Here is a 114,490-nt window from a genome sequence, read left to right as displayed (position 1 = left end):
CACGATTCCGGAGACGGTCGTCGTCCGCACGCCGAGCGGCGGGCGCCATCTGTGGCTCACCGGCCCGCCGGACGTGGTCGTGCCGAACTCCGCCGGCCGTCTCGCCCCCGGGATCGACATCCGCGGCGCCGGCGGCTATCTCGTGGGCCCCGGCTCCCGTACCGAGCACGGCCTGTACACGACCGCCCCCGGCACGGCGCAGCTGGCCCCCGCCGCCTGCCCGTCCTCCCTGCTGCGCCTGCTGGTACCACCGCCCCGGCCCGCGCACCCGGTCCCACCCCCGAGCCTTCCCGCTCCGGGCGACCACGGCCGCGGCCTCGTCCACTTCGTCCTCTCCGCGCACGAGGGGCAGCGCAACACCCGTCTGTTCTGGGCGGCCTGCCGCGCCTACGAGAACGGCATCGGCCCCGCCCTGGTCGACCCCCTGACCGAGGCGGCCCTCAACACGGGCCTGTCGGAACGCGAGGCCCGGGCGACGATCGCCTCGGCGGCACGGATGACGGGACACCGGCCCTGACCACCGAAAACCCGGCCGGACATACGGAAGGGGCGCCCGTTTCGGAGGCGCCCCTTCCCAAGGTCCGCGGTGGGTGTGGGATTTGAACCCACGGTGACTCGCGCCACGACGGTTTTCAAGACCGTTCCCTTAGGCCGCTCGGGCAACCCACCTCGCTCGCGCCCACCTGGGACGGAGCGGGTACAGCGTACCGGGATCGAACGGCCGACGGGCGGCGTGGTCGGTACGGGAGGCTCGGGAGTCGGTACGAGCGAGGGGCGCCCCCTTTCGGGAGGTGCCCCTACGCGTGCGTGCCGCTCGGTGCGGGGGTCAGTTGTCGCCCACCCGGGAGGCCAGCGTCAGGGTGGCCGTGTGGTCCTGGCCGCCTCGCTTGTAGGTGACCGTGACCCTGTCGCCGGGCTTGTGGGTCCAGATCTCGCCGATCAGGGTCGGGCCGCTGTCGATCACCATGTCGTCGAGCTTGGTGATCACGTCGCCGGGCTTGAGGCCCGCCTTGTCGGCCGGGCCGCCGGACTCGACCGCGGCGGCGCCGCCCGCGCCCTGGTCGGTGATCTTCGCACCGCCGGTGGAGTCCTCCAGCGAGACGGAGGCGCCGATCTTGGCGTACACCGGCTTGCCGGTCTTGATCAGCTGCTGGGCGACGTACTTGGCCTGGTTGACCGGAATGGCGAAGCCCAGGCCGATCGAACCGGACTGGCCGGAGCCGCCGAAGCCGCCGCCGCTGCCGGACGACTGGATCGCCGAGTTGATGCCGATGACCGCGCCGGCGGCGTCCAGCAGCGGACCGCCGGAGTTGCCCGGGTTGATCGACGCGTCGGTCTGCAGGGCGCTCATGTACGACGCCTTGCTGGTGGCGCTGCCGTCGCTGGAGGCCACCGGGCGGTTCTTGGCGCTGATGATGCCGGTCGTCACCGTGTTGGACAGGCCGAAGGGGGCGCCGATGGCGATCGTCTCGTCGCCGACGGCCACCTTGTCGCTGTCGCCGAGGGCGAGCGGCTCGAGGTCGGTCGGCGGGTTCTTGAGCTTGACGACGGCGACGTCGTAGCCCTGCGCGTGGCCGACGACCTCGGCTTCGTACTTCCGGCCGTTCGGGAACGTCGCCGTCAGCTTGCCGCCGTTGAGCGCGTCCGCCACCACGTGGTTGTTGGTGATGATGTGGCCCTGCTTGTCGAAGACGAAGCCCGTGCCGGTGCCGCCGTCGCCGTTGCTGCCCTCGGCCTCGATGGTGACCGTGCTGGGCAGCGCCTTGGCGGCCACGTTGGCGATCGTGCCGGGCGCGCGCTTGATCTGCGAGGCGCCGTTGTCGGAGGCGGAGACCGTGGTGGAGCCGCTGTCGTCGTGGTTCTTGGCCAGGGTGTAGCCGAGGCCGCCGCCCAGGCCGCCCGCGACCAGCGCGGCCACCAGGACCGCCGCGACGAGCCCGCCACGCCCGCCGCCGCGCGGCTTGGGTGCGGGCTGCTGGTACGACGCTCCCCAGACACCGGCGGCACCCGCGCCACCCGCGCCGCCGAAGCCAGCAGTACCGGCACCGGCGTCACCGTGGGGCGCGCCCTCGCCGTACGGCGGGGTGGCCGGCGGCGGGGGCGGCCAGGAGCCGTCCGGGGCCGGGCCGGAGGCGTGCGGGGCGGGCGTCGGGCCCGGCTGGGTCCCGGCGCCGGCCGGGGTGTCCTGGGGTACCGGCGGAAGGGGGGCCGTCGGCGCGTTCCCCTCCGGGGCGGGGCCCTGCGGGGAGGTGGGAGAGGCCACCGGCACGGGAGGTGCGGACGGGGCCGGGGGTACCTCGTTGCCCTCGTTCTCGGTGCTCACAGCTCTTCTCCTCGATCCACGGCTGTTGTCCTCGGTCGCATCGGTCACGTTCACGCTCGGCGGGGGCGTTCACGCTCGTCGTGGGCCCGTCGCGATGCAGCTGTGCATGGTCCTGTGTTCCCGTATGTATGCAGTCAGCTTTTCCCACGGGCCGTCAGAGCACCATAAGCGGTGGCTGTGGGTCCCGGGACTCTCTTTATATGGGGTCTTTCCGGCAAAAGTTATATAAACGAGCAGGCCGGATGCCGTCGTTCGCCGCACGGACGCACCCACGCCGCCGCGCGTACCCCGCGACGGTGGCACCATGACGCGGTGACCCACGCACCACAGCGCTCCGTCCAGGTCGTCGCCCACCGAGGCGCCTCCGAAGACGCGCCCGAGCACACCCTGGCCGCCTACAAGAAGGCCATCGAGGACGGCGCCGACGCCCTCGAGTGTGACGTACGACTGACCGCCGACGGCCATCTCGTCTGTGTCCACGACCGCCGGGTGAACCGTACCTCCAACGGCCGCGGCGCCGTCTCCGCACTGGAGCTGGCCGATCTCGCCGCCCTCGACTTCGGCTCCTGGAAGACGCGCGAGGCCTGGCGCGGACGGGACGAGGAGCCCGACTGGGTGCACCGGCCGGAGGATCCGGCGGACACCTCGGTACTCACCCTGGAGCGGCTGCTGGAGCTGGTCGCGGACGCCGGGCGGCGGGTGGAGCTGGCCATCGAGACCAAGCACCCCACGCGCTGGGCCGGCCAGGTCGAGGAGCGGCTGCTGGAGCTGCTGAAGCGGTTCGGTCTGGACGCGCCGGCCTCGGCCGCCGAGTCCCCGGTCCGGATCATGAGTTTCTCGGCGCGTTCGCTGCACCGCGTGCGTGCCGCCGCGCCGACGCTGCCGACGGTCTACCTGGTGCAGTTCCTCACCCCGCGGCTGCGGGACGGGCGGCTGCCCACGGGCGTGCGGATCGCGGGGCCCTCGATCCGGATCGTGCGCAATCACCCCGGCTATGTGGAACGGCTGAAACGCGCCGGTCACCAGGTCCACGTCTGGACCGTGAACGAGCCCGAGGACGTCGATCTCTGTGTGGAGCTGGGCATCGACGCGATCATCACCAACCGCCCGCGCGAGGTGCTGCGCCGGCTGGGGCGTGCGTGACCTCAAGAGGCCGGTAAGGAGCCGAGCGCATCCCTTGACCCGGCTGTGCGGCTGCTGAATCCTCCACTCTCGGCCACACCAATGAAATTCAGCCACGCGACGACCAGAGGAAAGGGTCTTCGTCACAGGGAGTGCTCCGGCGCGTTCGCTCCGTACAGAGCCGTTGCGAATGCGTCACCGGAAGGGGATTGGCCGGTTTCCGGTACAGGCCAATGGGGCATCCACACCGTGGCGTGGGGCAAAGGAGGTCTCGGGGGTGGCGTTGGTGGTGGCACAGGAGGTGCCCACGTCGTCGAGCATGGCCGTACCCCATGGCCCTGCGGGCGTGGGGAAGGCGAGGCACCGGATGCGTTCGCAACTGCGCAGCGGGGGCGTGTCCGAATCGGTCATCGACGATGCCGTACTGATCCTTTCCGAACTGTTGAGCAATGCCTGCAAACACGGGCGGCCCCTGGGCGACGCGCTGGCCGGCGACGGTGACGTGCGTGCCGCATGGCGGGTGGACGCACGGGGCCGGCTCATCGTCGAGGTGACGGACGGCGGCGGCCCGACCCGCCCGGCGCCGGCCACCCCGTCGGTGACGGCGCACGGCGGCCGGGGGCTCAACATCATCACGGCCCTCGCCGACGACTGGGGCGTCCAGGACGGCGTCCGCGGCGAGGTGACGGTCTGGGTGGTGGTCCACGAAGACGTCCACGATCCCGATGCGGGCTGCCGTCAGAACGGTTTCGCTACGCGCGTCACCGCCCCCGTACTCGCGGACCTGCCCGGCCTGGACTTCGCGGACGCGTTCGACGACCTGGGCTGAACGGACGGCCCCGGCCGCCTGTTGGGACCGGCGGACACGATGTCGCTTGCGCGGGCCGACGGACACGCGGGGACGGTGCCGCTCACCCGGACCGACGGGCACGGTGCCGCTTGCCGGGGCCGACGGAGGCCCGCCGGCGCTCTCGAGGATCCCGGCTTGCGACGACGCTCCCGAGCGCCTGGGCTGCCGGACGCCGCCGAGGGCCTCGGTCGGCGCGGGCCGAAGGAGGGCCGAAGAGGGCCTGGAGCGAGGCCGGAGCAGGGCTGGAGCGGGGCCGGGACGGACCGCGGGACGCCCCAGTGGTTGTCCACAGGTTCACACCTCTGGCGTCGTGCTCGCGTGCGTTGTCCACAGGTTCCCGCCGGTCACGGCCTGAACGGCTAGGCTCGCGCCCGTACGAGAAGAGCCGTAACCGGGAGACACCCACGATGGCCAAGAAGCGACTCCAGACGAAGGCCGAGCGGCCGAAGCTGATCGACGGCGAGATCCCGGTCGTCGGCGCCCGTGAACCCTGCCCCTGCGGCAGCGGCCGACGCTACAAGGCGTGCCACGGCCGGGCCGCGGCACACGCGGTGACCGAGCTGGTGCACCGCCCGTTCGAGGGGCTGCCCGGTGAGGGCGACTGGGTGGCGCTGCGCGAGCTGGTGCCGGCCGCGACGGTCGAGCTGACCCTCAAGGACGGCCTGCCCGAGGGCGTTCCCTCGGTCACGCTCGCCACGGTGCTGCCGATGGCCTGGCCCGCGCTGCGCCGCGACGACGGCTCGGTCCTGATCGGCCTGCAGAACGACACGGCGTCGGGCGACCTCAGCCGCGACCTCGCCGACACCCTGCAGCGTGCGCTCCAGGCCGAGCCCGGCACCCCCGTGCAGGGCCGCCGCGCCCCGGCCGAGGGTCCGCGGCTGCAGGATCTGCTCGACCTGCAGGCGCCGTTCGAGCCGGTCGTGCAGAGCGGCTTCGAGTTCTGGGTGCCGGACGCGGAGAACGCCACGCCGGAGGTGACCGCGTCCCTGGAGCGGGCGAACGCCGCCGCCATCCCGACGGCGAAGCTGACCGGAGTGGACGCGGCGTACTGGTGCGAGACCCCGGAGAAGAACCACCTGCGCTGGGTCATGCCGCACTCGGAGGAGCAGCTTCTGGACGCTCTCGCGCGGCTGCACGCCGCGGGCCGGTCCAACCTGGGCGAGGGCACCCGGCTCGTGGGCTCCTTCCGTGCTCACGGCCTCACGGTGCCGGTCTGGGACCTGCCGAGCGGGGTCACGGCGGACGATGTGGAGAAGCCGGCCGCCGAGTTCGCCGAGCGCCTCGCCGCAGCCCTCGCCGCGACCGAGCCGCTCACTCCGGAGGAGCGCCGGGCGCGCGGCGGACTGACCAACCGACAGGTCACGCTCAACTGACGTGTGCGCGGGCGCGGGCCTCGACTGAACGGTCGGTAAGCCGGGGCCGCGCCCGCGAATCAGGTGACTCCTGTCACAACTCCCCCTGATAACAGGGAAATCGGTGGCCGAATGCCCCGGACGGAATTTGCGAACCGCCAATCTCTTGTTACGGTTCCAGTAGCCCGGTTGCTGGTGCATCCCCCGTCGCCAGCAACCGGGTCTTTCCATGCCCGCGTGCGGTGTACAAACCGCCGCGGAGTGTCGACCCCTCCCGGAGGGTCAACTCCCGCCCTTGGCCCCCGTCTTGGCCCCGGTCTTGGTCCCGGTCTTGCCGCTGGCGTCGGCCGCGTCGCTGCCCGAGCGCAGCAGCAGCGCACCGGCCGCTCCGCGTGTGGCGAACTCGTCGACGGCCGTGTAGCCCTCCGGTCCGCCCTTGGTGTGCTCGCGGGGCGTGTCACAGGTGGCGGGCTGGTCGTCGCCGCTCGTGACGCAGTGCATCTGCACACTGCGACCGCCGGGACCCATCAGGCTCAGTACGGAGTCCAGCGACTTGCCGGTGGCGTTGCGGTAGTAGGTGCGGGCCCAGGTGTCCGCGCCCTGGGTCAGCACACAGGTCTGTGCCTCGAGGCCGTCGGGAGAGGTCAGCTGAGGCCCGCACCGCGCGGCGGTGGCCAGGCCCAGCCCGAGGAGCCCGGGTGCCTGGTCGGGCGCGGGGATCTTGGCGTCGGTGGATCCGCCGGCGTCCCCGGCTCCACCGGCGCCCTCGGCTCCACCGGCGTCCCCGGTTCCGGCGGCGTCCTCGTGAGAGTCGGCGGCATCGCTCCGCCCGGAGTCCTTGCCTCTCCCGGCGGCGTGTTTGTGCCCCGAGGTCCGTTCGCCGCCCCGCAGCCGTCCCGCCAGCGCTTTGCGGGCCGCCTCGCCCACCTGCCCCGCGGACGCCACGGCCAGCGGCAGCACGACCGCCGCCACCACGACGCCGATCAGCGCGAGCAGCCACCACGTGCGGGAATCCGTCCGGCCCGCTTCCGCCCGGCCGGCTTCCGCCGACCGCGCCCCGTGTCGTGGCGATCGTCGGCCGTGCCTCCCGGCCGGCCGACTCCCCTGTCCCCCCGAACCCCCTGAACCCCCAGAACCCCCAGAATTTCGCAGCATGTCCGGAAGATAACGAGCAAGTGGGGTTCGTCCCCGCCGCCCGCGCCGACATCCCTAGAACTCGGGTGCGCTCACACCCGTACGAGTGAGGGCGTCGATTGCGGCGTCCACCACGGCCTCCACATCGGGCACCCACGGCGCGGCCGAGCCGGGCAGCGGAGCCCGCTCCCAGCGGACGGTGCCCTGGCCGGTCTCGGACGGGGGCAGCGCGAGATAGCCGCCCTCGCCGTGGAAGCGCAGCGCACCGGGGACGAAGTCCTTGGCATAGAGGAGTTCGCCCAGTTGCTGCAGGGAGTAGGGCCTGACGAGCAGCGCCCAGCGGTTCTGCGAGGCGAGCACCGGACCGAGGCGCATGCCCCGCCGGTCGAGCAGGGCGAGCGCGTGCGAGGCGGCGAGCGCGGGCAGGCTGACCGCGCAGGGCGCCTTGCCTCCGGTGGCCAGGACGATCGGCGCGCTCGGCCGGTTGGCCCACCACCAGCGCACCATGCGGGCGTCGGTCGTGGCCGCGAGCAGACCCGGATCGAAGGGGTGCGCACCGGGCACCGTGCACTCCGGGTCGGGGCAGCCGCAGCGGGCCCGCCCCCGCGGGTCCGGGGCCACGCCCGGGAGTACCGGCCACTGCCACTCGGTCGCGAAGGTCAGAGCCGCGCTGATCAGCTCAGGCCTCCGGTCGTTCCGCCTGGACAGGAGCCTGCGTCGCCTTCCGAGGATCTCGCGCATGAGCGCTCGTTCCTTTCCGTTGCACCGCTGGCAACACCGTGGTCCACATCACACCATGTGTCGATCACTTCACTGTGCGTACCTGTTGGCGCATCACGCCCCTGCGCATGACAGGGGAACCCCAAGGGGTCGAGCATGGGCCGCATCCGCGTCCGTAGTACGTGTCCATCAAAAGCACGGGTGCGGCGCGGGGGTGGCGAAGTATGGCGTTTTTGCCGTCGCGCGTGGTTCTCTCCGCCTCCGCCAGGGAGGATGGGGCTCGGCCGTCGGTGGCTATGACGCCCGGGTCCGTCGCCAGGTTCCGGGTGGCCCCCAGCCACCCCTGGCCTTCTCCGAGTACGTACCCATCACGACCGCTGTGACGCTCTGTGGAGCAAGGCCAGTCGACCGCAATGAACCGATACCCGAGGCAGTTTTAAGCCAACTTGGCAGTAACACAAGGGGTTCGAAAGAAACCCTCGTCCGCCTCATGGACACCAGGAATCCCCGCAGGACAATGCTGGACATCCCCTCACGAGTGCGTGTACATGTGGAGACACTGCTAGCGGCGCAGAATGACATGGGGGTTTGCGATGCTTTTCAGCAATACGCACCGGTCTGAAAGCCGGACGCCATGAACGCCCCGCACCCTCCGAAAGTGGCCGGAATCGATCCCACTGTTCCGACGTCCGCACAGACTGTCGCGCCCACCCCCCACGCCCCGGGCGCCACCGGCTCCCCGGACGCCGCTCCCGTCCCGGCCCCGAACGCCCCCGCCCCCGGCACCCTCCTCCAGGACCGGCTGGCCGGCTGGGTCTCGGACCTCACGACCCTCCACGAACTCACCGAGCGCCTGTGCCGCACGGACGCGCTGGAGCCCGCCCTGCACGAACTGCTGCGCGCCGGAGCCTCCCTCGTCGGCGCCCGCCGCGGCCTCGTCGCCCTGGAGCCCGGCGACGGACTCGGCCCCCGCACCACCCTCGGCCTCGGCCTCGGCCGCGCCGACCTCGGCCACATCGAGACCGTCCCGCGCAGCGCGCTGCCGTACGACACCGGCACGACCAGCGAGATCGTCCACCCCGACCTGCTCGCCGAGGACGGCCTCGACCCCCGGCACCGCGAGGTCGCCGCCCGCCTCGGCTACGCCGCCAGCTACGCCGTGCCCCTCGCCTCCCAGACCGCGGGCCGCCTCGGCGCCGCCGTCTGGCTCTACGACGAACCCGCCGAGCCCCATGAACGGCAGCGCCACCTCGCCGGCCTCTACCTCCGGCACGCCACCGAGCACCTCGCCCGGCTTGTGGAGGTGGAACGCACCCGCGCGCGCGTGGCGACCATCACCGAGGAACTGCTGCCCACCCGGCTGCCCCGCGTGCCCGGCGTGCAGCTCGCCGCCCGGCACCGCACCGGCCCGCGCGGCGGCGGTGACTGGTACGACGCGCTGCCGCTGCCGGACGCGGCCCTCGGCCTGTCCGTCGGCTCGGTCACCGGCTCCGGGCCGAGCGCGGTGGCCGCGATGGGCCGGCTGCGCGCCTCGCTGCGGGCGTACGCCGTGATGGAGGGCGAGGACCCGGTCGCCGTCCTGTCCGACCTGGAGCTGCTGCTGCGGCTGACCGAGCCCGCCCGCTCCGCCACCGCGCTGTTCGCCTACTGCGAGCCCGCCCTGCGCAAGGTCACCCTGGCCGGCGCCGGACACAGCCCGCCGCTGCTGATCGGCGCACGGCGCACCGAGTTCGCCGAGACCTCCGTCTCCGCCCCGCTCGGCATGCTCGCCTGCTGGGAGGCACCCAGCGTGGAGATCCAGGCCGAGGCCGGAGAGACGGTCCTGCTCTACACCGACGGGCTGCTGCACCGTACCGGCGACCCCATGGACCGCGCCTTTGCCCGCCTGCACGCGGCCGCCGCGAGCATCCCGCGCACGCTGCGCCACGATCCCGGCGCCGTCGCCGACCACGTCCTGCGCACCGTACTCCCGAACGGCATGGACGCGGCCGACAGCGAGGAGGACGTGGTGCTGCTGGCGGCCCGCTTCGACTGAGCGAAGCCGCAGGGTGTCGGCATGACCGGGCATAACAGGTCATCCGGCCCGGGTTCACCCACCGTACGACCGTACGATGATGGAGGCCCCCGCTCGGCCACAAGCATGAGCGTCGCGGGCCCGGGGGAGATCACACGCCGTACCGAGGAGGATCACGTGGCCGACGAACTCAACCCGGCCGTGCCCGATGAAGCTGCTACCGCAGCGGGCCCGGAAACTGAGTCCGAGGAGCCCATCAAGCAGCGGAAGAACGGCCTGTACCCGGGCGTCTCCGACGAGCTGGCCGAGAACATGAAGTCCGGCTGGGCCGACACGGAGCTGCGTGACCTGCGGCCGGTCCCGCAGGCCGCCGAGACCGCGCGCCGCCGCGCCGCGCTCTCCGCCCGCTTCCCGGGCGAGCGCCTGGTGATCCCGGCGGGCAACCTGAAGACCCGCTCGAACGACACCGAGTACTCCTTCCGCTCGTCCGTCGAGTACGCGTACCTCACCGGCAACCAGACCGAGGACGGCGTCCTGGTCCTGGAGCCCAAGGACGGCGGCCATGAGGAAACGATCTACCTCCTGCCCCGCTCCGACCGCGAGAACGGCGAGTTCTGGCTCTCCGGCCAGGGCGAGCTGTGGGTCGGCCGCCGCCACTCCCTGACCGAGTCCGCGGCGCTCTACGGCATCCCGGCCGCCGACGTGCGCGAGCTGCCGGAGAAGCTGAAGGAGGCCACCGGCCCGGTCCGCGTGGTGCGCGGCTACGACGCCGGCATCGAGACGGCCCTGCACGACAAGGTCACCGCCGAGCGCGACGAGGAGCTGCGCGTCTTCCTCTCCGAGGCCCGGCTGGTCAAGGACGACTTCGAGATCGGCGAGCTGCAGAAGGCCGTCGACTCGACGGTCCGCGGCTTCGAGGACGTGGTCAAGGTCCTCGACAAGGCGGAAGCCACGTCCGAGCGCTACATCGAGGGCACGTTCTTCCTCCGCGCGCGCGTGGAGGGCAACGACGTCGGCTACGGCTCCATCTGCGCCGCCGGCCCGCACGCCTGCACCCTGCACTGGGTCCGCAACGACGGCCCGGTCCGCTCGGGCGACCTGCTGCTGCTCGACGCCGGCGTGGAGACCCACACCCTCTACACCGCCGACGTCACGCGCACGCTGCCGGTCAACGGCACGTACACCGAGATCCAGAAGAAGATCTACGACGCGGTGTACGAGGCCCAGGAGGCCGGTATCGCGGCCGTGCAGCCGGGCGCCAAGTACCGCGACTTCCACGACGCCGCCCAGCACGTGCTCGCCACGCGGCTCGTCGAGTGGGGCCTGGTCGAGGGCCCGGTGGAGCGCGTCCTGGAGCTGGGCCTGCAGCGCCGCTGGACCCTGCACGGCACCGGTCACATGCTCGGCCTGGACGTCCACGACTGCGCCGCCGCGCGGACCGAGACGTACGTGGACGGCACGCTGGAGCCGGGCATGGTCCTCACCGTCGAGCCGGGGCTGTACTTCCAGGCCGACGACCTGACCGTGCCGGAGGAGTACCGGGGCATCGGCGTCCGCATCGAGGACGACATCCTGGTGACCGAAGACGGCAACAGGAACCTCTCGTCCGGGCTGCCGCGCCGCTCCGACGACGTCGAGGCGTGGATGGCATCGCTGAAGGGCTGATCTGCGTTTGAATGGCCGGGTACCGGGTGGCGGTGCCCGGCCATTCGCGTGCCTAGGGGGAAGGTTCTCGTGAACGACTTCTGGTCCGGTGTTGATCTGCATCTCGAACCCGACTCGGCGGACGGCCGGCGTATCGGGCTGGAGCGGGCCCTGCGGGATGCCGTGCGGGACGGGCGGCTCACGCCCGGGACGCGGCTGCCGGCGACCCGGCGGCTCGCGACCGAACTCGGGATCTCGCGCGGCACCGCCAAGGCGGCCTACGACCAGCTCGTCGCCGAGGGATATCTGACGGCGCGCCAGGGCTCGGGGACCCGGGTCGCCGAGCTGCCCGCCGTCGAGTCGGCGGAATCCGGCACGGCGACACGCACGCGTGCCCCGCGTTTCGATCTGCGCCCCGGCAGCCCGGACGTCGGCGCCTTCCCGGCGGCCGCCTGGCTGCGCGCGCTGCGCCGGGCCATCGCGACGGCACCCTCACTGGCGTACGACTACGGCGATCCGCGCGGCCGGATCGAGCTGCGCACGGCCCTGTCGGGCTACCTGGGCCGGGCGCGTGGGGTCCTGGCACCCCCGGAGCGGATCGTGATCACCTCCGGGTACGTCCAGGGCCTCGCGCTGCTCACGCGCGTGCTGGACGGCGCCGCCGTCGCCATGGAGGACCCGGGGCTGCCGTTCCACCGGGAGGTCGTACGCCGCAACGGCGGAACGGTCCTGCCAGTGCCGGTCGACGCGCGCGGGGTGTGCCCCGAGCGACTGGGCGAGGCGGCCGCCGTGGTGGTCACCCCGGCGCACCAGTACCCGACCGGGGTGACCCTGCACCCGGAGCGGCGGCGGGCGCTCGGCGACTGGGCACGCGCGCGGGGCGGGCTGATCGTCGAGGACGACTACGACGGGGAGTTCCGCTACGACCGCCAGCCGGTCGGCGCGTTGCAGGGCATGGCACCCGGCCGGGTGGTGTACCTCGGCACCGCCTCCAAGACGCTCGGCCCGGCGCTGCGGCTCGGCTGGATGGTGCTGCCCCCGCAGCTGGTCGACGCGGTCGCCGACGCCAAGCTGCACAGCGACCACCACACCGAGACCATCGGCCAGCTCGCGCTCGCCGAACTGATCGACAGCCACGCCTACGACCGGCATGTGCGCGCTTCCCGGCTGCGCTACCGGCGCCGCCGGGACCAGCTGCTGGACCGGCTGGGCGCGGGCCGGGGCGTGCACGGCATCGCGGCGGGGCTGCACGCGCTGATCGACGTGCCCGACGAGGCCGAGGTGCTGGCCCGCGCGGAGGCGGAGGGCCTCGCCCTCGGCGCCCTCGGCGACCACTGGCACACCCCCGGCCCCGGCCGCCCGCAGGGCCTGGTCGTCGGCTACGGCACGCCCCGCGAGCGGTCGTACCCGGAGGCACTGGAGATGTTGGCGAAGGTGCTGGAAACCAGGGGTCGCTGAGGCCGGGGCCCTTACGCCCAGGTGATCAACTTCTTCGGCTGTTCCAGGATCGCCGCCACGTCCGCCAGCACCTTCGAGCCCAACTCACCGTCGACCAGCCGGTGATCGAAACTCAACGCCGGCGTGGTCACCTGACGCGGCTTGACCTTGCCCTTGTGCACCCACGGCATCGCCGCCGGCGACGTCTTCCCCTCCCGCGCCGTCGCCACCAACTCACCGAGACCAGCAGCCAGTTGAGGCAAAGTCTTGTCGTGCGCGTCCTTGATGTTCGGCACGATCACGCCGCCGTGACCGCCGCGATCCTGGCCGACCTGCCCCACCGCACCCGCTGGTCCCGCAGCGACGGCGCAGCGGACGCGGGCTCGTGGCGCCGCGCGAGTTGGCGAAGCCGAGCGGTACAGCGGGACGGGGGTCGCGGGTGCGTCCAGTGGCGCGCGGGCCGGTGGATCCGGCCGTACACCCCCGCACACCCACCCAGCCCGGCCAGTACGGCGACCGCGTACTCACCGGCGCTGTGTCCGAGGTAGGCGGCGGGCCGTACGCCCCAGGAGAGGAGCAGCGTGCCCAGCGCCACGTCCAGGGCGAAGATCAGGGGCTGGGCGCGGCGGACATCGTCGAGAGGGACGCCGACGTTCTGTATGTCTGTCTGTACGTCTGTCACGAGCCGACCCGGGTGGGGCAGGCCGGGGCGACATGTGTCGCCGCTTGCCGGATGGATGCCATCGCCGAAGGTCCCCTCCCTCTCGGGGCCGCTCAGGGCTGGGAAAACATTCCTGAGAGGAGAGTCACGACCCGGGACAGCGCTGCACTGGAGTGGCTCTGAAGACCGGACTAGACAGCCAGCAGCGGCGCGTCCTTCCGCCACTTGAGGATCTTGTCGAAGCTGACCACCGTGCCGCCCCGGCCGGGCTTGGCGCCGATCTGGACGTGATCGGCCAGTTCCCGGATCAGACACAGCCCGCGGCCGTGCTCGGCGTCGGGGCGGGCGGGGCGGATCTCCGGCGCGCGCGGGAACCCCGGCCCGGAGTCGGCCACTTCGATACGGCACTTCTCACCGTCGAGATACGCGGTCACCCGGTACGCACCCGAGACACCGCCGTGCGGCATGCGCCCGCCGTGCTCGACGGCGTTCGCGCAGGCCTCGCTGAGGGCGACGGAAAGGTCGTAGGAGATGTCGGGGTCGACGCCCGCCGTCTCCATCGTGCCGATCAGCAGCCGCCGGGCGAGCGGCACGCTCGCGGCCTCGCGGCGCAGATGGAGTGACCACCAGATGCTCATGCTCCAGCCTCCTGGCCGCGGCTCGACATACCGATACGTATTGCCGCCCATAGGGGGCCGTAAGCACACCGTTGACGTGACTCCGCCCATACAGCCGATGCGCCTCGGGAGGAATCGGTGTATGAGGGGCGCGATCCCGCTGCCCTGCCGTAGGGCCCCGGTAAACCCAGTGCGATGATGGGCCCGCCATGACTGCCCCCCACCCGCGCACGGCGCGCCCCGGAGCCGGGCTCCGGATCCTGCGGGCCGCGGTGTTCGCCGCGGTCTGCGTCGCGCTGGCCGCGTGCGGGCACGCCCTCGCATCCTGCGCGAGCGTGCCGCTGTGGACGCTGGGCGCGGGGTTCGTCGGGTGTCTGCTGCTCGTGGTGCCACTCGCCGGGCGGGCCCGCTCGCTGCCCGGCATCGCCGCGCTCCTCGCGCTCGGCCAGACCGCGCTGCACGCGTTGTTCGGGCTGGGCCAGCACGGGGCCGCCATGGTCTCCGGGCAGATGACGATGGGGGCGACGAGCCCCGCAGGCTCGATGGGCTCCGCCGGCTCGGTGGGCCCCGCCGGCCCGACGGGTTCCGCGCTCGGCGACACCGCGCTGGTCGAGCAGGCCGCGCGGTACCTGTGCGGGTCGAGCCCCGGCGCCCTCACCCCGGGACGCGCCTTCCACGTCCTGCTCGCCGCCCACCTCATCGACCGCTCGGGCCGGCCCCCGGCCGTGCCGGGCGGCGTCCTGCCCCACGCGGACGACGTCACCGGCTCCTCCGCCGCGCTGCTGCCCTCGCTGCCGATGCTGCTCGGCCACGTCCTCGCGGCCGTCGCCGCCGGCTGGCTGCTGCGCCGCGGCGACCTGGCCCTGCTGCGGCTGATCGAGCTGTCGGCGCACGGAGTCGCGGAGGGGGCGCTCGTACGGTCTCTGCGTGCGGCACTCGCGCTGGCGTGCGCCCTGTGCGCCGGGCTGCTGCCCGCCACCACGCCCGGTCCCCGGAGCCGTCGTACCGCCCAGGACGAGTCGGCCTCCCCGCGCACCGGCGCACTCCAGCACACGGTGATCCGGCGCGGCCCGCCCGCCGCGCGCTTCCTTCTCGCCGCCTGACGCGACGCGCGCACCACTCCACGGGAGACCCACGGGAGATCCCAGGGGAGACCCCAAGGGAGATCCACCGGAGACCTTCGGAAGACCCGGGGGAGAGGCCGCCGCCGTCGCGCGGCACGCACGCGTGCGCCGAACGCGCAGAGCAGCAGGGCACGCGTACCTCTCTTCGTCACCGAACTCTCAGAGTGGAGTACTCCTGCCATGCAGGCTTCTCGTATCGCCTCGCGCGTCGTCGCCGCCACCGCTGTCGCGGGCACGGCCGTCCTCGCGCTGTCCGTCCCCGCCTTCGCGCACGTCACCGTGCAGCCGGAGGGCACCGCGGCCAAGGGCGGCTACGCGGTCGTCGACTTCAAGGTCCCCAACGAGCGTGACAAGGCCTCGACCACCAAGGTCGAAGTCGCCTTCCCGGCCGACCGCCCGCTCGCCTCGGTCATGCCCGAGCCCGTGCCCGGCTGGAACGTGCAGGTCACCAAGGCCAAGCTGGACAAGCCGCTGACCATGCACGGCGAGAAGATCGACGAGGCCGTCACCAAGGTCACCTGGACCGCCGACGACGGCAAGGGCATCCAGCCCGGCTACTTCCAGAAGTTCCCGCTCTCCGTCGGCGCCCTGCCCGAGAACACCGATCAGCTCGTGTTCAAGGCACTGCAGACGTACTCCGACAACGAGGTCGTGCGCTGGATCGAGGTGCCGCAGGCCGGCCAGGACGAGCCGGAGAACCCGGCCCCCGTGCTGCAGCTGTCCGCTGCTGCAGACGGCCACGGCGGCTCGGCCGACGCCAAGGACACCTCCGGCAAGACCGGGAACGCGACCGCCGCCACGGACTCCGGCTCCCATGACACCGACACCACCGCGCGCGTGCTCGGCGTGGTCGGCATCGTCGTCGGCATCGCGGGCGTCGCCTACGGCGTCCTCGCGGGCCGTCGCCGGACCGCCTGAGCCCCACCGTTCCGTACCGCGCACGGGGGCGTGCGACGCATGCGACGCTGTCGTGGCCGTCGTACGACCCCGGTGCGCGCCGGAGTACTCACATCTGGGACATTTTTCTATGCGCAAGAAGACGTTCGCCGCGGCCGCGCTGCTCGCCGCCGCCACCCTGACCCTGTCCGCCTGCGGCAGCGGGAACGACGGCAAGTCGCCGGTCTCCGTGGTCGCGGAGGAGTCCGGCTCGGGCAAGGCCGCCACCGTCCTCGACCAGCCCTTCGAGAAGCCGGACCTCGTCCTCACCGACACGCACGGCAAGAAGTACGACCTCCGCAAGGAGACCAAGGGCCATCCGACCCTGGTCTACTTCGGCTACACCCACTGCCCCGACATCTGCCCGACGACGATGAGCAACATCGCCGTCGCCAAGAAGGCGCTGCCCCAGGCCGAGCAGAACGACCTGCGCGTCGTGTTCGTCACCACCGACCCCGGCCGCGACACCCCGGCCCAGCTGGGCACGTGGCTCAAGGGCATCGACCCCCAGTTCATCGGCCTGACCGGCGATTTCGCCACCATCCAGGCCGGTGCCCGCTCACTCGGCATCTCCGTGGAGCCGACGACGAAGGACAAGAACGGCAAGCTCGTCTCCGTCCACGGCACCCAGGTCATCGCCTTCTCCCCGAAGACGAACGCCGGTTACGTCCTCTACGGCGAGGACGCCTCGGTCGACGAGTACACCAAGGACCTGCCCAAGCTCGTCAAGGGAGCCAACCCGTGAGCCTGCCCCTGACGCGCCGGGCCGTCCTGACCGCGGCCACCGCCCTCGCCGGCACGCTCGCCCTCGCGGGCTGCTCGGACTCGGGGTCGACGTCCGACGCGAGCTCCGGCTCCTCGAAGGCCGAGCTGTCGGTGAGCGGGTCGTACATACCGCAGCCGGTCTCCGCCGACATGGCCGCCGGCTTTCTGACCATCACCAACAAGGGCGGTGCCCAGGACGAACTGACCTCGGTGCGCAGCGACACCGCCGGCCAGGTCACCATGCACAGCACCGCGGGCGGCGCCATGCGGGAGCAGAGCTCCTTCGCCATACCCGCCCACGGTCAACTCGTGTTCAAAAGCGGTGGCAACCATCTGATGTTCGAGAAGCTGAAGCGTCCGCCGAAGCAGGGCCAGACGGTCGCCGTGACACTCACCTTCGCCAAGTCCGGGCCCCTCACCGTCGAGATGCCGGTGAAGTCCGCCACGTACAACCCGTCGACCGGACACTGAGGGAGGGACCGACACCGTGACGTGGACCATCACCCCCACACGGCAGCGGAACAGCCTGCGCATCCTGGTGCTGCTGTTTCTCGCCGTCACCGGCGCACTGCTCGCGGGGGCCGCACCGGCCTCCGCGCACGCGGCGCTGACCGGCAGCGACCCCGCGCAGGGGGTGGTGGTCAAGCAGGCACCCAGCCAGGTCTCGCTCACCTTCTCCGAGAAGGTGGCGATGAACGACGACTCCCTGCGCGTCCTCGACCCGCGGGGCAAGCCCGTGCAGAGCGGCAAACCCGGCAACGTGAGCGGGACGACGTACGCCGTGCGGCTCAAGAGCGGCCTGGGCAAGGGCACCTACACGGTCACCTACCAGGTCGTCTCGGCCGACAGCCACCCCGTCTCCGGCGCCTACACCTTCTCCATCGGGGCGCCCTCGCGGACCGTGGTCTCCGGCACCGGGCCGGTCGCGGGCGGCGGAGTCGTCGGCGGCCTCTACGCCCTCGGGCGGTACGCGTCGTACGCCGGCTTCATCGTGCTCGCGGGCGGCGCCGCCTTCGTGCTCGCCTGCTGGCAGCGTGGAGCCGGCGTACGGGCCCTGCAACGGCTGGTCGTCGGCGGCTGGCTCACGCTCACCGCGGCCACCCTGTGGCTGCTCCTGCTGCGCGGCTCGTACACCACCTCCGGGAAGCTCGCCGACGTCTTCGACCTCGGGCTGCTCGGCCAGGTGCTGCAGACCAAGACCGGCGCGGCCCTGGTCTCCAGGCTGCTGCTGCTCGCCGCCGCCGCACTGTTCATCGCAGTCCTCTTCGGTGCCTACACCCGCCCGTCGCCCACCACCACCCTGACCGACGGCGCTTCGCGCCGACTGCCTGATTCAAGCGAGGACAGCGAGGAGAAGCGCGATCTGACCTTCGGGCTCGCGATCGGCGGGGTGGTCGTCGCGGCCGGGCTCGCCACCAGCTGGGCCATGGCCGAGCACGCCTCGGTCGGGCTCCAGCCGGGCATCGCCATGCCCGTCGACGTCGTCCACCTGCTCGCCGTCGCCGCGTGGCTGGGCGGGCTCACCGCCCTGCTCGTCGCCCTGTACCGGGCGCCCGCCGAGACACCGGTGGAGACCGCCGCCGTCGCCCGCTTCTCCCGCGTGGCCTTCGGCTCCGTCCTCGCGCTCGTCGCCACCGGCACCTACCAGTCCTGGCGCCAGCTGGGCTCCTGGTCGGCGTTCACCGACACCCGGTACGGACAGCTGCTGCTGGTCAAGATCGGGCTGGTGGCGCTGCTGGTCGGCATCGCCTCGATCTCCCGGCGCTGGACGGGCCGGCTCGCCGACACGGCCGCCAACACGGCCGAGCAGCCCGGGAAGGAGCGCGTCACTGCCGGCGCGCCCAAGCGCTCCACCGGCTCGGGTACCGCCCAGCAGTCCGGCGGCTCCGATGCGGCCAAGCAGTCCGGCGCCAAGGGCAAGACCAGCGGAGACCCCCGGCGCGCCGAGCAGCTCGCCCGGCAGCGGGCCGCCATGGACGCTGCCCGGCAGAAGCGGCTGCGCGACGGTGACGCGAACCGCTTGGGGCTGCGCCGCTCGGTGCTCGCCGAGGCGGGCGTCGCGGTCGTGCTGCTCGCCGTCACCACCTGGCTGACCCAGACCGAGCCGGGCCGCACCGAGCTGGAGGCCAAGGCCGCCGGCTCGTCCGCGAGCTCGGCCACGGCGCCCTCGAACGGCGCGCTCACCCTGGACATGCCCTTCGACACCGGCGGCACCAACGGCAAGGGCGTCGTCAGCATCGACCTCGACCCCGCGCGCGTGGGCGGCAACGAGATGCACGTCTACGTCCAGCGGCCGGGCGGCCGGGCCTTCGACATCCCCGAGGTCAAGGTCGCCTTCACCCTTGAGGCGAAGAAGATCGGCCCGCTTCCCGTGACCCCCGACCACATCACGACCGGCCACTGGTCGGCGAGCGGCGTGCAGATCCCCATGGCCGGCGACTGGAAGATCTCCGTCACCGTGCGGACCTCCGACATCGACCAGGCGACCGTCTCCAAGAACGCGCAGATCGGCTGAACGACACCATGCCCGACCAGTCCATCCCCCAGGCCCGTACGTCCGCCGAGGCGTCGCAGGAGCGCGAGTCCACGGGCGGCCACGGCGTGTCCCGGCGCGCGCTGCTCGGCACCGCGGGCGCCACCGGGCTCGTGCTCGGCGCGGCCGGCGGGGCCGTGGGCTACGCCGCCGCGCCCGCCCCGGCCACCCCGCTGACCTCGGTGGGCTCCGACCGGGCGATGTTTCACGGGAAACATCAGCCCGGCATCACCGAGGGCCTCCAGGCGCGCGGCCATCTCGCCGCCTTCGACCTGGCGGCGGGCGCGGGCCGCAAGGAGGCCGCGGCCCTGCTGCGCCGCTGGTCGGCGACGGCCGAGCGGCTGATGGCGGGCGAGGCCGCGCCGCACGACGACACCGATGTGGCTCGCGACGCCGGACCCTCCTCGCTGACGATCACCTTCGGCTTCGGGCACGGCTTCTTCGGCAGGACCGGCCTGGAGAAGCAGCGGCCCAGCGCACTGGACCCGCTGCCGGACTTCTCCTCCGACCACCTGGACAAGACGCGCAGCGACGGCGACCTGTGGGTGCAGATCGGCGCGAACGACGCCCTGGTCGCCTTCCACGCCCTGCGCGCGATCCAGAAGGACGCGGGCGGCGCGGCGCGTTTGCGCTGGCAGATGAACGGCTTCAACCGCACCCCGGGCGCCACCGCCCACCCCATGACCGCCCGCAACCTCATGGGCCAGCTGGACGGCACCCGCAATCCCCGGCCCACCGACTCGGACTTCGACCGGCGGATCTTCGTACCCGCCACCGGAGAACCGGCCTGGATGGCGAACGGCTCCTACGCCGTCGTACGCCGCATCCGCATGCTCCTGGACGACTGGGAGAAGCTCCCGGTGTCCGCCCAGGAGCAGGTCATCGGGCGCCGCAAGGCCAACGGGGCACCGCTGTCCGGCGGTGGCGAGACCACCCCGATGGACCTGGAGAAGACCGACGCCAAGGGCGAGTACGTCGTCCCGCTCAACGCGCACGCCCGGATCACCCGGCCCGACAAGAACGGCGGCGCGGCCATGCTGCGGCGCCCCTTCTCCTACCACGACGGCTTCGACGCGGACGGCACCCCGGACGCCGGCCTGCTCTTCGTCTGCTGGCAGGCGGACCCGCTGCGCGGCTTCGTACCGGTGCAGCGCAAGCTCGACCGGGGCGATGCGCTCTCGCAGTTCATCCGCCACGAGGCCAGCGGTCTGTTCGCCGTGCCGGGCGGGCCGGCGAAGGGCGAGTACGTGGGGCAGCGGCTGCTGGAGGGGTAGCCCGGCCTGACGGGGTTCCTGGGGTTGCAGGGTTCATGGGGTTTACCGGTTCTCCTGGGCTTTCCCGCACCAAACCACTCGGTCGAGTGGCTGTCGTGAGACACCTGGGCCGGGGCGACGCGCGGCCATTAGGGTGAGGGACATGCCAGCGAGCTATGCGTATCTCGGCCCCGAGGGCACCTTCACCGAAGTCGCCCTGCGGACGCTCCCGGAAGCCGCCACCCGGGAACTCGTTCCGTTCGTGTCGGTGCAGTCCGCGCTGGACGCGGTGCGGGCCGGCGAGGCCGAGGCCGCGTTCGTGCCGATCGAGAACTCCGTCGAGGGCGGCATCACCACCACCCTGGACGAACTGGTCGCGGGCGAGCCGCTGACCATCTACCGCGAGGTCCTGCTGTCGATCACCTTCGCGCTGCTGGTCCGGCCCGGCACGAAGCTCGCGGACATCAAGACCGTCTCCGCCCACCCGGCGGCCCAGCCGCAGGTCCGCAACTGGCTGCGCACCCACCTCCCGGACGCGGTCTGGGAGTCGGCCGCCTCCAACGCGGACGCCGCCCGTCTGGTCCAGGAGGGCCGCTACGACGCCGCCTTCGCCGGCGAGTTCGCCGCCGCCCGGTACGGCCTCGAGGCCCTGGAGACCGGGATCCACGACGCGGAGAACGCCCAGACCCGGTTCGTGCTGGTCGGCCGCCCGGCCCGGCCCGCCGCGCCGACCGGCGCCGACAAGACCTCGGTGGTGCTGTGGCAGCGCGACGACCACCCGGGCGCGCTGCGCGACCTGCTCGGCGAGTTCGCCTCGCGCGGCATCAACCTCATGCTGCTGCAGTCACGGCCGACCGGCGCCGGCATCGGCAACTACTGCTTCTGCATCGACGCCGAGGGCCATATCTCCGACCGGCGGATGGCTCAGGCGCTGACGGGGCTGAAGCGGATCTGTCTCCAGGTGCGTTTCCTCGGCTCCTATCCGCGCGCGGACATCACGCCGGGCGAGGCCCGGCCGACGCTGCCGGGGACATCGGACGAGGAGTTCATGGCGGCGGCGGACTGGGTGACGCGCTGCCAGGACGGCCGGTTCTAGCCAGTCATACCTGCATATCATCGTTATCCACAGAAGTTATCCACAGGTCCGCTTCTCGACCTGGGGACAAGTCGACAGGGGTGTGTGAGTCAGTCGACAAATCGCCTCTCACGTCCCCCGGACGGTCACCGCTCGACGCCTCACCCTTCGTCCACTCGTTTCCGTTGATTCATCTTTTGGGGCGACCACCTTCCACCCAAAAGTGGGTGTGACCCGGGTTTGCCCTGGGAATTCCTCAGTCCGGCGACGACTTCCGGAGTGATCAATTCCGAAGTCCACAGACCTTCCACACAGCCTGTGGATAACTCTTCGGAGGGTGTGGATTTCTGTGGACAACGCGGCTGTGAAGTCCCGTTCTCCACAAGGGAATCCAGTCAACCCGGCGCCTGGGACGTGCCCCGTCCCAGGGAGTGAGACACTTTTCCTTGACGCCGTTCTGACACGTTTCGTAATTCGCGCATAACGCACTGTAAGTGGGCGAACAGTGGCAAATCAGAACTCCGCGGAATAGGGATTCGTGAGCGACAAGCCCGCACCGGTAGCCTTGGCCTCGTGATTGACCTTCGCCTGCTTCGTGAGGACCCCGACCGTGCGCGCGCATCCCAGCGCGCCCGTGGAGAGGACGTCGCGCTCGTCGACTCCCTCCTGTCTGCCGACGAGCGGCGCAGGTCCTCCGGCGTCCGCTTCGACGAGCTGCGTGCCGAGCAGAAGCAGCTCGGCAAGCTGATCCCCAAGGCCACCGGCGACGAGAAGGCCGAGTTGCTCAAGCGTGCCGAGCAGCTGAAGGCCGACGTCAAGGCCGCCGACGCCGAGCGCGACGCCGCCGACGCCGAGACCCAGGAGCTGCTGCTCCGGCTCGGCAACCTCGTCCACCCCGACGTGCCCGTCGGCGGCGAGGAGGACTTCGTCACGCTGGAGACGCACGGCGTCATCCGTGACTTCGGTGCCGAGGGCTTCGAGCCCAAGGACCACCTGGAGCTGGGCCAGATCCTCGGCGCGATCGACGTCGAGCGCGGCGCCAAGGTCTCCGGCTCCCGCTTCTACTTCCTCACCGGTGTCGGCGCCCTGCTGGAGCTGGCCCTGGTGAACGCGGCGATCGCCCAGGCCACGGCCGCCGGCTTCACCCCGATGCTCACCCCGGCGCTGGTCCGCCCCCAGTCCATGGCGGGCACCGGCTTCCTCGGCCAGGCCGCCCAGGACGTCTACCACCTGGACAAGGACGACCTGTACCTGGTCGGCACGTCCGAGGTGCCGCTGGCGGCCTACCACATGGACGAGATCATCGACGCCGAGCGACTGCCGCTGCGCTACGCGGGCTTCTCCCCGTGCTTCCGCCGCGAGGCCGGCTCGCACGGCAAGGACACCCGGGGCATCTTCCGTGTGCACCAGTTCGACAAGGTCGAGATGTTCTCGTACGTCGCGCCCGAGGACTCCCAGGCCGAGCACCAGCGCCTGCTGGAGTGGGAGAAGCAGTGGCTGACCTCGCTGGAGCTGCCGTTCCGCGTCATCGACGTCGCCAGCGGTGACCTCGGCGCCTCGGCCGCGCGTAAGTACGACTGCGAGGCGTGGATCCCGACCCAGGGCAAGTACCGCGAGCTGACCTCGACCTCGGACTGCACCGAGTTCCAGTCCCGCCGCCTGTCCATCCGCGTCCGCGACGGCAAGCAGGTCAAGCCGCTCGCCACGCTCAACGGCACGCTGTGCGCCGTACCGCGCACGATCGTGGCGATCCTGGAGAACCACCAGCAGGCCGACGGCTCGGTCCGCGTCCCCGAGGTGCTGCGCCCGTACCTGGGCGGCCGGGAGGACCTGGAGCCGCTCGCCAAGTGACCGGCTTTCCGTACCGGCTGATCGCCACCGACCTGGACGGAACGCTTCTGCGCTCCGACGAGTCGGTCTCGCAGCGCACCCGTGAGGCGCTCGCCGCGGCCACCGCGGCGGGCGCGGCCCATATCGTCGTCACCGGCCGGGCGGTCCCGTGGACCCGGCACATCCTGGACGACCTCGGTTACGACGGCCTCGCCGTCTGCGGCCAGGGCGCGCAGGTCTACGACGCCGGGGCGCACCGGCTGCTGACATCCGTGACCCTGGACCGGCAGCTGGCGGGGGTTGCCCTGGCCAAGATCGAGGCCGAGGTGGGCCCGCTGTATCTGGCGGCCAGCCGCGACGGCCTCGACGGCGACGTCCTGGTGGGCCCGGGCTACGCGGTCACGGGTTCCCTGCCCGCCCTCCCCCTCACGGACGTGTCCGACCTCTGGGCGGCTCCACTGAACAAGATCTACATACAGCATCCGACGCTGTCCGACGACGCGCTGGCGGAGGCGGCCCGGCAGGCGGCCGGAGGTTTCGTCACGGTGGCCATGGCGGGCGAGGGCATCGTCGAACTGCTTCCGCTGGGCCTGTCCAAGGCCACGGGCCTGTCCCTGGCGGCCCGGCGCCTCGGACTGAAGGCCGCCGACACGATCGCCTTCGGCGATATGCCGAACGACATCCCGATGTTCGCCTGGGCCGCGCGCGGGGTGGCGATGGCCAATGCCCACGAGGAGCTCCGCGCAGTCTCCGACGAGGTCACGGCGTCCAACGAGGAGGACGGGATCGCGGTGGTCCTGGAGCGGTTGCTGGGTCTACGGCACGGGGTCGCGCCGTAAGGCGTCGGCCAAGTCCCAGCGACAATGTTGTGCGGAGGATGCACGGATCGAACGTGCGCGGGCTGTGAGACCCGACCACGGTTTAGCAAACCGGTGCCTTACCACTCGGCCAATCCTCCGGGTGGGCGGCCCACGCAAGCGCAGTGCTCACGTGCTCGAAGCGGCCGCCCCGGGCTGCCCCCAGGGCTCGACGGTGGGGTAACTACACCGGAGCCGGCCTCGGGCCGCCCTGTCGGGAGCTGGGCGTACTGCCGTGCATGGACATCGCCCACCTCCACTCCCGGATCACGGCGCCGGGACGTTCCCGGCGGATGGGGCACAACCACTCTGCCCCGCCGCCGAGTTGAGCGCCACCGAATTAGCCGGCGCCGAGCATCCGTGCTACCGGCGGCGCCACTTACGTCTGCGCGCCTTGCTGAAGAACCAGCCCGCCGGCGGCTCCTCGGAGCGCCACGGCTGCGGCTCAGGCTTCTCGGCCCGCCAGCGTGCGGCGAGCATCCGGGCTCTCGCGGACGGCTCGGAGGTCTCGGCGGAGCGTACGAAGGCCTCGTCCAGGACCAGTTCGTCCCAGGCGTCTGCGTCCGGCCGTCCACACCCGTCGTTCTGCGGTATCTCCTCCGCCATCACCGGCCTCCTAGCCGTACATCCGCTGTGCCCAGTCTGCCCGGACCGAGGTGAAGTCCCGGTCAAAGCCGCCGGGCCCGGAAGGGGACCCCTTGGGGCCTACTCCTCGCCGGCCAGCTTCAGCGTCCGCAGCTTCTGCCCGGCGTACCAGGTGGCCAGCGCGGTGACCACGACCAGCAGCACGGTGGCCGTCCCCAGGCTCACCTGCGAGGTCACCAGGTCCCCGCCGGCGATCTTGTGGGCGACCGCCAGCGACCACTGCTGGACACTGAGCGTGCGTGCGCCGGGCACCAGAGAGCCGAACAGCGCCTCCCAGACCAGCGCGTAGACGAGCCCGAAGACCACCGCGTGCCGGGAGACCGTGCCGAGCAGCAGGAACAGCGCCGAGTAGGCGATCGAGGAGACCAGCGCGGCGACCGTGTAGGCGACGGCGATCTGCTGGCCGTTGCCGTTCAGGATCAGACCCGCGATCAGGGTCGGCACCGCCGAGAAGACCATGGTCACGGCGATGGCGACGATCAGCTTGGTGAAGATGATCGTGGGCCGCTTCAGCGGCTTGGACAGCAGATAGACGACGGAGCCGTCGTCGATCTCCGGGCCGATCGCGCCGGTGCCCGCGATGACGCCGATGATCGGCACCATCGTGGCGATCGCGAAGCCGCCGAGCACATCGGAGGCCGTCTGGTCGTCGGCTCCGGTCAGGGCCCGCACGGCGACCGAGAGCACGATCAGCAGCAGCGGCAGCGCGCCGAGGATGAGGGCCCGACGGCGGCCGAGCAGGGCCCGGTAGGTGAGCCGGGCGACGGTGGGGTCGTACATCTTCGGCCTCCTACGCCGCGACCAGATACGAGAAGACGGACTCCAGGGACTCGTCGGAGGGCGAGACCGTGAGGAGCCGGATGCCGTGGTCCCGGGCGACCTTCGGCAGCAGGGCGGTGAAGCGGCCGAAGTCGACGGCCTGGATGCGCAGCGCGCCCTCGGTCACATCGACCTCGATGCCGGCCGTCGAGGGGTCGGCGATCAGCGCGGCCGCGAGCGCGCGGTCGTCGCTGGAGCGCACCAGATAGCGGTGCGGGCGGTCGGTCATCAGCCGGCGGATCTTGCGGAAGTCACCGCTGGCCGCGTGCCGTCCGGCGACGACGACCTCGATGTGCCGGGCGAGCTGCTCGACCTCTTCGAGTATGTGCGAGGAGAACAGCACGGTGCGGCCCTCGTCGCCCATCTTCCTGAGCAGGTCCATCAGTTGCATGCGCTGGCGCGGGTCCATGCCGTTGAACGGCTCGTCCAGCAGGAGCAGCGAGGGGTCGTGGACCAGCGCGCTCGCCATCTTCACGCGCTGTCGCATGCCCTTGGAGTACGTGGCGATTCTGCGGTCCTGCGCGTACTCCATCTCGACCGTGGCCAGTGCCCTCTGCGCCGCCTTGGCGCCGAGGCCGTGCAACTCGGCGTTGGCGACGACGAATTCGCGGCCGGTGAGGAAGTCGTACATCGCCTCGCGCTCGGGGACGATGCCGATGTGCTGGTAGATCTTCTCGTTGCGCCACACCGGCTGTCCGTCGAGGGTGACCGTGCCGGTGGAGGGAGCCAGGAAGCCGCCCATCATGTTGATCAGGGTGGACTTTCCGGCGCCGTTGGGGCCGAGCAGGCCGGTGACTCCGGGGCCGATGGTCATAGTGATGTCGTTGACGGCGACCACGTTGCCGAACCAGCGGGAGACGTGGTCGATGCTGAGCGTGGTCACAGTCCCACCTTCTTGTAGCGGCGCATCAGCAGGCCGTAGCTGCCGGCGATCAGGGCGAGCACGACCGCGACGTAGAGCACGCCCTGTCCGGCCGACGGGTTGATCGATCCGGGGTTGCGGGCGGTCGCGCCCAGGAAGGCCGACTGGACGCCGTCGATGAGCGTGACGGGCGAGAACAGGCCGATCCACGGGATGGCGGAGGTGTGGTTCTGCACGTCGGCGATGGCCTGCAGCGTGCTGACCGCGCCGTAGGAGATGATCAGCACGGCGATCACGGCGGCGATGCCGAAGCCGCGGCGCGGGGTGACGGCGGCGATGACCAGGCCGATGCCGGCGAAGAGCAGGGAGAGCAGCGCCACGGAGACCAGTCCCTCGGCGAATTCCTTCGTCTGGTGGGCGAATCCCAGCTTGGACAGCAGCGCGCCCACGTACATCACGAGCAGGGGAGTGGCGGTCAGGATGAAGATCGCCGAGGCGAGTGACGCGAACTTGGCGCGGACGTAGTCGGCGGTCTCGATGGGCCGCGAGAAGTACAGCGGCACGGTCTTGAAGCGCAGGTCGCGGGAGACGGCCTGGGGTGCCTGCGCGGCGACGTACAGGCTGATCACGGCCTGCATCATGATCGCGTAGCGGGTGTAGGCCACCGGCAGTTCGTGTGCCTTGGTGGCGACCGCGACGGCCACCATGATGGCCGCGGGCACGCACATCACCGTGAACAGCAGCATCGGCAGCACCTTGGACTTGGCCGAGCGGCCGAGGCCGTAGGCGCCGCGCAGGGACTGCGAGTACAGCGAGCGGCGGGCGTAGGCGCGGCCGAGGCGGGGGCCGTCGTAGCCGCGGTAGCCGATGTCGTGGATGCGGGTCTGGTCGCTCGCGGGTGTGGTCAGGGGCTGGTCAACCGCCATGGCCGACGGCCTCCTTCCGCTGCTCGTCGTTGCCGTGCTCGTCACTGCCGTGCTCGTCTCTGCTGGTGAACACCTCGGAGATGTGGTGCCGGCGCTGCTCCATGCGGACCAGGCCGAGGCCGAGGTCGGCGACGGCGTCCCGGACGAGGTCGTAGGTCTCCTCGCCCTGGGCGGTGAGCAGCAGGATGTGCCCGGCGCCGGGCAGGCCCGCGCCCTCGGCGTGCGTCTCCACCCCGCGCGCGTGGAGCGCGTCGCGGACCGCGCGGGTGCCGTCGGGGTGGGCGTCGCTGTCGGTGACCTCGATCGCGAGGGTGGTCGTGGTCTGTGTGAAGTCGGTGGTGGAGCTGGAGCGCAGCAGCTTGCCGCCGTCGATGATGACGACGTGGTCGCAGGTGCGCTCCAGCTCACCCAGCAGATGGGAGGTGACCAGGACCGAGATGCCGAAGTCGGTGTGGATGCGGCGGATGAGGCCGAGCATCTCGTCCCGGCCGACCGGGTCGAGGCCGTTGGTCGGCTCGTCCAGGAACACCAGCTGCGGGTCGTGCACCAGCGCCTGGGCGAGCTTGACGCGCTGCTTCATGCCGGTCGAGTAACCGCCGATGGGGCGGTAGCGCTCCTCGTACAGCCCGACGTGGCGCAGGGTGTCCGCGGTGCGCTCGCGGGCCGCCGTGGGCGGCAGGCCCGACATGCGCGCCATGTGGACGACGAACTCGGTGGCCGAGACGTCCGGCGGCAGGCAGTCGTGCTCCGGCATATAGCCGACGCGCTCGCGGATGGCGCCGCCCTTGGTGGCGACGTCGAGGCCGAGCACCTCGGCGCGGCCCTCCGTGGCGGGGGACAGACCCAGCAGGATCTTGATCAGGGTGGACTTGCCGGCGCCGTTGGCTCCGACGAGTCCGGTCACACCGGGCCCGATGTCCACGGACAGCCGGTCGAGAGCGGTCACCCGGGGGAACCGCTTGCTCAGGCTTTCGGTCGCGATCACAGTCACGGATACGACCGTAGTGAACCGGGCCACGACGGTCGTCAGACCACAGAGCCGTCTTCGCGTCAGACCCAGGTATTACGGGACCCTAAGGGATGCCGTGCCTCAGGGTTACCCGAGGTTTTCCACAGCCGCCGGACCTCCCTATTGACGCCGCCTCTAACAACTGTCACATTCACCAGTGTCAAGTTACGGACGCGTACCGCAGTCGACGCACGGGTCGACGGCACGACGGGACGGGGCGGCATGACGACGGCAGTGAGCAGCGAACTCTCCGTGGAACTGCGGGGGTTCAGGCGGGTGCAGCGCCTCGCCTACGAATGCGCGGAGGCGGTCGCGGCGCGGCTGGAGCCGGGCGTGACGGAGCGCGAGGCGGCGCGGATGCAGCGGGAGTATCTGCGCGAGCGCGGGGTGCGGGACTGGTTCCACCTGCCCTTCGCGTGGTTCGGCGACCGCACCGCGTTCGTGAACTTCCGCATCCCCCTGCAGTTCTTCCCGACCGACCGGGCCCTGGCGCCCGGCATGCCGTTCATCCTGGACATGGCACCGGTGTACGAGGGGTACACGGCGGACATCGGCTACTCGGGCTCCCTCGGGGTGAACCCGGTGCAGGACCGGCTGATGGCCGACCTGGAGGCGCATCGCGAGCTGATCCTGCGCGAGGTGCGCGAGCGGCGCCCGCTGCGCGAGATCTACGAGCACGTGGACCGGCTCATGGTCCGCCAGGGCTACGCCAACCGGCATCGCGCGTACCCGTTCGGCGTGATCGCCCACAAGGTGGACCGGGTGAAGCAGCGCCGCTTCTCGCCCCACCTGTTCGGGTTCGGCACGCAGTCCCTGAAGGGCCTGGCCGCCGATGCGCTGCACGGGCACCGCGAGGGCTGGTCACCGCTGTGGTCGCCGTACCGCTTCTCGGACCACCCGCCGCAGCCGGGACTGTGGGCGGTCGAACCGCACCTCGGCTTCCGCGGTACGGGTGCGAAGTTCGAGGAGATCCTCGTGGTCACCGACTCGAAGGACCCCGAACAGAGCGCGTTCTGGCTGGACGACGATCTGCCGCACGTGCGGCGCTGGGCGGAGGAGAGGTGACGGCGGACGTGACGCTGAGGGGTGCCCGGGAGCGCCGGGTGGCGACCGGCGGGGTCGAGCTGTGCGTGGCCGAGCTGGGCGATCCGGAAGCGCCGACGGTGGTGCTGGTGCACGGCTACCCGGACAGCAAGGAGGTCTGGTCGGAGGTCGCCGTCCGCCTCGCCGACCGCTTCCACGTCGTCCTGTACGACGTCCGGGGCCATGGCCGCTCCACGGCACCCCGGCCGCTGCGCGGCGGCTTCACCCTCGCCAAGCTCACGGACGACTTCCTGGCCGTGGCGGACGCGGTCAGCCCGGACCGCCCGGTGCACCTGGTCGGCCATGACTGGGGCTCGGTGCAGTCGTGGGAGTTCGTCACGGTGGGCCGCACGGAGGGCCGTATCGCCTCCTTCACCTCGATCTCCGGGCCGTCCCTGGACCACTTCGGGCACTGGATCAACGCGCGCGTGAAGCGTCCGACGCCCCGCCGGGTGAGCCAGCTCCTCGGCCAGGGCGCCAAGTCCTGGTACGTGTATCTGCTGCACACACCGGTCCTCCCGGAGCTGGCCTGGCGCGGCCCGCTCGGCAAGCGCTGGCCGGGGATCCTGCAGCGGGTCGAGAAGGTCCCCGCCGGGAACTACCCGACCTCCTCCCTTCCCTCGGACGCGGCGCACGGCGCCTGGCTGTACCGGGACAACGTCCGCGCCCGGCTGACCAGGCCGCGCACCGACGCGTACGCGCACGCGCCCGTGCAGCTCATCACACCCCAGGGGGACGCGTTCCTCTCCGAGCGTCTCTACGACGACCTGGAGCAGTGGGTGCCCCAGCTGACCCGCCGCACGCTCCCCGCCAAGCACTGGGTGCCGCGCACCCGCCCTGATCAACTCACGTCCTGGATCGAGGAATTCATCATGTCCGTCGACGGCGGCCGCCCCGAGCCGAAGGCCACCGGCCGGCACGCCGACCGGTTCGGCGGGCAGTTGGTACTGGTCACCGGGGCGGGCAGCGGCATCGGCCGGGCCACGACGTTCGCGTTCGCGGAGGCGGGCGCGCGCGTGGTGGCCGTCGACCGCGACGCCGAGGCCGCCGCCCGCACCGCCGAGCTGTCCCGGCTGATCGGCGCGCCCGAGGCCTGGGCGGAGACGGCCGACGTCTCCGACGAGCAGGCCATGGAGAAGCTCGCCGAGAAGGTGCACCGTGAGTACGGCGTGCTGGACGTGCTCGTCAACAACGCGGGTATCGGCCTGTCGGGCTCCTTCTTCGCCACGACGTCCGAAGACTGGCGCAAGGTGCTGGACGTCAATCTCTGGGGCGTGATCCACGGCTGCCGGATCTTCGGCGCGCGGATGGCCGAGCGCGGCCAGGGCGGCCACATCGTCAACATCGCCTCGGCGGCCGCGTTCCAGCCCTCCCGGGCCCTGCCCGCCTACAGCACCTCCAAGGCGGCGGTGCTGATGCTCTCCGAGTGCCTGCGTGCCGAACTCGCCGGACAGGGCATCGGGGTGAGCGCGATCTGCCCCGGCATCGTCAACACGAACATCACGGCCACGGCCCGCTTCGCCGGCGTGGACGAGGCCGAGGAACGCCGCCGCCAGAAGAACTCCGCCCGCCTGTACGGGCTGCGCAACTACCCGCCGGAGAAGGTCGCCGAGGCGATCCTGGACGCGGTGACCCGCAACCGGGCGGTCGTCCCGGTGACCCCGGAGGCCAGGGGCGCCCATGCGCTGTCGCGACTCATGCCGGGGGCGCTGCGGCGACTCGCGCGGGTGGAACCGAAGGTGTGAGGTCGCGCCGTCGGGCTCGCGGCCGAGCGCAGGCCGCGGGCCCGTCGTGGCTGGTCGCGCCCACGCGGCGGTAGCCGCATATCAGACGCAGCCCCGCGCCCCCAGGGGGTTGCGGTCCCGCACCCGCATTAGCCCCGTAGCTGCACCCACCAGCCAAGGAGCCGCACATGCCCGGCCCTCCGGCCGAGAACACGTACCGCATAGAAGACCTGGCCCACCACACCCGCACCACCGTAAGAACCATCCGCGCCTACCAGGACCGCGGCCTCCTCCCCCGCCCCGAGCGCCAGGGCCGCGCGAACCTCTACGCCGAGACCCACGTCACCCGCCTCCACCAGATCGCCCACCTCCTCGACCGCGGCTACACCCTGGCCTCCATCAAGGAACTGCTGGACGCCTGGGACACCGGCCGCGGCCTGGGCGGGATCCTCGGCCTGGTCACCGAGGTGGACGGCCCGTGGACGGACGAACGCCCCGACCGCATCACCCGCACCGAGCTGGACGCCCGCTTCGGCGGCACGCCCGACGACGACGCCGTGAGCGAGGCGATCGAGCTCGGCGTACTGGAGCGGATCGACGACGACCCCGACACGTTCCTCGTACCGAGCCCCCAAGAGCTGTCCGTGGCAGTCGAGTTGCACGCGGCCGGAGTCCCGCTGTCCGCGATCTCGGGCCATCTGCGGGAGTTGAGGGGGCAGGTCGAGCACATCGCCGCCCGTTTCCTGGAGTTCACCACCGAGTACGTCTTCGCACGCTATCTGGACGACCCCGAGCGCCGTACGGACGCGCACGCCGCGGAAGCCGCCTCGCTGGTACGCCGACTGCGCCCGCTGGCCCGGCAGACGATGGACGCCGAACTGGCCCGTGCCATGCGCTCGTTGGCGACCCGGCAGCTGCGCACACGCCTCGGTGCGGCGCGGCCCGTCGAGGACCGGTACGCCGGACGGTACGCCGACCGTTCCGTCGCTCTTCCCGCCGGCACGATCGACGCCGTGGAAAGCCTCGTTGGCCGGGAACGCGTTTCCGAGTTCATCGCGCTGGCAGCCGAACGCGAGCTGCGGGCCCGCGCCTTGGACCGTCTCACCTCAGATGCCCTACAGGGACAGGAAGTTCGCGAATCACCCTAAGGGGCACGTCACTTGTCCACAGATTCGTCAATTCCCCTGTGGATAACCTCACTTGGTTGTGGATCAAACCTACAGAGAAAAAAACCTGCGTGATCCATGTCTCTCCCGCACGCTGGACACATGAACGGAAGAGAAGAAGAACGACACGACGAACGACACATCAACGAGAGACGCACCGTGAAGGTGTCGAAGTACCTCTCCAAACACCTGCGCCACCAGCCGGAGCGCATCGGGCTCACCCTGGACCCGGCCGGCTGGGTGGAGATCGACACCCTGATCGCCGCGGCCGCCGCCCACGGCTTCCGGATCACGCGCGAGGAACTGGACCACGTGGTGGCCACCAACGACAAGCGGCGCTTCGCGATCGAAGGGAGCCGGATCCGCGCCAGCCAGGGTCACAGCATCGAGGTCGACCTCGGTCTGCCCCCGGCGACCCCGCCGCCGTACCTCTACCACGGCACCGTCGCCCGCAGCCTGGACCCGATCCGCGCGGACGGCCTCAGGCCCATGAACCGGCACGACGTGCACCTCTCCGCCAACCGCGAGACCGCCACCCGGGTCGGCGCCCGCCGCGGCCGCCCCGTGGTGCTCACCGTCGATGCGGGTGCCATGCACCGCGACGGCCACATCTTCCGCGTCAGCGCCAACGGAGTCTGGCTGACCCGGGCCGTCCCCCCGCGCTACCTGCGGTTTCCCGACCCCCGCTGATACCGGGCGGCCGATTGCGGTCATGATCGGTGCATGGATCACTCGAACGAGCATCTGCCGACCACCGAGGCCGCCGTCACCGCGCTGCGCGCCCTCGCCGCCCGGTACGGGCGCGAGATCGAGGTGACCCACGACATCGGCGCCGACCGGACCTCCCGCCGCAGTGCCGCGGGCATCGGCGTGACCACCGACCCGGACGGCTCCCTGCCGCACGAGGCGTACGCCGAGTTCGGCGGCGAACCCCGGGTGAGCGTGCAGCTCTACCCGGACGACGACGCGCTGATCATCGTCGAGGGCATCGAATGCCACGACGTCCCGCGCGACGACGTGCCCGCCTTCCTCCGCTCCGTCTTCGGCGGCCTCGCCCACGTCACGGCACGCCGCTTCCCGCCCGGCTACCGCCTGGTCGTCCCGCTGCCCGGCGACCGCACCTACAAGGAGTACGTCCCGATGATCCTGCTCAGCCCGTGGCTGAGCAGCCGCATTCGGTGACTGCTCGGTCCGTTGTCAGTCGGGCCGCTTACCCTCGAACGCATGAGTCTGCGTCTGAGCACCGTGATCCTGCCCTACCGCCGCTGGAGCGAAGGCGGCCGTTCGGCCTGGGTGCGGGCTGAACAGCTCGGCTTCCACACGGCGTACACATACGACCACCTGTCCTGGCGCAGCTTCCGTGACGGCCCGTGGTTCGGCGCGGTGCCGACGCTGACGGCCGCCGCAGGCGTCACCGACCGACTGCGCCTCGGCACGCTGGTGACCTCGCCGAACTTCCGCCACCCGGTGACCCTCGCCAAAGAGCTGATCTCCCTCGACGACATCTCCGGCGGCCGGATCACCCTCGGCATCGGCGCCGGCGGCAACGGCTTCGACGCCACCGCGCTCGGCCAGGAGCCGTGGAGCCCGCGCGAGCGCGCCGACCGGTTCGCCGAGTTCGTGCCCCTGCTGGACCGGCTGCTCACCGAGGACGCGGTGTCGTACGAGGGCCGCTTCTACTCGGCGCACGAGGCGCGGAACATCCCGGGCTGCCTCCAGCGGCCCCGGCTGCCGTTCGCCGTGGCCGCCACCGGCCCGCGCGGCCTGAAGCTCGCCGCGCGCTACGGCCAGGCCTGGGTGACCACGGGCGACCCGAAGCTGTACGAGTCGGGCACTCCCGAGCAGTCCGTCGAGGCCCTGCGCGGCCAGGCTGCCAAGCTGTCCGAGGCCTGCGCGGAGGCCGGACGTGACCTGGCCGGCCTGGAGAAGGTCCTGCTCACGGGCTTCACCCCGGACCGCGCCCGGCCGCTTCAGTCCCTGGACGCGTTCGTGGACTTCGCCGGCCGGCACCAGGAGCTGGGCTTCACCGAGATCGTGATCCACTGGCCCATCCCTGACTCCGACTTCGCCGCGGACCAGAAGATCTTCGAGCAGATCGCCATGGAGGCCGTCGCCCAGCTGACCTGACCGGACCGCCGTGGGGCTGACCGGATCACCACGGGTCCGAGCGTCATCTGTGTCTCATCTGTGCGGAGTCCCGCACGGCCGTGCTGGCATATGCGCGAGAATGGCCCGGTGACCTCAGCGACCAGACAGCCCGGGACCCCGTCCGCCGCCGTACAACCGCGGCTGATCGCCACCGACCTCGACGGCACGCTGCTGCGGGACGACAAGTCGGTCTCCCCACGCACGGTCGCCGCGCTGGCCGCGGCGGAGGACGCGGGCATCGAGGTCTTCTTCGTCACCGGCCGCCCGGCCCGCTGGATGGACGTCGTCAGCGACCACGTCCACGGCCACGGCCTGGCGATCTGCGGCAACGGCGCCGCCGTGGTCGACCTGCACGGCGGCCCCGGCGCCCACCGCTTCGTGAAGGTGCGCGAACTGGCCCGCGCGAACGCCCTGGACGCCGTACGGCTGCTGCGCGAGGCCGCGCCCGGCACGGTGTACGCGATCGAGCAGACCTACGGCTTCCACCAGGAACCGGACTATCCCAAGCTGCACATGGAGATACCGGACCACCTGCTGCCCGCCGAGCAGTTGCTCGCCCCCGACGGCCCGGACGCCGACCAGCCCGTGCTCAAGATCCTGGCCTACCACCCGGAACTCGACCCGGACGCCTTCCTCGCCCTCGCCCGGATCGCGATCGGCGACCGCGCCAACGTCACCCGCTCCAGCCCCAGCGCCCTGCTGGAACTGAGCGGCCCCGACGTCTCCAAGGCCAGCACGCTCGCCCTGTGCTGCGCCGAGCGCGGTATCTCGCACGAGGAGGTCGTCGCCTTCGGCGACATGCCCAACGACGTCGAGATGCTGACCTGGGCCGGCCAGTCCTACGCGATGGGCAACGCCCACCCGGACGTCGTCGCCGCCGCATCGGGCCGCACGGTCGCCAACAACGAGGACGGCGTCGCGATCGTGATCGAGAAACTGCTCGCGGATCGTTTCTAGCAGCTGAGAGCTCCTCGGCTTCCAGCAGCTGGGAGCCCCTCAGTACGGCGCCTCCCACACCACCGCCGACCCGCCGCCGTCCTCCCCGATGCCCGGGCCGAGCCTGCTGTCCCCGCCGAGCGACCCGGCTCGCCGCTGCAGATTCCGCAGCCCGCTGCGCCGGCCGCCCCCGGGAATGCCGACGCCGTCGTCCACGACGGTCAGCCGTACCCCGGGACCCCCGCCGGCCAGCTTGACCGTCGCATCGACCACGACGTCGATCCGGGAGGCGTCGGCATGCCGGAACGCGTTGGACCGCGCCTCCCGCAGCGCCGCGATCAGGTTCTTGCCCGTGAGGTCGCCGACGGTGTCGACAGGACCGAGAAAGCGGTGCGAGGGCTTGAACCCCAGCGGTACGGCAGCCATGGTGATCTCCCGCAGCACCCGCGTCCGCAACCCCGACGGCATCTCCGCCGGGCCCTGCTGCAACGCGAAGATCGCGGTGCGGATCTCCTGGATGGTGACGTCGAGTTCGTCCACCGCCTTGCCGACGCCCTCGCGCACCTCCGGCACCACGGACCGCCGCTGTGCGGTCTCCAGCATCAGCCCCGTGGCGAACAGTCGCTGGATGACCAGGTCGTGCAGATCCCGGGCGATCCGGTCGCGGTCCTCGAACACCGCGAGCCGTTCCCGGTCGCGCTGCGCCTCGGCCGTCATCAGCGCCGGCGCCGCCTGCGAGGCGAACTGCACGGCCAGCGTACGCTCGGCCCGCGTGAACGGCCGTCCGCCGCGCGCCCGGGGCGTGACCAGCGTGCCCAGCACCCGGCCGTCGCTCTGCAGCGGCACCATCATCGCCGGCCCGTAGCCGCTCGCGTACTGCGCCAGCATCCGGGAGTCGGTGGCCGCGTCCGCGACGAACACCGCCTGTCCGTCCAGGAGTTCGGCGACGATCCGGCTCTCCGGCGGAATCACCGCGCCCAGCATGCCCGTCGGCTCGTCCGAGGCACGGCCACCAGCTCCAGGCCGCTCTCCTCCCCGGGCAGCAGCACGATCCCGGCCGCCGCTCCGGACAGCCGGCGCGCCTGCTCCGCCACGACCTGCAGGGCGTCGTCGGCGTCCCCGCCCGACAGCAGCGCCGTGGTCACGGCCACGGAGCCGTCGATCCAGCGCTCCCGCTGCATGGCCGCCTCGTACAGCCGGGCGTTGCCCACCGCGATACCGGCCTCGGTGGCCGGCACCTGCACCATGGCGAGGTCGTCGTCGTTGAAGGGCCGGCCGTCGCGCTTCTCGGTCAGATAGACATTGCCGAAGATCTCGCCCTGCACCCGGATCGGGACACCGAGGAAGCTGTTCATCGGCGGATGGTGCTCGGGAAAGCCGCACGAGCGCGCGTCGGCGCTCAGATCGGCCAGCAGGACCGGCACCGGCTCCCTGATGAGCGCGCCGAGCAGCCCCCTGTGCCCGTCGGGCAGCCGGCCGATCCGGCGGGCGGTCGCCTCCTCCACCCCCTGGTAGACGAAGTCGGAGAGGCCGCCGCCCCCCTCGGCGACGACCCCGATCGCCGCGTACCGGGCGCCGGTCAGATCGGCGGCCGTCTCGCAGATCCGGTCCAGCGTGGAGTGCAGCTCCAGCCCGCTGCCCACGGACCGCATCGCCTCCAGCAACTGCGGCACCCGCAGAGCCGGCTCGGGGGCGGGCGGGGGCGAAGCACACATGCCCCGAGCGTAATTAGTCCTTTTGTCACCGAAACCGGAGTCGAGAACCGGGGTGACACGGGGAGGGCAAGGGGGATGGCGCGGGGACGACACCGGAGGGGCTGTCAGGCCGTCCCCACCAGCGACTCCGCCTCCGCCTCCCGCCGGGCCAGCGCCCGCAGCGGCCCGTCCACCGCGAGAAGCTCCGCGTACGTGCCCCGCTGCACCACTCGCCCGGCGTCGAGCACGATCACCTCGTCCACCGCCTCCAGCCCGGCCAGCCGGTGGGTGATCAGCAGGGTCGTACGGCCCTGTGTGGCGGCCAGCAGATCGGCGGTCAGCGCATCGGCCGTCGGCAGATCCAGATGCTCGGCGGGCTCGTCGAGGACGAGGACGGGGAAGTCGGCCAGCAGGGCCCGGGCCAGCGCCAGCCGCTGCCGCTGCCCGCCGGACAGCCGCGCCCCGTGCTCACCGACAAGCGTGTCCAGGCCGTCGGGCAGCTCGTCCACCCAGTCCAGCAGCCGGGCCCGGTCCAGCGCCCGGCGCAGATCGGCCTCGGTGGCGTCCTTCCGGGCCAGCAGCAGGTTCTCGCGCACCGAGCTGTCGAAGAGATGCGCGTCCTGCGCACACAGCCCGACGAGCCGCCGTACGTCGTCACCGGCCAGCGCGTACGCGTCCACACCGGCGAGGGTGTACGAGCCCTCCTGCGGGTCGAGGAAGCGCAGCAGAACCTGGGCGAGGGTCGTCTTGCCGGAACCGGACGCCCCGACCACCGCGATCCGCCGCCCCTCCCTCAAGGTGAGATCGAACCCGGCCAGCGCCTCTCCCCGCTGTCCCTCGTACCGCGCGGCCAGCCCCTTGACCACCACCGGGAACGGCGAGGCCGGAGCCTGCCGCGCCCGCTCGGGCTCGCGCACGGGCTCCGGGGCGTCGAGCACCTCGTGGACGCGCTCCGCGCTCCGCCGCACCCGCTGCCGGTGCCGCACGGCGAGCGGCATCCCCAGTACGGCCTCGAAGGCGGCCAACGGAGTGAGGACGACCACGGCCATCGCCACGCCGCCAAGCCGGCCCGCGGCCACCGCCTGGGCGCCGAGCAGCGCGGTCGCCGCGACGGTGAGCCCGGAGATCAGCGCGGTGAGCCCGTCGCCCAGCGCGGTCGCGGCGGCGCCGCGCGAGGCGATCCGGGTCAGCGCGCCGTCGGCTCGCCGGGCCGCGTCCGTACGGGCGGGCAGCGCACCGGCGACGGTCAGCTCCGCGGTGCCGGTGAGCAGATCGGTGACCCGGGTGGCGAGGGCGCCCCGGGCGGGGGCCAGCCGTCGCTCGGCCCGCCGGGCCACGGTCGCGGTGACGAGCGGAACGCCGGCACCGGCCGCCACGAGGCCCGCCGCGAGAGCCGCGCCGGCCTCGGGCAGCAGCCAGGCCGTGAAGCCGACGGAAGCGGCGGAGACGACCACGGCGACCGACGCGGGCAGCAGCCAGCGCAGCCAGTAGTCCTGGAGCTCGTCCACGTCCGCGACCAGCCGGGTGAGCAGATCCCCGCGCCGCGCGCTCCGCAGCCCGGCGGGCGCGAGCCCCTCCAGCCGCCGGTACACGGCGACCCGGGTGTCGGCCAGCATCCGCAGCACCGCATCGTGCGACACCAGCCGCTCGGCGTACCGGAAGACCGCCCGCCCGATCCCGAAAGCCCGCGTGGCCGTCACCGCCACCATCAGATAGAGCACCGGAGGCTGCTGAGAGGCCCGCGAAATAAGCCACCCGGACGTCGCCATCAGGCCCACGGCACTACCGAGCGCCAGACTGCCCAGCACCGACGCCCACACCAACCGCCCCCGCCGGGGCCCAGCAAGCCCACGAACCCGCGCAAGCACACCAAGGGACCGCCCGAGAGGCCGCCCTGAACCGCCACCCTGTCCCTGCGCTACGGCACCACGATCGAGCTCACCGATTCCGGCCCCAGCCGAGCCCTGCTCTGCGGAGCCGTCTTCCATCCCGCCGATTCGGGTGGCGGACGGGCGAGGACGGGGATCCAGGGGGCGGAGTCCCCTGGCAGGACCGCAGCCGGTCAGCCGCACGACCCGGTCGGCCACATCCAGCAGCGCGGGCCGGTGCACAACGAGCAGCACGGTACGCCCGACAGCAAGCCGCCGCACCGCAGCCACAACCTCCGCCTCGGTCGCCCCGTCCAGCCCCGCCGTCGGCTCGTCCAGCACCAGCACAGGCCGGTCGGCGAGAAGGGCCCGCGCAAGAGCCAACCGCTGCCGCTGCCCCGCCGACAGCCCGGTCCCGTCCTCCCCGAGTACGGTCTCCGCCCCTTCGGGCAGCGCCTCCACGAACTCCAGCGCCCCGGCATCCCGCAGCGCCTGCCGCACCGCGCTGTCGTCCGCCTCGGGCCGCGCCAACCGCACGTTCTCCGCGATGGTGCCGGCATACAGATGCGGCCGCTGCGGCACCCACGCGATCCGCGACCGCCACTCCTCGACATCGAGCCCGGAAAGATCCGCTCCCCCGATCCGCACCCGCCCCTCGGTGGGCTCGACAAACCCGAGCAACACGCTCACCAGCGTTGACTTGCCCACCCCGCTCGGCCCGACCAGAGCAACCGTCTCACCGGGCTCGACGGTGAACGACACCTCCGTCACGGCGTCCGTGGACCGGCCGGGATAGCGGACGGTGACCCCGTCGAAGGCCACCGCACCCACGGGCACCGCACCGGAGCCGGACGCCGGAACCATCGTCTGCAGTACGGTGAAGATCTCCTCCGCCGCGGCGAGCCCCTCCGCCGCCGCGTGGTACTGGGCACCGACCTGACGCAACGGAAGATAGGCCTCGGGCGCCAGCACCAGGATCACCAGACCGATGTACAGATCCATGTCGCCGCGCACGAGTCGCATTCCGATCGTCACCGCGACCAGGGCGACCGACAGCGTGGCGAGCAACTCCAGCGCGAAGGAGGAGAGGAAAGCGATCCGCAGTGTCCGCAGGGTGGCCTGCCGGTACTCGCCGGTGATCCGGCGGATGGACTCGGCCTGCGCCTTGGCCCGGCCGAAGACTTTCAGCGTGGGCAGCCCGGCGACCACGTCCAGGAAATGCCCGGACAGGCGGGACAGCAGCCGCCACTGACGGTCCATCCGGGACTGGGTGGCCCAGCCGATCAACATCATGAACAGCGGGATGAGGGGCAGGGTGCCGACGATGATCGCCGCCGACAACCAGTCCTCGGTGACGATCCGCGCCAGCACGGCCACCGGCACCACCACCGCGAGCCCCAACTGGGGCAGATAGCGCGAGAAGTAGTCGTCGAGGGCATCGACCCCGCGCGTGGCCAGAGTGACCAGCGAACCGGTGCGCTGACCGGCCAGCCACCCGGGACCCAGCGCCGCCGCCCGGTCGAGAAGCCGCCCCCGCAGCTCGGACTTCACCGCCGTGCTCGCCCGGTGGGCGGCGAGCTCGGTGAGCCACGCGACGACCGATCGGCCGACGGCTACGGCCGCCAACAGCAGCAGGGGAGCGCGCAGTTCAGTGACGGACTGCCCATGCTGGAACGCACCGACGACGACCTCGGCGATGAGCATCGCCTGGACGATGACCAGTCCCGCACCAACGGCTCCCAGACCGACGACCGCCACCAGGAAGAGACGGGTGGCACGGGCGTACTTCAGCAGGCGTGGATCGATTGGTTTCACGTGAAACGTGCCCTTCGGTCCAGAGGGTGTGTTTCACGTGAAACACACCCTCGACGGACTCAGTGTGCGGCGCCGGCCGTGGCATCGGATGCGATGTGCTGCGTGCCGATCCGCTTGCGGAACACCCAGTAGGTCCAGCCCTGGTAGAGCACCACCAGGGGTGTGGCGATGGCAGCCAGCCACGTCATGATCTTCAGGGTGTACGGGCTCGACGAGGCGTTGGTGACCGTCAGACTCCAGTCCCCGTTGAGCGTGGACGGCATGACGTTCGGGAAGAGCGACAGGAAGAGCATCGCCACCGCGGCCACGATCGTGACGCCGGAGAGCGCGAACGCCCAACCCTCACGCCCGAGTTGATTGGCCACCAGCGCGGCCACCAGGGCCACGACCGCCACGGCCAGAGCCACCAGGCTCCTGCCATTACCGCTGTGTGCCTGCGTCCACAGCAGGAAACCGAGCGCCACGACGGCCGTGACGAGACCGACCCACAGCGCCAGCTTCCGCGCCCGCACCCGGATGTCGCCCACGGTCTTGAGCGCGGTGAAGACCGCTCCGTGGAAGGTGAACAGCGTGAGCGTCACCAGACCGCCGAGCAGGGCGTAGGGGTTGAGCAGATCCCCGAGGCTGCCGACGTACTCGAAGTGCTGGTCGATCTTGACGCCCCGCACGATGTTCGCGAAGGCCACACCCCACAGGAACGCCGGGATCAGCGAAGTCCAGAAGATCGCTGTCTCCCAGTTGCGCTGCCAGTTCTCCTCGGGTCGCTTCGCACGGTACTCGAAGGCGACGCCTCGGACGATCAGACAGACCAGGATGACCAGCAGCGGCAGATAGAAGCCGGAGAAGAGGGTGGCGTACCACTCCGGGAACGCGGCGAAGGTCGCTCCGCCGGCCGTGAGCAGCCACACCTCGTTGCCGTCCCAGACGGGTCCGATGGTGTTGATCAGCACCCGCCGCTCCGGCCGGTTGCGGGCCAGCAGCTTGGTGAGGATGCCGACCCCGAAGTCGAAGCCCTCCAGGAAGAAGTAGCCGGTCCACAGGACGGCGATCAGGACGAACCAGACGTCGTGAAGTTCCATGACTGTTCCCCCGGCCTAGTACGAGAAGGCCATCGGCTTGTCGGCGTCACGGGTGTCGCCGCCGATCTTCGTGGGCGGATTGAGGTCGGTCTCGGTCAGCTCGGGCGGGCCGGCTTTGACGTACTTCGCGAGCAGCTTGACCTCGACCACGGCGAGGATCGCGTACAGCGAGGTGAAGACGAGCATCGAGGTGAGGACCTCGGCCTGGGAGACACCGGGGGAGACCGCGTGCCGGGTCTGCAGGACGCCGTAGACGACCCACGGCTGGCGGCCCATCTCGGTGAAGATCCAGCCCCAGGAGTTGGCGATCAGCGGGAAGGCCAGGGTCCAGGTCGCGATGCGCCAGTACCAGGGCGTGAGCTTCGGACTGAGCGCCTTGTTCTTGAACAGCACCAGGTGCGGTACCTCGTCCTCGCCGACCCGTAGATGCTTCGGCAGCATGAACTTCTTGCGGGTCAGCCACAGTCCGGCCAGACCGATGGCGAAGGAGGACATACCGAAGCCGATCATCCAGCGGAAGCCCCAGAAGGCGACCGGGATGTTGGGCCGGTAGTCGCCCGGACCGAACTTCTGCTGCTCGGCCTTGTTGACGTCGTTGATGCCGGGGACGTACGAGGTGAAGTCGTCGTCGGCGAGGAAGGACAGCAGACCGGGTATCTCGATGGCCACGGTGTTGTGGCCCTTCTCCACATCGCCGTAGGCGAAGATCGAGAAGGGTGCCGGCTTCTGCCCGTCCCACAGCGCCTCGGCGGCCGCCATCTTCATGGGCTGCTGCTTGAACATGACCTTGCCGAGGGTGTCACCGCTGATCGCGGTGAGCAGACCTGCGATGACCACGGTGACCAGGCCGAGCCGCAGCGAGGTCTTCATCTCGCGGATGTGCCTCTTGCGGGCCAGGTGGTAGGCGGCGATGCCCACCATGAAGGCGCCACCGGTCAGGAAGGCTGCGGACAGGGTGTGGAAGGCCTGGCTGAGTGCGGTGTTCTGGGTCAGCACGGCCCAGAAATCGGTCAGCTCGGCCCGGCCCTTCGCCTTGTCGATCTTGTATCCGACCGGGTGCTGCATCCAGGAGTTGGCCGCGAGGATGAAGTACGCCGACAGGATCGTGCCGATCGAGACCATCCAGATGCAGGCCAGATGGATCTTCTTGGGCAGCTTGTCCCAGCCGAAGATCCACAGACCGATGAAGGTGGACTCGAAGAAGAACGCGATCAGCGCCTCGAAGGCGAGCGGGGCACCGAAGATGTCACCGACGAACCGCGAGTAGTCGGACCAGTTCATGCCGAACTGGAACTCCTGGACGATGCCCGTGACCACACCCATGGCGATGTTGATCAGGAAGAGCTTGCCCCAGAACTTCGTCGCTCTGAGGTACTTCTCCTTCTCCGTGCGCACCCAGGCCGTCTGCAGCCCGGCCGTGAGGGCGGCCAGGGAGATGGTCAGCGGGACGAACAGAAAGTGGTAGACGGTGGTGATGCCGAACTGCCAGCGCGCCAGTGTCTCCGGCGCCAGAGCCAGGTCCACGTCGTCACTCTCCTTACTACGGCGTGGTACAGCGGCGGCTTGCCCTGCTTATCTCGTACATACAGGGCAATCGGGTCGCGCTTGTGAACGCGTTCACATTCACAAGCCATTATGACGCACTGATTTTCGGCAACCGACGGGGGGTCCCCCCTCGCCTTCCCGTCAGGACCTTGGCAGCATCTTCAACATATTGTTGAATTGCACGCCATGCAGATACGTATTTCCTGGCCCGCGGGAAACGTCACCGCGACCCTCGACGCAGACACACCAACCGCCCAGGCCCTCACCAAGGCACTGCCACTCACCTCCACCGCCCGCACATGGGGCGAGGAGGTCTATTTCGACACAGGTGTCGCCGTTTCACGTGAAACTGACGCCCGGCAGGTCGTAGAACCGGGCACGGTGGCCTTCTGGACGGACGGCAACGCGCTCGCCCTCCCCTACGGCCCCACACCGATCTCGCGAGGCGACGAGTGCCGCCTCGCGAGCCCGTGCAACATCCTGGGGCGCCTGGACACGGACGCCCGGAACCTGGCGTCCATCCGCGACGGTGACCCCGTCCGCGTGGAACTGATCGACGAGTAAAACCGCCGCTTAGCTACAGCTCCTTGCGGAACGCCTCTGTCACCTTCAGGAAGATGTCGTTCGCCTCGGTCTCTCCGACCGTCACCCGCACACCCTCGCCCGGGAACGGCCGGACCACCACACCGTGCTGCTCGCAGGCCTGAGCGAACGCGACCGTACGCTCCCCCAGCCGTAGCCAGACGAAGTTCGCCTGCGTCTCCGGCACGGTCCAGCCCTGGCCGCGCAGCGCGTCGACCACGCGCGTGCGCTCGCACACCAGCGAGCCGACCCGGCCGAACAACTCGTCCTCGGCCCGCAGCGAGGCGATCGCCGCTTCCTGCGCGAGCTGGCTGACGCCGAAGGGCACCGCCGTCTTGCGCAGCGCCGCCGCGACCGGCTCATGGGCGATCGCGAAACCGACGCGCAGCCCCGCGAGCCCATAGGCCTTGGAGAAGGTGCGCAGGACACAGACGTTGGGCCGGTTCCGGTACAGCTCGACGCCGTCGGGCACCTCGGGGTCGCGGATGAACTCGCGGTAGGCCTCGTCCAGCACGACCAGGACGTCGCCGGGCACCCGGTCGAGGAACCGCTCCAGCTCGGCTCGCCGCACCACCGTGCCGGTCGGGTTGTTGGGGTTGCAGACGAAGATCAGACGCGTCCGGTCGGTGATCGCGTCCGCCATCGCCTCCAGGTCGTGCACATCGCCGGGCGTGAGCGGCACCTGCACCGACCGGGCGCCGCTGATCTGCGTGATGATCGGGTACGCCTCGAAGGACCGCCAGGCGTAGATCACCTCGTCGCCGGGACCGCTGGTGGCCTGGATGAGCTGCTGGGCGACGCCCACCGAGCCGGTGCCGGTGGCCACGTGGGAGACCGGGACGCCGAAACACTTCGACAGCTCGTCCATCAGCCCGGTGCACGCCATGTCCGGGTAGCGGTTGAAGCTGGCGGCAGCCGCGGTCACGCTCTCCATCACGCCGGGCAGCGGCGGGTAGGGGTTCTCGTTGGAGGACAGCTTGTAGGCGACCGGTCCGCCGGCCGCGGCGGGCTTACCCGGCTTGTAGGTGGGGATACCCTCCAGCTCGGCGCGCAGCTTGGGGCTCGTCTCGCTCACCGCAGTCCTCCTCGCGACCACCGGCGGACCGTCGACGCCGCCGGCTTCCAATACTCCTCACCTTATGAGGATTCGGCCCCGGTGCGTACAGGTGGTGGGCCTGCAATACGCGAGCCACGCCCGACTCGGTGCCATCGAGGGCATCACCGTACGAAGGCGTACGTATCAAGGGGCGCGCCATACATATATCTACGCGCCGGTGGCTCGCGCCGTGGCGCGCATCCCTCGTGCAGGTGAGTTGAGACCTCTTCGAAACATCGGACACTTGGCAGGCCCATGCGCGTTGACAAGTCACGTCCTACCGATGGAACGGTCAACATCCTTTGTTTCTAAGGTAGTTCACCCTGACTGACCATGCAGAAACGTGCCTGTCAACGCGTGCATATGCGTCCGCACTACCCCACCGCATGAGCCCTACTATCGGCTCGCCATGACAGCAGCAGGGAAGCACCAGGTGAGCCGCGCGGAAACCTCACGTCGAGGCAGTCGGCCGAGCCGGGCGGGCATCAGAGACGTGGCCGCCGCCGCCGGAGTCTCCATCACAACCGTCTCCGACGCCCTCAACGGCAAGGGGCGGCTCCCGGATGCCACCCGGCGCCATGTCCGTGAGGTCGCCGACCGGCTGGGGTACCGCCCCTCGGCCGCCGCCCGCACCCTCCGTACCGGCAAGTCGGGCCTGATCGGCCTGACCGTGACGACGTACGGGGATGAACCTTTCACCTTCACGGAGTTCGCGTACTTCGCCGAGATGGCGCGGGCCGCCACCTCGGCCGCGCTCGCCCGCGGCTACGCCCTCGTCATCCTGCCCGCGACCTCGCGCCACGACGTGTGGTCCAACGTCGCCCTGGACGGCACGGTCGTCATCGACCCTTCTGACCAGGACCCGGTGGTCAGCGAACTGGTCCGGCAGGGACTCCCGGTCGTCTCCGACGGCCGCCCGGCCGGCTCACTGCCGGTCACCGCCTGGGTCGACAACGACCACGAGGCCGCCGTCCTCGGCATCCTCGACCACCTCGCCGACGCCGGCGCCCGCCGTATCGGCCTGCTCACCGGCACGACGACGGACACGTACACCCATCTGTCGACCACCGCCTACCTGCACTGGTGCGAGCGGGTCGGCCAGGACCCGGTCTACGAGGCCTACCCGGCGCACGACCCGTGTGCGGGCGCCGTCGCCGCCGACCGGCTGCTCGCCCGCCCCGACCGGCCCGACGCGGTCTACGGCCTGTTCGACCCCAACGGCACCGATCTGCTGGCCGCCGCCCGGCGCTACGGACTGCGCGTCCCCGACGACCTGCTGCTCGTGTGCTGCAGCGAGTCCATGGTGTACGCCAGCACCGAGCCGCCCATCACCACGCTCTCGCTGAAACCGCGCCGCATCGGCACCGCGGTCGTCCAGCTGCTCATCGACGCCATCGAGGGCGTGGAGTCGGACCAGCCGGTCGAGCAGGTGATACCGACCGAGCTGATCGTGCGCACCTCCTCCCAGCGGCGCCTGCCCCGCACGACGGTCAGCCCGCCGCGGACCCCGGACGACAGGTAGCACGGACGAACAGGACCGGGTGGGCGGCACCGGAGGACGGGGAACGGCGTCGAAAAACGGGGCGCGCACCCTGTACATGCATCGTCCGCTGGAGGGGACACGACAGACCGGCGACCGGTGAGCCGGGGGTTCGGTCGGCGCGCAGCCGGCCGAACACCTGACCAAACGGGGCGAAAGCCGCGGTGAACTGGAGTCTTGTTCCGATTCACCACCCCTGGGTCATCACACGGCGCGACGCGCATTCCTATGATGGGCCCACGACACCGTGGACCGCTGCGACCAGGCAGTCCGAAGCGGTGCAGCTGCGGCGCGATGGTGGAGGGGTCTGATGACTCAGGGGGCCGGTCAGGGACCCGAAGTGGAGCGGACGGCGACGCTGCGCGACTTCCGGGTACCGGCGTACGTCCACGAGACCGGTCCGTACACCCGCACCGCCCACCCGGGCGACTCCGCGCCGCCCGCCGACGAGGCGTACCCCGACGACTACACCCCCACCCAGCGCGACCTTCCCGTCGTCACCCGGACGCCGACGCTCCAGGTCCCCGTCGAACCGGCGCCCGCCACCCCGGAACCGCAGCCCGCGACCGGCCCCGGACCGCTGTTCGTCGTCGGAGACGTCCACGGATACCTCGACGAACTGGTGACCGCCCTGCAGGAGCAGGGGCTGATCGACGCCTCGGGCCAGTGGTGCGCCGGCACCGCCCGGTTGTGGTTCCTCGGCGACTTCACCGACCGCGGACCCGACGGCATCGGCGTCATCGACCTCGTGATGCGGCTGTCCGCCGAGGCCGCGGCGGCCGGCGGCTACTGCAAGGCCCTCATGGGCAACCACGAACTGCTGCTGCTCGGCGCCAAGCGGTTCGGCGACACGCCCGTCAACTCCGGCGCGGGCACCGCCACCTTCCAGGCGGCCTGGCTGCTCAACGGCGGTCAGAAGACCGACATGGACCGCCTCCAGGACCACCATCTGCAGTGGATGGCCCGCCTCGACGCCCTCGAACTGGTCGACGGCTACCTGCTCGTGCACTCGGACACCACCGCCTATCTCGACTACGGCGACTCCATCGAGGCGGTGAACGACACCGTCCGTGAGACGCTCACCCGCAACGACGCGGACGAATGCTGGGATCTGTTCCGCAAGTTCACCAAGCGCTTCTCCTTCCGCGACGAGGGCGGCGCAGACGCCGTCCGCTCCCTTCTCGATACGTACGGCGGCACCCGCATCGTTCACGGCCACAGTCCGATTCCCTACCTCCTCGGCGAGGTCGGCTCCGAGGACGGAGAGGAGGGCACCGGCCCGGTCGTGGAGGGACCGCACGTCTACGCCGACGGGCTCGCCATCGCGATGGACGGCGGGGTGACCATGGCCGGAAAACTACTGGTACGGCAACTCCCCCTGACTACCTGACCGTTCCGTGGGCAGGCGTCCCCCCGGCGGAGTTCACGCAGGCGGGGGCAATTTCCGGCAACCCCCTGTCACCACGTGCCGTCACGGCTCTACCATCGGCTTATCCGTAGCAGGCTCCCCTCCGTTTCTGCCCGACGGCTCGCCGGCGTGCGAGCCCCAAGCCCTACGGAGCATCGGGGGATGCACATGAACAGCGTTCCGCAGTACCTGCAGAGCGAGGACCGCCAGGAATTCGAGCGGCTCCTCGATGAGGCGCTGCGCTCCGCACCACACCGACCGGAACTGGCCGCTGTCGGACAGCGGCTCAACCCTGAACAACTGCGCACCATGGCGCTCAGCGCCTCCGCCTTGATCACGGCCGCCGCCGCGGCCGAATACCAGCACTATGTGAAGGTCCGCGAGGAACTGCGGCACCCGGCGATGGCCGCCGCGGCCACCGGCGGCTCCGCTTCCACGCAGCCGGGTTCGGCCACGACCGGGCTCGTCACCACCTTCGGCGATGCGGCCGAGAGCACCGGCGCGGGCGCCATCGCGATCATCGCCGTACTGGCTCCCGTCCTCTCCGGAACGGCTGCGGCGATCTTCCTGCTCGTCGGCTACATCCTGAAGACGCTGAGCCCCGGTCAGGCATTCGCCCAGACCATGCTCACCGCCGGCTGGGTGTTCGGCGCGGTGACCGCGGCGGCGATCCTCGTCGCCGCCGTCGGACTGCTCCTCACCGCCCTGCGCAACGGCAACTCGGCACAGGCCAAGGCGCTGGACGCGGCCCACCGGGAACTGGACAAGGCAAGAGCGGCCTGGCGGGACGCCCTGCTGGAGCGCGGCATCCTGCCGTTCCTGCGGGAGGCTCTCGCCGAGCCCGGAGCAGCCGCCCTGCACCGCACCACCCCGTCCGCCCCGAGCGGCCGTATGCCCCGGCTGGGATACGACCGCCCCGGCTTCAGCAGCCCCGACGACGGCGCCGACTCCGGCCGCCCGAGCTTCACCAGCCCGGACTACACGAGCCCGGACTTCGGCGGCCCGGAGCACCGGCCCGAGTGACCCCGCCTCCGCGGCTGGACAGCCCCGGCTCGCACCCCGGAACAGCAGGGGCCCGACCGGGTGGACCGAGCGGCCAGCCGGTGTGGCGCCCCCACCCCGGTCAGCCGCCATTCCGCCGTTCCTCGACCGCACCGGCCGCCTCAGCAGGCGATCCGGCGCGGCGAGTCAGGCCCCTCCGGCTCACTCGGCGATCGGCAGGTACACCCTGTTCCCGCTCGCCGCGAACTCCTTCGACTTCAGGGCCATGCCCTCCTCGATCTCGGCCCGGCTGCCGCCGTGTTCGCAGCGTATGTCCTGCGAGATCTTCATTCTGGACATGATCAGCCCTGAGTCTCACGCTCGTCGAATGTCTTCCTGGCCGTCTGGAATGCGGCGATATTCGCCTGCGACCAGTCGGTGATGCTCTGCACCAGCCCACCTGCCTCCTGGCCCAGTTTGGTCAGCTGGTACTCCACGCGCGGCGGCACGGTCGGGAACACAGTCCGCGTCAGCAGGCCTTCGCGTTCCAGCGCGCGCAGGGTCTGCGTCAGCACCTTCGGGGTCACGCCATCCAGCCGCCGCCGCAGTTCCGCGAACCGCATGGGTCGGCCGTCCTCAAGTGCCACCAGTACCAGCATGGTCCACTTGCTGGCGATCAGCTCCAGCACGGCACGCGTGGGGCAGTCACGCAGGAAGACGTCCACGCCACCGTGTTTCCTCAGGTCGAAGCCGGTATCCATGAGGAACCTCGATATCAGATAAGTGCCTTCTTCCGCACTGTTATCACTCGGGCCGACCATGGGACGCACCGCGACCCACTGACAAGGAGTTCTGATGTCCGCCCGCATGCATGCCATCGTCCAGTCCGCGTTCGGCGGTCCCGAGGAGCTCACCTACACCGAGACCGACGTGCCCGAGCCCGGCCCCGGTGAGGTATTGCTGCGGGTCGCCGGTGCCGGAGTCAACCCGGGTGACGCGGTACTCCGCGCTGGTCGCGTGCCGGCGCTGGTCACCCTGCCGTGGACGCCGGGCAACGACGTGGCCGGTTTCGTCGAGCAGGTCGGTGAAGGCGTGACGCGGTTCGCACCGGGCGACAAGGTGTACGGCATGCTGTCGGTCACCCGACGCGGCGCGTACGCCGAGTTCACTGCCGTGCCGGCCGACGCACTGGCTCTCGCGCCCAAGAACCTCGGCCTGGTGCACGCGGGGGCTGTGCCTCTGGTCGCGTTCACCGCTTGGCAGGCGCTGGCCGTGCTCGCCCGGGTTCAGCCCGGCGACCGCGTACTGATCCACGCGGCGGCGGGCGGCGTCGGTCACGTCGCGGTGCAGTTGGCCAAGGAGTTGGGGGCGTACGTCATCGGTACCGCACGGGCGGCCCGTCATGACTTCCTTCGCGAACTGGGTGCCGACGAACTGATCGACTACACCACCACCGACTTCCGGACGGCCGTGGCTCCGGTCGACGCGGTCCTGGACCTGGTCGGCGGTTCCTACGGGCCGCGCTCTCTCGATGTGCTCCGGCCCGATGGTCTGCTCATCGGCGCGTCGATCGACCCGGGTACGGACGAGCGGCAGGCAGCCACCCGCGGACTGCGCTATGCATGGGTCGCGTCCGAGCCCTCCGGTGAGTTGCTGGATCGGATCACCGAACGCATCGAGGCAGGTCGGCTACGGGTCACGGTGCAGCAGACCTACCCGCTGGCCGAAGCATCGGAGGCCCACCGCACCATCGAGGCCAAGCGCACCATGGGCAAGATCGTCCTTGTGCCGTGACCGACTCGATCACCAAGCAACCGGCATGGTCCGCGTTTCGCGTGACGCCCTCACGTCGACTCGGAAACGCGGACCGCTTGCAGCCGGAACTCAGTCCGCGATCGGCAGATACACCCGGTTCCCCGCCTCGGCGAACTCCTTCGACTTCTGGAGCATCCCCTCAGCGACCTCCTCCGCCGACGCCCCCTCAGCCACCGCGCCACCGAACCGCTCTGTGATGCTTTGGCTAATCTTCATGCTGCAGAACTTCGGCCCGCACATGGAGCAGAAGTGGGCCGTCTTGGCGGGCTCGGCCGGCAGGGTCTCGTCGTGGAACTCCCGTGCCGTGTCCGGGTCCAGTGCGAGGTTGAACTGGTCCTCCCACCGGAACTCGAAGCGGGCGTCGGACAGCGCGTCGTCCCACTCCTGGGCACCCGGGTGTCCCTTGGCGAGGTCGGCCGCGTGCGCGGCGATCTTGTAGGTGATGACGCCGGTCTTGACGTCGTCCCGGTTGGGCAGGCCCAGGTGTTCCTTGGGCGTGACGTAGCAGAGCATCGCCGTGCCCCACCAGGCGATCATTGCGGCGCCGATGCCGGAGGTGATGTGGTCGTACGCCGGCGCGATGTCCGTGGTCAGCGGGCCGAGCGTATAGAACGGAGCTTCATCACAGATCTCCTGCTGAAGGTCGATGTTCTCCTTGATCTTGTGCATCGGGACGTGACCGGGGCCCTCGATCATCGTCTGTACATGAAAACGCTTGGCGATCTGGTTGAGTTCCCCGAGCGTGCGCAATTCCGCGAACTGCGCCTCGTCGTTGGCGTCCGCGATCGAGCCCGGCCGGAGGCCGTCGCCCAGCGAGTACGTGACGTCGTAGGCGGCGAGGATTTCGCAGAGTTCCTCGAAGTTCTCGTACAGGAACGACTCCTTGTGGTGCGCCAGGCACCACGCGGCCATGATCGAGCCGCCACGCGAGACGATGCCGGTCTTGCGGTTGGCGGTGAGCGGCACATACGGCAGGCGCACGCCGGCGTGGACGGTCATGTAGTCCACGCCCTGCTCGGCCTGCTCGATGACCGTGTCCTTGTAGATCTCCCAGGTCAGTTCCTCGGCCCTGCCGTCGACCTTCTCCAGGGCCTGGTAGAGCGGCACCGTGCCGATGGGGACGGGGGAGTTGCGCAGCACCCATTCGCGCGTGGTGTGGATGTTGCGGCCGGTGGACAAGTCCATGACCGTGTCGGCACCCCAGCGGGTCGCCCAGGTCATCTTCTCCACCTCCTCCTCGATGGAGGAGGTCACCGCGGAGTTGCCGATGTTGGCGTTGACCTTCACCAGGAACCGCTTGCCGATGATCATCGGCTCGATCTCCGGGTGGTTGACGTTGGCCGGCAGCACCGCCCGGCCCGCCGCGATCTCCTCACGGACCACTTCGGGGGAAACGTTCTCCCGGATGGCCACGTACTCCATCTCCGGAGTGATCTCGCCCCGGCGGGCGTACGCGAGCTGCGTCACCGCCTGGCCGCTGCGGCCTCGACGCGGCTGGCGCGGCCGTCCAGGGAAGACCGCGTCCAGGTTGCGCAGCCCGCCGCGCGGCGAGGTGTGCTTGATCCCGTCGTCCTCGGGGCGGACGGGACGGCCCGCGTACTCCTCGGTGTCACCGCGGGCGATGATCCAGTTCTCCCGCAGCGGCGACAGGCCCCTGCGGACATCGGTGTCGACGAGTGGATCAGTGTATGGGCCCGACGTGTCGTACAGCGTGATCGACTGACCGTTGGTGAGATGCACCTGGCGGACCGGCACGCGCAGGTCGGGGCGCGAACCCGCGACGTACGCCTTGTGCCAGCCGATGGACTTCCCGGCCTCCTGGGACATGTCGTCCTGAACAGAGGCAGGCGTGCGTGCGTCCTTGTTGGTCATGAGACCTACTCCCTACGCCGGCATTACCCGGTAACAGGTTCGGCGGTCGACGCAGCGGTTTCCGTCTGCCGACGTTTCCCGCGGAACATCGCTTGTTCCACGTGAAACATCGCACTTACGGAGGTCAGCGCCCTCTCAGCCCGGTGCTCCGAGCTCCCGCGTGTGCAAAGGTGCCTCCACGCTAGCGTCATATGTGGCGCGGTGAACAGTGGGCCCCCTAGCGTTCTTGCGATGATCCGGCGGTGACCAGGATGGAGCAGTACCCGTATCAACCACCCGAGCGGCACCGGCCAGGCGTCTCGGGACAGGGGGGCGGCTACAGCCAAGGCGCCCCTACGGCCGACGACATATACGGCCACGACGTCCGGAGGAGCGGCGCCGGGCAGAGTTATGAGCACCCCCATGTCCCCTCGGGAGCCGGTCACCGGCAGGGGTCCCGCTTCGGCGGAGGCGACGGGCAAGACCCCGAGCAGGAATCAGGCGGGGACAACGCCAGCGGTCACGGTCATGGGCACGGGCACAGTCATAGCCACGGTCCCGCCGCCCCCGTCTCCAAGCATCTGCGGAAGGTCATCGCCGCGATCCTGGTCCCGTTCACCGCGGCGGTCGTCGTCGGCCTGGTGGTGCTCTGGCCCGGGGGAGCTCCGCCGCACAAGCGCACCGGCGTCGGCTTCGACCGGGAGACGCAGCAGGCCACGGTCACCAAGGTCGTCGAGGTGAGCTGCCAGTCGGCCAACGCCTCCGGCGACACCCCGACAGGCGACACCTCCACCGCCGAGGGCAACTCGGCGCAACAGGAGGCGAAGGGAACCTGCAAGAAGGCGACCGTGCGGATCGACACCGGCAAGGACACGGGCCGTACGTTCACCGAGATCGTGCAACCGGACCAGCCCCGGCAGCTGCACCAGGGCGAGAAGGTGGTGGTCGCCTACGAGCCCTCGGCGCCGAAGGATCTGCAGTACTCGGTGGCCGATGTGAACCGGAAGTTCCCCATGACGCTGCTCGCGGGGATCTTCGCGATCGCCGTCGTGGTAGTCGGCAGGCTGCGCGGTGTCATGGCGCTCGTCGCACTGGCCGTGAGCTTCCTGGTGCTGACCCTGTTCATCCTGCCCGCGATCCTGCAGGGTTCGAACCCGCTGCTCGTGGCCGTGGTCGGGGCGAGCGCCATCATGCTGATCGCCCTCTACATGTGCCACGGACTGTCGGCCCGGACCTCGGTGGCGGTGCTCGGCACGCTGATCTCCCTGTCGCTGATCGGCGTGCTCGGTTCCCTGTTCATCGGCTGGGCCGCCCTGACCGGGAACACGGACGACAACACCGGCCTGATCCACGGCCTGTATCCGTCGATCGACATGAGCGGTCTGCTGCTGGCCGGCGTCATCATCGGCTCGCTCGGCGTCCTGGACGATGTGACCGTGACGCAGACATCGGCCGTCTGGGAGCTGCACGAGGCCAATCCGTCGATGGGCTGGCGCGGGCTGTACCGGGCGGGCATCCGGATCGGCCGCGACCACATCGCCTCCGTGGTCAACACCCTCGTCCTCGCCTACGCCGGTGCCGCGCTGCCGTTGCTGCTGCTGTTCTCGATCGCGCAGAGCGGCGTCGGGACCGTGGCCAACAGCGAACTGGTGGCCGAGGAGATCGTGCGCACGTTGGTGGGCTCGATCGGTCTGGTCGCCTCGGTTCCGGTCACCACCGCTCTCGCCGCCCTGGTGGTCGCGGCCGACCGCCCGAGCCCGGACAGCCCGGCAGCGGCAGCGGCAGCGGCAGCGGCACAGTCCGTCCCGGCACGCGGTGGGCGGGGGCGACGCCGGAAGCGGTGAGGGCGACCGGGCCGACGTAAGATGCGGTCGGCCAGCCCCTGACCGGCCGGAGGGCAGGCCCCGGCCGCGCCCGGCCCTCTCCGCTCGCTGTGCTCCGCGCTCTACGCAGAAGCGTTCCTGCCTGGTCCTACGCGACATGGTGGAGCGCCTGGCGCCCCGTGCCGTAACGCTTCACCCGGCGCTCTGCTCCTCGGCCAGGATGCGGTCCAGGGCCTCTTCCAGATGGGCGTCGAAGTCCGCCAGCGCGCCCTCCTGTCCGAGCGGCACGAGCTTGTCCGTACGGTCCAGGAAGGCCACGAGCGGCGGTACGGAGGAACGGAACAGGGCCTGGTCGCAGCCGACCTGAAGCCTGATCAGCACCTCACCCAGCATCTCGGAATCGGCGGGAGCGATGTGCACATCCCCCTCCCCGCACGGCCGGCCGACGCCGTCGATCAGCAGCTCGCGTCCGAACGCCCAGGTGACCGGGGCATCACCGGGCAAATGGAAGGTGAGCCGCACGGCATAGGGATCACTGGTCTCGTAGCACAACTCCACCGGGATGCGGAAGGAGAGCTCCTCCGACACGAGAAAGCTCATCATGACCTCTGCCTGTACGGACTCGCGCATCGTCTACCCCGTCATACGACATCGACTGGCCGGGATTGATCCCTCTAACGGTGGTCAAATCTTGCTGAACGTACACGGCAGATCACAAGGAGTAAGTTTTCAGATACTGATAGAGAGCGTGAGCGTCCCCAGATGGCGCCCGATCTCCGTCTGCAGCCGATGGGCCGCGGGCAGCAACCGATCGGCCTGGTGGGCGGGCAGCGACATGGCCATCGTGGCCACCGTGGTGCCGACCGTGATCGGGACCGCCGCGCAGACGGTCCCCAGCGCGTACTCCTGGCGCTCCACCACCGGCTCCATACGCGGCACCCGGGCCAGCCGCCGCAACAGGGCATCGTTGTCACGCACCGTGTAGGGCGTGAGGGCCTGCACGGGATAGCGGGCGAGATGGTCGCGGCGGGCGTCCTCGTCCAGCTGGGAGAGCAGGCACTGCCCGATGGCGTGCGCATGGCCGGTCGCGCGGAAGTCGGCCCACTCCTCGACTGCCGGCGTCTCCGGAGAGTCGGAGACGCACATGACATCGATCTCGCCGTCCCGGTACATCGCGTAGTACACCGGCACACCGATGGAATCGCGCCAGTGCGCCAGCGTGTCGGCCACCGCGCTGCGACGTTTCTGCTGTGCGCCGCTGCTGCCCAGCCGTTCGGCCGCGTCACCGAGGAAGAACAGCCCCTTCTCACGGCGCAGATAGCCCTCGTGCACCAGGGTGCGCAGCAGGTGGTACGTCGTCGGGAGGGCGAGGCCGGTCTCACGGGCGAGTTGTTTGGCGGGGGCGCCGTAACTGTGTGCGGCAACGGTCTCCAGCAGGCGCATGGCGCGCTGGACGGATCCGATGAGGGTCGCGGCGGCCGGCGTGCCGGGTGCGTCGGAGTGGTGCGGTGGCCTGGAGGCGTCGCTCAGACGCGGTGGGCCGGAGGCGTCGGTGGGGCGGGGCGGGCCACAGGCGTCGACGGGGTGCGGTTGTTCCGGGACCGCGACGGTCGGCGGCCGTTGGACGGGGGGTGGGATGGGGGCTGAGTGCGGTTCTGCCGATGCGGTGTCAACCGTGGCCAAGAGTCACTCCCGGAGCACGAGGGGCAGCCCGTGCGGAGGAAAAGCACGGAGGGGATCTGCGCCGCCCGCGGGGCCGGACCCCGCGGGAGCTCCGGACTCTAACCGTCCGCCACGGCACACAGACGGCCTCCCGGAGAAACTTCCCTCCCCCGAGGGAAACCGGTGCTCTCCTTGCCGGGAACCGGTGGCGCCGTTGCCGGTCACCGGTCCCCGAATCCGTCACCAGTCGCTGCGTGACGAGGAGTTCGACATGAACTTGCGCACGATGTAGATGAGTCCGCCGACCAGGGCGACGAAGACCAGCGCCTTGAAGAGCAGACCGATCACAAATCCGACCACCGTCGCTATCAGGCCGCCGAACACGACCAGGGCGATGACCGGCACCGCGACCCACTTCACCCACCACGGAAGTCCCGCGAAGATCTCTCGCATCGCCCTTGTCCTTTGCATCCTCGTACGACTGGGTTCTCAGTACAGCGTTTGGCGTTCTGCACTCGATGCTAGGGCCGAAGGGGGGTCCCGCGGGGGCCTCGCATCCCCTGTCCTCCCCTGACCCGTCCCCTAGGGAACCCCGAGATCCGGGCTCACGCCTCGGGCGGAGAGAAGACGACGAGAACCCTCAGATCCTCGCTGATGTGGTGGAACCTGTGGGCGACTCCGGCCGGCACGTACACGACGCTGCCCCGCGCCACCTCGGTCGTCTCCAGCCCGACCGTGATCGACGCCCGGCCGCTCACGACGAAGTACACCTCGTCCTGGTTGTGCGGCTTCTGCGGGTCGTGCTCGCCCGCGTTGAGCGCGTACAGGCCGACGGACATGTTCCGCTCCCGCAGGAACTGAAGGTAAGCCCCCTCGTTGGCGGCGCGCTCCGCCTCCAGTTCGTCCAGCCGGAATGCCTTCATCGCCGCTGTCGCCCTCGTCTCACTGCTAGGTTCCGATCCGGTCTGCCACGATCAGACACATGAAGAATTTCGTAGTCAAGACGATCGCCAACGCGGGCGCCCTCGCCGTCGCCGTATGGCTGCTCGACAAGATCACTCTTACCGGTGACAGCACGGCCAAGAAGGCCGGCACGCTGATTGTCGTCGCGCTGATCTTCGGCCTGGTGAACTGGCTGGTCAAGCCGATCGTGAAGGTGCTCACCTTCCCCTTGTTCATCCTGACCCTGGGTCTGATCACCCTGGTCGTGAACGCGCTGATGCTGCTGCTGACCTCCTGGGTGTGCGGCAAGCTCGACCTGAGCTTCCATGTGCAGGGCTTCTGGACGGCCGTCGTCGGCGGTCTGATCGTCTCCGTCGTCTCCTGGGCGCTGCACGTCGTCCTGCCCGACGAGGACTGAGCGCACCATGACCTACCGCGTCTGCTTCGTGTGCACTGGAAACATCTGCCGCTCCCCGATGGCCGAATCCGTCTTCCGCGCGCGGGTGACAGAGGCCGGGCTCGAGGACCGGGTGGAGGTCGGCAGCGCCGGCACCGGCGGCTGGCACGAGGGCGAGCCCGCCGACCCACGGACCGTCTCGGTCCTCGAAGAACACGGCTACGACAGCGCTCACATAGCGCGCCAGTTCGAGCCGTCGTGGTTCTCCCGGCTCGATCTCGTGATCGCCCTCGACACCGGTCACCTCAAAGCCCTGCGTCGTCTCGCACCGACCGAGGAGGACGCGCGCAAGGTCCGCCTGCTGCGCTCCTTCGACCCCGCCGCCTCGGACGACCTCGACGTGCCGGATCCGTACTACGGACGCCGGGACGGCTTCGAGGAGTGTCTCGAGATGGTGGAGTCGGCGAGCGCCGGCCTGCTGGCCGGCTTGCGCGAGCAGCTGGGAGGACAGGCCGCATGAGCGACACCGGCCAGAACGAGGGTCGTACCGGCGACGGCACGAGCGCGGTACGCGCGGGACTGCCCGAGCCGGTCAAGCACGAGCCGACCCTGCCCGGGCCGGTGTTCGCGGCGCACTTTCACCTGCCTGGCGAGGTGACGGGCTCGTATGTGTACGGCCGGGACGGCAACCCGACCTGGACGTTGCTGGAGCGGGCCATCGGCGGGCTGGAGGCGCCCGGGCAGGACGACGTGGAAACGCTGGTCTTCGCTTCCGGTATGGCGGCGATGTCGTCGGTGCTGTTCTCCCAGCTCCGTGCCGGGGACGCGGTCGTGCTGCCCTCCGACGGCTATCAGGTGCTGCCGCTGGTGCGCGCCCAGCTGGAGGCGTACGGCATCGAGGTGCGCACCGCACCCACCGGCGGCGACGGTCAGCTCGACGTCCTCGACGGCGCCCGGCTGCTGTGGATCGAGTCCCCGTCGAACCCGGGGCTGGATGTCTGCGACATCCGGCGGCTGGTGGCGGCAGCCCATGCGCAGGGCGCCCTGGTCGCCGTCGACAACACCCTCGCCACCCCGCTCGGGCAGCGTCCGCTGGAGCTGGGTGCCGACTTCTCCGTGGCCAGCGGCACCAAGCAGCTCACCGGCCACGGCGATCTGCTGCTGGGCTACGTCGCCGGCCGCGACGCCGAGACGATGGCCGCCGTACGACGCTGGCGCAAGATCGTCGGGGCGATCTCCGGGCCCATGGAGGCCTGGCTCGCGCACCGGTCCATCGCCACGCTCCAGCTGCGCGTCGACCGGCAGAACGCCACCGCCCTCGCGGTCGCAGAGGCCCTGAAGCACCGGCCAGAGGTGTCCGACCTGCGCTATCCCGGACTGCCCGGCGACCCCTCGCACAAGATCGCCGCGCAGCAGATGCGCCGCTTCGGCTGCGTGGTCTCCTTCACGCTGCCCACACGCACGCGTGCGGAGCGTTTTCTCCAGGCTCTGCGTCTGGTGGAGGACGCGACGAGCTTCGGAGGGGTGCGCTCCACGGCCGAGCGCCGCCGCCGCTGGGGCGGGGACGCGGTCCCGGAGGGCTTCATCCGGATGTCCGTGGGTGCCGAGGATCCCGAGGACCTGATCGCCGATGTGCTGCGCGCCCTGGACGAGTCCGCCGAGTGAGCCCCGACCCGTCCGGCCGCCGAGAGCGCCCGGCGGTCCGAGCCTCCCCCCTCGTGGCTCGGACCGCCTTCGGTTCGGCGCGCCATGAACCGCGCGAACAAGGCTAGTTGACTCTGTGTCAGTGTCCAATCACGCTAGCGACAGAGACCTATCGACTTATTTATAGTTAGGGCCTGCCTGGGGGCCGAAGGGGGGCAGAGATCTAGGGGAGGGCACGCCATGGACCTGGCCTTGCTGCGCACCTTCGTCACTGTGCACCGGGCTGGTTCCTTCACCCGCGCCGCCGCTCTGCTCGGCCTCTCCCAGCCCGCCGTCACCTCGCAGATCCGCACCCTGGAACGACAGCTGGGCAAGCCTCTCTTCCTCCGTCAGGCGCGCGGAGTGACCCCGACGACCATCGGCGACGAACTCGCACACAAGGCAGCACCCCATCTCGACGCTCTGGTGGAGATAGCCGAGAGCGGCCTGGACGACGAGTCCTCGCTGAAAACCCTGCACCTCGCCGGCCCGCCCGAGTTCACCGCCGAACGCGCCCTGCCCGCTCTGACGGAGCTGACCGGTGACGACGGCCAGGGCTTCGCGCTGCGCGCCTCCTTCGGCACGGCGGAGGAAGCGCTGGAAGGACTGGCCTCCGGACACCATGATCTGGCCATCAGCACGGCCCGGCCGCGCGGTGCTCTGCTCACCGCGACTCCGCTGTGCGACGAGGAACATGTGCTGATCGCCGCCCCTCGTTGGGTGGAGCGGATCGATGCGGAGGCGCTGCGCCTGAAGGGGGCGCCGGCGCTGGAGGATCTGCCCGTCGTCGAGGTGCACGAATCGCTGCCCTTCGTCTCGCGCTACTGGGCCTCCGTCTTCGACTCCCGCCCGGCCGCCTCGGGCACGGTCATCGTGCCGGACCTACGAGCGGTCCTCGCCTGTGCGATCGCGGGTGCCGGACTCGCGGTGCTGCCCCGATATCTGTGCGCCGCGGCCCTCGACGACGGTGCGGTCGCACCCCTCAACGACCCGGTGGTGCCGCCACTGCGCACCTACTTCCTGGTGGTGCGCACCGGCACCCTCGCCATGCCGCATATAGCGCGGGCCCATGAGTGGCTTCAGCGGGCCGCTGCGGCCTGGTGCTGAGGCTCTTCGGCACAGCGCCCACCGGTGGCGGTCGAGGAGTGACGCCATGCGATGTTTCACGTGGAACCAGCCGGGCCACATTTCTCCCATGACCGTCCGACCCGTGGTCAAGCGCACCGCCCGTGCCGTTCTTCTGGACGGTGACGACCTGATCCTGATCAAGCGCACCAAGCCTGGCGTCGATCCCTACTGGGTCACTCCCGGTGGCGGCGTCGAGCCCACGGACCCAACCGTCGTGGACGCACTGCACCGGGAGGTGTCCGAGGAGCTCGGCGCCAAGATCACCGATGTGGTGCCGTGCTTCGTGGACACCGTCGAGCACATCGGCGAGGACGGTGGTGCGACCGGCGTGAAGGTGCAGCACTTCTTCGTCTGCCGGCTGGAGTCCATGGACCCGGCCCTGCGGCACGGCCCCGAAGTGGACGAGCCGGCCGGTGAGTACGAAATTGTCCGCATCCCCTTCACCCGCGTCGGCATCGCCTCCGTCCATCTTGTCCCGCTGTCACTGCGCCACTATCTGGACGGCAACATCGAGGGAGTACGCGCCATGCACGCTCCCGACCTGGGTTAGCCCGCTCAGTCCCCGACGACGAGCAGTTCCTCCACCGCGTCATGCCGTATACGGCTCGACGGGATGCCGAAGCCCCGGAGCATGTCGACGCTGCTGCGGATCATCCCGGGCGGACCGGAGAGAAAGGCGTCGTACTCGTTCCACGGGCCGTAGTCGCGCAGGGCTTCGGGAAGCTGGAGACGCGCCTGCTGGTCGATGATCGCCCGGACCGACAGCCAGGAGTAGCTCTGCTGGAGCCGGAGCATGGTGTCGATCTCGTAGAGGTCGTGGTCGGTGCGGGCGCCGTAGAACACCTCGACAGGTCGGCGTGCTCCGCGCTCGGCGACATCCTCGACCAGGGCCTTGATGGGCGCTATGCCGGTGCCGCCGCCCAGGCAGAGCAATCCGCTGTCGGTCGTGTGGTCGACGGTCATGGAACCGGTCGGCGGGCCGAGGCGGATGACGTCTCCGGGCCGGGCACGGTGCACCAGCGCGTTGGAGACCCAGCCGGCCGGCACGGCCTTCACATGGAAAGTGAGCAGGCCGTCCGAGCGGGGTGCGGAGGCGAAGGAATAGTGCCGCCACACCCGTGGCCACCACGGTGTCTCCACGCTCGTGTACTGGCCGGCGAGGAAGGGATAGGGCTGGTCCGGGCGGACGGTGAGGATCGCTACGTCGGGGGTTCTGAGGTCGTGGGAGACGACCTCGGCGTACCACCAGGCCGGGGACCGCAGTTCGTCCACAGCCGCAGCGTCAATCATGACCTGAGAGATCGTCGTGTAGGCCCGGATCCAGGCCGCTTCGGTCTCCGGGTTCCACACGGCGGCGGCGTACTTGCTCAACGCGCTGATCAAGCACTCCCCGACGGCCGGATAGTCCTCAGCACGCGTCCCGTACTTCCGGTGTCCCCGGCCGAGGTTCTGCAGGTAGTCGACGAGGATCTCGGTGTTGTCCATGTGCTCGGCCGCGGTGAGCAGCGCCTTCAGCAGGCGGTCCCGCTGGGTGTCCATCGCGGGCGGGAACAGCACGCGCAGATCGGGACGGCGGACGAAGAGCAGCGCGTAGAAGTAGGACGTGACCTTGTCGGCGACCGAGGCTATCTCGGTCATCGTGCGGCGTATGAGGATCGCGTCCGGAGACCCCTCCTCGGCGTCCGACGCCGCTCGCTGCTCCGGCACACGCTGTGAGGCCGCCGGTGAAGCCGTCGGCTGCGGGGCGGGTTCGTCCGCGGGGTGCGGAGCGGGTGTGGCCATCGGGTGCCGGGCAAGTGCGTCCGCCGGGTGCGGAACAGGTGCGGTCACCGCCTGCCCGGCGTGTGTCGCCGCCGGGTGCGGGCTTGCGTGTCTCTCCTCGTCAGGGTGCGGGGGCGAAGCCGGTGGTGTCTTGCGTGGCGTGAACCAACCGCCCCCGCCCGACATGCCGTTTTCCCCCGACGTGGTGGTCGGAGTGTCCATGGTGTGCCCTCGCCTCGAACGTCTTACGGTCGGTCTGCGCACCTCCACCCGGAAGGTGCATGCGTCCCCCGGCGGACGGTCAGCCGCAGGACGGCGTGAACCGGACTCGACCCTACCGGCCCGCGCCGCACACACAAGTCCCCCTTTACTCCCTCACGAATCGGGCAAGAGGGCATACCACGAACTCCGTCAGCTAGCGGGCAGAGCGAACCAATTCATAGGCATCCCACAGATCCCGCCCCGTGTAGGAGTGCGTCGCGAACTCGGCCAGATGGGCATCCGCGTTGACCGCGACGGAAACCGGTACGGCAGCGAACAGGTCCTTGTCCGACGATGAGTCGCCGTAGGCCACACACTCCGCCCGCACCACGCCGAACTCCTCGCAGAGCCGGTCCGCGACAGTCACCTTGGCCGCGGCACTGAGCACCCCGGACGGATCGACGGGCTCGGTGAACGGCACGGCCGGAAAGCGGGATCCGTGCGCCGCGTGCGCACCCCAACCGAGAAGGCGTTCCACGAAGAAGGACGGTGAGAGAGACACCACCGCGCAGTATTCGCCCGCGCTTCTGATCTCTGCCCAGACCTCACGGATGCGGGCCAGCCAGGGAGCCGCCTCGAATGCGGCGCTGACATGCGCCTCGGTCAGATCGGCCCACAGTTCGTACACCTGCGCCGCGTACTCCGGCGGGCCGATCCGTCCCTCCGCGATGGCCCGGTCCAGTGCCACGGTCTCCGCTTCCCGTCCCAACTGCCGGGAGATCTCCACCGGTGCCGTACTGCCATGCAGCAACGTGCCGTCGAGATCGAAGAGATGAAGTCTCGCCATGGGCCGAGGCTAACGGGGTGCCGACGTTTCACGTGAAACGCGTTCCGCCCTGTCCATGGGCTGTGCACATGGATACAGCATGGCCAAAAGCACGTGTGTCTGCGGCGAAACGGGTGGACGCCGGGGCTGCCGGTCGGACAGCCTGACCTGCGTGTCGACTCCTTCCCTCGCCGCTCTGCCCATCCGCCGTCTGACGCTTCGCGATCTCACCGCCTGCGCCGACTTGTCCGAGAACCGGGGGTGGCCACGCGAAGAGCACAAGTGGGGTCTCCTCCTTGCTGCCGGAAAGGGCTTCGGCATCGACGACCCCGAGGGTGGTCTCGTCGCCGCGTGCGTCGTCACGGAGTACGGCTCGTGGGAGCGCGTGGATCTCGGTGCCATCGGCATGGTTCTGGTGGCCGAACGTCATGCCCGCCAGGGCGTCGGGCGCCGTTTGATGCGCCGTGTCGTGTCGGCCATGGGCACCACTCCGCTCACGTTGCACGCCACGCCCAACGGCCTTCCCCTGTACGAAGAACTGGGCTTCAAGGTGACGGGCCGGGCGGAGATGCTGACGGGCCGCTTCACTCCCGGCGGGCCGGAATCCGGCGTACCGACCCGCGCCGCCACCGCGGAGGACCTTCCCTCGATCCTGCGGCTCGACGACGGGGTGTTCGGCGTCGACCGCACTCCCCTGATCACTCGGCTGCCCGCGTTTGCCGACCAGTTGCGGGTGGCCGAAGAGGACGGCCGGATCATCGGCTACGCGGCCGCATGGCCCAACATGGACACCCATGTCGTCGGTCCGCTGATCGCCGCGGACACGGAGACCGCCCAGGCCCTCATCGCCTCGCTGGCCGCCCATACCGACCGTCCGCTGCGCACCGACATCGACATCCGCCATGAGAAGCTGCTGATCTGGGCAAAGGAGCGGGGGCTGACCTCCGTGGCCTTCAACGCGGTGATGACCTACGGCATCACGGATCTTCCGGGGGACTGGACGCGACGATTCGCACCGCTGACGGTGGCCGCCGGCTGAGCCGTCGTACGACGCACGCCGGCCCCGCCGTGTCGTACGGCGGGGCCGGCGTTGTCCCTGTGGGGTGGCGTGATCAGGCGAGTGCCTGCACGGCCGCGCTGGCGAAGCCGTGGTCCTGCTCCGGTGCACCGCCGCCGACGCCGATCGCGCCGATCAGCCTGCCGTCCCGGTGGACGGGCACACCGCCCGCGATGAACAGCAGGGGCCGGTCGAGGGCCGTGGGCAGCGTGTGGAAGAGGCCACCCGGCTGGACGGCATCGACCAGGTCGGCGGTGGGGGCGTTCAGCTGCAGCGCCGTGTAGGCCTTGCGGGTGCTGGTCTCGCCGGAGATCAGCACGGCCCTGTCGTCCCGACGGAAGGCGAGCAGATGGCCGCCGGCGTCCAGAACGGTGACACTGACGGTGACCCCGGCGTCCTCGGCCGCGCGGCGGGCCGTGGCGACCAGCAGGTCGGCGTCCTCGATGGACAGCGGGGCGACGGTGGTGGTGCTCATGGAGAGTCTCTCCTCGGGTGTTGCTGAGATGGGGTGCTTGCCGTACCGGGGGACGCGCCCCGGCGCGGAGGTCTGCGAGGAACTGCGGGCGGCGAGGCCCCCTGTGGGTCCGAAGGCTCAGTAGTGGACCGGCGTCTGCTGCTCGGTGGACGTCCCGGAGGCGATCACGGTGCTGCGGGCTCCGGCGCGGTGCTCCAGCGCCGCCGAGAGGACGGCGAGGACCAGCGCGGTCGCGGCAAGGACTGCGCCGACCCAGTTGGGCGCCGTGTAGCCGTAGCCGGCCGCGATCACCATGCCGCCGAGCCAGGCGGAGAGCGCATTGCCCAGGTTGAAGGCGCCGATGTTCACGGCCGACGCGAGCGTCGGCGCGCCGTGCGCCTGGTCGAGTACGCGCTTCTGGAGCGGGGGTACGGTCGCGAAGCCCAGGGCGCCGATCAGGGCGATGGTGACAGCCGCCGCGATCTTGTTGTGGGCGGTGAGCGTGAAGAGGGCCAGAACCACGGCCAGGGCGCCCAGGGAGACGTACAGCATCGGCATCAGGGCGCGGTCGGCGAACTTGCCGCCGACGAGGTTGCCGCCGACCATGCCGAGGCCGAACAGGACCAGCAGCCAGGTGACCGAGCCGTCGGCGAAGCCCGCGATGTGGGTCATCATCGGCGCGATGTAGGTGATGGCCGCGAAGACGCCGCCGAAGCCGAGGACGGTCATCGCCATGGCGAGCAGGACCTGGGCGTTCTTGAAGGCGGCCAGCTCATGCCGCAGGTGCACGCCCTCGGGCCGCGGCATCTCGGGCACCAGCTTGGCGACGCCGGCCAGACCGACGACCCCGAGGGCGGCGACGATGCCGAAGGTGACGCGCCAGCCGACGTGCTGGCCGATGAGCGTGCCCAGCGGAACGCCGACCACATTGGCGACGGTCAGACCGGTGAACATCATGGCGATGGCGCCCGCCTTCTTGTGGGGCGCCACCAACTCGGCCGCGACGACCGAGCCGATGCCGAAGAAGGCGCCGTGCGCGAGCGAGGCCACCACGCGTCCGATCAGCATGATCGCGAAGGCGGGGGCCACCGCAGAGACCAGGTTTCCGGCGATGAAGAGGCCCATCAGCAGCATCAGCATGCGCTTACGGGAGACCTTCGTACCGAGCACGGTCATCACCGGGGCGCCGATGACCACACCGAGCGCGTAGCCCGTCACCAGCAGGCCCGCCGTGGGGATGGAGACCCCGAAGTCGCCCGCGACCTGGGGCAGCAAGCCCATGATCACGAACTCGGTCGTTCCGATTCCGAAGGCCCCGATCGCGAGGGCCAGAAGCGCGAGAGGCATGGAGGGGTACACCTTCCCAGACGATTGCAGGAGCGCTTTGCGTGCGTTCACAATAATTGCAGACGCGGGCTAATGGCAACCGCGCACTATTGCGAACTTGCTCTACCCTTGATGCAGCCGCTCCGGGACGGAGGAGAACGCCCATGACAGCGACGGATCCCGCGCTCACCGCCCTCGCACAGGGCTGGTGCGCCCTCTCTGCGCTGCACGGAAGGATCGAGGCACACATCGAGCGCGCCCTGCAGGCGAAGCACGACCTGAGCGTGCGCGAGTACTCCCTGCTCGATGTGCTGAGCCGCCAGCACGACGGTGAGGGCGGCCATCTGCAGATGAAGCAGGTCGCCGACGCGGTCGTCCTCAGCCAGAGCGCCACCACGCGCCTGGTGACCCGGCTGGAGGACCGCGGCCTGCTGGAGCGCTATCTGTGCCCCACCGACCGGCGCGGCATCTACACCAACGTCACCGAGGCGGGCCTGCGGTTGCTCGAGGAGGCACGGCCCACCAATGACGCCGCCCTGCGCGAGGCCCTGGACGAGGCCTCCAGGAACCCCGAACTGGCACCGCTGGTACGGGCCGTGGAATCCCTGAACGCGCCCGCATAGGGTGCGCGCATGGGAGATCTTGAAATACGGCGTATGACAGCCGACGACCTTCCGGCCGTCGTCGCGATGCTCGCCGACGATCCGCTGGGTGCTCGGCGAGAGTCCACCGACGACATGACCCCTTACCGGGCCGCGCTGGAACGCCTGGACGCCGATCCGAACCAGCACCTCGTCGTCGCCGTCCGTGAAGGCCGCGTGATCGGAACCCTCCAGCTCACGATCATTGCCGGGCTCTCCCACAAGGGGACGACCCGCGCGCTCATCGAAGCCGTGCGCGTCCACGCCGACGAACGGGGCAGCGGGCTGGGCAGCCGGCTGATCGAGTGGGCGATCGACACCTCCCGGCAGGTCGGCTGCCGGATGGTGCAGCTGACGTCCGACAAGTCACGGACCGACGCTCATCGCTTCTACGAACGGCTCGGCTTCAGCGCTACGCACGAGGGCTTCAAACTGCGGCTCTGAGGATCGCGCGACCACAACGCGACGGGGGTGTGTTTCACGTGAAACACACCCCCGTCGCACATCCCCGTCGGCCGCCCGGGGCCTAGCCGATGCCCCGCCACCCCTCCGAGTCCACTCCACCGGGGATGGCGGCCTCGGGGTCGTACGGCTGCCGCGTGAACACGAACGAGCCGAGGTCGAGGTGACTCACGGCCCCGTCCGGCCGCCGTACGGGCCGCAGCAGCTCCCCGGCGAAGTAGCCCTCCAGGCCGGTCCAGGTGCCGTCATCGTTCGAGCGGAAGCGGGCACGCCGGCCGGTGCCGGTCAGTGGGCCGAGCGCCAGAAGACCGTCCGCGGACACCCGCAGACCGAAGGCGTTGGTCCCCCAGTACCACTGCCCCGCCAGCTCCAGGGCCGCCGGATCGACCTCGCGCAGCGGCCGCCAGGGCTCGGGGATCCGCGGCTCCGCCTCGGCGACGATCCGCACGAGGTCGGCGCCCACGGCTCCCAGGAGCGGTCCGCTGGTGCAGTTGGCCAGCACCACCGCCGCCACGTCGTCCTCCACGCTGATGGTGAGGTTCGCCAGGAACCCCGGCAGCGAACCGGAGTGCCCGACCAGAAGCCGGTCATCACGGCGCTGGATCTGCAGACCGAGGCCATAGGTGACACCGTCCAGCATGTCCGCCGCCTCTGCCGGCGCCGCCGGCGTCCCCATCTCCCGCACCGACTCTGCGCTCAGCACCCGGTCGTCCCCCGCGGCCAGAAACGCCGCGAACCGCGCCAGGTCCCCTGTGGTCGACCACAGCTGACCGGTCGGCGCCATCCTGCCCAGGTCCTCCAGCGGCTCCGGCAGCAGCGCGTCGGCCCAGGGATGCACTGCCCATCCGCCGGCGTGCGGGGCCTGCGGCTGCGTGCTCGTACGGTGCAGACCGAGCGGCTCGAGGATCTCGCTGCGCAGCACCTCTTCCCAGGGGGCACCCCGCAGTTCCTCCACCAGCGCGCCGAGCACCGTGTAGCCGGGGTTGGAGTAGTGGTGCCGTCGGCCGACGGGGTGCAGGAGGGGCTGTGCGCCGAGCACGTCACTGAGCTCGGGGCGCAGGGTGCCAGGGGTCCGCTCCCACCAGGGCGCGGGTGACTCGGCTGCCAATCCCGCCGTGTGCGCGAGCAGTTCAGCGATCGTCGCCTCGCCCGCGCCGGTGCCCGGCAGATGCTTCTCCAACGGATCGCCGAGGTCGAGGCGGCCCTCGTCCCGCAGCCGCATCACCAGGACGGCGGTGAAGGTCTTGGTGATGGATCCGATCCGGTACTGCACCGTCTCGTCCGGGCCGTGTCCGTCCACCGAGGTCCGCGCCCCGTGCCACACGGCCCGCCCGCCCCGTACGACGGCTGCGACCAGCGACGGCGCCCGCCCTTCGGCCTGTGCGACGGCGATCCTGTGCAGCAGGCTTCGTCGGGTCGTGGGGAGCAGCTCTTCCTGAGGTGTCGTCATGGCCCCAGTCCACCGGGTCGGGCTGCGGCCGTCGAGTTCATTTCACGGACGCCGTCCGTCTGGAAGAGCCGAACCCCAATGAGCCCCTACAGACAGGCCGATCAGGTCTGGGCCATGTCCACGAAGCGGGAGTAGTGGCCCTGGAAGGCGACCGTGATCGTGGCCGTGGGGCCGTTTCGGTGCTTGGCCACGATCAGGTCGGCTTCGCCCGCGCGCGGGGACTCCTTCTCGTAGGCGTCCTCGCGGTGCAGCAGGATGACCATGTCGGCGTCCTGCTCGATGGAACCCGACTCACGCAGGTCGGAGACCATGGGCTTCTTGTCGGTGCGCTGCTCGGGGCCACGGTTGAGCTGGGAGAGCGCGATGACCGGAATCTCCAGCTCCTTGGCGAGCAGCTTGAGGTTACGGGACATGTCCGAGACCTCCTGCTGGCGGCTCTCGGCACGCTTGGAGCCGCCGGACTGCATCAGCTGGAGGTAGTCGATGACGACCAGCTTCAGGTCGTTGCGCTGCTTCAGGCGCCGGCACTTGGCGCGGATCTCCATCATCGACAGATTGGGGGAGTCGTCGATGTAGAGCGGTGCGGCCGAGACGTCCGGCATCCGGCGGGCGAGCCGGGTCCAGTCCTCATCGGTCATCGTGCCGGACCGCATGTGGTGCAGGGCGACCCGAGCCTCGGCGGACAGCAGACGCATCGCAATCTCGTTGCGGCCCATTTCCAGCGAGAAGATGACGCTGGGAAGGTTGTTCTTGATCGAGGCGGCCCGCGCGAAGTCCAGTGCGAGCGTCGACTTGCCCATGGCGGGTCGGGCGGCGATGACGATCATCTGGCCCGGGTGCAGACCGTTCGTCAGCGAGTCGAAGTCGGTGAAGCCGGTGGGCACACCGGTCATCTCGCCACTGCGCGAGCCGATCGCCTCGATCTCGTCGAGGGCGCCTTCCATGATGTCGCCGAGCGGCAGATAATCCTCGCTGGTGCGCTGCTCGGTGACGGCGTAGATCTCGGCCTGCGCACTGTTGACGATCTCGTCGACGTCGCCGTCGGCCGCGTATCCCATCTGTGTGATGCGCGTACCGGCTTCGACCAGGCGGCGCAGGACCGCCCGCTCATGGACGATCTCCGCGTAGTACTCGGCGTTGGCCGCCGTCGGCACGGTCTGGACGAGGCTGTGCAGATACGCGGCCCCGCCGACCTTGTTGATCTCGCCGCGCTTGGTGAGTTCGGCGGCGATGGTGATCGGGTCGGCCGGCTCGCCCTTGGCGTAGACGTCCAGGATCGCCTGGTAGATCGTCTCGTGCGCGGGCTTGTAGAAGTCGTGGCCCTTGAGGATCTCGACGACGTCAGCGATGGCGTCCTTGGACAGGAGCATGCCGCCCAGCACCGACTGCTCGGCGTCCAGGTCCTGCGGCGGCACCCGCTCGAAGGAGGATCCCCCTTCGTCCCAGGAGGCATTCTCCCGGCCCCGGTCGTGCTGTTCGTCACGACCCCGGCCGCCGTCACCGCGTCGACGGGAGGCCGGCAGACGATCACTGGGTCCGGCGTCGGCCCACGGATCGTCCAAGGGCTCGGAAATGCTCACCGAGACACCTCCTCCCGTCCGCACAGCGGACCTCGCCGTGTCCTCTTTTGTACGGCACGACACTGACAAATGAGAGGCCCAACTCCGGTTCCGGCGCGTCGGATTTATGACGGTTCCAGGGCCTGGGAAAGAACACTTCCCAGGCCGAGGGAAGGAGGGGGCGCCGGACCACGTTAGGCCCCTCGGCACCGTCAGCCAATCTGGTTATCCACAGGCCATGTGGACGACGGCCCGGATGCTGTGGAGAACTCCCCGAAACCTGTGCACGATCCGGTGGACAGCGCTGTGAACAAGCCCTCCCTCTTGTCCTGGCCGCAGCCTTGACCTGCACCTTTACCGTCCACCGGCTGTGCAGAAGAAAAACTTCCCCAGTCGGATCAAGATCGCTTCGAACGGTGCGCGAAGGGACGCGCCCCCAGAAGGGAAGTAAGGGTCATAAGTCAGTTGCGTCGCTTACCTGTGGACGATTAGATTAGCGCCCATGCCCCAGGCTCCCGCGATACCCCAGGCCACCCGTCGGCGGCACGACAGAGAGATCGTCGCGCTGGCCGTCCCGGCCTTCGGCGCCCTCGTCGCCGAGCCTCTCTTCGTCATGGCCGACAGCGCCATCATCGGCCACCTCGGGACCGCTGAGCTCGCCGGCCTCGGTGTGGCTTCCGCCCTCCTCGCCACCGCGGTGAGCGTCTTCGTCTTCCTCGCCTACGCCACCACCGCCGCCGTGGCCCGTCGCGTCGGCGCCGGCCATCTGCAGGCGGCCATTCGGCAGGGAATGGACGGTATCTGGCTGGCACTGACGCTCGGTATCGGCGTGATCGCCGTGATCCTGCCCCTGGCGCCCCGCATCGTCGACCTCTTCGGAGCCTCCACGACCGCGGCCCCCTACGCCACGACGTATCTGCGCATCTCCACCCTGGGCATCCCGGCCATGCTCATCGTCCTCGCCGCCACGGGAGTGCTCCGCGGACTGCAGGACACCAGGACCCCGCTCTACGTCGCCGTCGCAGGTTTTGTCGCCAACGGCGCACTCAACGCGGCACTCGTCTATGGTGCCGGGCTCGGCATCGCCGGTTCGGCCTGGGGCACGGTCATCGCCCAGTTCGGCATGGCGGCCGTCTATCTGACCGTGGTCGTACGCGGCGCCCGTCGGCACGGCGCTTCCCTCCGCCCGGACGCCGCCGGTATCCGGGCTTCGGCTCAGGCGGGCGTTCCACTGCTGGTCCGTGCGCTGTCACTGCGGGCGATCCTGATGATCGCCACGGCGGTCGCGGCTCATCTGGGCGACGCCGATATCGCCGCTCACCAGATCATCCTGTCCCTGTGGAGCCTGCTTGCCTTCGCGCTCGACGCGATAGCGATCGCGGGACAGGCCATCATCGGCCGCTATCTCGGCGCGAACGACCCCCATGGAGCGCGCGAGGCCTGCCGCCGCATGGTCCAGTGGGGCATCGCGACCGGTGTGGTCCTCGGTCTGCTCGTGGTGGCCGCCCGGCCGCTCTTCCTGCCGCTGTTCACCAGTGACTCCGTGGTCAAGGACGCGGCATTGCCCGCACTGCTGATGGTGGCGCTCTCGCAACCCGTCTGCGGGATCGTCTTCGTGCTGGACGGAGTCCTGATGGGCGCCGGCGACGGGCCGTATCTGGCCGGGTCGATGGTCGTGACCCTGGCGGTGTTCGCTCCCGCCGCCCTGCTGGTCCCCACGCTCGGCGGCGGTCTCACCGCGCTGTGGGCGGCCATGACGCTGATGATGACCATCCGCATACTGACGCTGTGGCTGCGCACCCGGTCGGGCAGATGGATCGTGACGGGCGCAACCCGCTGAACCGATCGACGGGTCACACCGTCCCGGTTTCACGTGAAACATGCCGCGCCTGCGGTCACCGAACCCCGACCCCGGACGCGAAGAGGGGCCGCCCCACACGGGGCGGCCCCTCTCTCAGCTGCTCAAGCCGAGCGCAGCGTTACGCCGCGACAACCTCGATGTTGACCTTGGCGGCAACCTCGGGGTGCAGACGCACGGACGTCTCGTGGGCGCCCAGGGTCTTGATCGGGGCGGACAGCTCGATGCGACGCTTGTCGACCTCGGGGCCACCGGAAGCCTTGATCGCGGACGCGATGTCGGCCGGGGTGACGGAACCGAAGAGACGGCCGGAGTCGCCGGAGCGGACAGCCAGGCGGACCTTCACGCCCTCGAGCTGGGCCTTGACCTGGTTGGCCTGCTCGATGGTCTGGATCTCGTGGATCTTGCGAGCGCGGCGGATCTGCTCGACGTCCTTCTCGCCGCCCTTGGTCCAGCGGATAGCGAACTTCCGCGGGATCAGGTAGTTGCGAGCGTAACCGTCCTTGACGTCGACGACGTCGCCCGCGGCACCGAGGCCAGTGACCTCGTGGGTGAGGATGATCTTCATGAGTCGGTCACCCTTCCCTTAGCGCGCGGTGGACGTGTAGGGCAGCAGCGCCATCTCACGGCTGTTCTTGACGGCCGTGGCGACGTCACGCTGGTGCTGCGTGCAGTTGCCGGTCACGCGGCGGGCACGGATCTTGCCGCGGTCGGAAATGAACTTCCGCAGCATGTTCGTGTCCTTGTAGTCCACGTACGTGACCTTGTCCTTGCAGAAAGCGCAGACCTTCTTCTTAGGCTTGCGCACAGGCGGCTTCGCCATGGTGTTTCTCCTGTGTGATCAAGAAGTGGGGATGCGAGCCCTTAGAAGGGGGGCTCGTCCGAGTAGCCGCCACCGCCGCCGGAGCCTCCGCCCCAGCCACCGCCAGCCTGGCCGCCGCCCTGGTTGCCACCGGCGGGAGCGCCGGTCGCCCACGGGTCGTCGGCCGGAGCGCCGCCGCCCTGCTGGCCGCCACCGGGGCCTCCGCCCCAGCCGCCGCCACCCTGGCCGCCACCGCCGCCGTAACCGCCCTGGCCACCGCGAGCGCCACCGGCGGTCTTGGTGACCTTGGCCGTGGCGTTGCGCAGGCTGGGGCCGACTTCCTCGACGTCCAGCTCGTAGACCGTGCGCTTGACGCCCTCACGGTCCTCGTAGGACCGCTGCTTCAGCCGGCCCTGCACGATGACGCGCATGCCTCGCTGGAGCGACTCGGCGACGTTCTCCGCCGCCTGACGCCAGACCGAGCAGGTCAGGAAGAGGCTCTCGCCGTCCTTCCACTCGTTCGTCTGGCGGTCGAAGGTGCGGGGAGTGGACGCGACACGGAACTTCGCGACCGCCGCACCGGACGGGGTGAAGCGCAGCTCGGGGTCGTCGACAAGATTGCCGATGACCGTGATGACGGTCTCGCCTGCCATGGGGAACCTCTCGGCGGGTTTGCTGCTCTGGCTGCTTGCTTGCTACTCGAATCCCGAGATCAGCTGAGCGGGAAGGCTCAGTGGGTCTCGGGGCGGAGGACCTTGGTCCGGAGGACCGACTCGTTCAGGTTCATCTGGCGGTCGAGCTCCTTCACGACCGCAGGCTCGGCCTGCAGGTCGATGACCGAGTAGATGCCCTCGGGCTTCTTCTTGATCTCGTACGCGAGACGACGACGGCCCCAGGTGTCGACCTTCTCCACCTTGCCGTTGCCCTCACGGACGACGGAGAGGAAGTTCTCGATCAGGGGGGCGACAGCGCGCTCCTCCAGATCGGGGTCGAGGATGACCATCACCTCGTAGTGACGCATGTGGAACCCACCTCCTTTGGACTCAGCGGCCACGGTCGTTCCGTGGCAGGAGGGTTGTGATGCGTACGCAACGGTATCGGCCGCCACTGACAATCGGGGGTCCCTGAGGGTTCCCGCAGTGTTACCTGGGCAGGCTTGAGCAGACACCGGTGCAGACGGTACAGACTACCCGCACACCCGCTTCCGGTTGAAATCCGGCTGTGAAGGCCGCCACTCTGTACACGACGGGTGTGTGCGGCGCTACGATGCGCCGCTTTCCGCAGGAGGTGCCCATGGCACAGGCATTGCATCCCAACACCGCCGGTTCCCTCTTCGCCACGGACGGCAAGCCCCATCCGCTCCAGGACAGCCTGACGGCGGCCGCGCTCGTCCTCGGCGTGCTGTCCTTCATCACGTCCTTCTTCCACAGCCTCCATCTGCTGACCTCGTGGGCAGGCCTGGTCGGACTCGGCGTCGGCGTCTACGGACAGTGGATCTCGGTGACCACGCGGCAGCGCTTCGGTCTGATCCTGGGTCTCGGCGCCGCAGGGGTCGGTTTCCTGATCGGCATGGCACACGGCGGACTGTTCGGCGGAGTCATCGGCCGCTGACCGCCGGACGGCGTACGTCCCACTTCCCTTTCCAACCTCACGAGTCACCCCTGGTCATTCCGTCCGGCCGGGGTTAAGGCCCGTACGCCCAGTCGGGGCGCTCGCACGGCGCAGTAGGCTTCGGCGCGAGAGCCGGAGCCCCTGAACCCATGGGGACACACCAGCCCGAGGAGCGCCCCGACATGAGCCTGACCCTGAGGACCATCAGCCGCGAGCATCATCTGGCCTACATCCAGAGCCTGCCGTCGGCGAGCCACATGCAGGTCCCGGCCTGGGCCGACGTGAAGGCGGAGTGGCGCTCCGAGCACCTCGGCTGGTTCGACGACCGCACCGGCGAAATGGTCGGCGCCGGCCTGGTCCTCTACCGGCAGCTGCCCAAGATCAAGCGCTATCTCGCGTATCTCCCCGAGGGCCCGGTGATCAACTGGTTCGCGCCGAATCTGGACGACTGGATCCAGCCGATGCTGGCGCACCTGAAGCAGCAGGGCGCCTTCTCCGTGAAGATGGGCCCGCCGGTGATCATCCGCCGCTGGAACGCGGAGACCATCAAGAAGGGCATCCAGGACCAGGACGTCAAGCGGCTGCGTGACATGGAGGCCGACTTCATCGAGCCGCGTGCCTTCGAGGTGGCCGACAAGCTGCGCCGTATGGGCTGGCAGCAGGGCGAGGACGGCGGCGCCGGCTTCGGCGACGTCCAGCCGCGCTATGTCTTCCAGGTGCCGCTGGCGAACCGTTCCCTGGAAGAGGTCCACAAGAACTTCAACCAGCTGTGGCGCCGCAACATCAAGAAGGCCGAGAAGGCCGGCGTCGAGGTCGTCCAGGGCGGTTACCAGGACCTGGCCGAGTGGCAGCGGCTGTACGAGATCACGGCGGTGCGCGACCACTTCCGGCCCCGCCCGCTGTCGTACTTCCAGCGCATGTGGACGGCCCTCAACACCGAGGACCCGAACCGGATGCGGCTGTACTTCGCCCGCCACAACGGCGTGAACCTGTCCGCGGCGACGATGCTGATCGTGGGCGGACACGTCTGGTACTCCTACGGAGCCTCCGACAACATCGGCCGTGAGGTCCGGCCCTCGAACGCGATGCAGTGGCGGATGCTGCGCGACGCCTACGCGCTCGGCGCCACCGTCTACGACCTGCGCGGCATCTCCGACTCACTGGACGAGACGGACCACCTCTTCGGCCTGATCCAGTTCAAGGTCGGCACCGGCGGTCAGGCCGCCGAGTACCTCGGTGAGTGGGACTTCCCGTTGAACAAGCTGCTTCACAAGGCACTCGACATCTACATGTCGCGCCGCTGAGCCACGGGCGTTTGATTCCATAGGGTTCAGCTTTCACATCTCTGAGTACACCGCAGCCACGAGAAAGGTTCCGGGTCCGGCCATGGCGCTCACGCTCTACGTCGACACCGCGCGCTGGCGGGCGCACCACAAGCACGTGCAGGAGCAGTTCCCGGGTCTCGTCCCGGTCTGCAAGGGCAACGGCTACGGCTTCGGGCACGAACGGCTGTCGGAGGAGGCCACGCGGCTCGGCGCGGACCTGCTCGCGGTCGGCACGACCTACGAAGCCGCGCGCATCAAGGACTTCTTCGGCGGTGACCTGCTGGTGCTGACGCCCTACCGGCGCGGCGAGGAACCCGTGCCGCTGCCCGACCGGGTGGTGCGCTCGGTGTCGTCGGTCGACGGCGTGTACGGCCTCGTCGGCGCACGTGTCGTCATCGAGGTGATGTCCTCGATGAAGCGCCACGGCATCAGCGAGCAGGACCTGCCCCAGCTGCACCAGGCCATAGAGAACGTCCGGCTGGAGGGCTTCGCCATCCATCTGCCGCTGGACCGCACCGACGGCTCGGACGCCGTCGAGGAGGTCATCGGCTGGATGGACCGGCTGCGCGCGGCTCGGCTGCCGCTGCACACGATGTTCGTCAGCCATCTCAAGGCCGATGAACTCGCCCGCCTGCAGCAGCAGTTCCCGCAGACCCGGTTCCGCGCCCGCATCGGCACGCGGCTGTGGCTGGGGGACCACGAGGCCACCGAGTACCGCGGTGCCGTCCTGGACGTCACGCGCGTGTCCAAGGGCGACCGGTTCGGCTACCGGCAGCAGAAGGCGGCCTCCGACGGCTTCCTGGTGGTCGCGGCGGGCGGAACGTCCCACGGGGTGGGCCTGGAGGCCCCGAAGGCCCTGCATGGCGTCATGCCGCGCGCCAAGGGCGTCGCACGGGCCGGCCTCGCCACGGTCAACCGGAACCTTTCTCCGTTCGTCTGGGGCGGCAAGCAGCGCTGGTTCGCCGAGCCCCCGCACATGCAGGTGTCGATCCTGTTCGTCCCGTCGGACGCCCCGGAGCCGAAGGTCGGCGACGAGCTGGTGGCCCATCTGCGGCACACCACCACGCAGTTCGACCGCATCGTGGACCGCTGACCGACCGGCTCAGGGACCGCTGAGCCCGGGCCGGCACAGCGAGAAGGCCGTACACGCATCACTCGTGTACGGCCTTCTTCATGGCCTTCCGGAGGTGCGTTCGCTCAGAGCGAACGCACCTCGGAGGAGGGCGGGAGCGGCCTGCCCCAGTCCACCTGAGGCACTTCGATGTGGGCGGCGTGCCGCGGCGGATGGGCTGCCGTACCGAGCACGAAGACGTCCTGCGCGCCGTCGAGCACCCCGCCCGAGGGGTCGTCGTCGCCCGACCGGCGCACCACGTCCCGCTCCGGCATGAGGATGTCCCGTACGACGACGGCGCACAGATACAGCGTGCCCGCCAGGTGCAGCACGATGGCCCAGTGATAGCCGTGAGTCGGCAGCCCCTTGTGGGCGTCTCCGCTGGTCGTGTAGGCGAGGTACATCCAGATGCCCAGGAAGTACGCGATCTCTCCCGCCTGCCAGATCAGGAAGTCCCGCCACTTGGGCCGGGCGAGGACTGCGAGCGGCACCAGCCACAGGACGTACTGCGGGGAGTAGACCTTGTTGGTGAGGATGAAGGCCGCCACCACCAGGAAGGCCAGCTGGGCGAAGCGCGGCCGACGCGGGGCGGTGAACGTCAGCGCGGCGATGCCGAGGAAGCACAGCACCACCAGCACCGTGGCGGCGGTGTTCACGAAGCCGGTGCTGGGTGGGTTGCTGGAGTTCTGCGCCCAGATCAGCCAGAACGAGCCGAAGTCGACGCCCCGTTCCTGGCTGAACGTGTAGAACTTCGACCAGCCCTGGAAAGCGAAGAGCATCACCGGTGCGTTCACCACGAACCAGGCGATCGCGGTACCGGCCACGGCCTGGGTGAGCTCCCGCCACTTGCCGGCCCGCCAGCACAGCACGAACAACGGGCCGAGCAGGAACACGGGATAGAGTTTGGCGGCCGTGGCGAGGCCCAGAAGGACGCCGAAGGCGACGGGACGGCTCCGGGACCACATCAGCATCGCGGCGGCCGTGAGCGCCACCGCCAGCAGGTCCCAGTTGATGGTCGCCGTGAGCACGAAGGCGGGCGCCAGGGCGACCAACAGACCGTCCCAGGGGCGCCGGCGGTGGGTGCGGGCGGCGCAGACGGCGATGACGGCCGCGCACACCAAGAGCATTCCGGCGTTGACGAACCAGTACCACTGCTCCTGTTGCTGGATGCCGCCGCTGTGCGGGGTCAGCCAGGAGGCCACCTCCATGAACACACCGGTCAGCACCGGATATTCGAGGTAGCCCATGCCACCCGACATGTCGTCGGGGAGCTTGTCGAAGTACGGCACGAGATGGTCGGCGAACCCACGGCCTTGGTAGAGGTGTGGAATGTCCGAATAGCAGGCGTGCGTGTACTGGCTGCTCGCGCCGAAGAACCAGGCGCTGTGATAGCAGGGGGCCTTCTGGACCAGGCCGAGGGCGAACATGCCGATGGCCACGAGCGCGACAACTCGTACGGGGGTCCACCAGGAGGTCCCGAGCAGGGCGCGCCGCCCGAGCGGACCGCCGATCAGCTCACTGCCGGCCCGGGCGATCTCGTCCTCACTGGTCGGCCGCACGGGTTCTGCCGTGGCGGGCCGCACGGGCTCGGGCTCGTGCATGCTCGCGGGCGTCATCTCTGCACTGGGCATGGGGCACATCCTGCCGTACCTGTCTGAGAGAACGCCGAGGGCCGCCACACCTCGTGGGGTGCGGCGGCCCATGTTTCACGTGAAACACCTGCGGCGGGCGAAACGGCCACCAACCGGTCAGGACCGGCGGCTAGCCATTCGGGCCTGCGAAGATGCCTCCGTTGCCATTGCCACGGGTGTTGCCGTTGCCGGTCGTATCCGTGGCGGTCGGCGTCGGAGTGGTACCTCCGTCGGTGCCTCCCGTATCCGTGCCCCCGTTGTTGTTGCCGTTGCAGGGGTTGCCCCAACTCCACTGGCAGGTGTCGCTCGCCGACGGGGACGGAGACGTGGATGACGTGCTGGGCGACGGGCTCGGCGAGTTGCTCGGCGACGGGCTCGGCGTGGCGGTCGGGGTCGGGGGCGGGGTCGGTGCACCCGCCTCGTCCTGGACCTTGCCGATCTCGGTGGCGCTCGGGAAGCCGTTGTCGTTGGCGTTCTTCAGCGCGCCCTTCATGTACTCGGTCCACACGGACGTCGGGATGTCACCACCGTGGATGGACGCGACGCCGGCCGTGCCGTTCATGGACAGCAGCTGATGGTCCTTCGGGTCCTCACGGAACATCGCCACCGAGGTGGACAGCTGCTGGGTGTAGCCGACGAACCAGGCCGACTTGTTGTTGTCGGTGGTACCGGTCTTGCCCGCCGCCGTACGGCCCAGGGCCTTGGCGTTCTGACCCGTACCGTTCTGGATCACGTTCTGCAGGACGTCAGTGACGTTGTTGGCCACGTTGTCCGGCATCGCGGTGGTGATCTTGGGCTTGCTGAAGCCCGGCAGATCTTGGCCGTCCTTCTTCACCGAGGTGACGGAGTACGGGTCCGTGTGCTGGCCGGACGCGGCGAAAGTGGAGTACGCGTCGGCCATACGGATCGCGCTCGGTGTCGAGGTGCCGATGGAGAAGGACGGGTTGAGCGTGGAGAAGCTGTCCTTCAGGATGCCGGACGCCTGGGCGACATCCCGGACATGTGTCAGCCCCACATCCATGCCGAGCTGGACGAATGGCGTGTTGATGGACTGCTCCATCGCCTTGCGCAGCGTGATGTAGCCCCACTTGTGGTCGCTCTCGTTGCGCTGGTAGAAGACCGAGTTGTCCTTGGTCAGGACCGTGGAGCCGTCCTGGTTGAGCACCTTGAGATGGTCATTGCCGTTGTACTTGCTCAGCGGCGAGAGACCCTCCGGGCTGGTCTTGTAGGTCCCGTACTGCATGGCCGCGGCGAGCACGAACGGCTTCCACGTCGAACCGACCGGGACACCGGAGGTGTCGGCGTTGTTCGTGAAGTGACCGTTCTCGTAGCCGTCACCACCGTAAAGGGCGACGATCGCGCCGTCTTTGGGCTTCACCGACGCCGCGCCGAACTGGACATTCTTGTCCAGGTCGCGCTTCTTAGGATCGATGCGTTCCTTCTCGACCTTTTTCACGGCCGCGGCCAGCTCGTTGACCTTGTCCTTCTGGAAGGTCGTCTTGATCGCGTAGCCGCCCTGGTCGAACTGTGCCTCCGTGATGTCGGAGTGGGCGAGGACGTACTTCTTCGCCGTGTCCACCAGGTAGCTGATCTGGCCGGTCATACCCCTGGTCGCCTTGCGGCCGTCGGGCACGGGGTACTTCGAGATGGCTTTCTGGTAGTCGGCGTCGCTGAGATGATGATCGTTGTGCATCTGCTGCAGGATCCACTGCGAGCGTTCCTTCGAGCGCTGCGTGTTGGCCGCCTGCGTCGCCGAAGGATCAAGATCCGCGTTGCCCGCCGGGTCGAAGTACGTGGGGCCCTTCAGTAGTGCCGCGAGAACCGCACACTCATTCGGCGAGAGGTCGACCGCGTCCTTGCCGTAGTACGTCTGCGCCGCCGCCTGGATGCCGTACGCGCCCCGGCCGAAGTACGACGTGTTCAGGTAGCCCTGCAGGATCTGCTTCTTGTCGAGCTTCGTCCCCACCTTGATGGAGATGAACATCTCCTTGAACTTACGAGTGAGGGTCTGCTGCTGGCTCAGATAGGTGTTCTTCACATACTGCTGGGTGATCGTCGAACCACCCTGGGTCTGACCGCCCCGCGCCATGTTGAGCACGGCCCGCGCGATACCCATGGGGTCGACGCCCGAGTCCTGGTAGAAGCTCTTGTTCTCGGCCGAGATCACGGCCCACTGCATGGCCTCGGGGATCTGGTCGATGCTGACGTTCTGCCGGTTGACGCCCGTGCCCGTGGCCACCATCTGCGAGCCGTCGGCCCAGTAGTAGACGTTGTTCTGAGACTTGGCCGCGTCGTTCTCGTTGGGGATCGAGACCATCGCGTAGCTGACGCCGACCAGCGCCACCAGGCTACCGACAAAGCCGATGAACAGGCCGGAGACGAGCTTCCAGGAAGGCACCCAGCGGCGCCAGCCGTACCTTCCGGATCGGGGATAGTCGATCAAACGCTTCTTGCCGGGCGCGGTGGACGCACGGCCCCTGCCGCGACCGGGACCGGTCGGGCCGCCCGGGCCACCACGCCGGCCGCCCGGGCCCGCGTTGTCGGCGCCTCGGCGGCGGCTGCCTCTCTGCGCCGCCCGGCGGGCCTCTGCCCGGCCGTTGTAGGGGCGCTCTTCACCTCCGGGACCGTTGGAGTCCGACCCATAGGAACTGGACCCATAGGAGTCGGATGGGGACCCGGTGGCGCCTCGCGGTGCCGCACGGCGACCGGAGGACGAACCGGACTGGCCGCGTCGGGCCGCGGCACGTCCGCCTCCCTGCGGCTGCGGCGGTTTGCGACGGTGCTCGCTCATCGAACGATTACTCCTCGGGCAGGCGCACCCGTGCGCGCCTGGAACGGCGGCTGATTTCCGGTCCCCCCGAAGTACGGATGTGGTCGGTTCTGCATTCACCCGTACTGCACCGGGGACGACGACGCCCCCGAGGCGTCACTTGGTTCCCGGTGGTCTGCATGCCGCACAGACTACGCACCGCCAAAACCCGCCGAGCCCTGAAGTTCACCCCAAAACAGGCAACTTGCCTCGTGCGAATCGGTGATGTGACCCCGTTCACCACCGCCCCTCTTGTCCCCTGCGGAAGGCCGTTCTATCGTCTTGATGTATCGAGTCGATACATCAGCGCGAGATAAAGATGCTGAGAGGCACTGCGAGACCCGCGGGAGCGATCAGCGGGACCGAGAGGAGGCGACGATGAGCCGGCGTTCCGGCATCCTCGAGTTCGCCGTGCTCGGCCTGCTGCGCGAGTCCCCGATGCATGGCTATGAGCTGCGCAAACGGCTCAACACGTCCCTGGGTGTGTTCCGGGCGTTCAGCTACGGGACCCTCTACCCCTGCCTCAAGACGCTGGTCGCCAACGGCTGGTTGATCGAGGAGCCGGGCAGCACTCATGAGGACGCCGTTCCCCTCGCCGGACGCCGAGCGAAGATCGTGTACCGATTGACGGCAGAAGGTAAGGAGCACTTCGAGCAGCTGCTCTCGCAGACAGGCCCCGACGCGTACGAGGACGAACATTTCGCCGCACGTTTCGCCTTCTTCGGGCAGACGTCACGCGATGTGCGCATGCGCGTACTGGAGGGCCGGCGCAGCCGCCTGGAGGAGCGCCTGGAGAAGATGCGCGCCTCACTGGCACGCACGCGGGAGCGCCTCGACGACTACACACTCGAGCTCCAGCGCCACGGGATGGAGTCCGTGGAGCGCGAAGTGCGCTGGCTGAACGAGCTCATCGAGAGCGAGCGGGCCGGACGGGACCTGAGAGGTTCCGCTTCCGGGGAGTCCGCTCAGGACACCACCACTGGATCGACGGGCGGCCTGCCCCGTACCGGAGGCGCCTCCGGTACGGATACGCCCGACGACACCGCCACGTGAGTCCCACCTCAGGGCCTCACTCGTACACACAGGGAGCAACCGGAATGGGTTCGGTGCGCGTAGCCATCGTCGGCGTGGGCAACTGCTCGGCGTCGCTGGTGCAGGGAGTCGAGTACTACAAGGACGCCGACCCGGCGTCCAAGGTCCCCGGCCTGATGCATGTGCAGTTCGGTGACTACCACGTGCGCGACATCGAGTTCGTCGCCGCGTTCGACGTCGACGCCAAGAAGGTCGGCCTCGACCTCGCGGACGCGATCGGCGCCTCCGAGAACAACACCATCAAGATCTGCGACGTGCCCAGCACCGGTGTCACCGTGCAGCGTGGCCACACCCTCGACGGCCTCGGCAAGTACTACCGCGCCACCATCGAGGAGTCCGACGCCGAGCCGGTCGACGTCGTCCAGGTTCTGAAGGACAAGCAGGTCGACGTTCTCGTCTGCTACCTGCCGGTCGGCTCCGAGGACGCGGCGAAGTTCTACGCCCAGTGCGCCATCGACGCCAAGGTCGCCTTCGTCAACGCCCTCCCGGTCTTCATCGCCGGCACGAAGGAGTGGGCGGACAAGTTCACCGAGGCCGGTGTGCCGATCGTCGGTGACGACATCAAGTCCCAGGTCGGCGCCACCATCACGCACCGTGTGATGGCGAAGCTGTTCGAGGACCGCGGTGTCGTCCTCGACCGCACGATGCAGCTGAACGTCGGCGGCAACATGGACTTCAAGAACATGCTCGAGCGCGAGCGCCTGGAGTCCAAGAAGATCTCCAAGACGCAGGCCGTCACCTCCCAGATCCCCGACCGGGACCTCGGCGAGAAGAACGTCCACATCGGCCCGTCCGACTACGTGGCTTGGCTGGACGACCGCAAGTGGGCCTACGTCCGCCTCGAGGGCCGCGCCTTCGGTGACGTCCCGCTGAACCTGGAGTACAAGCTCGAGGTCTGGGACTCCCCGAACTCCGCGGGCGTCATCATCGACGCGCTGCGCGCCGCGAAGATCGCCAAGGACCGCGGCATCGGGGGCCCGATCCTGTCGGCGTCCTCCTACTTCATGAAGTCCCCGCCGGTTCAGTACTTCGACGACGAGGCCCGCGAGAACGTCGAGAAGTTCATCCGGGGTGAGGTCGAGCGCTAGCTCGACACAGCACGGTGCGCTAGCTCGACACAGCACAGCGCGCTGAGGCGCCGAAGAAAACGCTCCTGCCAGGGCTGTGAGGGTCCCCGGGTTTCCTGACCCGGGGACCCTCGGCATATGTGAGGCTTTGCTCCATGCCCGTCGTCCGTGACCTGCGCGTCCTGCTGCGTCTGCGGGACTTCCGACGTCTGCTGTCCGTGCGCCTCCTCTCGCAGGGAGCCGACGGCGTCTATCAGGTCGCGCTCGCCGCGTACGTCGTCTTCTCCCCGGAGAAACAGACCTCGGCGGCGGCGATCGCCTCGGCGATGGCGGTCCTGCTCCTCCCCTACTCACTGGTCGGCCCGTTCGCGGGTGTCCTGCTCGACCGCTGGCGGCGCCGTCAGGTCCTCGTGTACGGCAACCTGCTGCGTGCGCTCCTCGCTGCGGCCACCGCCGTACTGATGATCAGCTCGGTGCCGGACTGGCTGTTCTACGTGTCCGCACTGTGCGTCACGGCCGTCAACCGCTTCGTCCTCGCCGGGCTGTCGGCCGCCCTGCCGCGCGTGGTCGACGCCCAGCGCCTGGTGCTCGCCAACTCCCTGTCCCCGACGGCCGGAACGCTCGCCGCGACCGCCGGCGGCGGCCTCGCCTTCCTCGTACGGCTCGTGGCGTCGGGCTCCGATGCGGCGGTGGTCCTGCTCGGCGCCTTCCTCTATCTCTGTGCCGCCCTGACCTCACTGAGCATGGGACGCAACCTGCTCGGCCCCGACCGGGCGCCGGCACAGCCCCATCTGCGGACCGCGCTCGTCGACACCGCACGCGATCTGCTCGTGGCCGTCCGGCATCTGGCCGAGCCCCGGCGCCGGGAAGCGGCCTGGGCACTGGCCTCGATGACGCTGATGCGCTTCTGCTACGGAGCGCTCCTCGTCCTGCTGCTCATGTTGTGCCGGTACACCCTCGCCACCACCCCGGACAACGGACTCCGGCTGCTCGGACTCGCGCTGGCGGTGTCCGGCGCGGGCTTCTTCGCGGCAGCGGTGGTGACTCCATGGGCGGTGGGACGACTCGGCCCCGGCCGCTGGATCGTGGTCTGCTCCGGCGCGGCCACGGTTCTGGAACCTGCGCTGGGCCTACCGTTCGCCATCGGCCCTCTGATGGTCGCGGCCTTCGTCCTGGGGCTGATCACTCAGGGAGCGAAGATCGCCACGGACACGATCGTCCAGTCCTCGGTCGAGGACGGCTTCCGGGGCCGGATCTTCTCCGTGTACGACGTCCTCTTCAACGTCGCCTTCGTCGGCGCCGCCGGAGTGGCCGCTGTGATGCTCCCGCCGGACGGCCGCTCAGCGGTGCTGGTGGTCCTCGTCGCCCTGATCTATGGCTGGGTTGCCGTGGGCATGGCCCGCTTCGAAGCGCGCCGAGGCAACAAAGGGGGCGATGTTTCACGTGAAACATCGCCCCCTCGATAGAACCCTGGTCCGTGTTTCACGTGAAACACGACTCCATCGACGGCCTCAGCTCTGCTCGGCCCACCACTCCTTGAGAGCCGTCACCGCAGCGTCGTACTCCATCGGACCGTTCTCTAGACGCAGCTCCAGCAGGTGCTTGTACGCCTTGCCGACGACAGGGCCGGGGCCGACGCCCAAGATCTCCATGATCTGGTTGCCGTCGAGGTCGGGGCGGATCGCGTCCAGCTCCTCCTTCTCCTGGAGCTGGGCGATGCGCTCCTCCAGGCCGTCGTAGGCCCGGGACAGCGCGGCCGCCTTCCGTTTGTTGCGGGTGGTGCAGTCCGAGCGGGTCAGCTTGTGCAGCCGGTCCAGCAGCGGGCCCGCGTCACGGACATAGCGGCGCACCGCCGAATCCGTCCACTCTCCGGTGCCGTAGCCGTGGAAGCGCAGGTGAAGTTCGACCAGCCGTGAGACCTCCTTCACCAGCTCGTTGGAGTACTTCAAGGCGGTCATGCGCTTCTTGGTCATCTTGGCCCCGACCACCTCGTGGTGGTGGAACGAGACCCGGCCGTCCTTCTCGAAGCGGCGCGTACGCGGCTTGCCGATGTCGTGCAGCAGCGCGGCCAGCCGGAGTGTGAGGTCCGGGCCGTCCTGCTCCAGCGCGATCGCCTGCTCCAGGACGATCAGCGTGTGTTCGTAGACGTCCTTGTGCCGGTGGTGCTCGTCGCTCTCCAGCTTCAGCGCCGGCAGCTCGGGCAGCACATGCCCGGCGAGCCCGGTGTCGACGAGCAGGGCCAGCCCCTTGCGCGGGTGTGCGGAGAGAATCAGCTTGTTCAGCTCGTCCCGGACCCGCTCGGCCGAGACGATCTCGATGCGGCCGGCCATCTCCGTCATCGCGGTGACGACCTCGGGGGCGACCTCGAAGTCCAGCTGGGCGGCGAACCGGGCGGCTCGCATCATCCGCAGCGGATCGTCCGAGAACGACTCCTCGGGCGTACCCGGCGTCCGCAGCGCCCGGGCCGCGAGGTCTTCCAGGCCCCCGTGCGGGTCGATGAACTCCTTCTCCGGCAGCGCCACGGCCATCGCGTTGACCGTGAAGTCCCGACGGACCAGATCCTCCTCGATCGAGTCGCCGTAGGACACCTCAGGCTTGCGCGAGGTCCGGTCGTAGGCCTCCGACCTGTAGGTGGTGACCTCGATCTGGTAGCCATCCTTGTGCGCGCCGACGGTGCCGAAGGCGATGCCGACCTCCCAGACGGCGTCCGCCCAGGGCCGGACGATCTTCAGTACGTCCTCGGGGCGAGCGTCGGTCGTGAAATCCAGGTCGTTGCCGAGCCGGCCGAGCAGCGCATCGCGCACCGATCCGCCGACCAGGGCGAGGGAGAACCCGGCCTCCTGGAATCGGCGGGCGAGATCATCGGCGACCGGGGCCACCCGCAGCAGCTCGGCGACCGCGCGCTGCTGCGCCTGGCTCAGGGCAGAGGGAGTGTCTTCGTTGGGGTTCGGCACAACAGAAGAGGGTACGTGCCCCGGCGACCAGGGGCGCCCTCCATTTCCTCCCGGCAGAGGCCACGGGCAGCTCCCCGCATACCCGCCGCAAGCACTGCCCTCGCGGCGTACGGAAGCTCTCCGCTCGATACTGGATATAGAGGACGGCTTGCCGGTCTTCTTCGATCTTGTGGTGGAGACCGCGGCACTTCCCCTCAGCGCGCATCGTTACCATGCGTGGACGCACATTCCGACGACCACTGACGACGAGGGACGGCGAACGCGTGGCCGAGGCGGCTGACATCCAGGGGACCAGTGCCTCACCTGCCCGCCGGTGGCTGCGACGCACCGGCGCGCTGCTCGCCAGTGCACCCCTGCTGGCCGGGCTGCTCCAGTTGCCCGCCGCGACGTCCGCCCAGGCCGCCTCCGCGGACACGGTGTCGGTCTCCCTGGACTCGCTGACCCCCAGCGCCCCCACGGACGGGGACACGCTGACCGTGTCGGGCACCGTGACCAACAACGGGAAGCAGCCCGTCACCGGCGCCCATGTGGGCCTGGAGGTCGGCCCCATGCTGAACACCCGCTCGGCGATCGACAACGTCGCCCAGCGCTCCGACGACCTGCAGTCCGGCATGGGCTCCGAGGTCGGCGGCAAGTACGTGGAGAAGTTCGCGGCACTGTCTCCGGGCGTCGCGGAGCACTTCAGCATCTCCGTCCCCGTGGACAAGCTCGACCTCGGCGACGACGGTGTCTACGAGTTCGGTGTCTCCCTCTCCGGCCAGACCGCCGCGCAGCCCTGGGACCAGGTGCTCGGCATTCAGCGGACCTTCCTGCCGTGGCAGCCGTCCCAGGCCGACACCAAGACGAAGACGACGTTCCTGTGGCCACTGATCTCCACGGTCCACATGACGGCCAAGACGGGCGCCGGTGAGCTTCAGACGCCGGTGTTCCTCAACGACAAGCTGGCCAAGGAGCTCGCCCCGGGCGGCCGACTGGCGCAGATGGTGGATCTGGGCAAGGACCTCGACGTCACCTGGGTGATCGACCCGGATCTGCTGGCCTCGGTGGACGCGATGGCGACCGGCAACTACCGGCTGCCGGGAGACGGCGACACCACGACGCCCGGCCCGAAGGACCACCAGGCGATCGCGAAGCAATGGCTGGCCAACCTGCAGAACGCGGTGACGGGCAAGGAGGTCGTCGCGCTGCCCTTCGCCGACCCGGACCTCGCGTCCCTCGCGCACAACGGCACCAGCGTCACCGGCTCGCTCAGCCACCTCAAGGACGCCACCGACGTCGCCGCCACCACCGTCAAAACCGTGCTCCACGTCACACCGAGCACCGACTTCGCCTGGCCGGTGGAAGGCGCCGTCGACCCGGCGATCATGAAGGTCGCGACCTCCGCCGGAGCCGACCGCGTGATCGCCCGCAGCGACAGCCTCCAGGAGACCGCCGGGCTGCCGTACACGCCCTCCGCCGCCCGCCCGGTCGGCGGCGGCACCACGGCGGTGGTCTCCGACGCCCGGCTGTCCACGGCCTTCGAGGGCGATCTGACGAAGGCGGGATCGGCCACACTGGCCGTGCAGCAGTTCCTGGCCCAGAGCCTTGAGGTGAACGCGCAGACGGACAAGCAGCGCAGCATCGTCGTCGCCCCGCAGCGCATGCCCGCGGCGAGCCAGGCCCAGGCGATGGCGGCGGCGCTGAAAACGCTCCAGGACGGGAACTGGTCCCAGTCCCAGGACCTCGGTGCGGCGGCCAAGGACAAGCCCGACCCGAGCGCCACCACGCACATCCCGTCGGCGTCCGCCTATCCCTCGTCGCTGCGCGCGCAGGAGCTGCCGCGGGCGGCCTTCGAGCAGATCGAGCGCACCCAGGACAAGCTCGGCAGCTTCCAGGTGATCCTCTCCGACCAGTCCCGCGTCGTCACGCCGTTCGGGCGGGCCATAAACCGTGAGATGTCCTCGTCGTGGCAGGGCAGGAGCGCCCAAGCGGGCCGCTACCGCGACGGCGTGGAGCGGTGGCTCGACAATCTGGCCGAGCAGGTCAAGCTGATCGACAAGTCGGAGACCAAGCTCTCCGGCCGCAGCGCCACCATCCCGGTGACGGTCCAGAACAACCTCGTCCAGCCCGTCGGCCATCTGGTCCTGCGCCTCACCTCGAGCATGCCGACCCGGCTGAAGATCGGCGGCAAGGCCTACTCCGAGCAGCCGGTCGAGATCTCCGGCGGACACAGCCAGTCCGTGAAGTTCACCACCTCGGCCAACGCCAACGGCCGGGTCACGGTGATCGCCCAGCTGTACACCGAGGACGGCCAGAAGTACGGCGCCCCCGTCAGCTTCGATGTGAAGGTCACCGAGATCACCCCCACGGTGATGCTGGTCATCGGCGGCGGCGTGCTGCTCCTCGTCCTCGCCGGCTTCCGGATGTACACCCAGCGCAAGCGCGCTGCGGCCCGCCAGGCGGAGGAGGACGGGACCGGCACGGCGGAGGCGGCCTCCGACGAGCCCGGGAACCCCGACGCCCCTGCTGATCGTCTCCCGGAGAAGCCGGAGGAACCGGAGGAATCCGGCCCCGCTTCCCGGGCAGAAGCCCGGGAGCACCCGAGTGACCCTGCGCCGGACACCGCACCGGAAAGCACCGACCCGTCCGGGACGGGTGAGAGAGTGGACCGTTGAGCGATGTCGTGGCCGGTGGGCCCGGGACGATGAGGTGGGGTAAGCATGAACGCGCCGTACGACGGTGATCGCGGCCAGGGCCCGGCCGGCTCGGGCTACCCCGAGACGCCGCCGGAGCCCGGTCAGGTACCGCCGCAACAACCGGCGGACATGTATCTCCAGGACGCCTACGACCACGACCCCTACCGGGCGCAGGACCTGACCGCCCAGGATCCGGTCGCCGAGGCGCTCTACGACCGTGCCGCGCACCCGCCCGCTCCGGGCACCCAGGGGCCGCAGCAGCCGCTCTACGACCCGCCTGCCCAGTCGCCGTACGCGCCCGACCCGCGGGTGTGGGCGCAGACGCCGGCGCCGGAGCCGGACGGTGCGACCCCGCACATGCCGTACGGCGACGACCCGCGTACGACCCAGTTCGTGGGCGTGGACGACCTGGTCACGCACTCGGGCGAGGAGTATCACGAGCCGGACGCCTTCGCGCATCTCTTCAAGGACCAGCAGCAGAGTGGCGGGTCCGCGCCCATGGATCCGCCGGGCTTCTCCGGGCCGGCCCCCGCTCCGGGCGCCGGGTACGGTGCCGCCGCCCCCTACCCGCCGGCGCACGGCCAGGGCCCCCAGCAGGGCGCCCCGTACCCCGGGGCTTCCTACCCGGCTGCCCCGGGGAACCCGGCGCAGCCTCCGGTACCCGCCCCGGCCGGGACCCCGGATCCCGCCGGTCAGCACCTGGACGCGGAACCGGAGGTGACCGCTCCCGCGGCTTCCGCAGCGCCCGCGAAGAAGGGCGGCAAGGCCGGCGGGCTGCTGAAGTCCAGTGCCGTGATGGCGGCGGGCACGATGGTCTCCCGCCTCACCGGTTTCATTCGCTCCGCGCTGATCGCCGCGGCGCTCGGCCTCGGCTTCCTCGCCGACTCCTTCCAGGTGGCCTACCAGCTGCCGACGATGATCTACATCCTCACCGTCGGCGGCGGTCTCAACTCCGTCTTCGTGCCGCAGCTGGTGCGGTCGATGAAGGAGGACGAGGACGGCGGCGAGGCCTTCGCGAACCGTCTGCTGACCCTGGTGATGGTGGCGCTCGCCGCGCTGACCGGTCTCGCGATGTTCGCGGCGCCACTGCTGGTACGCCTGCTGTCCAACCCGGTCGCCACCAACCCGGCGGCGAACGAGGTGGCGGTCACCTTCACCCGCTACTTCCTGCCCTCGATCTTCTTCATGGGCATCCACGTGGTGATGGGGCAGATCCTCAACGCGCGCGGCAAGTTCGGCGCGATGATGTGGACCCCGGTCCTGAACAACATCGTCATCATCGTGACGCTCAGCATGTTCATCTGGGTCTACGGCACCGCCGCCAACTCCCACATGACGGTCACGAGCATCCCGCCGGAGGGCCAGCGCCTGCTCGGCGTCGGCGTGCTGCTGGGCCTGGTCGTCCAGGCGCTGGCGATGATCCCCTACCTGCGCGAGACGGGCTTCCGGATCCGGCTGCGGTTCGACTGGCGGGGCCACGGTCTCGGCAAGGCCGCGATGCTCGCCAAGTGGACGGTCCTGTTCGTCCTCGCCAACCAGGCGGGCGCCATGGTCGTCACCCAGCTCTCCACCGCCGCCGGCGAGCACTCCGGCATCAAGGGCACCGGCTTCGCCGCCTACGCCAACGCCCAGCTGATCTGGGGCCTGCCGCAGGCCATCATCACGGTCTCCCTGATGGCCGCCCTACTGCCGCGCATCTCGCGCTCTGCCGCCGAGGGTGACGCGGGTGCCGTCCGCGACGACATCTCCCAGGGCCTGCGCACCACCGCGGTCGCCATCGTCCCGATCGCCTTCGGCTTCCTCGCCCTCGCCATTCCGATGTGCACGCTGATCTTCGGCTCCGCGGGCACCGACTCGGCCACCAACATGGGCTACATGCTGATGGCCTTCGGCCTCGGCCTGATCCCGTACTCGGTGCAGTACGTCGTCCTACGCGCCTTCTACGCGTACGAAGACACCCGCACGCCCTTCTACAACACGGTCATCGTCGCCACCGTCAACGCGGGCGCCTCGGCACTCTGCTACTTCCTGCTGCCGGCCCGCTGGGCGGTCGCGGGAATGGCGGCCGCGTACGGCCTCGCCTACGCGATCGGTGTGGGCGTCGCCTGGCGGCGGCTGCGCAAGCGGCTCGGTGGTGACCTGGACGGTGCCCGGGTGATGCGGACGTACGCGCGCCTGTGTATCGCCTCGGTGCCCGCGGCCCTGCTCAGCGGCGCGGCCTGCTACGGCATCGGGCACACCCTCGGCCAGGGCGTCGTCGGCTCCTTGGCCGCGCTGGTCGCCGGCAGTGCCGTCCTGCTCGGCATCTTCTTCGTGGCCGCCCGGCGGATGCGCATCGAGGAACTCAACTCGCTCGTAGGCATGGTCCGCGGGCGTCTGGGCCGCTGAAGCGGGGGTAAGCGCACAACCATCGTCCGCCGTCGTGTGTCGTGCATAGCGGCGGACTGTGGGCACAATTGATTTCGGCGTCGGACAGCGTGCAACGGATGGGGAGGCAGGGACGACGGTGGCGGAACGGAGCACGGCTGCCGTCGACGTGGCAGACAACAGCGGTGAGCAGCCGCTGACCGCCAAGGCGGACCAGTCCACGGCCGACGGGGTGGCCATGAACCCGGAGCGGGACACGGACAGCGACGAGGTACAGGGGAGCGGCGGGACCGAGGGTCCCGGGAAGAAGACCTTGCCTCCCGAACTACACAGCGGTCACAAGCTCGCCAGACGCTACCGGCTGGAGGAGTGCGTCACCCGTCTGGACGGATTCAGCAGTTGGCGTGCGGTCGACGAGAAGCTCCGTCGAGCCGTCGGCGTCCACATCCTGCCCGCGGACCACACACGGGCCCGTTCCGTCCTGGCTGCCGCCCGTTCCTCCGCGCTGCTCGGTGATCCCCGTTTCGTCCAGGTCCTCGACGCCGTCGAGGAGAACGACCTCGTCTATGTCGTACACGAGTGGCTGCCCGACGCCACCGAGCTGACCACGCTCCTCGCGCCCGGTCCGCTGGAGCCGCACGACGCCTACCAGATGGTCAGCCAGGTCGCCTCGGCGATGGCCGCCGCGCACCGCGAGGGCCTCGCCCATCTGCGGCTGAGCCCGAACGCCGTGCTGCGCACCTCGACCGGCCAGTGGCGCATCCGGGGCCTGGCCGTGAACGCCGCGCTGCGCGGCATCAGCTCCGACACCCCGCAGCGCACGGACACCGAGGCGATCGGCGCCCTGCTGTACGCGGCGCTGACCGAGCGCTGGCCGTACCCGAGCGACGCGTACGGCCTGTCCGGCCTGCCCAAGGGTGTCGGCCTCATCGCACCGGACCAGGTGCGGGCCGGTGTGCACCGGGGCCTGTCCGAACTGGCGATGCGCGCACTCGCCAACGACGGCGCCACCGCCTCCCGGCACGAGGCCGCGTGCACCACGCCGGAGGAGCTGGTGAAGGCGATCGGCGAGATGCCGCGCATCCGCCCGCCGGAGCCGGCGTTCACGGCCCCGCCGGAGTACCAGCGCACGACCTACCAGCAGGGCACGTACGGCCGCCAGGCGCCGCGCCCCGGCGTCGCCCAGCCGATCGCGCCCCCGCCGCCCCCGCTGCAGAGCCGTACCGGCAAGGCCCTGAAGTGGGCGGTGTCCGCCCTTCTCATCGCCGCCCTCGGCCTGGGCAGCTGGCAGCTGGCGGACGCGCTCATGGACCAGGGCGGCAAGAACGACGACACCAACAAGAGCCAGCAGAACGGCGACGGCGACAAGGGCGACACGAAGCCCAAGTCGACGCCGATAAGCATCAAGGGCAGCCAGGAGTTCGTCGCCAAGGGAGACCCCCAGCACCCTGGCGACGTCCAGAAGACCTACGACGGCAACGCGACCACCTACTGGCGGACCAAGACCTTCAACGAGGGTCCCCCGATCGCGCCCTACAAGCCCGGGGTCGGCATCGTCTACGACCTGGGCTCGGCCAAGCAGGTCGACGCTGCCACCATCGGGCTGCGCTACCCCGGCGACCACACGACGATCGAGTTGTACGCGGCCGACTCACTGTCACCTTCGTCACTCGACTCGATGGTGAAGATCGGCAAGGTCACGACCAGAGGCACCACGGCTACGGTGAAGGTCAGCAAGTCGGTGAAGACGCAGTATGTCCTCGTGTGGCTGACGGCTGTGCCGTACTCCGGTCCTGACGCGGCCGCGTACGCCGACGCCGGCTACAAGCAGGGCATCAGCGAAGTGCAGTTCACGGGCTGACGTCTCACCCGGACCGGAGGGGCAGATGGCGGAAGGCGCCGGATACGACCGGGTGAGCGACAAGGATCTGCTCGCCCGTCATGTGGAAGGCGATCCCGATGCATTCGGTGAGATCGTGCGGCGGCATCGGGATCGGCTCTGGGCGGTCGCGCTGCGGACCCTGGGGGACCGTGAGGAGGCCGCTGACGCGGTCCAGGACGCCCTGGTGTCGGCCTACCGGGCCGCCCATACCTTCCGGGGCCAGTCGGCTGTCACGACGTGGCTGCACCGGATCACGGTGAACGCCTGCCTGGACCGTGCACGCAAGGTGGCCTCGCGGAAGACCTCGCCGGTCGACGACACGGAGCGGCTGGAGCAGCTGCTGGAGCCGCACGAGTCGGCCTCGGCGCCGGCCGAGCGCAATGATGTGCAGCGCCAGCTCTTCGAAGCGCTCGGCACTCTCCCGCACGACCAGCGCGCCGCCCTGGTCCTGGTGGACATGCAGGGATATCCCGTGGCTGAGGCCGCCCGGATCCTCGATGTGCCGACGGGCACGGTGAAGAGCAGATGCGCCCGCGGCAGAGCCCGGCTACTGCCTCTCCTCACCCATCTACGGCCCGAAGGTCCCGGAAGCGGAAAAGAACCCGGCGCGGGACGGAACCGGGTGCACGGGACATCCGTCCCACCGGCAACGGGGTCTTCGAACGGAAGCCCTGAGGACACGGGACCCAGCGATTCAGCCGTAGTGAAGGGCGGAGGTGGACGAGCGTGACTTCCACGACAGACACGGCCGGGCACCCGGACGTCGAGGAGATCTCTGACCTCACCGAAGGCCTTCTTGCACCGGCCCGCAGCACGGACATACGGCGCCATCTGGAGACGTGTGAGCTGTGCGCGGACGTCCATGCCTCACTGGAGGAGATCCGGGGGCTGCTGGGATCCCTGTCGGAAGCAGAGCACATGCCGGCCGACGTGGCCCGACGTATCGACGCCGCCCTGGCTGCCGAGGCGCTGCTCAGCGCCTCCGCCCCGGAGTCGCCGAGCGGCCAGATCTCCACGGAGACGGAGCCGGGTCGTGAGGGCAGCGAGGGTCATGTTTCACGTGAAACGTCGCTCCCCCCTGAAACATCGCTCCCCTCCGACCGGCCCGCCGGGCGCCCGCAGGCTGCGACCGGTCCGGGACGCAAGGGGCGCATGCGAGGCCGACGACGCCGTGTGGTCCTCGGCGCCGTCCTCACTGCGGCCCTCCTCGGGGCCGGGTCGCTGGTGCTGCAATCGCTCGGCAATCACGGCTCCGACACCAACACCGCACATGGAAGGCCGACACCTTCCGTCGGACCGTTCTCCGGTACCAGTGTCCAGAGCCAGGTGAAGGATCTACTCGCCACCGAGAAGAAGCCCCAGCGGGGCTCCGCGAGCCAGCGGCCCCGGTCGGGCCTCGAGTCCGAGCGGAACACCCCCCAGTCGACCGAGAGCGCGAAGACCCTGATCCAGCCGGATGTCACTGTCCCCGACTGCGTCCGGGCGGCGCTCCACCGGAGCGATGACGTCCTGGGCGCCAAGACAGGAACCTACGACGGGAAGTCCGCCTATCTGGTCGTGGTGCCCGATGCCAGCGACAGCGCACAGGTCACGGCCTATATCGTCGATGCGGCCTGCATCCGGCAGCAGCCCGGCGCCGCCGGCAAGGTACTCCTGCAGCACTCCTTCCCCCGGACCTGAGTCTTCTGGACCGCTCCGTCAGCCCCCGCCCAGCGAGCGTGTGCCCTGACACACCGGGAATGCGCGCCCCGTAGGATCCGTTGGGTGGGGTGAGAGGCCGGAAACGGGCTCCCACCGGTCGACTGACGCAGACCAGAGACGAGGAATCAAGCCGTGAGCGACGTCCGTAACGTGATCATCATCGGCTCCGGGCCCGCCGGCTACACGGCGGCGCTCTACACCGCGCGAGCGTCGCTGAAGCCCCTGGTGTTCGAGGGGGCTGTCACCGCGGGTGGCGCCCTGATGAACACCACCGACGTGGAGAACTTCCCGGGCTTCCGCGACGGCATCATGGGCCCCGAGCTCATGGACAACATGCGGGCGCAGGCCGAGCGCTTCGGTGCCGAGCTCATCCCGGACGACATCGTCTCCGTCGACCTCAGCGGTGAGATCAAGACGGTCACGGACACCGCCGGAACGGTCCACAAGGCGAAGGCCGTGATCGTCACCACCGGCTCCCAGCACCGCAAGCTGGGCCTGCCCAACGAGGACGCCCTCTCTGGCCGCGGTGTCTCCTGGTGCGCCACCTGTGACGGGTTCTTCTTCAAGGACCACGACATCGCCGTGATCGGCGGCGGTGACACTGCGATGGAGGAGGCCACCTTCCTCTCGCGGTTCGCCAAGTCCGTGACGATCGTCCACCGCCGGGACAGCCTGCGCGCCTCCAAGGCGATGCAGGAGCGCGCCTTCAACGACCCGAAGATCAAGTTCATCTGGGACAGCGAGGTCGCCGAGATCCAGGGCGACCAGAAGCTCTCCGGTCTGAAGCTGCGCAACGTCAAGACCGGCGAGCTGTCGGAGCTGCCCGTGACGGGTCTGTTCATCGCGATCGGCCACGACCCGCGCACCGAACTGTTCAAGGGCCAGCTGGACCTGGACGACGAGGGCTATCTGAAGGTCGCCGCCCCGTCCACCCACACCAACCTGACCGGTGTCTTCGGTGCTGGTGACGTGGTCGACCACACCTACCGCCAGGCGATCACGGCGGCCGGCACCGGCTGCTCGGCCGCTCTGGACGCTGAGCGCTTCCTCGCCGCCCTCGCGGACGAGGACAAGGCCTGACCCGCACAGACCGGCGCGTCTGATCTTCCCCGATCTTCCCCTTCACTGCCCCACGCACGATCAAGTTGAGGAGCCCGCTGTGGCCAACCTGAAGAATGTGACTGACGCTTCCTTCGAGGCCGACGTCCTCAAGAGCGACAAGCCCGTCCTGGTGGACTTCTGGGCTGCCTGGTGCGGTCCGTGCCGCCAGATCGCCCCGTCCCTTGAGGCCATTGCCGCCGAGTACGGCGACAAGATCGAGATCGTCAAGCTCAACATCGACGAGAACCCGGCGACGGCCGCGAAGTACGGCGTCATGTCCATCCCGACCCTGAACGTCTACCAGGGCGGGGAGGTCGCCAAGACCATCGTCGGTGCCAAGCCGAAGGCGGCGATCGAGAGGGACCTCGCGGACTTCATCTCTGAGTGACGTTTCACGTGAAACACGAATGGGCCAACCCCTCTGGGTTGGCCCATTTGCATGAGGGCCTTCGGCTGCCCCCGTCTCTGCCGTAGGGATGCCCTCTACAGCGGCCTCAGCGCCGGCTCTTTCTGGACGGCTCCCAGGAGCCGGTCGAGTGCCAGCTCCACGTCCTCCTTCCAGGAGAGCGTCGACCGCAGCTCCAGCCGCAGCCGGGGATGCGTGGGATGCTGCCGGACCGTCTTGAAGCCCACGGCCAGCAGATGGTCCGCCGGCAGCATGCAGGCGGGTTCCTTCCAGCGGGCGTCACCGAAGGCTTCTATGGCCTTGAAGCCTCGGCGCAGCAGATCCTTGGCGACCGTCTGCACCAGCACGCGACCCAGCCCCTGACCCTGATAGCCAGGCATGACGAATGCCGTCATCAGCTGTACGGCGTCCGGCGAGACCGGACTCGTCGGGAAGGCCGTCGAACGCGGGACATAGGCCGGAGGGGCGTAGAGCACGAAACCGACAGGCACGTCATCGACGTACACCACCCGGCCGCACGACCCCCAGTCCAAGAGGACGGCGGAGATCCAGGCCTCCTTCTCCACCGCCGAGGTGCCCGCCTTTACCGCCGCTTCTCCGCTGACAGGGTCCAGCTCCCAGAAGACGCACGAGCGACAGCGTGGGGGAAGGTCCTGAAGGTTGTCCAGCGTGAGCGGCACGAGCCGACGCCCCATGAAGGCTGTTCCTCGCTTCCTTCGCCCGCCGCATCACGAGCGGCTGTCAAAGCGCTCCGTTCCCTGAGCAGGCTGCCGACGAATCCGCCGACCGCTCCCAGGCTCAGGCCCGCGCTCACCAGTCCGGTGCGGCTCATCGATCGCATGGCCTCCGACTCCCCACTCAGAGATGCAGATGCTGTCCGGTGGATGCGCCATACCCGATCGCATCGTATCCACGAAGCGAACCGCTCGATACCGCCTCAAAGCAAAGAGCGGGCCGTGTTCCGGTACACACCGGACACTGCCCGCTCCTCGCACGGCCGAGAGGGTCAGGCTCAGTCGTCCTGCTCCTCCGTTGCGTCCTCCTGCAGTTCCTGCTGCAGCACCGGCCCCTCATCGGGAGCGAGCGTGCTCAGGATCCGCCGGAGATCGTCCACGGAGGCGAACTCAACGGTGATCTTGCCCTTCTTCTGACCGAGGTCGACCTTCACCCGGGTCTCGAAGCGGTCCGAGAGCCGGGTCGCCAGCTCGTTCAGCGCCGGGGAGAGCCGGGAGCCGGCGCGCGGTCCCTTGGGACGCTGCGGCTTCTGGGGCCGCGAGCCCATGAGGGTCACGATCTCCTCGACGGCTCGCACCGACAGCCCCTCGGCCACGATGCGGTGTGCCAGCCGGTCCTGCTCCTCAGGGTCCGCCACGGACAGCAGTGCTCGGGCATGGCCGGCGGAGAGGACTCCGGCGGCGACCCGCTTCTGGACCGTCGGCGAGAGCTTCAGCAGACGCAGCGTGTTGGAGACCTGCGGCCGAGAACGCCCGATCCGGTCGGCCAGCTGGTCGTGCGTGCAGTTGAAGTCCTTCAGCAGCTGGTCGTAGGCGGCGGCCTCTTCCAGCGGGTTCAGCTGGGCGCGGTGCAGGTTCTCCAGCAGCGCGTCCAGGAGAAGCTTCTCGTCCTCTGTGGCCCGGACGATCGCCGGGATGGCCTCCAGGCCGGCTTCACGGCAGGCACGCCAGCGGCGCTCTCCCATGATCAGCTCATAGCGGGCGGGCCCCACCTGCCGTACGACGACGGGCTGCAGGAGACCGACCTCTTTGATGGAGGTGACGAGCTCGTGCAGCGCGTCCTCATCGAAGACATCACGCGGCTGGCGCGGGTTGGGCGAGATCGCATCGAGAGGGATCTCGGCGAAGTGCGCCCCCAGCGGAGGAGCCGGCGTCTCCGCGACGGGACTCGCCGGCGGCTCCTCGGTTTCATGTGAAACAGGCGGCAGTGTTGCCACCTTCGCCGCGGCCACCCCACGGTCGGTCGTCAGCACCGGGACGGCTACGGGGGAGGTGGAGGCTCCGCCTCCCAGTGCGGCCGGAGCCGGGGTCTTCTCGGTCGGGGCAGCGGGGATCAGTGCGCCAAGGCCACGCCCCAGCCCCCTCCGTCGCTCGCTCACTGGATCCCCTCCACCATGCTCGGGTCGTTCTGGGCACCGATATGGGCCTGGCTCGCGTCATAGCTGATGCCGATGCCCTTCAGCGCGATTTCTCGGGCCGCCTCAAGATACGAGAGGGCACCGCTCGATCCAGGATCGTAAGTCAGGACCGTCTGCCCGTAGCTCGGCGCCTCGGAGATACGGACCGAGCGGGGAATGCTCGTCCGCAGCACCTCGTCGCCGAAGTGGGTGCGCACCTCTTCCGCGACCTGGGAAGCGAGACGCGTCCGGCCGTCGTACATGGTGAGCAGGATGGTCGACACATGCAGCGTGGGGTTGAGGTGCCCCCGCACCAGGTCGACGTTGCGCAGCAGCTGGCCCAGACCCTCGAGTGCGTAGTACTCGCACTGGATCGGAATGAGGACCTCCTGCCCCGCCACCAACGCGTTGACCGTCAATAGGCCGAGGGAGGGCGGGCAGTCGATGAGGACGTAGTCCAACGGCTGCTCATACGCCTGGATCGCGCGCTGCAGCCGGCTCTCACGGGCCACCAGGGACACCAACTCGATCTCCGCACCGGCGAGATCGATGGTGGCGGGGGCGCAGAAGAGGCCTTCCACGTCGGGGACCGGCTGGACAACCTCGGCGAGAGGCTTGCTCTCCACCAACACGTCGTAGATGGAAGGAACTTCGGCGTGGTGGTCGATCCCGAGGGCGGTGGATGCGTTGCCCTGGGGGTCGAGGTCGATCACCAGGACGCGGCCGCCGTGCAGAGCCAGCGAAGCAGCAAGGTTGACGGTCGTCGTCGTCTTGCCCACGCCGCCCTTCTGGTTGGCGACCACGATGACTCGGGTCTGCTCCGGTCGCGGCAGACCTTCGCCGGCGCGGCCCAGAGCCTCTACCGCCAGTTGGGCCGCACGGCCGATGGGAGTGTCGTCCATCGGAGGCGGTGTTTCACGTGAAACATCCGCCCCCATCGACTCGGTACGGGGACCGGGGACCGGATCGGTCATCGGTCCCGCGATGTTGGCGTCGGACCGCAAGGATTCACTCTCCTCGACTTCAGGCTCGCAATGAACAGAGCCTCCCATGCCTTCGGGGTCGTGAACCAGTGAGGCCTGGTGTTCTGTGGAGAATTCCACCTCTGTGGACAACTCCGTGCCCCTGGAGAGGGACGGAGTGCCATGAGAGACGGGATCCTCACCCAGGGAACCGAGGGGCTTGCGGTCGCGAGGTTCGGCCGCAGCGCGGCCGCGACTGATGATGCCGTGGAGCAGTGAGCGACGTTTCACGTGAAACACGATGCACAGCGGCGGCGACCGAACGTTCGCGACACTCCGGCCTGCGTAGGTTTGGCAGCTTGTGTGGAGTACGTCTCGTCGTCAGGACGGATCAGAGGCACCCACGCCTCTCAGCGTGAGCGCCTCCCTCCGACTCGTGATCCCCAGTGTCACCGGCGCCGACGAGCGCGGCCGGCACGGGCTGCCTTCGCCCGCTTCGCCGCGAACCGCACACCGCCGGGGCTCTCGCCGACCTCGACCCGCACGACGGTGGAGAGCGGGTCCACCACTCCCTCGCCCACATGCAGGATGGATGTCTCCACGGCGCCGAGCTTGCTGAGTGCCGTGGCCGCGGCCTTGAGCTCCTCCTCGGCAGTGTCTCCCTTGAGCGCGAGCATCTCGCCATAGGGACGCAGCAGCGGGATGCCCCAGGCGGCCAGACGGTCCAGCGGAGCCACGGCACGGGCGGTCACCACATGGACCGGCGGAAGCTTGCCCAGGACCTCCTCGGCACGCCCCCGTACGACCGTGACATGGTCCAGGCCGAGCAGCTCGACGACCTCGGTGAGGAAGTTGGTGCGCCGCAGCAGCGGCTCCAACAGGGTGATGTTCAGGTCCTCCCGGACCAGGGCCAGCGGAATGCCCGGCAGTCCGGCGCCGGAGCCGACATCGCAGACCGTCACGCCCTCGGGCACGGCCTCGGAGAGCACCGCGCAGTTCAGCAGATGCCGCTCCCACAGGCGGGGCACTTCCCGCGGGCCGATCAGGCCACGCTGCACGCCCGCCTCGGCGAGCAGCTCCGCGTAGCGGACCGCATCGGCGAAACGATCACCAAACACTTCCCGCGCCTGCTCGGGCGCGGGGGGAAGCTCCGCTGCCTCCGTCACGGGGACCGTCCTTCCGTACAGCGCCGGCGCTTCGCGCACCGGCCACCAGAACTACCAGGCTGACAAAGTTCGGCCCCGTCTGCTCTACAGACGGGGCCGGTAAAACGTGGGAGCCGATCAGGCGGGCAGCACGACGACGAACCGCTGCGGCTCCTCGCCCTCCGACTCGCTGCGCAGCCCCGCGGCCTTGACCGCGTCGTGCACGACCTTCCGCTCGAACGGGGTCATCGGCTTGAGCTTGACGGGCTCACCGGTGTTCTTGACCTCGGTGGCAGCTTTGGCGCCGATCTCGGACAGCTCGGCGCGCTTCTTGGCCCGGTAACCCGCGATGTCCAGCATCAGCCGGCTGCGGTCGCCGGTCTCCCGGTGAACGGCCAGACGCGTCAGCTCCTGCAGTGCCTCCAGCACCTCGCCGTCCCGGCCGACCAGCTTCTGCAGGTCGCGGCCGCCGGTGTCGCTGATGATCGACACGGAGGCGCGATCGGCCTCGACGTCCATGTCGATGTCGCCGTCGAGGTCGGCGATGTCCAGCAGACCCTCCAGGTAGTCCGCCGCGATCTCACCCTCCTGCTCCAGTCGGGTCAGGGTGTCTGCACCCTCGGCAGCGGCAGGGGTGGTGCCTTCCGTCACGGGATGGGCTCCTTCTTACTTCTTGGACGGGGACTTGGGCCGCTGCGGGCCACCCTTGCGCTGGCCGGACTGGGCCTTGCTGCGGGTGCCGGAGCCGGGCTTCGAGGCCTGCTGGGCAGCGGCGGGCTTGGCGTCCTGCGGCTCGTCGGACTTCTCCAGCGAGGTGGTCCCACCGGCCTGCTTGGGCCCGCCGGACTGACGCTGGGACTTGGACTGGCGCTTGGGCTGCTGGCGCCGGGCCGTGGTGGTACCGGCACCGGTCGCCGCCGAGGCGGTTTCCGCGCCGTCCTCGGTCTGTGCCGTGGCCTGGGCCACGCTCTTCACCACGGTGCCGTCGGCCTGAGCGGCGAGACCGGCCTTGTTCAGGGCGTTGATGAACTTGCGCTCGAACTCGTTGCGGTCGCGGCCCTTGGCGACGATCGCCTTGACGATGGTCTTCTCGCTCCGGCGGCGGACCTTGCCGTGGTGCGTGACGTGCTTGGTCAGACGCTCCAGGTAGGAGGCCTGGGCCTTGGAACCCGGGGTCGGGTTGTTGCGGATGACGTACATCTGCTGGCCCATGGTCCACACGTTGGTGGTCAGCCAGTAGACGAGGACACCGACCGGGAAGTTGATACCGAAGACGGCGAACATCACCGGGAAGACGTACATCAGCATCTTCTGCTGCTGCATGAACGGCGTCTTCACCGTCGTGTCGACGTTCTTCGTCATCAGCTGGCGCTGCGTGTAGAACTGCGACGCCGACATCAGGACGATCATGATCGCGGTGACGACGCGGACGTCGGTCAGCGCGGCGCCCAGCGCGGCGACCTTGTCCGAGCTGTCCGTGAACTTCGCCGCGAGCGGGGCACCGAAGATGTGCGCCTTACGGGCGCTGGCGAGCAGCGACTCGTTGAGGACGCCGATCGTTTTGCCCGTCGCGATCGCGTTGAGCACGTGGTACAGGGCGAAGAAGAACGGGGACTGCGCCAGGATGGGAAGGCACGAGGAGAGCGGGTTGGTGCCCGTCTCCTTGTACAGCTTCATCATCTCTTCGGACTGGCGCTGCTTGTCGTTCTTGTAGCGCTCCTGGATCTTCTTCATCTCCGGCTGGAGCGTCTGCATCGCACGCGTCGACTTGATCTGCTTCACGAAGAGCGGGATCAGGCAGATACGGATCAGGATCACCAGGGACACGATGGACAGGCCCCAGGCCCACCCGGTGTTGGGGCCGAAGATCGCGCCGTACACCGTGTGGAACTGGACGATGACCCAGGAGACCGGTGTCGTGATGAAGCTGAAGAGGCTGGCAATCGTGTCCACTAATCATGCTCCTTGGACATGGGACGAGGTCTCTGCGGCCGGGCTCGAAGGAAGCCCGGAAGGAGGCTTCGCTTCGGTGGCCGGTTCGGCGGCGGAGGGCCCGCCCTTGCGTGCGCGCCAAGCGTTGCGCAGCATTTCGTGCCACCGTGGGCGCTTACGCGGCGGAACATGATCCACACCGCCCAGCGACCACGGATTGCACCGGAGGATGCGCCAGGCGGTCAGTGCCGTTCCCTTGATCGCACCATGCCGGTCGATGGCCGTAAAGCCGTAGTGGGAGCACGACGGGTAGTACTTGCACACCGGCCCCAGCAGTGGACTGATCGTCCACTGGTACAGCTTGATCAGAGCCAGCAGCGGGTACTTCATCGCGCGCCCCCTCCCAGTAGCCGCTGAAGAGCGGCATCCAGGTCTCGGGCCAGCTGTGCATGGTCTGCGTCGCCCGCTCCGGGCAGCGCTCGTACGACTACCAGGCTACCGGGGGGAAACAGGGCGACTCGGTCACGCATCAGATGGCGCAGTCTGCGCTTCACTTTGTTGCGCACGACCGCGCCACCCACAGCCTTGCTCACGACGAAACCCGCACGCGTCGAGGGAGCGCTCTCCCCAGGCGCGTGCGGGTCCGTGGCACCGCTACGAAGGTGGACGACGAGAGTCGGGCGTCCTGCCCGGCGTCCTCGTCGGACCGCGGTCGCGAAGTCCTCGCGCCGCCTCAGCCGGTTCTCGGTAGGCAGCACGATGTCATGACCTGATCGGGATCAGGCGGACAGGCGGGCGCGACCCTTGCTACGGCGGGACGCGAGAATCGCGCGGCCGGCACGGGTGCGCATACGCAGCCGGAAGCCGTGGGTCTTCGCGCGACGACGGTTGTTCGGCTGGAAGGTGCGCTTGCTCACTCGGGGGCTCCAGAAATAAATCGGTAGTTGCGGGGTGCCGTCTTGGCTGTCACCGTGCGCCCACGAGTAGCTCGCGTCACGCCCGAGTGCACCGCTTCCCGATCACCTGAAGTGACCTGTGCCCTTCGGAGGCAGGCGGCAGCAGCCATCGACAACTCGACCTGGTTACGGTACGCGGGGCTACGCCATCCGGTCAAACCGAGGGTCACGGAGAGACACTATCCACAGGCTGGGGACAACAACTTGAACCGCACCCGCCGCGCTGACTACCGTGGCTGAACTCCGATTCGTTCTTTTGTCCCCCGCCCCGGCGGGTTTGACCCACCGACCACCCGATGTACACCCCGACCCGTCTCGCGATCACACGTTCGTGGGACCTGTGAGAGAGCGTGCCCTGTGGCTGACGTACCTGCCGATCTTGCCGCAGTGTGGCCACGAGTACTGGAGCAGCTCCTCGGAGAGGGCCGAGGACAGGGTGTCGAGGCGAAGGACGAGCACTGGATCCGGCGCTGCCAGCCGCTCGCGCTGGTTGCGGACACCGCTCTGCTCGCCGTACCGAACGAATTCGCGAAAGGCGTACTGGAGGGCCGTCTCGCGCCGATCGTCAGCGAGACGCTGAGCCGCGAGTGCGGCCGCCCCATCCGTATCGCGATCACCGTGGACGACTCCGCGGGCGAGCCGCCGGCTCCCGCGGCACCGGTGCAGCAGCCGCCGAAGCCGCGCTACGAAGAACCCGAACTGCCGTCCGGACCGTACGAGGGCTACGGCCGCCACCGGGCCGCCGAGCAGCCGCCGGCCGAGCCGCAGTCCCGCGCCGACCAGCTGCCCACCGGCCGCCCCGACCAGCACCCCGTCGTGCGCCCGGCCTATCCCTCCGAGTACCAGCGCCGTGAGCCGGGCACCTGGCCGCGGCCCGGGCAGGACGAGTACGGCTGGCAGCAGCCGCGGCTCGGCTTTCCCGAGCGCGACCCGTACGCGTCGCCGTCGTCCCAGGACGCCTACGGCTCCGGCCCCGACACCTACGGCCCGCCGCCCTCGGACTACCGCCCGCAGGGCATGGACCGGCCGTCGTACGAGCAGCAGCGCGGCGAGTACGACAGCCCGCGCGGGGACTACGAGACCGCGCGCCCGGACTACGACTCCGCGCGCCCCGAGTACAACCCGTCCCGGACCGAGTACGACCAGCGCGACCCCGTGCGCCGTGAGCTGCCCGAGCAGTCGGCGGGCGGCGGCCCGGCGCATCGCGGCGGCCCCGGGCGCCCGGACCTGCCCTCGACCGGCGCCCCCGGCCCGCTGGCCGCGCAGCCGGCGCCGGCGAGCGGGCCCGGCGAGCCCACGGCACGGCTGAACCCGAAGTACCTCTTCGACACGTTCGTCATCGGCGCCTCCAACCGGTTCGCGCACGCGGCCGCGGTGGCCGTCGCCGAGGCACCGGCGAAGGCGTACAACCCCCTTTTCATCTATGGGGAGTCGGGGCTCGGCAAGACGCATCTGCTGCACGCCATCGGGCACTACGCGCGCAGCCTCTACCCGGGCACGCGCGTGCGGTACGTCAGCTCGGAGGAATTCACCAACGAGTTCATCAACTCCATCCGCGACGGCAAGGGCGACAGCTTCCGCAAGCGCTACCGCGAGATGGACATCCTGCTCGTCGACGACATCCAGTTCCTCGCGGACAAGGAGTCGACGCAGGAGGAGTTCTTCCACACCTTCAACACGCTCCACAACGCCAACAAGCAGATCGTGCTCTCCTCCGACCGGCCGCCGAAGCAGCTGGTCACGCTGGAGGACCGGCTGCGGAACCGTTTCGAGTGGGGCCTGATCACCGATGTGCAGCCGCCCGAGCTGGAGACGCGTATCGCGATTCTCCGCAAGAAGGCGGTGCAGGAGCAGCTCAACGCCCCGCCGGAGGTACTGGAGTTCATCGCCTCGCGGATCTCGCGGAACATCCGTGAGCTGGAGGGGGCGCTGATCCGGGTGACGGCGTTCGCGTCGCTCAACCGGCAGCCGGTGGACCTCGGCCTGACGGAGATCGTCCTGAAGGACCTGATCCCCGGCGGCGAGGACAGCGCGCCCGAGATCACGGCGACGGCGATCATGGGGGCCACCGCGGACTACTTCGGGCTGACGGTGGAGGACCTGTGCGGCACCTCGCGCGGGCGCGCGCTGGTCACCGCCCGGCAGATCGCGATGTATCTGTGCCGGGAGCTGACGGATCTGTCGCTGCCGAAGATCGGGGCGCAGTTCGGGGGGCGTGACCATACGACCGTCATGCACGCCGATCGCAAGATCCGTGCGCTGATGGCGGAGCGGCGGTCCATCTACAACCAGGTGACCGAGCTGACGAACCGGATCAAGAACGGCTGACGTACGGCCGGCGCCGCCTGTACACCGACGCTGAGGGCGTCTTCGGGACATCGGGTCCCGGGGGCGCCCTCTCGCGTTCCTGCGGCCTTGCCCGGTGCTGCGGCTGGGCGGGGATGGGGAGCCGGCCGGCACGTGCAGGGTGCCTTCCTCAGAGGGGGTGCCCGCATCTGAGGCTGGAGTGGCGGCTGTGGAGTGTTACTCGTTCGCCATCGGGCGTTCGATTTTGGGCCTGGTTACGGCCACTCTCCACAGATTCGGTGAGTTTCTTCCGTCCACACGCTGGGGACTGGGGAGTTGTCCCGAACTGCGTCCACAGGGAGCCTGTTCATACGACGTTCACCCAGCTCAGATGCCTGTGGAATCGTGGACGAACGATCTCCACAGACTGTGGACAGAGGAGAGATCCACAGGCTGTGCACGAAGTTGTCCACGGGCAACCCACAGGCTGTGGCCCGTTGTCCCCAGCGATCCCCGGCTTCTCCACATGGCTGTCCACTGTTCGGCAACGCGACGCACCCGATCACCGCGTCGAGTGAAAGCCGTCACACGAAGGTGCCGGATTGGGGTGTGGGAAACGTGGGTAAACCTGGGGACGCAGCTGGGGAGAACTGCCCTCGGGCTGTGGGCGGTGTGTGCAGAACTTTCTGTTCTCCACAGAGACACCCGGTTGTCCACTGCCTCCGCCCACAGGACCAGTGGACAAAATTCGGGCTCTGAGCTGGGAAAACGTGGTTATCCACGGTATCCACAGCCCCTACTACTACTCCCGACTAGAGAGAGCTCGGCATTCGTTTCGAAGCGGGGGCTGTGCACAACTCGCTGTTTCGAGCCCGGCTGCCCCTCGGTGCGACTTGACCCCGACGGGCACCTACTGTCAGTGCTGTGCGTCAGACTGGTCCCCGGTGTCCTTCCCTTCGCGATGGGCCGTGACACCGAGTCGGAGGACTCAGTAGCAACAGCAGGAGGCGGCTTACGGTGAAGATCCGGGTGGAACGCGACGTACTCGCGGAGGCAGTGGCGTGGGCGGCACGCAGCCTCCCGGCCCGTCCGCCGGCGCCTGTCCTCGCCGGCCTTCTCCTCAAGGCCGAGGACGGCCAGCTGAGCCTGTCGAGCTTCGACTACGAGGTCTCCGCGCGCGTCTCGGTGGAGGCCGAGGTCGAGGAGGAGGGCACCGTCCTCGTCTCCGGCCGTCTGCTCGCCGACATCTCCCGCGCTCTCCCCAACCGGCCGGTGGAGATTTCCACAGACGGTGTACGGGCGACCGTGGTCTGTGGGTCCTCCCGCTTCACCCTCCACACACTGCCTGTGGAGGAGTACCCGGCGCTGCCGCAGATGCCGAGCGCCACGGGCACCGTCCCCGGCGAGGTCTTCGCGGCCGCCGTCTCCCAGGTGGCCATCGCCGCCGGCCGTGACGACACGCTGCCGGTCCTCACCGGTGTGCGCATCGAGATCGAGGGGGACACGGTCACCCTGGCCTCCACCGACCGCTACCGCTTCGCGGTCCGTGAGTTCCTGTGGAAGCCGGAGAACCCGGAGGCCTCCGCGGTCGCCCTGGTCCCGGCCAAGACGCTGCTGGACACCGCCAAGTCGCTCGGTGCCGGTGACAGCGTGACGCTGGCGCTGTCCGGGTCGGGTGCCGGTGAGGGTCTGATCGGTTTCGAGGGCGCGGGGCGTCGTACGACCACGCGGCTGCTCGAAGGTGACCTGCCGAAGTACCGGACGCTGTTCCCGACCGAGTTCAACTCCGTCGCCGTGATCGAGACCGCGCCCTTCGTGGAGGCCGTCAAGCGCGTGGCACTGGTGGCCGAGCGGAACACGCCGGTGCGGCTGAGCTTCGAGCAGGGTGTGCTGATCCTCGAGGCCGGGTCCAGTGACGATGCACAGGCTGTGGAAAGGGTCGACGCCCAGCTGGAGGGCGACGACATCTCCATCGCCTTCAACCCGACGTTCCTGCTGGACGGCCTGAGCGCGATCGACTCTCCGGTGGCCCAGCTGTCGTTCACGACGTCCACGAAGCCGGCGCTGCTCAGTGGGAAGCCCGCGGTGGATGCCGAGGCCGACGACGCGTACAAGTACCTGATCATGCCGGTGCGGCTCAGCGGCTGACCGTTGTCCACAGCTGTTGACAGTGCCGGGTGCCTGGTGTGGGTGCCCGGCACTGTGGCTGGGCGGGTGTGAGGTCGTCTTGGCGGCGCGTCGAAGCCGCAGGTCAGGGGCCTAACGAATGAGCGCGTATGCCCACAGCTGTGCGTGAACGGGCGGGTTTAGGCTCGGCTCGGCACTTCGGTGCCTGTCACGCCACACAGCGACCTAAGGAACACAACTGATGGAGCTCGGTCTCGTCGGCCTCGGCAAGATGGGCGGCAACATGCGCGAGCGGATCCGCCGCGCCGGCCACACCGTCCTCGGATACGACCGCAACGCGGACCTCGCGGATGTCCACAGCCTGGACGAGCTTGTGGGCAAGCTCAGCGGTCCGCGCGTGGTCTGGGTCATGGTCCCGGCCGGCGAGCCCACCCAGTCGACCATCGACCAGCTCGCCGAGCTGCTGGAGCCCGGCGACGTGGTCGTGGACGGCGGCAACTCCCGCTGGACGGACGACGAGAGGCACGCCGAGGAGCTCGCTGCCAAGGGCATAGGTTTCGTGGACTGCGGTGTGTCCGGTGGCGTCTGGGGCCTGGAGAACGGCTACGCGCTGATGTACGGCGGCGATGCCGAGAACGTCGCCAAGGTGCAGCCGATCTTCGACGCGCTGAAGCCGGAGGGCGATTTCGGCTCGGTGCACGCCGGCAAGGTCGGCGCGGGCCATTTCGCGAAGATGGTCCACAACGGCATCGAGTACGCGATGATGCAGGCCTACGCCGAGGGCTGGGAGCTGCTGGAGAAGGTCGACTCCGTCACGGACGTCCGTGAGGTGTTCCGGTCCTGGCAGGAGGGCACCGTCATCCGGTCCTGGCTGCTCGACCTCGCGGTGAACGCGCTCGACGAGGACGAGCACCTGGACGGGCTGCGCGGTTATGCACAGGACTCCGGTGAGGGACGCTGGACTGTGGAGGCCGCGATCGACAACGCGGTGCCGCTGCCGGCGATCACCGCATCGCTGTTCGCGCGGTTCGCCTCCCGTCAGGAGGACTCGCCGCAGATGAAGATGATCGCCGCGCTGCGCAACCAGTTCGGCGGTCACGCCGTCGAGAAGAAGTAATCCACAGATCCACAGATCTACCGATCCACAGGGCCGCCCCGCGAGCCCCGTGAATCCACAGAATCCACAGCCCATCAGCACTCTGGGGAAGGCCGGCGAAACGACCATGCACGTCACGCATCTTTCGCTGGCCGACTTCCGCTCGTACGCCCGGGCCGAGGTTCCGCTCGACCCGGGCGTCACCGCCTTCGTCGGGCCCAACGGGCAGGGCAAGACCAACCTGGTGGAGGCGGTCGGCTATCTCGCCACCCTCGGCAGCCACCGGGTCGCCTCCGACGCCCCTCTCGTCCGTATGGGCGCCGAGCGAGCCGTCATACGTGCGCAGGTCCGGCAGGGCGAGCGGCAGCAGCTGGTCGAGCTGGAGCTGAACCCGGGCAAGGCCAACCGCGCCCGCATCAACCGGTCTTCGCAGGTCAGGCCCCGTGACATCCTCGGCATCGTGCGCACGGTCCTGTTCGCGCCCGAGGATCTCGCCCTGGTGAAGGGGGATCCCGGGGAGCGGCGGCGGCTCCTCGACGAGCTGATCACCGCCCGGTCGCCGCGCATGGCGGGGGTGCGCTCCGACTACGAGCGGGTGCTCAAGCAGCGGAACACGCTGCTGAAGACCGCCGCCCTGGCGCGTCGGCACGGCGGGCGGGCCATGGATCTGTCCACGCTCGACGTGTGGGACCAGCATCTCGCGCGCGCGGGCGCCGAGTTGCTCGCCCAGCGGCTGGACCTGATCGCCGCGCTGCAGCCGCTGGCCGACAAGGCGTACGAGCAGCTGGCCCCCGGCGGCGGGCCGCTGGCGCTGGACTACAAGCCGTCTGCGCCCGGTGACGCGCACACGCGCGAGGATCTCTACGTCCAGCTGATGGCGGCGCTCGCCGAGGCGCGCAAGCAGGAGATCGAGCGCGGTGTCACGCTCGTAGGTCCCCACCGGGACGATTTGATTCTCAAACTCGGTCAGCTGCCCGCCAAGGGCTACGCCTCGCACGGCGAGTCCTGGTCCTACGCGCTCGCGCTGCGGCTGGCCTCCTATGACCTGCTGCGGGCCGAGGGCAACGAGCCGGTGCTGGTCCTGGACGACGTCTTCGCCGAGCTGGACGCGCGCCGGCGTGAGCGGCTGGCCGAGCTGGTGGCGCCCGGCGAGCAGGTGCTGGTCACCGCCGCTGTGGACGACGACGTACCGGACGTACTGGCCGGCGCGCGGTATGCGGTGGCCGACGGGACGGTGGAGCGCGTATGAGCACCGGCAGCTCCGGCAGCACGGGCGAGCCCGCCGCCAAGGATGCGAAGAAGGCGCCCGAATCCTCCGGTCCCGAACCCTCCGGTGTCGATCTCGCGCGTGTGGCGTTGCGCGCGGCGCGGGAGCAGGCACGCGCGCGTGGGGATGCGGCACGGCAGAAGAAGCAGGCCCGGCGCGGCGGCGGGCTGCGCTCCGGTGCGCGCGCCGACGGCCGCGATCCGATGGCGCTCGGTGCCGCGATCAACCGGCTGCTGACCGAGCGCGGCTGGGAGACGCCCGCGGCGGTGGGCGGGGTCATGGGCCGCTGGCCGCAGATCGTCGGCGAGGACCTGGCCAAGCACTGTGTGCCGCAGCGGTACGACGAGGACGAGCGGGTGCTGACCGTGCAGTGCGACTCGACGGCCTGGGCGACCCAGCTGCGCCACCTCGCGCCCGCGCTGGTCGCCCGGCTCAACGAGGACCTGGGGCACGGCACCGTACGCATGATCAAGGTGCTCAATCCGGGCGGACCGGCCCGCCGCTACGGCCCGCTGCGCGCTCCGGGGAGCTCCGGCCCAGGCGACACCTGCGCGTGACGTACGTCACGTCGCAGGCTCGGCCGGGGACGCTGCCGTACCCCTGGTCGTCCCCCTGCGCACCCGCGCCGATCGTCGCCCGACACGGGTGTGGACGCCCATCTGACCCCCCAGTAGCCAAGGGTTGACGCCTCGAAGCGCTGAGTGCCGCTGTGAGCCCCTTGGAGCCCCCATCCGTATATCGGGACCCGGTCGAGGTCGGTTCAGGGCGGCACATGCGGACTCAGGTACCGGCAAACCCCCATCGATGTCAGACCTACCGGTAGACTGGAAGACAATCCCGCCCCATTGTGGGGACCGCCCGGGAAATGCTGAGCAACGCTGATCAAGGCTTACCACCGCAACATGCCGCAGCCGCTCCGGCAACCCGCCGACGAGCCCGGCTCGTGCTGTGCCAGAAAGGGCGCTTCGTGGCCGATTCCGGCAACCCCAACGAGAACATCCCGTCCACCGACGCCGGCGTGAGCGGCGAGGCCGCCGAGGCCGCGGTCCACGTCGAGGCCACCGACTCCGGCGCGGCCTCTGCCTCCTACGACGCCAGCGCCATCACCGTGCTCGAAGGGCTGGACGCGGTCCGCAAGCGGCCCGGCATGTACATCGGTTCCACGGGCGAGCGCGGTCTGCACCACCTGGTGTACGAGGTCGTCGACAACTCGGTCGACGAGGCGCTGGCCGGGTACGCGGACACGATCGACGTCACGATCCTCGCCGACGGCGGCGTCCGGGTCGTCGACAACGGCCGTGGCATCCCGGTCGGCATCGTGCCGTCCGAGGGCAAGCCGGCCGTCGAGGTCGTGCTGACCGTGCTGCACGCGGGCGGCAAGTTCGGCGGCGGCGGTTACGCGGTCTCCGGCGGTCTGCACGGCGTCGGCGTCTCCGTCGTGAACGCCCTGTCGACCAAGGTGTCCGTCGAGATCAGGACGGACGGCCACCGCTGGACGCAGGACTACAAGCTCGGCGTCCCGACGGCCCCCCTCGCCCAGCACGAGGCCACGGACGAGACCGGCACCTCGGTCACCTTCTGGGCCGACCCGGACATCTTCGAGACTACCGAGTACTCCTTCGAGACGCTGTCGCGGCGCTTCCAGGAGATGGCGTTCCTCAACAAGGGCCTGACGCTCCGGCTCACCGACGAGCGCGAGTCGGCGAAGGCGACCAGCGGTGCGGACGAGGCGGGTGCGGACGAGAAGGCCGAGGTCAAGTCGGTCACGTACCACTACGAGGGCGGCATCGTCGACTTCGTGAAGTACCTCAACTCCCGCAAGGGGGAGGCCGTTCACCAGACGGTGATCGACCTGGAGGCCGAGGACAAGGACAAGAGCCTGTCCCTCGAGGTCGCGATGCAGTGGAACAGCGGCTACAGCGAGGGCGTGTACTCCTTCGCGAACATCATCCACACCCACGAGGGCGGCACGCACGAAGAGGGTTTCCGGGCCGCGCTGACGTCGCTGATCAACAAGTACGCGCGCGACAAGAAGCTGCTGCGCGAGAAGGACGACAACCTCACCGGTGACGACATCCGTGAGGGTCTGACCGCGATCATCTCCGTCAAGCTGAGCGAGCCGCAGTTCGAGGGCCAGACGAAGACCAAGCTGGGCAACACGGAGGCCAAGACCTTCGTGCAGAAGGCGGTCTACGAGCACCTCAACGACTGGCTGGACCGCAACCCGGTCGAGGCCGCGGACATCGTCCGCAAGGGCATCCAGGCGGCCACCGCGCGCGTGGCGGCCCGCAAGGCGCGGGACCTGACCCGTCGCAAGGGCCTGCTGGAGTCGGCGTCCCTGCCGGGCAAGCTCTCCGACTGCCAGTCGAACGACCCCACCAAGTGCGAGATCTTCATCGTCGAGGGTGACTCCGCCGGCGGCTCGGCCAAGTCCGGCCGCAACCCGCAGTACCAGGCGATCCTCCCGATCCGCGGCAAGATCCTGAACGTGGAGAAGGCCAGGATCGACAAGATCCTGCAGAACCAGGAGATCCAGGCGCTGATCTCGGCCTTCGGCACGGGTGTGCACGAGGACTTCGACATCGAGAAGCTCCGCTACCACAAGATCATCCTGATGGCGGACGCCGACGTCGACGGCCAGCACATCAACACCCTGCTGCTGACCTTCCTGTTCCGCTTCATGCGGCCGCTGGTCGAGGCCGGGCACGTGTTCCTCTCCCGCCCCCCGCTGTACAAGATCAAGTGGGGTCGCGACGAGGTCGACTACGCGTACTCCGACCGCGAGCGCGACGCCCTGCTGGAGATGGGCCGCCAGCGCGGCAAGCGCGTCAGGGAGGACTCGATCCAGCGCTTCAAGGGTCTCGGCGAGATGAACGCCGAGGAGCTGCGCGTGACCACGATGGACCAGGAGCACCGGGTCCTCGGCCAGGTCACCCTGGACGACGCCGCCCAGGCCGACGACCTGTTCTCGGTCCTGATGGGCGAGGACGTCGAGGCGCGCCGCCAGTTCATCCAGCGCAACGCCAAGGACGTCCGCTTCCTCGACATCTGAGTCGGTCTCAGCTGACCGCACCAGGAAGGATCTTCACCAGCAATGGCCGACGAGAACACTCCGGAAACCCCCGAGACCGAGGGCGGCGAGGTCGTCATGCGTGTCGAGCCCGTCGGGCTCGAGACGGAGATGCAGCGCTCGTACCTGGACTACGCGATGTCCGTCATCGTGTCCCGTGCGCTGCCCGACGTCCGGGACGGCCTCAAGCCCGTCCACCGCCGCGTGCTCTACGCGATGTACGACGGCGGCTACCGCCCCGACCGCGGCTTCTACAAGTGCGCGCGCGTGGTCGGTGACGTCATGGGCAACTACCACCCCCACGGCGACAGTTCGATCTACGACGCCCTGGTGCGCCTCGCCCAGTCGTGGTCGATGCGGATGCCGCTGGTGGACTCCAACGGCAACTTCGGCTCTCCGGGCAACGACCCGGCGGCCGCCATGCGGTACACCGAGTGCAAGATGGCGCCCCTGTCGATGGAGATGGTCCGCGACATCGACGAGGAGACCGTCGACTTCACGGACAACTACGACGGCCGCTCCCAGGAGCCGACCGTCCTGCCCTCCCGCTTCCCGAACCTGCTGATCAACGGCTCGGCCGGTATCGCGGTCGGCATGGCGACCAACATCCCGCCGCACAACCTGCGCGAGGTCGCCGCCGGCGCCCAGTGGTACCTGGAGAACCCGGAGGCGAGTCACGAGGAGCTGCTCGATGCGCTGATCGAGCGCATCAAGGGCCCGGACTTCCCGACCGGCGCGCTGGTGGTGGGCCGCAAGGGCATCGAGGAGGCGTACCGCACCGGGCGCGGCTCCATCACGATGCGCGCGGTGGTCGAGGTCGAGGAGATCCAGGGCCGCCAGTGCCTGGTCGTGACCGAGCTGCCGTACCAGGTGAACCCGGACAACCTGGCGCAGAAGATCGCCGACCTGGTGAAG

Annotated in this window: 100 protein-coding genes, 2 tRNA genes, 3 pseudogenes and 1 riboswitch (2 of these 106 only partly in view); of the genes and pseudogenes, 58 read left to right on the top strand and 47 right to left on the bottom strand. The window is 69.6% G+C overall.

The features are described 5' to 3' along the window. Positions 1-517, top strand: partial view of a bifunctional DNA primase/polymerase gene (locus AB5L52_RS22660; protein ID WP_369365840.1) — the 3' portion only. 368 nt of this gene lie to the left of the window's left edge; 517 of the gene's 885 nt are visible here — the last part of the coding sequence; its start codon lies off the left edge, out of view; it ends in the stop codon at positions 515-517. Positions 518-584: 67 nt separating this feature from the next. Here AB5L52_RS22660 and AB5L52_RS22655 read toward each other — a convergent pair. Beyond that, positions 585-669: transfer RNA gene (locus tag AB5L52_RS22655), tRNA-Ser, on the bottom strand. Positions 670-826: 157 nt separating this feature from the next. Further along, on the bottom strand, positions 827-2,323 hold the full coding sequence (locus AB5L52_RS22650; protein WP_351016719.1) for a trypsin-like peptidase domain-containing protein: 1,497 nt from the start codon (positions 2,321-2,323) through the stop codon (positions 827-829). Between the two features lie 312 nt (positions 2,324-2,635). On the opposite strand from AB5L52_RS22650, the gene AB5L52_RS22645 reads away from it, so the two are divergent. The 3 genes from AB5L52_RS22645 (at position 2,636) to AB5L52_RS22635 (ending at position 5,668) form a co-directional block, all read left to right on the top strand. Then, complete coding sequence (locus AB5L52_RS22645) at positions 2,636-3,466, top strand: glycerophosphodiester phosphodiesterase (protein WP_351016722.1); 831 nt, start codon at positions 2,636-2,638, stop codon at positions 3,464-3,466. Between the two features lie 169 nt (positions 3,467-3,635). Continuing rightward, positions 3,636-4,274 (top strand): ATP-binding protein, encoded by a 639-nt coding sequence (locus tag AB5L52_RS22640; protein ID WP_351016725.1) that lies wholly within the window; start codon positions 3,636-3,638, stop codon positions 4,272-4,274. A 428-nt stretch (positions 4,275-4,702) separates the two neighbouring features. Then, complete coding sequence (locus AB5L52_RS22635) at positions 4,703-5,668, top strand: DUF5926 family protein (RefSeq protein WP_369365838.1); 966 nt, start codon at positions 4,703-4,705, stop codon at positions 5,666-5,668. A 261-nt stretch (positions 5,669-5,929) separates the two neighbouring features. On the opposite strand, the gene AB5L52_RS22630 is transcribed toward AB5L52_RS22635, so the two are convergent. Both AB5L52_RS22630 and AB5L52_RS22625 read right to left on the bottom strand, forming a co-directional pair. After that, positions 5,930-6,622, bottom strand: a complete 693-nt coding sequence (locus tag AB5L52_RS22630; protein ID WP_351016731.1) for a hypothetical protein — start codon at positions 6,620-6,622, stop codon at positions 5,930-5,932. Positions 6,623-6,856: 234 nt separating this feature from the next. Next, positions 6,857-7,522: a bifunctional DNA primase/polymerase gene (locus AB5L52_RS22625; RefSeq protein WP_369365836.1), complete on the bottom strand. Its 666-nt coding sequence runs from the start codon at positions 7,520-7,522 to the stop codon at positions 6,857-6,859. Positions 7,523-8,135: 613 nt separating this feature from the next. Here AB5L52_RS22625 and AB5L52_RS22620 point away from each other — a divergent pair. The 3 genes from AB5L52_RS22620 (at position 8,136) to AB5L52_RS22610 (ending at position 12,617) form a co-directional block, all read left to right on the top strand. After that, positions 8,136-9,536 carry a PP2C family protein-serine/threonine phosphatase gene (locus AB5L52_RS22620; RefSeq protein ID WP_369365834.1) on the top strand — a complete coding sequence of 467 codons (1,401 nt, stop codon included), beginning with the start codon at positions 8,136-8,138 and terminating at the stop codon, positions 9,534-9,536. A gap of 156 nt (positions 9,537-9,692) precedes the next feature. Next, positions 9,693-11,180, top strand: coding sequence for an aminopeptidase P family protein (locus AB5L52_RS22615; RefSeq protein WP_369365832.1), 1,488 nt, complete (start codon positions 9,693-9,695; stop codon positions 11,178-11,180). A 69-nt stretch (positions 11,181-11,249) separates the two neighbouring features. Then, on the top strand, positions 11,250-12,617 hold the full coding sequence (locus AB5L52_RS22610) for a PLP-dependent aminotransferase family protein (protein WP_369365830.1): 1,368 nt from the start codon (positions 11,250-11,252) through the stop codon (positions 12,615-12,617). A gap of 11 nt (positions 12,618-12,628) precedes the next feature. On the opposite strand, the pseudogene AB5L52_RS22605 reads toward AB5L52_RS22610, so the two are convergent. The 3 genes and pseudogenes from AB5L52_RS22605 to AB5L52_RS22595 all read right to left on the bottom strand — a co-directional run. Then, positions 12,629-12,901 (bottom strand): annotated as a pseudogene (locus AB5L52_RS22605) (2-oxo acid dehydrogenase subunit E2); the annotation flags it as partial. Continuing rightward, positions 12,895-13,278, bottom strand: coding sequence for an acyltransferase domain-containing protein (locus AB5L52_RS22600; protein WP_369365828.1), 384 nt, complete (start codon positions 13,276-13,278; stop codon positions 12,895-12,897). The pseudogene AB5L52_RS22605 and the gene AB5L52_RS22600, both read right to left, overlap by 7 nt. A 170-nt stretch (positions 13,279-13,448) precedes the next feature. Beyond that, positions 13,449-13,895, bottom strand: a complete 447-nt coding sequence (locus AB5L52_RS22595) for an ATP-binding protein (protein ID WP_351570949.1) — start codon at positions 13,893-13,895, stop codon at positions 13,449-13,451. A gap of 188 nt (positions 13,896-14,083) precedes the next feature. Here AB5L52_RS22595 and AB5L52_RS22590 point away from each other — a divergent pair, with 188 nt between their 5' ends. The 9 genes from AB5L52_RS22590 (at position 14,084) to AB5L52_RS22550 (ending at position 24,229) form a co-directional block, all read left to right on the top strand. Continuing rightward, positions 14,084-14,977, top strand: coding sequence for a hypothetical protein (locus tag AB5L52_RS22590; RefSeq protein ID WP_351016751.1), 894 nt, complete (start codon positions 14,084-14,086; stop codon positions 14,975-14,977). Between the two features lie 201 nt (positions 14,978-15,178). Next, entirely contained in the window at positions 15,179-15,916 is a 738-nt protein-coding gene (locus tag AB5L52_RS22585) for a YcnI family protein (protein ID WP_351016754.1), read from the top strand. Positions 15,917-16,025: 109 nt separating this feature from the next. After that, positions 16,026-16,679, top strand: a complete 654-nt coding sequence (locus tag AB5L52_RS22580; protein WP_351016756.1) for an SCO family protein — start codon at positions 16,026-16,028, stop codon at positions 16,677-16,679. Next, positions 16,676-17,170 (top strand): copper chaperone PCu(A)C, encoded by a 495-nt coding sequence (locus AB5L52_RS22575; protein WP_351016758.1) that lies wholly within the window; start codon positions 16,676-16,678, stop codon positions 17,168-17,170. The genes AB5L52_RS22580 and AB5L52_RS22575 overlap by 4 nt, the downstream gene beginning before the upstream one ends. Before the next feature lie 16 nt (positions 17,171-17,186). After that, positions 17,187-19,214, top strand: coding sequence for a copper resistance CopC/CopD family protein (locus tag AB5L52_RS22570; RefSeq protein ID WP_369365826.1), 2,028 nt, complete (start codon positions 17,187-17,189; stop codon positions 19,212-19,214). 8 nt (positions 19,215-19,222) lie between these two features. Further along, positions 19,223-20,506 carry an iron uptake transporter deferrochelatase/peroxidase subunit gene (gene efeB / locus AB5L52_RS22565; RefSeq protein WP_369365824.1) on the top strand — a complete coding sequence of 428 codons (1,284 nt, stop codon included), beginning with the start codon at positions 19,223-19,225 and terminating at the stop codon, positions 20,504-20,506. A gap of 142 nt (positions 20,507-20,648) precedes the next feature. Further along, the gene (gene pheA / locus AB5L52_RS22560) at positions 20,649-21,581 is read left to right on the top strand and encodes a prephenate dehydratase (RefSeq protein ID WP_351016767.1); all 933 of its coding nucleotides are present in this window, start codon (positions 20,649-20,651) and stop codon (positions 21,579-21,581) included. A gap of 552 nt (positions 21,582-22,133) precedes the next feature. Further along, positions 22,134-23,411 carry a serine--tRNA ligase gene (gene serS, locus AB5L52_RS22555; RefSeq protein ID WP_369365822.1) on the top strand — a complete coding sequence of 426 codons (1,278 nt, stop codon included), beginning with the start codon at positions 22,134-22,136 and terminating at the stop codon, positions 23,409-23,411. Then, positions 23,408-24,229: an HAD family hydrolase gene (locus AB5L52_RS22550; RefSeq protein WP_369365820.1), complete on the top strand. Its 822-nt coding sequence runs from the start codon at positions 23,408-23,410 to the stop codon at positions 24,227-24,229. Before serS ends, AB5L52_RS22550 begins: the two co-directional genes overlap by 4 nt. Before the next feature lie 32 nt (positions 24,230-24,261). Here AB5L52_RS22550 and AB5L52_RS22545 read toward each other — a convergent pair. The 6 genes from AB5L52_RS22545 to AB5L52_RS22520 all read right to left on the bottom strand — a co-directional run bounded on the left by AB5L52_RS22545 (position 24,262) and on the right by AB5L52_RS22520 (position 28,484). Continuing rightward, positions 24,262-24,348, bottom strand: a tRNA-Ser gene (locus AB5L52_RS22545). Between the two features lie 262 nt (positions 24,349-24,610). Next, a complete protein-coding gene (locus AB5L52_RS22540) occupies positions 24,611-24,853 on the bottom strand; it encodes a hypothetical protein (protein ID WP_351570927.1) in 243 nt (80 codons plus the stop codon). Positions 24,854-24,952: 99 nt separating this feature from the next. Next, complete coding sequence (locus tag AB5L52_RS22535; protein ID WP_351016777.1) at positions 24,953-25,672, bottom strand: ABC transporter permease; 720 nt, start codon at positions 25,670-25,672, stop codon at positions 24,953-24,955. A 10-nt stretch (positions 25,673-25,682) separates the two neighbouring features. Next, positions 25,683-26,594 carry an ABC transporter ATP-binding protein gene (locus AB5L52_RS22530; RefSeq protein WP_351016780.1) on the bottom strand — a complete coding sequence of 304 codons (912 nt, stop codon included), beginning with the start codon at positions 26,592-26,594 and terminating at the stop codon, positions 25,683-25,685. Further along, positions 26,591-27,499 (bottom strand): ABC transporter permease, encoded by a 909-nt coding sequence (locus tag AB5L52_RS22525; RefSeq protein ID WP_351016783.1) that lies wholly within the window; start codon positions 27,497-27,499, stop codon positions 26,591-26,593. The genes AB5L52_RS22530 and AB5L52_RS22525 overlap by 4 nt, the downstream gene beginning before the upstream one ends. Next, positions 27,489-28,484 carry an ABC transporter ATP-binding protein gene (locus AB5L52_RS22520; RefSeq protein ID WP_351017408.1) on the bottom strand — a complete coding sequence of 332 codons (996 nt, stop codon included), beginning with the start codon at positions 28,482-28,484 and terminating at the stop codon, positions 27,489-27,491. The genes AB5L52_RS22525 and AB5L52_RS22520 overlap by 11 nt, the downstream gene beginning before the upstream one ends. 246 nt (positions 28,485-28,730) lie before the next feature. Here AB5L52_RS22520 and AB5L52_RS22515 point away from each other — a divergent pair, with 246 nt between their 5' ends. The 7 genes from AB5L52_RS22515 to AB5L52_RS22485 all read left to right on the top strand — a co-directional run bounded on the left by AB5L52_RS22515 (position 28,731) and on the right by AB5L52_RS22485 (position 35,586). Further along, positions 28,731-29,573: a M24 family metallopeptidase gene (locus AB5L52_RS22515; protein WP_351577752.1), complete on the top strand. Its 843-nt coding sequence runs from the start codon at positions 28,731-28,733 to the stop codon at positions 29,571-29,573. Positions 29,574-29,581: 8 nt separating this feature from the next. After that, positions 29,582-31,336 carry an SDR family oxidoreductase gene (locus tag AB5L52_RS22510; RefSeq protein ID WP_369368951.1) on the top strand — a complete coding sequence of 585 codons (1,755 nt, stop codon included), beginning with the start codon at positions 29,582-29,584 and terminating at the stop codon, positions 31,334-31,336. Between the two features lie 167 nt (positions 31,337-31,503). After that, entirely contained in the window at positions 31,504-32,463 is a 960-nt protein-coding gene (locus AB5L52_RS22505) for a MerR family transcriptional regulator (protein WP_369365817.1), read from the top strand. Between the two features lie 120 nt (positions 32,464-32,583). Continuing rightward, positions 32,584-33,171, top strand: coding sequence for an RNA 2'-phosphotransferase (locus AB5L52_RS22500; protein ID WP_369365815.1), 588 nt, complete (start codon positions 32,584-32,586; stop codon positions 33,169-33,171). Between the two features lie 33 nt (positions 33,172-33,204). Next, positions 33,205-33,663, top strand: a complete 459-nt coding sequence (locus AB5L52_RS22495) for a hypothetical protein (RefSeq protein WP_351016795.1) — start codon at positions 33,205-33,207, stop codon at positions 33,661-33,663. A 42-nt stretch (positions 33,664-33,705) separates the two neighbouring features. Beyond that, complete coding sequence (locus AB5L52_RS22490) at positions 33,706-34,608, top strand: LLM class flavin-dependent oxidoreductase (RefSeq protein ID WP_351016798.1); 903 nt, start codon at positions 33,706-33,708, stop codon at positions 34,606-34,608. Between the two features lie 90 nt (positions 34,609-34,698). Then, complete coding sequence (locus AB5L52_RS22485; RefSeq protein ID WP_351577740.1) at positions 34,699-35,586, top strand: HAD-IIB family hydrolase; 888 nt, start codon at positions 34,699-34,701, stop codon at positions 35,584-35,586. Between the two features lie 39 nt (positions 35,587-35,625). On the opposite strand, the pseudogene AB5L52_RS22480 reads toward AB5L52_RS22485, so the two are convergent. The 4 genes and pseudogenes from AB5L52_RS22480 to AB5L52_RS22465 form a co-directional block, all read right to left on the bottom strand. Continuing rightward, positions 35,626-37,280, bottom strand: a pseudogene (locus AB5L52_RS22480) (GAF domain-containing protein). 104 nt (positions 37,281-37,384) lie between these two features. Continuing rightward, positions 37,385-40,942, bottom strand: a complete 3,558-nt coding sequence (gene cydD, locus AB5L52_RS22475; RefSeq protein WP_369365812.1) for a thiol reductant ABC exporter subunit CydD — start codon at positions 40,940-40,942, stop codon at positions 37,385-37,387. A 59-nt stretch (positions 40,943-41,001) separates the two neighbouring features. Beyond that, positions 41,002-42,021 (bottom strand): cytochrome d ubiquinol oxidase subunit II, encoded by a 1,020-nt coding sequence (cydB, locus tag AB5L52_RS22470; protein ID WP_369365810.1) that lies wholly within the window; start codon positions 42,019-42,021, stop codon positions 41,002-41,004. A 15-nt stretch (positions 42,022-42,036) separates the two neighbouring features. Beyond that, positions 42,037-43,545, bottom strand: a complete 1,509-nt coding sequence (locus tag AB5L52_RS22465) for a cytochrome ubiquinol oxidase subunit I (protein ID WP_369365808.1) — start codon at positions 43,543-43,545, stop codon at positions 42,037-42,039. 207 nt (positions 43,546-43,752) lie between these two features. Here AB5L52_RS22465 and AB5L52_RS22460 point away from each other — a divergent pair, with 207 nt between their 5' ends. After that, the gene (locus tag AB5L52_RS22460) at positions 43,753-44,130 is read left to right on the top strand and encodes a cyclophilin-like fold protein (RefSeq protein WP_369365805.1); all 378 of its coding nucleotides are present in this window, start codon (positions 43,753-43,755) and stop codon (positions 44,128-44,130) included. Between the two features lie 13 nt (positions 44,131-44,143). Here AB5L52_RS22460 and hisC read toward each other — a convergent pair whose 3' ends face one another. Further along, a complete protein-coding gene (gene hisC, locus AB5L52_RS22455) occupies positions 44,144-45,223 on the bottom strand; it encodes a histidinol-phosphate transaminase (protein ID WP_351016817.1) in 1,080 nt (359 codons plus the stop codon). Between the two features lie 430 nt (positions 45,224-45,653). On the opposite strand from hisC, the gene AB5L52_RS22450 reads away from it, so the two are divergent. The 3 genes from AB5L52_RS22450 (at position 45,654) to AB5L52_RS22440 (ending at position 49,215) form a co-directional block, all read left to right on the top strand. Then, positions 45,654-46,766, top strand: a complete 1,113-nt coding sequence (locus AB5L52_RS22450) for a LacI family DNA-binding transcriptional regulator (protein WP_351577726.1) — start codon at positions 45,654-45,656, stop codon at positions 46,764-46,766. A 328-nt stretch (positions 46,767-47,094) separates the two neighbouring features. After that, a complete protein-coding gene (locus tag AB5L52_RS22445; RefSeq protein ID WP_351577723.1) occupies positions 47,095-48,174 on the top strand; it encodes a metallophosphoesterase in 1,080 nt (359 codons plus the stop codon). A gap of 180 nt (positions 48,175-48,354) precedes the next feature. Next, positions 48,355-49,215, top strand: a complete 861-nt coding sequence (locus AB5L52_RS22440) for a hypothetical protein (protein ID WP_351577720.1) — start codon at positions 48,355-48,357, stop codon at positions 49,213-49,215. A gap of 180 nt (positions 49,216-49,395) precedes the next feature. Here the strand turns inward: AB5L52_RS22440 and AB5L52_RS22435 are convergent. After that, a pseudogene (locus tag AB5L52_RS22435) lies at positions 49,396-49,524 on the bottom strand (thiamine biosynthesis protein ThiC); the annotation flags it as partial. Between the two features lie 11 nt (positions 49,525-49,535). Further along, positions 49,536-50,042, bottom strand: coding sequence for a helix-turn-helix domain-containing protein (locus AB5L52_RS22430; protein WP_351016828.1), 507 nt, complete (start codon positions 50,040-50,042; stop codon positions 49,536-49,538). Between AB5L52_RS22430 and AB5L52_RS22425 the strand changes: the two genes are divergently transcribed. Further along, entirely contained in the window at positions 50,029-50,967 is a 939-nt protein-coding gene (locus tag AB5L52_RS22425) for an NADP-dependent oxidoreductase (protein ID WP_369365802.1), read from the top strand. The two genes, AB5L52_RS22430 and AB5L52_RS22425, sit on opposite strands and share 14 nt — an antisense overlap. Positions 50,968-51,057: 90 nt before the next feature. Here the strand turns inward: AB5L52_RS22425 and thiC are convergent, their stop codons facing one another. After that, positions 51,058-52,860 (bottom strand): phosphomethylpyrimidine synthase ThiC, encoded by a 1,803-nt coding sequence (gene thiC / locus AB5L52_RS22420; protein ID WP_351577714.1) that lies wholly within the window; start codon positions 52,858-52,860, stop codon positions 51,058-51,060. Then, positions 52,853-53,030: riboswitch (TPP riboswitch) on the bottom strand. Its footprint overlaps the gene before it by 8 nt. Positions 53,031-53,111: 81 nt before the next feature. Between thiC and AB5L52_RS22415 the strand changes: the two genes are divergently transcribed. Next, positions 53,112-54,683, top strand: coding sequence for a YibE/F family protein (locus AB5L52_RS22415; RefSeq protein WP_369368950.1), 1,572 nt, complete (start codon positions 53,112-53,114; stop codon positions 54,681-54,683). Positions 54,684-54,854: 171 nt separating this feature from the next. On the opposite strand, the gene AB5L52_RS22410 is transcribed toward AB5L52_RS22415, so the two are convergent. The 4 genes from AB5L52_RS22410 to AB5L52_RS22395 form a co-directional block, all read right to left on the bottom strand. Further along, on the bottom strand, positions 54,855-55,292 hold the full coding sequence (locus AB5L52_RS22410) for an SsgA family sporulation/cell division regulator (RefSeq protein ID WP_351016836.1): 438 nt from the start codon (positions 55,290-55,292) through the stop codon (positions 54,855-54,857). A 99-nt stretch (positions 55,293-55,391) separates the two neighbouring features. Further along, positions 55,392-56,192, bottom strand: coding sequence for an IclR family transcriptional regulator C-terminal domain-containing protein (locus tag AB5L52_RS22405; protein WP_351017413.1), 801 nt, complete (start codon positions 56,190-56,192; stop codon positions 55,392-55,394). A 372-nt stretch (positions 56,193-56,564) separates the two neighbouring features. Continuing rightward, entirely contained in the window at positions 56,565-56,777 is a 213-nt protein-coding gene (locus tag AB5L52_RS22400) for a DUF5326 family protein (protein WP_073887226.1), read from the bottom strand. Positions 56,778-56,929: 152 nt separating this feature from the next. Beyond that, entirely contained in the window at positions 56,930-57,247 is a 318-nt protein-coding gene (locus AB5L52_RS22395) for a cupin domain-containing protein (RefSeq protein WP_351016840.1), read from the bottom strand. A 59-nt stretch (positions 57,248-57,306) separates the two neighbouring features. Here AB5L52_RS22395 and AB5L52_RS22390 point away from each other — a divergent pair, with 59 nt between their 5' ends. The 5 genes from AB5L52_RS22390 to AB5L52_RS22370 all read left to right on the top strand — a co-directional run bounded on the left by AB5L52_RS22390 (position 57,307) and on the right by AB5L52_RS22370 (position 61,024). After that, complete coding sequence (locus AB5L52_RS22390) at positions 57,307-57,684, top strand: phage holin family protein (RefSeq protein WP_208899920.1); 378 nt, start codon at positions 57,307-57,309, stop codon at positions 57,682-57,684. A gap of 7 nt (positions 57,685-57,691) precedes the next feature. Further along, positions 57,692-58,183, top strand: coding sequence for a low molecular weight protein-tyrosine-phosphatase (locus AB5L52_RS22385; protein ID WP_369365798.1), 492 nt, complete (start codon positions 57,692-57,694; stop codon positions 58,181-58,183). After that, positions 58,180-59,328 (top strand): cystathionine gamma-lyase, encoded by a 1,149-nt coding sequence (locus tag AB5L52_RS22380; RefSeq protein WP_369365796.1) that lies wholly within the window; start codon positions 58,180-58,182, stop codon positions 59,326-59,328. Before AB5L52_RS22385 ends, AB5L52_RS22380 begins: the two co-directional genes overlap by 4 nt. Positions 59,329-59,547: 219 nt before the next feature. Beyond that, a complete protein-coding gene (locus AB5L52_RS22375) occupies positions 59,548-60,453 on the top strand; it encodes a LysR family transcriptional regulator (protein WP_351577705.1) in 906 nt (301 codons plus the stop codon). Positions 60,454-60,541: 88 nt separating this feature from the next. Further along, on the top strand, positions 60,542-61,024 hold the full coding sequence (locus AB5L52_RS22370) for an NUDIX hydrolase (protein WP_351016852.1): 483 nt from the start codon (positions 60,542-60,544) through the stop codon (positions 61,022-61,024). Between the two features lie 5 nt (positions 61,025-61,029). On the opposite strand, the gene AB5L52_RS22365 is transcribed toward AB5L52_RS22370, so the two are convergent. Together AB5L52_RS22365 and AB5L52_RS22360 are read right to left on the bottom strand one after the other, a co-directional pair. Further along, positions 61,030-62,457: a globin domain-containing protein gene (locus tag AB5L52_RS22365; protein WP_351016854.1), complete on the bottom strand. Its 1,428-nt coding sequence runs from the start codon at positions 62,455-62,457 to the stop codon at positions 61,030-61,032. Between the two features lie 193 nt (positions 62,458-62,650). Further along, positions 62,651-63,283: an HAD-IB family phosphatase gene (locus AB5L52_RS22360; RefSeq protein ID WP_351016857.1), complete on the bottom strand. Its 633-nt coding sequence runs from the start codon at positions 63,281-63,283 to the stop codon at positions 62,651-62,653. A gap of 151 nt (positions 63,284-63,434) precedes the next feature. Between AB5L52_RS22360 and AB5L52_RS22355 the strand changes: the two genes are divergently transcribed. Continuing rightward, positions 63,435-64,301 carry a GNAT family N-acetyltransferase gene (locus AB5L52_RS22355; protein WP_369365793.1) on the top strand — a complete coding sequence of 289 codons (867 nt, stop codon included), beginning with the start codon at positions 63,435-63,437 and terminating at the stop codon, positions 64,299-64,301. Positions 64,302-64,374: 73 nt separating this feature from the next. Here the strand turns inward: AB5L52_RS22355 and AB5L52_RS22350 are convergent, their stop codons facing one another. Both AB5L52_RS22350 and AB5L52_RS22345 read right to left on the bottom strand, forming a co-directional pair. Then, entirely contained in the window at positions 64,375-64,794 is a 420-nt protein-coding gene (locus tag AB5L52_RS22350) for a heme-binding protein (RefSeq protein WP_369365791.1), read from the bottom strand. 117 nt (positions 64,795-64,911) lie between these two features. After that, positions 64,912-66,120 (bottom strand): MFS transporter, encoded by a 1,209-nt coding sequence (locus AB5L52_RS22345; protein ID WP_369365789.1) that lies wholly within the window; start codon positions 66,118-66,120, stop codon positions 64,912-64,914. 143 nt (positions 66,121-66,263) lie between these two features. On the opposite strand from AB5L52_RS22345, the gene AB5L52_RS22340 reads away from it, so the two are divergent. After that, positions 66,264-66,722 carry a MarR family transcriptional regulator gene (locus AB5L52_RS22340; protein ID WP_351016867.1) on the top strand — a complete coding sequence of 153 codons (459 nt, stop codon included), beginning with the start codon at positions 66,264-66,266 and terminating at the stop codon, positions 66,720-66,722. Positions 66,723-66,731: 9 nt separating this feature from the next. Continuing rightward, the gene (locus tag AB5L52_RS22335) at positions 66,732-67,184 is read left to right on the top strand and encodes a GNAT family N-acetyltransferase (RefSeq protein WP_351577694.1); all 453 of its coding nucleotides are present in this window, start codon (positions 66,732-66,734) and stop codon (positions 67,182-67,184) included. Positions 67,185-67,266: 82 nt separating this feature from the next. On the opposite strand, the gene AB5L52_RS22330 is transcribed toward AB5L52_RS22335, so the two are convergent. Both AB5L52_RS22330 and dnaB read right to left on the bottom strand, forming a co-directional pair. Then, positions 67,267-68,652, bottom strand: a complete 1,386-nt coding sequence (locus AB5L52_RS22330; protein WP_369365785.1) for a serine hydrolase domain-containing protein — start codon at positions 68,650-68,652, stop codon at positions 67,267-67,269. Positions 68,653-68,753: 101 nt separating this feature from the next. After that, positions 68,754-70,232 carry a replicative DNA helicase gene (gene dnaB / locus AB5L52_RS22325; protein ID WP_031225379.1) on the bottom strand — a complete coding sequence of 493 codons (1,479 nt, stop codon included), beginning with the start codon at positions 70,230-70,232 and terminating at the stop codon, positions 68,754-68,756. Between the two features lie 481 nt (positions 70,233-70,713). Between dnaB and AB5L52_RS22320 the strand changes: the two genes are divergently transcribed. Next, positions 70,714-72,051, top strand: a complete 1,338-nt coding sequence (locus AB5L52_RS22320; protein WP_369365783.1) for an MATE family efflux transporter — start codon at positions 70,714-70,716, stop codon at positions 72,049-72,051. 139 nt (positions 72,052-72,190) lie between these two features. Here the strand turns inward: AB5L52_RS22320 and rplI are convergent, their stop codons facing one another. The 4 genes from rplI to rpsF form a co-directional block, all read right to left on the bottom strand. Then, positions 72,191-72,637, bottom strand: a complete 447-nt coding sequence (gene rplI / locus AB5L52_RS22315; RefSeq protein ID WP_208899907.1) for a 50S ribosomal protein L9 — start codon at positions 72,635-72,637, stop codon at positions 72,191-72,193. An 18-nt stretch (positions 72,638-72,655) separates the two neighbouring features. Continuing rightward, positions 72,656-72,892 carry a 30S ribosomal protein S18 gene (gene rpsR, locus AB5L52_RS22310; protein ID WP_003949403.1) on the bottom strand — a complete coding sequence of 79 codons (237 nt, stop codon included), beginning with the start codon at positions 72,890-72,892 and terminating at the stop codon, positions 72,656-72,658. Positions 72,893-72,933: 41 nt separating this feature from the next. Beyond that, on the bottom strand, positions 72,934-73,524 hold the full coding sequence (locus AB5L52_RS22305; RefSeq protein ID WP_351601012.1) for a single-stranded DNA-binding protein: 591 nt from the start codon (positions 73,522-73,524) through the stop codon (positions 72,934-72,936). A gap of 77 nt (positions 73,525-73,601) precedes the next feature. Then, a complete protein-coding gene (gene rpsF / locus AB5L52_RS22300) occupies positions 73,602-73,892 on the bottom strand; it encodes a 30S ribosomal protein S6 (protein ID WP_003956532.1) in 291 nt (96 codons plus the stop codon). A gap of 272 nt (positions 73,893-74,164) precedes the next feature. Here rpsF and AB5L52_RS22295 point away from each other — a divergent pair, with 272 nt between their 5' ends. The 3 genes from AB5L52_RS22295 (at position 74,165) to AB5L52_RS22285 (ending at position 76,900) form a co-directional block, all read left to right on the top strand. Then, on the top strand, positions 74,165-74,482 hold the full coding sequence (locus AB5L52_RS22295) for a hypothetical protein (protein WP_351016883.1): 318 nt from the start codon (positions 74,165-74,167) through the stop codon (positions 74,480-74,482). A gap of 182 nt (positions 74,483-74,664) precedes the next feature. Further along, entirely contained in the window at positions 74,665-75,786 is a 1,122-nt protein-coding gene (gene femX, locus AB5L52_RS22290) for a peptidoglycan bridge formation glycyltransferase FemX (protein WP_351016886.1), read from the top strand. Positions 75,787-75,868: 82 nt separating this feature from the next. Then, positions 75,869-76,900 (top strand): alanine racemase, encoded by a 1,032-nt coding sequence (locus AB5L52_RS22285; RefSeq protein WP_351016889.1) that lies wholly within the window; start codon positions 75,869-75,871, stop codon positions 76,898-76,900. Positions 76,901-77,004: 104 nt separating this feature from the next. Here the strand turns inward: AB5L52_RS22285 and AB5L52_RS22280 are convergent, their stop codons facing one another. Then, a complete protein-coding gene (locus tag AB5L52_RS22280) occupies positions 77,005-78,549 on the bottom strand; it encodes a glycosyltransferase family 87 protein (protein WP_369365778.1) in 1,545 nt (514 codons plus the stop codon). 130 nt (positions 78,550-78,679) lie between these two features. Further along, positions 78,680-80,947, bottom strand: coding sequence for a transglycosylase domain-containing protein (locus AB5L52_RS22275; RefSeq protein WP_369365776.1), 2,268 nt, complete (start codon positions 80,945-80,947; stop codon positions 78,680-78,682). 789 nt (positions 80,948-81,736) lie between these two features. On the opposite strand from AB5L52_RS22275, the gene AB5L52_RS22270 reads away from it, so the two are divergent. The 3 genes from AB5L52_RS22270 (at position 81,737) to AB5L52_RS22260 (ending at position 84,983) form a co-directional block, all read left to right on the top strand. Beyond that, entirely contained in the window at positions 81,737-82,411 is a 675-nt protein-coding gene (locus AB5L52_RS22270; protein WP_369365773.1) for a helix-turn-helix transcriptional regulator, read from the top strand. A 44-nt stretch (positions 82,412-82,455) separates the two neighbouring features. Continuing rightward, positions 82,456-83,538: an inositol-3-phosphate synthase gene (locus AB5L52_RS22265; protein WP_351016899.1), complete on the top strand. Its 1,083-nt coding sequence runs from the start codon at positions 82,456-82,458 to the stop codon at positions 83,536-83,538. A 134-nt stretch (positions 83,539-83,672) separates the two neighbouring features. Continuing rightward, on the top strand, positions 83,673-84,983 hold the full coding sequence (locus tag AB5L52_RS22260) for an MFS transporter (protein ID WP_369365770.1): 1,311 nt from the start codon (positions 83,673-83,675) through the stop codon (positions 84,981-84,983). 45 nt (positions 84,984-85,028) lie between these two features. Here AB5L52_RS22260 and AB5L52_RS22255 read toward each other — a convergent pair whose 3' ends face one another. Next, positions 85,029-86,471: a CCA tRNA nucleotidyltransferase gene (locus tag AB5L52_RS22255; RefSeq protein ID WP_369365769.1), complete on the bottom strand. Its 1,443-nt coding sequence runs from the start codon at positions 86,469-86,471 to the stop codon at positions 85,029-85,031. A gap of 263 nt (positions 86,472-86,734) precedes the next feature. Here AB5L52_RS22255 and AB5L52_RS22250 point away from each other — a divergent pair, with 263 nt between their 5' ends. From AB5L52_RS22250 to trxA, 7 genes are all read left to right on the top strand, one after another. Further along, a complete protein-coding gene (locus AB5L52_RS22250) occupies positions 86,735-89,125 on the top strand; it encodes a DUF6049 family protein (RefSeq protein WP_351016906.1) in 2,391 nt (796 codons plus the stop codon). A 45-nt stretch (positions 89,126-89,170) separates the two neighbouring features. Beyond that, positions 89,171-91,534: a murein biosynthesis integral membrane protein MurJ gene (gene murJ, locus AB5L52_RS22245; protein ID WP_369365768.1), complete on the top strand. Its 2,364-nt coding sequence runs from the start codon at positions 89,171-89,173 to the stop codon at positions 91,532-91,534. A gap of 118 nt (positions 91,535-91,652) precedes the next feature. Next, positions 91,653-93,374 (top strand): protein kinase family protein, encoded by a 1,722-nt coding sequence (locus AB5L52_RS22240; protein WP_351575679.1) that lies wholly within the window; start codon positions 91,653-91,655, stop codon positions 93,372-93,374. Positions 93,375-93,399: 25 nt separating this feature from the next. After that, on the top strand, positions 93,400-94,125 hold the full coding sequence (sigM, locus tag AB5L52_RS22235; protein WP_351575682.1) for an RNA polymerase sigma factor SigM: 726 nt from the start codon (positions 93,400-93,402) through the stop codon (positions 94,123-94,125). Continuing rightward, positions 94,122-95,075 carry a hypothetical protein gene (locus AB5L52_RS22230; RefSeq protein ID WP_351575685.1) on the top strand — a complete coding sequence of 318 codons (954 nt, stop codon included), beginning with the start codon at positions 94,122-94,124 and terminating at the stop codon, positions 95,073-95,075. Before sigM ends, AB5L52_RS22230 begins: the two co-directional genes overlap by 4 nt. A 153-nt stretch (positions 95,076-95,228) precedes the next feature. Then, positions 95,229-96,176, top strand: a complete 948-nt coding sequence (trxB, locus tag AB5L52_RS22225; protein ID WP_351016921.1) for a thioredoxin-disulfide reductase — start codon at positions 95,229-95,231, stop codon at positions 96,174-96,176. A 79-nt stretch (positions 96,177-96,255) separates the two neighbouring features. Then, entirely contained in the window at positions 96,256-96,585 is a 330-nt protein-coding gene (gene trxA / locus AB5L52_RS22220) for a thioredoxin (RefSeq protein WP_351575688.1), read from the top strand. Positions 96,586-96,680: 95 nt separating this feature from the next. Here the strand turns inward: trxA and AB5L52_RS22215 are convergent, their stop codons facing one another. The 9 genes from AB5L52_RS22215 to rpmH all read right to left on the bottom strand — a co-directional run bounded on the left by AB5L52_RS22215 (position 96,681) and on the right by rpmH (position 103,690). Continuing rightward, the gene (locus AB5L52_RS22215) at positions 96,681-97,298 is read right to left on the bottom strand and encodes a GNAT family N-acetyltransferase (RefSeq protein ID WP_351575691.1); all 618 of its coding nucleotides are present in this window, start codon (positions 97,296-97,298) and stop codon (positions 96,681-96,683) included. A gap of 317 nt (positions 97,299-97,615) precedes the next feature. Further along, on the bottom strand, positions 97,616-98,716 hold the full coding sequence (locus AB5L52_RS22210; protein WP_369365764.1) for a ParB/RepB/Spo0J family partition protein: 1,101 nt from the start codon (positions 98,714-98,716) through the stop codon (positions 97,616-97,618). Beyond that, complete coding sequence (locus AB5L52_RS22205) at positions 98,713-99,786, bottom strand: ParA family protein (RefSeq protein ID WP_351017416.1); 1,074 nt, start codon at positions 99,784-99,786, stop codon at positions 98,713-98,715. Before AB5L52_RS22205 ends, AB5L52_RS22210 begins: the two co-directional genes overlap by 4 nt. A gap of 359 nt (positions 99,787-100,145) precedes the next feature. Then, entirely contained in the window at positions 100,146-100,862 is a 717-nt protein-coding gene (rsmG, locus tag AB5L52_RS22200) for a 16S rRNA (guanine(527)-N(7))-methyltransferase RsmG (RefSeq protein WP_351575694.1), read from the bottom strand. Positions 100,863-100,979: 117 nt separating this feature from the next. Beyond that, positions 100,980-101,492, bottom strand: a complete 513-nt coding sequence (locus tag AB5L52_RS22195) for a R3H domain-containing nucleic acid-binding protein (protein WP_351016934.1) — start codon at positions 101,490-101,492, stop codon at positions 100,980-100,982. Between the two features lie 15 nt (positions 101,493-101,507). Then, positions 101,508-102,794: a membrane protein insertase YidC gene (gene yidC, locus AB5L52_RS22190; RefSeq protein ID WP_351575698.1), complete on the bottom strand. Its 1,287-nt coding sequence runs from the start codon at positions 102,792-102,794 to the stop codon at positions 101,508-101,510. Positions 102,795-102,797: 3 nt separating this feature from the next. Next, positions 102,798-103,163 carry a membrane protein insertion efficiency factor YidD gene (gene yidD, locus AB5L52_RS22185; RefSeq protein WP_351016940.1) on the bottom strand — a complete coding sequence of 122 codons (366 nt, stop codon included), beginning with the start codon at positions 103,161-103,163 and terminating at the stop codon, positions 102,798-102,800. Continuing rightward, entirely contained in the window at positions 103,160-103,531 is a 372-nt protein-coding gene (gene rnpA / locus AB5L52_RS22180) for a ribonuclease P protein component (protein WP_351016943.1), read from the bottom strand. The genes yidD and rnpA overlap by 4 nt, the downstream gene beginning before the upstream one ends. Positions 103,532-103,552: 21 nt before the next feature. Next, positions 103,553-103,690, bottom strand: a complete 138-nt coding sequence (rpmH, locus tag AB5L52_RS22175; RefSeq protein ID WP_003956500.1) for a 50S ribosomal protein L34 — start codon at positions 103,688-103,690, stop codon at positions 103,553-103,555. A gap of 396 nt (positions 103,691-104,086) precedes the next feature. Between rpmH and dnaA the strand changes: the two genes are divergently transcribed. The 7 genes from dnaA to gyrA all read left to right on the top strand — a co-directional run. Beyond that, positions 104,087-106,057, top strand: coding sequence for a chromosomal replication initiator protein DnaA (gene dnaA, locus AB5L52_RS22170; RefSeq protein ID WP_369365759.1), 1,971 nt, complete (start codon positions 104,087-104,089; stop codon positions 106,055-106,057). 975 nt (positions 106,058-107,032) lie between these two features. Continuing rightward, on the top strand, positions 107,033-108,163 hold the full coding sequence (gene dnaN / locus AB5L52_RS22165) for a DNA polymerase III subunit beta (RefSeq protein WP_351016949.1): 1,131 nt from the start codon (positions 107,033-107,035) through the stop codon (positions 108,161-108,163). Between the two features lie 220 nt (positions 108,164-108,383). Beyond that, positions 108,384-109,259: a phosphogluconate dehydrogenase (NAD(+)-dependent, decarboxylating) gene (gene gnd / locus AB5L52_RS22160; RefSeq protein WP_369365757.1), complete on the top strand. Its 876-nt coding sequence runs from the start codon at positions 108,384-108,386 to the stop codon at positions 109,257-109,259. A 106-nt stretch (positions 109,260-109,365) separates the two neighbouring features. Beyond that, positions 109,366-110,487: a DNA replication/repair protein RecF gene (gene recF / locus AB5L52_RS22155; RefSeq protein WP_351766101.1), complete on the top strand. Its 1,122-nt coding sequence runs from the start codon at positions 109,366-109,368 to the stop codon at positions 110,485-110,487. After that, positions 110,484-111,062 (top strand): DUF721 domain-containing protein, encoded by a 579-nt coding sequence (locus AB5L52_RS22150; RefSeq protein WP_369365755.1) that lies wholly within the window; start codon positions 110,484-110,486, stop codon positions 111,060-111,062. The genes recF and AB5L52_RS22150 overlap by 4 nt, the downstream gene beginning before the upstream one ends. Positions 111,063-111,448: 386 nt before the next feature. Then, a complete protein-coding gene (gyrB, locus tag AB5L52_RS22145) occupies positions 111,449-113,557 on the top strand; it encodes a DNA topoisomerase (ATP-hydrolyzing) subunit B (RefSeq protein ID WP_351016959.1) in 2,109 nt (702 codons plus the stop codon). A 42-nt stretch (positions 113,558-113,599) separates the two neighbouring features. Continuing rightward, positions 113,600-114,490: the beginning of a DNA gyrase subunit A gene (gene gyrA, locus AB5L52_RS22140; RefSeq protein ID WP_351016962.1), read on the top strand. It continues 1,707 nt past the right edge of the window; the window shows 891 of its 2,598 coding nt (coding positions 1-891); the start codon lies at positions 113,600-113,602; the stop codon falls past the right edge of the window.

Source organism: Streptomyces sp. CG4 (genome assembly GCF_041080655.1).
GTDB lineage: Bacteria > Actinomycetota > Actinomycetes > Streptomycetales > Streptomycetaceae > Streptomyces.
The sequence above is the reverse complement of the archived record's forward strand: the minus strand, read 5'-3'. Positions and strand labels throughout refer to the sequence as shown.

What these genes read in the sequence shown, in the direction of transcription:
- rplI (WP_208899907.1), bottom strand. Translation starts at nt 72,637, where the DNA reads ATGAAGATCATCCTCACCCACGAGGTCACTGGCCTCGGTGCCGCGGGC.
- AB5L52_RS22505 (WP_369365817.1), top strand. Translation starts at nt 31,504, where the DNA reads ATGCCCGGCCCTCCGGCCGAGAACACGTACCGCATAGAAGACCTGGCC.
- AB5L52_RS22580 (WP_351016756.1), top strand. Translation starts at nt 16,026, where the DNA reads ATGCGCAAGAAGACGTTCGCCGCGGCCGCGCTGCTCGCCGCCGCCACC.
- yidD (WP_351016940.1), bottom strand. Translation starts at nt 103,163, where the DNA reads ATGAAGTACCCGCTGCTGGCTCTGATCAAGCTGTACCAGTGGACGATC.
- AB5L52_RS22150 (WP_369365755.1), top strand. Translation starts at nt 110,484, where the DNA reads ATGAGCACCGGCAGCTCCGGCAGCACGGGCGAGCCCGCCGCCAAGGAT.
- AB5L52_RS22635 (WP_369365838.1), top strand. Translation starts at nt 4,703, where the DNA reads ATGGCCAAGAAGCGACTCCAGACGAAGGCCGAGCGGCCGAAGCTGATC.
- murJ (WP_369365768.1), top strand. Translation starts at nt 89,171, where the DNA reads ATGAACGCGCCGTACGACGGTGATCGCGGCCAGGGCCCGGCCGGCTCG.
- AB5L52_RS22485 (WP_351577740.1), top strand. Translation starts at nt 34,699, where the DNA reads ATGCGCGAGAATGGCCCGGTGACCTCAGCGACCAGACAGCCCGGGACC.
- gnd (WP_369365757.1), top strand. Translation starts at nt 108,384, where the DNA reads ATGGAGCTCGGTCTCGTCGGCCTCGGCAAGATGGGCGGCAACATGCGC.
- thiC (WP_351577714.1), bottom strand. Translation starts at nt 52,860, where the DNA reads ATGACCAACAAGGACGCACGCACGCCTGCCTCTGTTCAGGACGACATG.
- pheA (WP_351016767.1), top strand. Translation starts at nt 20,649, where the DNA reads ATGCCAGCGAGCTATGCGTATCTCGGCCCCGAGGGCACCTTCACCGAA.
- AB5L52_RS22395 (WP_351016840.1), bottom strand. Translation starts at nt 57,247, where the DNA reads ATGAAGGCATTCCGGCTGGACGAACTGGAGGCGGAGCGCGCCGCCAAC.
- AB5L52_RS22445 (WP_351577723.1), top strand. Translation starts at nt 47,095, where the DNA reads ATGACTCAGGGGGCCGGTCAGGGACCCGAAGTGGAGCGGACGGCGACG.
- AB5L52_RS22425 (WP_369365802.1), top strand. Translation starts at nt 50,029, where the DNA reads ATGTCCGCCCGCATGCATGCCATCGTCCAGTCCGCGTTCGGCGGTCCC.
- AB5L52_RS22400 (WP_073887226.1), bottom strand. Translation starts at nt 56,777, where the DNA reads ATGCGAGAGATCTTCGCGGGACTTCCGTGGTGGGTGAAGTGGGTCGCG.
- AB5L52_RS22215 (WP_351575691.1), bottom strand. Translation starts at nt 97,298, where the DNA reads ATGGGGCGTCGGCTCGTGCCGCTCACGCTGGACAACCTTCAGGACCTT.
- AB5L52_RS22380 (WP_369365796.1), top strand. Translation starts at nt 58,180, where the DNA reads ATGAGCGACACCGGCCAGAACGAGGGTCGTACCGGCGACGGCACGAGC.
- AB5L52_RS22625 (WP_369365836.1), bottom strand. Translation starts at nt 7,522, where the DNA reads ATGCGCGAGATCCTCGGAAGGCGACGCAGGCTCCTGTCCAGGCGGAAC.
- AB5L52_RS22430 (WP_351016828.1), bottom strand. Translation starts at nt 50,042, where the DNA reads ATGCGGGCGGACATCAGAACTCCTTGTCAGTGGGTCGCGGTGCGTCCC.
- AB5L52_RS22335 (WP_351577694.1), top strand. Translation starts at nt 66,732, where the DNA reads ATGGGAGATCTTGAAATACGGCGTATGACAGCCGACGACCTTCCGGCC.
- AB5L52_RS22390 (WP_208899920.1), top strand. Translation starts at nt 57,307, where the DNA reads ATGAAGAATTTCGTAGTCAAGACGATCGCCAACGCGGGCGCCCTCGCC.
- AB5L52_RS22490 (WP_351016798.1), top strand. Translation starts at nt 33,706, where the DNA reads ATGAGTCTGCGTCTGAGCACCGTGATCCTGCCCTACCGCCGCTGGAGC.
- AB5L52_RS22500 (WP_369365815.1), top strand. Translation starts at nt 32,584, where the DNA reads ATGAACGGAAGAGAAGAAGAACGACACGACGAACGACACATCAACGAG.
- AB5L52_RS22365 (WP_351016854.1), bottom strand. Translation starts at nt 62,457, where the DNA reads ATGGACACTCCGACCACCACGTCGGGGGAAAACGGCATGTCGGGCGGG.
- AB5L52_RS22585 (WP_351016754.1), top strand. Translation starts at nt 15,179, where the DNA reads ATGCAGGCTTCTCGTATCGCCTCGCGCGTCGTCGCCGCCACCGCTGTC.
- sigM (WP_351575682.1), top strand. Translation starts at nt 93,400, where the DNA reads ATGGCGGAAGGCGCCGGATACGACCGGGTGAGCGACAAGGATCTGCTC.
- cydB (WP_369365810.1), bottom strand. Translation starts at nt 42,021, where the DNA reads ATGGAACTTCACGACGTCTGGTTCGTCCTGATCGCCGTCCTGTGGACC.
- AB5L52_RS22280 (WP_369365778.1), bottom strand. Translation starts at nt 78,549, where the DNA reads ATGCCCAGTGCAGAGATGACGCCCGCGAGCATGCACGAGCCCGAGCCC.
- AB5L52_RS22295 (WP_351016883.1), top strand. Translation starts at nt 74,165, where the DNA reads ATGGCACAGGCATTGCATCCCAACACCGCCGGTTCCCTCTTCGCCACG.
- AB5L52_RS22320 (WP_369365783.1), top strand. Translation starts at nt 70,714, where the DNA reads ATGCCCCAGGCTCCCGCGATACCCCAGGCCACCCGTCGGCGGCACGAC.
- AB5L52_RS22525 (WP_351016783.1), bottom strand. Translation starts at nt 27,499, where the DNA reads ATGGCGGTTGACCAGCCCCTGACCACACCCGCGAGCGACCAGACCCGC.
- AB5L52_RS22205 (WP_351017416.1), bottom strand. Translation starts at nt 99,786, where the DNA reads ATGGGAGGCTCTGTTCATTGCGAGCCTGAAGTCGAGGAGAGTGAATCC.
- AB5L52_RS22385 (WP_369365798.1), top strand. Translation starts at nt 57,692, where the DNA reads ATGACCTACCGCGTCTGCTTCGTGTGCACTGGAAACATCTGCCGCTCC.
- AB5L52_RS22440 (WP_351577720.1), top strand. Translation starts at nt 48,355, where the DNA reads ATGCACATGAACAGCGTTCCGCAGTACCTGCAGAGCGAGGACCGCCAG.
- AB5L52_RS22410 (WP_351016836.1), bottom strand. Translation starts at nt 55,292, where the DNA reads ATGCGCGAGTCCGTACAGGCAGAGGTCATGATGAGCTTTCTCGTGTCG.
- rpsR (WP_003949403.1), bottom strand. Translation starts at nt 72,892, where the DNA reads ATGGCGAAGCCGCCTGTGCGCAAGCCTAAGAAGAAGGTCTGCGCTTTC.
- AB5L52_RS22340 (WP_351016867.1), top strand. Translation starts at nt 66,264, where the DNA reads ATGACAGCGACGGATCCCGCGCTCACCGCCCTCGCACAGGGCTGGTGC.
- AB5L52_RS22515 (WP_351577752.1), top strand. Translation starts at nt 28,731, where the DNA reads ATGACGACGGCAGTGAGCAGCGAACTCTCCGTGGAACTGCGGGGGTTC.
- AB5L52_RS22360 (WP_351016857.1), bottom strand. Translation starts at nt 63,283, where the DNA reads ATGGCGAGACTTCATCTCTTCGATCTCGACGGCACGTTGCTGCATGGC.
- rpsF (WP_003956532.1), bottom strand. Translation starts at nt 73,892, where the DNA reads ATGCGTCACTACGAGGTGATGGTCATCCTCGACCCCGATCTGGAGGAG.
- AB5L52_RS22535 (WP_351016777.1), bottom strand. Translation starts at nt 25,672, where the DNA reads ATGTACGACCCCACCGTCGCCCGGCTCACCTACCGGGCCCTGCTCGGC.
- AB5L52_RS22285 (WP_351016889.1), top strand. Translation starts at nt 75,869, where the DNA reads ATGGCGCTCACGCTCTACGTCGACACCGCGCGCTGGCGGGCGCACCAC.
- AB5L52_RS22345 (WP_369365789.1), bottom strand. Translation starts at nt 66,120, where the DNA reads ATGCCTCTCGCGCTTCTGGCCCTCGCGATCGGGGCCTTCGGAATCGGA.
- AB5L52_RS22375 (WP_351577705.1), top strand. Translation starts at nt 59,548, where the DNA reads ATGGACCTGGCCTTGCTGCGCACCTTCGTCACTGTGCACCGGGCTGGT.
- AB5L52_RS22495 (WP_351016795.1), top strand. Translation starts at nt 33,205, where the DNA reads ATGGATCACTCGAACGAGCATCTGCCGACCACCGAGGCCGCCGTCACC.
- AB5L52_RS22595 (WP_351570949.1), bottom strand. Translation starts at nt 13,895, where the DNA reads ATGAGCATCTGGTGGTCACTCCATCTGCGCCGCGAGGCCGCGAGCGTG.
- AB5L52_RS22260 (WP_369365770.1), top strand. Translation starts at nt 83,673, where the DNA reads ATGCCCGTCGTCCGTGACCTGCGCGTCCTGCTGCGTCTGCGGGACTTC.
- AB5L52_RS22415 (WP_369368950.1), top strand. Translation starts at nt 53,112, where the DNA reads ATGGAGCAGTACCCGTATCAACCACCCGAGCGGCACCGGCCAGGCGTC.
- AB5L52_RS22590 (WP_351016751.1), top strand. Translation starts at nt 14,084, where the DNA reads ATGACTGCCCCCCACCCGCGCACGGCGCGCCCCGGAGCCGGGCTCCGG.
- recF (WP_351766101.1), top strand. Translation starts at nt 109,366, where the DNA reads ATGCACGTCACGCATCTTTCGCTGGCCGACTTCCGCTCGTACGCCCGG.
- AB5L52_RS22460 (WP_369365805.1), top strand. Translation starts at nt 43,753, where the DNA reads ATGCAGATACGTATTTCCTGGCCCGCGGGAAACGTCACCGCGACCCTC.
- AB5L52_RS22450 (WP_351577726.1), top strand. Translation starts at nt 45,654, where the DNA reads ATGACAGCAGCAGGGAAGCACCAGGTGAGCCGCGCGGAAACCTCACGT.
- AB5L52_RS22305 (WP_351601012.1), bottom strand. Translation starts at nt 73,524, where the DNA reads ATGGCAGGCGAGACCGTCATCACGGTCATCGGCAATCTTGTCGACGAC.
- femX (WP_351016886.1), top strand. Translation starts at nt 74,665, where the DNA reads ATGAGCCTGACCCTGAGGACCATCAGCCGCGAGCATCATCTGGCCTAC.
- AB5L52_RS22265 (WP_351016899.1), top strand. Translation starts at nt 82,456, where the DNA reads ATGGGTTCGGTGCGCGTAGCCATCGTCGGCGTGGGCAACTGCTCGGCG.
- AB5L52_RS22540 (WP_351570927.1), bottom strand. Translation starts at nt 24,853, where the DNA reads ATGGCGGAGGAGATACCGCAGAACGACGGGTGTGGACGGCCGGACGCA.
- AB5L52_RS22620 (WP_369365834.1), top strand. Translation starts at nt 8,136, where the DNA reads ATGAACGCCCCGCACCCTCCGAAAGTGGCCGGAATCGATCCCACTGTT.
- AB5L52_RS22330 (WP_369365785.1), bottom strand. Translation starts at nt 68,652, where the DNA reads ATGACGACACCTCAGGAAGAGCTGCTCCCCACGACCCGACGAAGCCTG.
- AB5L52_RS22640 (WP_351016725.1), top strand. Translation starts at nt 3,636, where the DNA reads ATGCGTCACCGGAAGGGGATTGGCCGGTTTCCGGTACAGGCCAATGGG.
- AB5L52_RS22370 (WP_351016852.1), top strand. Translation starts at nt 60,542, where the DNA reads ATGACCGTCCGACCCGTGGTCAAGCGCACCGCCCGTGCCGTTCTTCTG.
- efeB (WP_369365824.1), top strand. Translation starts at nt 19,223, where the DNA reads ATGCCCGACCAGTCCATCCCCCAGGCCCGTACGTCCGCCGAGGCGTCG.
- AB5L52_RS22270 (WP_369365773.1), top strand. Translation starts at nt 81,737, where the DNA reads ATGAGCCGGCGTTCCGGCATCCTCGAGTTCGCCGTGCTCGGCCTGCTG.
- AB5L52_RS22350 (WP_369365791.1), bottom strand. Translation starts at nt 64,794, where the DNA reads ATGAGCACCACCACCGTCGCCCCGCTGTCCATCGAGGACGCCGACCTG.